Annotated in this window: 105 protein-coding genes and 1 pseudogene (1 of these 106 running past the window's edge); 47 read left to right on the top strand and 59 right to left on the bottom strand. The window is 73.8% G+C overall.

From position 1 onward, the window contains the following. Both ACTMSW_RS18605 and ACTMSW_RS18600 read right to left on the bottom strand, forming a co-directional pair. Positions 1-499 carry the 5' portion of a nucleotide-binding protein gene (locus ACTMSW_RS18605; protein ID WP_441181886.1) on the bottom strand. Its footprint begins 440 nt before the window's first position, so the window shows 499 of its 939 coding nt (coding positions 1-499); its start codon is at positions 497-499; the stop codon falls past the left edge of the window. 153 nt (positions 500-652) lie between these two features. Further along, positions 653-1,326, bottom strand: a pseudogene (locus ACTMSW_RS18600) (cytidylate kinase family protein). Positions 1,327-1,513: 187 nt separating this feature from the next. Here ACTMSW_RS18600 and ACTMSW_RS18595 point away from each other — a divergent pair. The 3 genes from ACTMSW_RS18595 to ACTMSW_RS18585 all read left to right on the top strand — a co-directional run bounded on the left by ACTMSW_RS18595 (position 1,514) and on the right by ACTMSW_RS18585 (position 5,908). Beyond that, positions 1,514-3,187 carry an ABC transporter ATP-binding protein gene (locus ACTMSW_RS18595; protein ID WP_441182037.1) on the top strand — a complete coding sequence of 558 codons (1,674 nt, stop codon included), beginning with the start codon at positions 1,514-1,516 and terminating at the stop codon, positions 3,185-3,187. Further along, positions 3,184-4,968, top strand: coding sequence for an ABC transporter ATP-binding protein (locus ACTMSW_RS18590; protein ID WP_441181885.1), 1,785 nt, complete (start codon positions 3,184-3,186; stop codon positions 4,966-4,968). Before ACTMSW_RS18595 ends, ACTMSW_RS18590 begins: the two co-directional genes overlap by 4 nt. Before the next feature lie 394 nt (positions 4,969-5,362). Next, positions 5,363-5,908, top strand: a complete 546-nt coding sequence (locus tag ACTMSW_RS18585; RefSeq protein WP_441181884.1) for an ATP-binding protein — start codon at positions 5,363-5,365, stop codon at positions 5,906-5,908. Here the strand turns inward: ACTMSW_RS18585 and ACTMSW_RS18580 are convergent. The 3 genes from ACTMSW_RS18580 to ACTMSW_RS18570 all read right to left on the bottom strand — a co-directional run bounded on the left by ACTMSW_RS18580 (position 5,853) and on the right by ACTMSW_RS18570 (position 7,658). Continuing rightward, the gene (locus ACTMSW_RS18580; RefSeq protein WP_441181883.1) at positions 5,853-6,185 is read right to left on the bottom strand and encodes an STAS domain-containing protein; all 333 of its coding nucleotides are present in this window, start codon (positions 6,183-6,185) and stop codon (positions 5,853-5,855) included. The two genes, ACTMSW_RS18585 and ACTMSW_RS18580, sit on opposite strands and share 56 nt — an antisense overlap. 121 nt (positions 6,186-6,306) lie before the next feature. Then, positions 6,307-6,933, bottom strand: a complete 627-nt coding sequence (locus ACTMSW_RS18575; protein WP_441181882.1) for a hypothetical protein — start codon at positions 6,931-6,933, stop codon at positions 6,307-6,309. A 248-nt stretch (positions 6,934-7,181) separates the two neighbouring features. Beyond that, positions 7,182-7,658, bottom strand: a complete 477-nt coding sequence (locus tag ACTMSW_RS18570) for an STAS domain-containing protein (protein ID WP_441181881.1) — start codon at positions 7,656-7,658, stop codon at positions 7,182-7,184. A 347-nt stretch (positions 7,659-8,005) separates the two neighbouring features. Between ACTMSW_RS18570 and ACTMSW_RS18565 the strand changes: the two genes are divergently transcribed. After that, on the top strand, positions 8,006-8,251 hold the full coding sequence (locus ACTMSW_RS18565) for a thiamine pyrophosphate-binding protein (protein ID WP_441181880.1): 246 nt from the start codon (positions 8,006-8,008) through the stop codon (positions 8,249-8,251). Between the two features lie 38 nt (positions 8,252-8,289). Here the strand turns inward: ACTMSW_RS18565 and ACTMSW_RS18560 are convergent, their stop codons facing one another. Continuing rightward, positions 8,290-10,158 carry a sigma-70 family RNA polymerase sigma factor gene (locus ACTMSW_RS18560; RefSeq protein WP_441181879.1) on the bottom strand — a complete coding sequence of 623 codons (1,869 nt, stop codon included), beginning with the start codon at positions 10,156-10,158 and terminating at the stop codon, positions 8,290-8,292. Positions 10,159-10,308: 150 nt separating this feature from the next. On the opposite strand from ACTMSW_RS18560, the gene ACTMSW_RS18555 reads away from it, so the two are divergent. After that, positions 10,309-11,181 carry a hypothetical protein gene (locus tag ACTMSW_RS18555; protein ID WP_441181878.1) on the top strand — a complete coding sequence of 291 codons (873 nt, stop codon included), beginning with the start codon at positions 10,309-10,311 and terminating at the stop codon, positions 11,179-11,181. A 185-nt stretch (positions 11,182-11,366) separates the two neighbouring features. Here the strand turns inward: ACTMSW_RS18555 and ACTMSW_RS18550 are convergent, their stop codons facing one another. After that, entirely contained in the window at positions 11,367-13,355 is a 1,989-nt protein-coding gene (locus ACTMSW_RS18550) for a hypothetical protein (protein ID WP_441181877.1), read from the bottom strand. 131 nt (positions 13,356-13,486) lie between these two features. Between ACTMSW_RS18550 and ACTMSW_RS18545 the strand changes: the two genes are divergently transcribed. Beyond that, complete coding sequence (locus ACTMSW_RS18545) at positions 13,487-14,668, top strand: aminoglycoside phosphotransferase family protein (RefSeq protein WP_441181876.1); 1,182 nt, start codon at positions 13,487-13,489, stop codon at positions 14,666-14,668. 42 nt (positions 14,669-14,710) lie between these two features. Here ACTMSW_RS18545 and ACTMSW_RS18540 read toward each other — a convergent pair whose 3' ends face one another. The 12 genes from ACTMSW_RS18540 to ACTMSW_RS18485 all read right to left on the bottom strand — a co-directional run bounded on the left by ACTMSW_RS18540 (position 14,711) and on the right by ACTMSW_RS18485 (position 30,100). Beyond that, positions 14,711-15,883, bottom strand: a complete 1,173-nt coding sequence (locus ACTMSW_RS18540) for an alkaline phosphatase PhoX (RefSeq protein WP_441181875.1) — start codon at positions 15,881-15,883, stop codon at positions 14,711-14,713. 201 nt (positions 15,884-16,084) lie between these two features. Next, on the bottom strand, positions 16,085-17,515 hold the full coding sequence (locus ACTMSW_RS18535; RefSeq protein WP_441181874.1) for a serine/threonine-protein kinase: 1,431 nt from the start codon (positions 17,513-17,515) through the stop codon (positions 16,085-16,087). 179 nt (positions 17,516-17,694) lie between these two features. Further along, on the bottom strand, positions 17,695-19,488 hold the full coding sequence (locus ACTMSW_RS18530; protein ID WP_441181873.1) for a S8 family serine peptidase: 1,794 nt from the start codon (positions 19,486-19,488) through the stop codon (positions 17,695-17,697). Positions 19,489-19,600: 112 nt separating this feature from the next. Next, positions 19,601-22,345, bottom strand: coding sequence for a LuxR C-terminal-related transcriptional regulator (locus ACTMSW_RS18525; RefSeq protein ID WP_441181872.1), 2,745 nt, complete (start codon positions 22,343-22,345; stop codon positions 19,601-19,603). Between the two features lie 84 nt (positions 22,346-22,429). Further along, complete coding sequence (locus tag ACTMSW_RS18520) at positions 22,430-23,638, bottom strand: hypothetical protein (protein WP_441181871.1); 1,209 nt, start codon at positions 23,636-23,638, stop codon at positions 22,430-22,432. A gap of 237 nt (positions 23,639-23,875) precedes the next feature. Beyond that, positions 23,876-24,658, bottom strand: coding sequence for an alpha/beta fold hydrolase (locus ACTMSW_RS18515; RefSeq protein WP_441181870.1), 783 nt, complete (start codon positions 24,656-24,658; stop codon positions 23,876-23,878). 35 nt (positions 24,659-24,693) lie between these two features. Next, positions 24,694-25,674 carry a hypothetical protein gene (locus ACTMSW_RS18510; protein ID WP_441181869.1) on the bottom strand — a complete coding sequence of 327 codons (981 nt, stop codon included), beginning with the start codon at positions 25,672-25,674 and terminating at the stop codon, positions 24,694-24,696. Further along, positions 25,671-26,021, bottom strand: a complete 351-nt coding sequence (locus tag ACTMSW_RS18505) for a GntR family transcriptional regulator (RefSeq protein ID WP_441181868.1) — start codon at positions 26,019-26,021, stop codon at positions 25,671-25,673. The genes ACTMSW_RS18510 and ACTMSW_RS18505 overlap by 4 nt, the downstream gene beginning before the upstream one ends. 66 nt (positions 26,022-26,087) lie before the next feature. Beyond that, the gene (locus ACTMSW_RS18500; RefSeq protein WP_441181867.1) at positions 26,088-26,861 is read right to left on the bottom strand and encodes a ZIP family metal transporter; all 774 of its coding nucleotides are present in this window, start codon (positions 26,859-26,861) and stop codon (positions 26,088-26,090) included. Between the two features lie 62 nt (positions 26,862-26,923). Then, complete coding sequence (locus ACTMSW_RS18495) at positions 26,924-27,508, bottom strand: hypothetical protein (protein WP_441181866.1); 585 nt, start codon at positions 27,506-27,508, stop codon at positions 26,924-26,926. A 19-nt stretch (positions 27,509-27,527) separates the two neighbouring features. After that, complete coding sequence (locus tag ACTMSW_RS18490; RefSeq protein ID WP_441181865.1) at positions 27,528-28,676, bottom strand: zinc-dependent alcohol dehydrogenase; 1,149 nt, start codon at positions 28,674-28,676, stop codon at positions 27,528-27,530. Between the two features lie 173 nt (positions 28,677-28,849). After that, on the bottom strand, positions 28,850-30,100 hold the full coding sequence (locus ACTMSW_RS18485) for a PP2C family protein-serine/threonine phosphatase (protein WP_441181864.1): 1,251 nt from the start codon (positions 30,098-30,100) through the stop codon (positions 28,850-28,852). Between the two features lie 248 nt (positions 30,101-30,348). On the opposite strand from ACTMSW_RS18485, the gene ACTMSW_RS18480 reads away from it, so the two are divergent. Continuing rightward, a complete protein-coding gene (locus ACTMSW_RS18480; RefSeq protein WP_441181863.1) occupies positions 30,349-31,068 on the top strand; it encodes an alpha/beta fold hydrolase in 720 nt (239 codons plus the stop codon). A 33-nt stretch (positions 31,069-31,101) separates the two neighbouring features. Here the strand turns inward: ACTMSW_RS18480 and ACTMSW_RS18475 are convergent, their stop codons facing one another. Further along, positions 31,102-31,539, bottom strand: coding sequence for a VOC family protein (locus ACTMSW_RS18475; protein ID WP_441181862.1), 438 nt, complete (start codon positions 31,537-31,539; stop codon positions 31,102-31,104). Between the two features lie 127 nt (positions 31,540-31,666). Here ACTMSW_RS18475 and ACTMSW_RS18470 point away from each other — a divergent pair, with 127 nt between their 5' ends. Continuing rightward, a complete protein-coding gene (locus ACTMSW_RS18470) occupies positions 31,667-32,626 on the top strand; it encodes a helix-turn-helix transcriptional regulator (RefSeq protein WP_441181861.1) in 960 nt (319 codons plus the stop codon). Here the strand turns inward: ACTMSW_RS18470 and ACTMSW_RS18465 are convergent. Together ACTMSW_RS18465 and ACTMSW_RS18460 are read right to left on the bottom strand one after the other, a co-directional pair. Next, positions 32,623-33,075 (bottom strand): hypothetical protein, encoded by a 453-nt coding sequence (locus ACTMSW_RS18465; protein ID WP_441181860.1) that lies wholly within the window; start codon positions 33,073-33,075, stop codon positions 32,623-32,625. The two genes, ACTMSW_RS18470 and ACTMSW_RS18465, sit on opposite strands and share 4 nt — an antisense overlap. After that, positions 33,072-34,427 carry a molybdopterin-dependent oxidoreductase gene (locus tag ACTMSW_RS18460; protein ID WP_441181859.1) on the bottom strand — a complete coding sequence of 452 codons (1,356 nt, stop codon included), beginning with the start codon at positions 34,425-34,427 and terminating at the stop codon, positions 33,072-33,074. Before ACTMSW_RS18460 ends, ACTMSW_RS18465 begins: the two co-directional genes overlap by 4 nt. 162 nt (positions 34,428-34,589) lie before the next feature. On the opposite strand from ACTMSW_RS18460, the gene ACTMSW_RS18455 reads away from it, so the two are divergent. Continuing rightward, positions 34,590-35,651: an NAD-dependent epimerase/dehydratase family protein gene (locus ACTMSW_RS18455; RefSeq protein WP_441181858.1), complete on the top strand. Its 1,062-nt coding sequence runs from the start codon at positions 34,590-34,592 to the stop codon at positions 35,649-35,651. 42 nt (positions 35,652-35,693) lie between these two features. Here ACTMSW_RS18455 and ACTMSW_RS18450 read toward each other — a convergent pair whose 3' ends face one another. Next, positions 35,694-37,085 (bottom strand): hypothetical protein, encoded by a 1,392-nt coding sequence (locus tag ACTMSW_RS18450; RefSeq protein WP_441181857.1) that lies wholly within the window; start codon positions 37,083-37,085, stop codon positions 35,694-35,696. 146 nt (positions 37,086-37,231) lie between these two features. Here ACTMSW_RS18450 and ACTMSW_RS18445 point away from each other — a divergent pair, with 146 nt between their 5' ends. From ACTMSW_RS18445 to ACTMSW_RS18430, 4 genes are read left to right on the top strand one after another with little or no spacing between them, the layout of a single operon-like run. Then, on the top strand, positions 37,232-37,906 hold the full coding sequence (locus ACTMSW_RS18445) for a glycosyltransferase family 2 protein (protein WP_441181856.1): 675 nt from the start codon (positions 37,232-37,234) through the stop codon (positions 37,904-37,906). Further along, entirely contained in the window at positions 37,903-38,580 is a 678-nt protein-coding gene (locus tag ACTMSW_RS18440; protein ID WP_441181855.1) for a TIGR04282 family arsenosugar biosynthesis glycosyltransferase, read from the top strand. The genes ACTMSW_RS18445 and ACTMSW_RS18440 overlap by 4 nt, the downstream gene beginning before the upstream one ends. Continuing rightward, entirely contained in the window at positions 38,577-39,305 is a 729-nt protein-coding gene (locus ACTMSW_RS18435; protein ID WP_441181854.1) for a class I SAM-dependent methyltransferase, read from the top strand. Before ACTMSW_RS18440 ends, ACTMSW_RS18435 begins: the two co-directional genes overlap by 4 nt. Before the next feature lie 30 nt (positions 39,306-39,335). Further along, positions 39,336-41,384, top strand: coding sequence for a heavy metal translocating P-type ATPase (locus ACTMSW_RS18430; RefSeq protein WP_441181853.1), 2,049 nt, complete (start codon positions 39,336-39,338; stop codon positions 41,382-41,384). 57 nt (positions 41,385-41,441) lie between these two features. Here ACTMSW_RS18430 and ACTMSW_RS18425 read toward each other — a convergent pair whose 3' ends face one another. Then, positions 41,442-42,680, bottom strand: coding sequence for a PucR family transcriptional regulator (locus ACTMSW_RS18425; RefSeq protein ID WP_441181852.1), 1,239 nt, complete (start codon positions 42,678-42,680; stop codon positions 41,442-41,444). Positions 42,681-42,764: 84 nt separating this feature from the next. On the opposite strand from ACTMSW_RS18425, the gene ACTMSW_RS18420 reads away from it, so the two are divergent. Together ACTMSW_RS18420 and ACTMSW_RS18415 are read left to right on the top strand one after the other, a co-directional pair. Beyond that, a complete protein-coding gene (locus ACTMSW_RS18420) occupies positions 42,765-43,856 on the top strand; it encodes a ferredoxin reductase (RefSeq protein WP_441181851.1) in 1,092 nt (363 codons plus the stop codon). 14 nt (positions 43,857-43,870) lie between these two features. Continuing rightward, positions 43,871-45,013, top strand: a complete 1,143-nt coding sequence (locus ACTMSW_RS18415; RefSeq protein ID WP_441181850.1) for a fatty acid desaturase family protein — start codon at positions 43,871-43,873, stop codon at positions 45,011-45,013. A 118-nt stretch (positions 45,014-45,131) separates the two neighbouring features. On the opposite strand, the gene ACTMSW_RS18410 is transcribed toward ACTMSW_RS18415, so the two are convergent. Both ACTMSW_RS18410 and ACTMSW_RS18405 read right to left on the bottom strand, forming a co-directional pair. After that, positions 45,132-46,256 carry a glycosyltransferase gene (locus ACTMSW_RS18410; RefSeq protein ID WP_441181849.1) on the bottom strand — a complete coding sequence of 375 codons (1,125 nt, stop codon included), beginning with the start codon at positions 46,254-46,256 and terminating at the stop codon, positions 45,132-45,134. Continuing rightward, on the bottom strand, positions 46,253-47,287 hold the full coding sequence (locus ACTMSW_RS18405) for a glycosyltransferase family 2 protein (protein WP_441181848.1): 1,035 nt from the start codon (positions 47,285-47,287) through the stop codon (positions 46,253-46,255). Before ACTMSW_RS18405 ends, ACTMSW_RS18410 begins: the two co-directional genes overlap by 4 nt. A 343-nt stretch (positions 47,288-47,630) precedes the next feature. Here ACTMSW_RS18405 and ACTMSW_RS18400 point away from each other — a divergent pair, with 343 nt between their 5' ends. The 6 genes from ACTMSW_RS18400 to ACTMSW_RS18375 all read left to right on the top strand — a co-directional run bounded on the left by ACTMSW_RS18400 (position 47,631) and on the right by ACTMSW_RS18375 (position 55,273). Then, complete coding sequence (locus ACTMSW_RS18400) at positions 47,631-48,974, top strand: glycosyltransferase family 4 protein (protein WP_441182036.1); 1,344 nt, start codon at positions 47,631-47,633, stop codon at positions 48,972-48,974. Further along, positions 48,971-50,572, top strand: coding sequence for a glycosyltransferase family 2 protein (locus ACTMSW_RS18395; protein WP_441181847.1), 1,602 nt, complete (start codon positions 48,971-48,973; stop codon positions 50,570-50,572). Before ACTMSW_RS18400 ends, ACTMSW_RS18395 begins: the two co-directional genes overlap by 4 nt. Positions 50,573-50,832: 260 nt before the next feature. Next, positions 50,833-52,338 (top strand): ATP-binding protein, encoded by a 1,506-nt coding sequence (locus ACTMSW_RS18390; RefSeq protein WP_441181846.1) that lies wholly within the window; start codon positions 50,833-50,835, stop codon positions 52,336-52,338. Between the two features lie 37 nt (positions 52,339-52,375). Continuing rightward, positions 52,376-54,181, top strand: a complete 1,806-nt coding sequence (locus ACTMSW_RS18385; protein WP_441181845.1) for an acyl-CoA dehydrogenase — start codon at positions 52,376-52,378, stop codon at positions 54,179-54,181. Between the two features lie 131 nt (positions 54,182-54,312). Further along, positions 54,313-54,906: a GNAT family N-acetyltransferase gene (locus ACTMSW_RS18380; protein WP_441181844.1), complete on the top strand. Its 594-nt coding sequence runs from the start codon at positions 54,313-54,315 to the stop codon at positions 54,904-54,906. Next, entirely contained in the window at positions 54,866-55,273 is a 408-nt protein-coding gene (locus ACTMSW_RS18375; protein ID WP_441181843.1) for a VOC family protein, read from the top strand. The genes ACTMSW_RS18380 and ACTMSW_RS18375 overlap by 41 nt, the downstream gene beginning before the upstream one ends. A gap of 12 nt (positions 55,274-55,285) precedes the next feature. Here ACTMSW_RS18375 and ACTMSW_RS18370 read toward each other — a convergent pair whose 3' ends face one another. The 3 genes from ACTMSW_RS18370 to ACTMSW_RS18360 form a co-directional block, all read right to left on the bottom strand. Further along, the gene (locus ACTMSW_RS18370) at positions 55,286-55,681 is read right to left on the bottom strand and encodes a hypothetical protein (protein WP_441181842.1); all 396 of its coding nucleotides are present in this window, start codon (positions 55,679-55,681) and stop codon (positions 55,286-55,288) included. Beyond that, positions 55,678-55,986, bottom strand: coding sequence for a hypothetical protein (locus ACTMSW_RS18365; protein WP_441181841.1), 309 nt, complete (start codon positions 55,984-55,986; stop codon positions 55,678-55,680). The genes ACTMSW_RS18370 and ACTMSW_RS18365 overlap by 4 nt, the downstream gene beginning before the upstream one ends. Before the next feature lie 63 nt (positions 55,987-56,049). Next, positions 56,050-57,735, bottom strand: a complete 1,686-nt coding sequence (locus ACTMSW_RS18360; protein ID WP_441181840.1) for a long-chain-fatty-acid--CoA ligase — start codon at positions 57,733-57,735, stop codon at positions 56,050-56,052. 103 nt (positions 57,736-57,838) lie between these two features. Here ACTMSW_RS18360 and ACTMSW_RS18355 point away from each other — a divergent pair, with 103 nt between their 5' ends. Continuing rightward, complete coding sequence (locus ACTMSW_RS18355) at positions 57,839-59,443, top strand: glycosyltransferase 87 family protein (protein ID WP_441181839.1); 1,605 nt, start codon at positions 57,839-57,841, stop codon at positions 59,441-59,443. Positions 59,444-59,457: 14 nt separating this feature from the next. Here ACTMSW_RS18355 and ACTMSW_RS18350 read toward each other — a convergent pair whose 3' ends face one another. Next, the gene (locus ACTMSW_RS18350; protein ID WP_441181838.1) at positions 59,458-60,171 is read right to left on the bottom strand and encodes a spermidine synthase; all 714 of its coding nucleotides are present in this window, start codon (positions 60,169-60,171) and stop codon (positions 59,458-59,460) included. 120 nt (positions 60,172-60,291) lie between these two features. Here ACTMSW_RS18350 and ACTMSW_RS18345 point away from each other — a divergent pair, with 120 nt between their 5' ends. After that, a complete protein-coding gene (locus ACTMSW_RS18345) occupies positions 60,292-61,296 on the top strand; it encodes a zinc-binding dehydrogenase (RefSeq protein WP_441182035.1) in 1,005 nt (334 codons plus the stop codon). A gap of 18 nt (positions 61,297-61,314) precedes the next feature. Here ACTMSW_RS18345 and ACTMSW_RS18340 read toward each other — a convergent pair whose 3' ends face one another. Then, positions 61,315-61,974 carry a class I SAM-dependent methyltransferase gene (locus tag ACTMSW_RS18340; protein ID WP_441181837.1) on the bottom strand — a complete coding sequence of 220 codons (660 nt, stop codon included), beginning with the start codon at positions 61,972-61,974 and terminating at the stop codon, positions 61,315-61,317. 46 nt (positions 61,975-62,020) lie between these two features. Between ACTMSW_RS18340 and eccB the strand changes: the two genes are divergently transcribed. Next, on the top strand, positions 62,021-63,412 hold the full coding sequence (gene eccB, locus ACTMSW_RS18335) for a type VII secretion protein EccB (protein WP_441181836.1): 1,392 nt from the start codon (positions 62,021-62,023) through the stop codon (positions 63,410-63,412). Positions 63,413-63,445: 33 nt separating this feature from the next. Here the strand turns inward: eccB and ACTMSW_RS18330 are convergent, their stop codons facing one another. The 4 genes from ACTMSW_RS18330 to ACTMSW_RS18315 form a co-directional block, all read right to left on the bottom strand. After that, on the bottom strand, positions 63,446-64,051 hold the full coding sequence (locus tag ACTMSW_RS18330; RefSeq protein ID WP_441181835.1) for a class I SAM-dependent methyltransferase: 606 nt from the start codon (positions 64,049-64,051) through the stop codon (positions 63,446-63,448). Between the two features lie 120 nt (positions 64,052-64,171). Then, the gene (locus tag ACTMSW_RS18325; RefSeq protein WP_441181834.1) at positions 64,172-65,038 is read right to left on the bottom strand and encodes a carbohydrate ABC transporter permease; all 867 of its coding nucleotides are present in this window, start codon (positions 65,036-65,038) and stop codon (positions 64,172-64,174) included. Beyond that, positions 65,038-66,000, bottom strand: coding sequence for a carbohydrate ABC transporter permease (locus ACTMSW_RS18320; protein ID WP_441181833.1), 963 nt, complete (start codon positions 65,998-66,000; stop codon positions 65,038-65,040). The genes ACTMSW_RS18325 and ACTMSW_RS18320 overlap by 1 nt, the downstream gene beginning before the upstream one ends. Next, positions 65,997-67,391, bottom strand: coding sequence for an ABC transporter substrate-binding protein (locus ACTMSW_RS18315; protein WP_441181832.1), 1,395 nt, complete (start codon positions 67,389-67,391; stop codon positions 65,997-65,999). Before ACTMSW_RS18315 ends, ACTMSW_RS18320 begins: the two co-directional genes overlap by 4 nt. Positions 67,392-67,507: 116 nt before the next feature. Between ACTMSW_RS18315 and ACTMSW_RS18310 the strand changes: the two genes are divergently transcribed. The 4 genes from ACTMSW_RS18310 (at position 67,508) to ACTMSW_RS18295 (ending at position 71,234) form a co-directional block, all read left to right on the top strand. After that, positions 67,508-68,545, top strand: coding sequence for a zinc-binding dehydrogenase (locus tag ACTMSW_RS18310; protein ID WP_441181831.1), 1,038 nt, complete (start codon positions 67,508-67,510; stop codon positions 68,543-68,545). After that, entirely contained in the window at positions 68,546-69,364 is an 819-nt protein-coding gene (locus tag ACTMSW_RS18305) for a sugar phosphate isomerase/epimerase family protein (RefSeq protein ID WP_441181830.1), read from the top strand. Next, a complete protein-coding gene (locus ACTMSW_RS18300) occupies positions 69,361-70,713 on the top strand; it encodes an MGH1-like glycoside hydrolase domain-containing protein (RefSeq protein WP_441181829.1) in 1,353 nt (450 codons plus the stop codon). Before ACTMSW_RS18305 ends, ACTMSW_RS18300 begins: the two co-directional genes overlap by 4 nt. A gap of 110 nt (positions 70,714-70,823) precedes the next feature. Continuing rightward, positions 70,824-71,234, top strand: coding sequence for a DUF2267 domain-containing protein (locus ACTMSW_RS18295; RefSeq protein ID WP_441181828.1), 411 nt, complete (start codon positions 70,824-70,826; stop codon positions 71,232-71,234). Between the two features lie 6 nt (positions 71,235-71,240). Here the strand turns inward: ACTMSW_RS18295 and ACTMSW_RS18290 are convergent, their stop codons facing one another. Then, a complete protein-coding gene (locus tag ACTMSW_RS18290) occupies positions 71,241-72,491 on the bottom strand; it encodes a hypothetical protein (RefSeq protein ID WP_441181827.1) in 1,251 nt (416 codons plus the stop codon). Between the two features lie 103 nt (positions 72,492-72,594). Here ACTMSW_RS18290 and ACTMSW_RS18285 point away from each other — a divergent pair, with 103 nt between their 5' ends. Next, a complete protein-coding gene (locus ACTMSW_RS18285; protein WP_441181826.1) occupies positions 72,595-73,077 on the top strand; it encodes a type II toxin-antitoxin system PemK/MazF family toxin in 483 nt (160 codons plus the stop codon). A gap of 18 nt (positions 73,078-73,095) precedes the next feature. Here ACTMSW_RS18285 and ACTMSW_RS18280 read toward each other — a convergent pair whose 3' ends face one another. Then, positions 73,096-73,611, bottom strand: coding sequence for a flavodoxin family protein (locus ACTMSW_RS18280; protein WP_441181825.1), 516 nt, complete (start codon positions 73,609-73,611; stop codon positions 73,096-73,098). Positions 73,612-73,825: 214 nt separating this feature from the next. After that, positions 73,826-74,473 carry a GGDEF domain-containing protein gene (locus ACTMSW_RS18275; protein WP_441181824.1) on the bottom strand — a complete coding sequence of 216 codons (648 nt, stop codon included), beginning with the start codon at positions 74,471-74,473 and terminating at the stop codon, positions 73,826-73,828. Between the two features lie 269 nt (positions 74,474-74,742). Here ACTMSW_RS18275 and ACTMSW_RS18270 point away from each other — a divergent pair, with 269 nt between their 5' ends. From ACTMSW_RS18270 to ACTMSW_RS18255, 4 genes are all read left to right on the top strand, one after another. Then, positions 74,743-74,982, top strand: coding sequence for a DUF397 domain-containing protein (locus tag ACTMSW_RS18270; RefSeq protein ID WP_441181823.1), 240 nt, complete (start codon positions 74,743-74,745; stop codon positions 74,980-74,982). A 135-nt stretch (positions 74,983-75,117) separates the two neighbouring features. Then, positions 75,118-76,005: a helix-turn-helix domain-containing protein gene (locus tag ACTMSW_RS18265; protein WP_441182034.1), complete on the top strand. Its 888-nt coding sequence runs from the start codon at positions 75,118-75,120 to the stop codon at positions 76,003-76,005. Positions 76,006-76,100: 95 nt separating this feature from the next. Continuing rightward, a complete protein-coding gene (locus ACTMSW_RS18260) occupies positions 76,101-76,961 on the top strand; it encodes an SAM-dependent methyltransferase (RefSeq protein WP_441181822.1) in 861 nt (286 codons plus the stop codon). A gap of 178 nt (positions 76,962-77,139) precedes the next feature. Continuing rightward, positions 77,140-78,657 (top strand): serine/threonine-protein kinase, encoded by a 1,518-nt coding sequence (locus tag ACTMSW_RS18255; protein ID WP_441181821.1) that lies wholly within the window; start codon positions 77,140-77,142, stop codon positions 78,655-78,657. Between the two features lie 7 nt (positions 78,658-78,664). On the opposite strand, the gene ACTMSW_RS18250 is transcribed toward ACTMSW_RS18255, so the two are convergent. Genes ACTMSW_RS18250 through ACTMSW_RS18240 form a run of 3 tightly spaced genes read right to left on the bottom strand, consistent with a single transcriptional unit; the run spans position 78,665 to position 80,298 of the window. After that, positions 78,665-78,886, bottom strand: a complete 222-nt coding sequence (locus ACTMSW_RS18250) for a hypothetical protein (protein WP_441181820.1) — start codon at positions 78,884-78,886, stop codon at positions 78,665-78,667. Further along, positions 78,883-79,539, bottom strand: a complete 657-nt coding sequence (locus tag ACTMSW_RS18245) for a phosphotransferase (protein WP_441181819.1) — start codon at positions 79,537-79,539, stop codon at positions 78,883-78,885. The genes ACTMSW_RS18250 and ACTMSW_RS18245 overlap by 4 nt, the downstream gene beginning before the upstream one ends. Positions 79,540-79,581: 42 nt before the next feature. Continuing rightward, complete coding sequence (locus ACTMSW_RS18240) at positions 79,582-80,298, bottom strand: carbon-nitrogen hydrolase family protein (protein WP_441181818.1); 717 nt, start codon at positions 80,296-80,298, stop codon at positions 79,582-79,584. Positions 80,299-80,384: 86 nt separating this feature from the next. Between ACTMSW_RS18240 and ACTMSW_RS18235 the strand changes: the two genes are divergently transcribed. Together ACTMSW_RS18235 and ACTMSW_RS18230 are read left to right on the top strand one after the other, a co-directional pair. Next, positions 80,385-81,188 (top strand): DedA family protein, encoded by an 804-nt coding sequence (locus ACTMSW_RS18235; protein ID WP_441181817.1) that lies wholly within the window; start codon positions 80,385-80,387, stop codon positions 81,186-81,188. A 321-nt stretch (positions 81,189-81,509) separates the two neighbouring features. Beyond that, positions 81,510-81,935, top strand: coding sequence for a protein-tyrosine phosphatase family protein (locus tag ACTMSW_RS18230; protein WP_441181816.1), 426 nt, complete (start codon positions 81,510-81,512; stop codon positions 81,933-81,935). A 12-nt stretch (positions 81,936-81,947) separates the two neighbouring features. Here ACTMSW_RS18230 and ACTMSW_RS18225 read toward each other — a convergent pair whose 3' ends face one another. Beyond that, positions 81,948-82,676, bottom strand: a complete 729-nt coding sequence (locus tag ACTMSW_RS18225) for a class I SAM-dependent methyltransferase (protein WP_441181815.1) — start codon at positions 82,674-82,676, stop codon at positions 81,948-81,950. Positions 82,677-82,837: 161 nt separating this feature from the next. Further along, positions 82,838-83,635 (bottom strand): hypothetical protein, encoded by a 798-nt coding sequence (locus tag ACTMSW_RS18220; RefSeq protein ID WP_441181814.1) that lies wholly within the window; start codon positions 83,633-83,635, stop codon positions 82,838-82,840. Between the two features lie 450 nt (positions 83,636-84,085). On the opposite strand from ACTMSW_RS18220, the gene ACTMSW_RS18215 reads away from it, so the two are divergent. The 4 genes from ACTMSW_RS18215 (at position 84,086) to ACTMSW_RS18200 (ending at position 87,931) form a co-directional block, all read left to right on the top strand. Then, positions 84,086-85,054 carry a TerC family protein gene (locus tag ACTMSW_RS18215; RefSeq protein ID WP_441181813.1) on the top strand — a complete coding sequence of 323 codons (969 nt, stop codon included), beginning with the start codon at positions 84,086-84,088 and terminating at the stop codon, positions 85,052-85,054. 19 nt (positions 85,055-85,073) lie between these two features. Next, complete coding sequence (locus ACTMSW_RS18210; protein ID WP_441181812.1) at positions 85,074-85,556, top strand: general stress protein; 483 nt, start codon at positions 85,074-85,076, stop codon at positions 85,554-85,556. 25 nt (positions 85,557-85,581) lie between these two features. Then, positions 85,582-86,712 carry a baeRF3 domain-containing protein gene (locus ACTMSW_RS18205; RefSeq protein WP_441181811.1) on the top strand — a complete coding sequence of 377 codons (1,131 nt, stop codon included), beginning with the start codon at positions 85,582-85,584 and terminating at the stop codon, positions 86,710-86,712. Between the two features lie 109 nt (positions 86,713-86,821). Then, on the top strand, positions 86,822-87,931 hold the full coding sequence (locus ACTMSW_RS18200) for an FAD-dependent oxidoreductase (protein WP_441181810.1): 1,110 nt from the start codon (positions 86,822-86,824) through the stop codon (positions 87,929-87,931). Between the two features lie 52 nt (positions 87,932-87,983). Here the strand turns inward: ACTMSW_RS18200 and ACTMSW_RS18195 are convergent, their stop codons facing one another. Together ACTMSW_RS18195 and ACTMSW_RS18190 are read right to left on the bottom strand one after the other, a co-directional pair. Beyond that, complete coding sequence (locus tag ACTMSW_RS18195) at positions 87,984-88,313, bottom strand: DUF3817 domain-containing protein (protein WP_441181809.1); 330 nt, start codon at positions 88,311-88,313, stop codon at positions 87,984-87,986. 1 nt (position 88,314) lies between these two features. Continuing rightward, entirely contained in the window at positions 88,315-88,797 is a 483-nt protein-coding gene (locus ACTMSW_RS18190; protein WP_441181808.1) for a DUF2269 family protein, read from the bottom strand. Between the two features lie 130 nt (positions 88,798-88,927). Here ACTMSW_RS18190 and ACTMSW_RS18185 point away from each other — a divergent pair, with 130 nt between their 5' ends. The 3 genes from ACTMSW_RS18185 to ACTMSW_RS18175 all read left to right on the top strand — a co-directional run bounded on the left by ACTMSW_RS18185 (position 88,928) and on the right by ACTMSW_RS18175 (position 91,454). Beyond that, positions 88,928-89,392 (top strand): MarR family winged helix-turn-helix transcriptional regulator, encoded by a 465-nt coding sequence (locus ACTMSW_RS18185; protein ID WP_441181807.1) that lies wholly within the window; start codon positions 88,928-88,930, stop codon positions 89,390-89,392. A gap of 81 nt (positions 89,393-89,473) precedes the next feature. Further along, the gene (locus ACTMSW_RS18180) at positions 89,474-90,814 is read left to right on the top strand and encodes a D-alanyl-D-alanine carboxypeptidase family protein (protein WP_441181806.1); all 1,341 of its coding nucleotides are present in this window, start codon (positions 89,474-89,476) and stop codon (positions 90,812-90,814) included. A 133-nt stretch (positions 90,815-90,947) separates the two neighbouring features. Beyond that, positions 90,948-91,454 carry a DinB family protein gene (locus ACTMSW_RS18175; RefSeq protein ID WP_441181805.1) on the top strand — a complete coding sequence of 169 codons (507 nt, stop codon included), beginning with the start codon at positions 90,948-90,950 and terminating at the stop codon, positions 91,452-91,454. Between the two features lie 10 nt (positions 91,455-91,464). Here ACTMSW_RS18175 and ACTMSW_RS18170 read toward each other — a convergent pair whose 3' ends face one another. The 4 genes from ACTMSW_RS18170 to ACTMSW_RS18155 all read right to left on the bottom strand — a co-directional run bounded on the left by ACTMSW_RS18170 (position 91,465) and on the right by ACTMSW_RS18155 (position 95,247). Further along, the gene (locus ACTMSW_RS18170) at positions 91,465-92,265 is read right to left on the bottom strand and encodes an alpha/beta hydrolase (RefSeq protein WP_441181804.1); all 801 of its coding nucleotides are present in this window, start codon (positions 92,263-92,265) and stop codon (positions 91,465-91,467) included. A 23-nt stretch (positions 92,266-92,288) separates the two neighbouring features. Beyond that, a complete protein-coding gene (locus ACTMSW_RS18165) occupies positions 92,289-93,479 on the bottom strand; it encodes a spore photoproduct lyase family protein (protein ID WP_441181803.1) in 1,191 nt (396 codons plus the stop codon). Positions 93,480-93,568: 89 nt separating this feature from the next. Next, complete coding sequence (locus tag ACTMSW_RS18160; RefSeq protein ID WP_441181802.1) at positions 93,569-94,177, bottom strand: hypothetical protein; 609 nt, start codon at positions 94,175-94,177, stop codon at positions 93,569-93,571. 254 nt (positions 94,178-94,431) lie between these two features. Continuing rightward, on the bottom strand, positions 94,432-95,247 hold the full coding sequence (locus ACTMSW_RS18155; RefSeq protein ID WP_441181801.1) for an alpha/beta fold hydrolase: 816 nt from the start codon (positions 95,245-95,247) through the stop codon (positions 94,432-94,434). A gap of 62 nt (positions 95,248-95,309) precedes the next feature. Here ACTMSW_RS18155 and ACTMSW_RS18150 point away from each other — a divergent pair, with 62 nt between their 5' ends. Continuing rightward, on the top strand, positions 95,310-95,849 hold the full coding sequence (locus ACTMSW_RS18150) for a TetR/AcrR family transcriptional regulator (protein ID WP_441181800.1): 540 nt from the start codon (positions 95,310-95,312) through the stop codon (positions 95,847-95,849). Between the two features lie 16 nt (positions 95,850-95,865). On the opposite strand, the gene ACTMSW_RS18145 is transcribed toward ACTMSW_RS18150, so the two are convergent. Continuing rightward, the gene (locus ACTMSW_RS18145) at positions 95,866-96,795 is read right to left on the bottom strand and encodes a diacylglycerol/lipid kinase family protein (protein ID WP_441181799.1); all 930 of its coding nucleotides are present in this window, start codon (positions 96,793-96,795) and stop codon (positions 95,866-95,868) included. Positions 96,796-97,168: 373 nt separating this feature from the next. Between ACTMSW_RS18145 and ACTMSW_RS18140 the strand changes: the two genes are divergently transcribed. Continuing rightward, positions 97,169-98,368, top strand: coding sequence for an RtcB family protein (locus ACTMSW_RS18140; RefSeq protein WP_441181798.1), 1,200 nt, complete (start codon positions 97,169-97,171; stop codon positions 98,366-98,368). Positions 98,369-98,432: 64 nt separating this feature from the next. Beyond that, positions 98,433-101,018: a LuxR C-terminal-related transcriptional regulator gene (locus ACTMSW_RS18135; protein WP_441181797.1), complete on the top strand. Its 2,586-nt coding sequence runs from the start codon at positions 98,433-98,435 to the stop codon at positions 101,016-101,018. 43 nt (positions 101,019-101,061) lie between these two features. Here ACTMSW_RS18135 and ACTMSW_RS18130 read toward each other — a convergent pair whose 3' ends face one another. The 9 genes from ACTMSW_RS18130 to ACTMSW_RS18090 all read right to left on the bottom strand — a co-directional run bounded on the left by ACTMSW_RS18130 (position 101,062) and on the right by ACTMSW_RS18090 (position 110,189). Next, complete coding sequence (locus tag ACTMSW_RS18130; protein ID WP_441181796.1) at positions 101,062-101,667, bottom strand: hypothetical protein; 606 nt, start codon at positions 101,665-101,667, stop codon at positions 101,062-101,064. Positions 101,668-101,671: 4 nt separating this feature from the next. Then, on the bottom strand, positions 101,672-102,280 hold the full coding sequence (locus tag ACTMSW_RS18125) for a hypothetical protein (protein ID WP_441181795.1): 609 nt from the start codon (positions 102,278-102,280) through the stop codon (positions 101,672-101,674). Continuing rightward, on the bottom strand, positions 102,277-103,617 hold the full coding sequence (locus ACTMSW_RS18120) for a hypothetical protein (protein WP_441181794.1): 1,341 nt from the start codon (positions 103,615-103,617) through the stop codon (positions 102,277-102,279). The genes ACTMSW_RS18125 and ACTMSW_RS18120 overlap by 4 nt, the downstream gene beginning before the upstream one ends. Before the next feature lie 633 nt (positions 103,618-104,250). Then, positions 104,251-105,762, bottom strand: coding sequence for an MFS transporter (locus ACTMSW_RS18115; protein WP_441181793.1), 1,512 nt, complete (start codon positions 105,760-105,762; stop codon positions 104,251-104,253). 29 nt (positions 105,763-105,791) lie between these two features. After that, positions 105,792-106,406 carry a TetR/AcrR family transcriptional regulator gene (locus ACTMSW_RS18110; protein WP_441181792.1) on the bottom strand — a complete coding sequence of 205 codons (615 nt, stop codon included), beginning with the start codon at positions 106,404-106,406 and terminating at the stop codon, positions 105,792-105,794. 126 nt (positions 106,407-106,532) lie between these two features. Then, a complete protein-coding gene (locus ACTMSW_RS18105; RefSeq protein ID WP_441181791.1) occupies positions 106,533-107,420 on the bottom strand; it encodes a Gmad2 immunoglobulin-like domain-containing protein in 888 nt (295 codons plus the stop codon). Then, positions 107,417-108,817 carry an ATP-binding protein gene (locus ACTMSW_RS18100; protein WP_441181790.1) on the bottom strand — a complete coding sequence of 467 codons (1,401 nt, stop codon included), beginning with the start codon at positions 108,815-108,817 and terminating at the stop codon, positions 107,417-107,419. The genes ACTMSW_RS18105 and ACTMSW_RS18100 overlap by 4 nt, the downstream gene beginning before the upstream one ends. A gap of 14 nt (positions 108,818-108,831) precedes the next feature. Beyond that, the gene (locus ACTMSW_RS18095) at positions 108,832-109,512 is read right to left on the bottom strand and encodes a response regulator (RefSeq protein ID WP_441181789.1); all 681 of its coding nucleotides are present in this window, start codon (positions 109,510-109,512) and stop codon (positions 108,832-108,834) included. Between the two features lie 83 nt (positions 109,513-109,595). Beyond that, a complete protein-coding gene (locus ACTMSW_RS18090) occupies positions 109,596-110,189 on the bottom strand; it encodes an AMIN-like domain-containing (lipo)protein (protein WP_441181788.1) in 594 nt (197 codons plus the stop codon). A 281-nt stretch (positions 110,190-110,470) separates the two neighbouring features. Here ACTMSW_RS18090 and ACTMSW_RS18085 point away from each other — a divergent pair, with 281 nt between their 5' ends. Both ACTMSW_RS18085 and ACTMSW_RS18080 read left to right on the top strand, forming a co-directional pair. Further along, positions 110,471-111,658, top strand: coding sequence for a snapalysin family zinc-dependent metalloprotease (locus ACTMSW_RS18085; RefSeq protein ID WP_441181787.1), 1,188 nt, complete (start codon positions 110,471-110,473; stop codon positions 111,656-111,658). A gap of 135 nt (positions 111,659-111,793) precedes the next feature. Continuing rightward, positions 111,794-112,432 carry a hypothetical protein gene (locus ACTMSW_RS18080; RefSeq protein WP_441181786.1) on the top strand — a complete coding sequence of 213 codons (639 nt, stop codon included), beginning with the start codon at positions 111,794-111,796 and terminating at the stop codon, positions 112,430-112,432. Positions 112,433-112,523: the final 91 nt, after the last annotated feature.

The raw sequence follows: 112,523 nt of genomic DNA, 5'->3' as shown, positions 1-112,523 counted from the left end.
CGAAGGCGTCGGTGCCGGCGACCATGTCGCAGACCACCCAGTCGCCGGCGCCCAGCCGCAGGTGCGACAGCAGGTTCTCCAGGATGGCCAGGTGGCCGTGGTAGCACCCCGCGCCGATGTCGTCCGGCTCGTACGTGCCGACGTGCAGCACGTGCGTACGCGCATCGAGCGACGATGCGTGACGGGCCAGGACGGGGTCGTCGGCGTCCAGCGCCACCAACCGCGAACCCGGGCCGGGCGGGGTGGTCGGCACGAACTTGTCGACGCCCCCGATCCGCGGATTGGTGCCGAGCAAATGCCGTCGGACCTGGCGGGCGTTGTCCGGATGCGACAAGGCGGCCTCCGGACCGACCTGGACGCCGAGCAGGGGCGCGAGGTGGACGTTGACGTCGGCGTCCACGGCGAGCACCCGCTGCCCGGTGGCGCGCAGGTACCCGACGAACAGCGCGGCGAGGGTGCTCTTCCCGCTGCCGCCCTTGCCAGTAAAAGCGACTCTCATTTTCATTAAGGTAGGCGAGTGCCGCCCCGGTCACAAGCGCGACGCACCGACGGGGTGGGAAGTTTTGTGCCGGTCCGGGCGATGGGCGGGTCCACCGCCGCACCGGCGATCGTGTGCGGACGGTCCAGCCCACGACTGACGGATCGCCTGCGGTCAGTGTGGTCGGGTCTCCCAGGTCGGCTGCCGGGGCTCGTCGTTGTGCACGATGATGTCGACCTGATCGGTCGGGCGGACCGTGGCGAAGTAGAACCGCTGGGAGGGGATGTAACGCTCGCGCCAGCGCCGTTCGACGTCGGCCCGGGAGGACACCCGGCGTTCTCGGAGCACGGCACGATCGACTGTCTTCTCGAGCGCGGTCGACACGAAGATGCGCAGATCCCATCGGTCGATCAGCTCCGGGCGCATCAGGAACACGCCGTCGAAGACCAGCACGGCGTCGGCGGGGGCGGTCGTGACCGGCGGGGACAGCGCCGTGTCCGTTGTCCGGTCGTAGACCGCGCGTTGGAAGCGTCGATCGCCGCCCGGGCCGAGCGGATCGAGCAGAACCCGGTTCAGCGCGTCGTGGTCGTGGGTGTCGAAGTAGCAGCCTTCGGCCGAGTACTCGCCGCGCCGATAGCGCCGTGCACGGGAAGGAGGAAGTCGTCGATCGTCGCACGGATGACGTCGCGGCCCTGGTCGCGCAGGACGACAGCCAGCTCGTCGGCGAGGGTGGTCTTGCCGGCGGCGGGCGGTCCGTCGATGGCTACCCGCGTCGGGTGTGCGACCGTCGTGGCCCCGACCGCCTCGGCCAGGCGGCCGAGCACCTCGTTGCGGGTGCCGTGGTCCATGTCCTGTCCCGTCCTGTTCCGAGAAGGGTGCCGCGTCGAGCCGACCGGAAATGCATCGATACCTCGCGAGCCTGATCGATAACCTGGACGGGTGCCCCCGCAGCTCCCTCATCCCGAGCCCGGCGTGCCGGATACGAGGGGGCCGACCTGGTACATCTGGTGGCTGGTCCGCTGCCAGCCGTGGCGGGTGCTGCGCGGCAGCCTGATCGGTACGGCGTGGATGCTCGGGCTGTCGGTCCGGCCGTACCTCGTCGCCCGTGCCATCGACGACGGGCTGCGCGTGTCCGATCGCCGGGCGCTGTCGTGGTGGGTGGCCGCGATCCTCGTCGCGGGTGTGGGGCTGGCGTACCTGGGCATCCTGCGCCACCGCACCATGACGTTCGTCCGGGAGGATGCGTCGGCCCGCTCCGCGGCCGTCCTGCTGCGTCAGCTGTCCCGGATCGGCGCCGTGCTGCCGCGCAAGCTCGCCGCCGGTGAGGTCGCCACCGTCGGCGGCGCCGACGTCACGCACACGTCGGCGGTGCTGACGATGACCGGGCCGGGTGTGGGCGCGGTCCTCGCGTACACGTTCGTCGCCGTCGTGCTGTGGTCGGTCTCCCCGCTCCTGGCGCTGATCGTGCTGCTCGGCGTGCCCGCGACGGTGATGGTCGTGGGACCTCTGCTGCGCCGGCTCGAACGGGTGGAGTCGGTCTACCGGCAGCAGCAGGGCGTCCTCACCACCCGCGCCGGAGACATCGTGGCCGGGCTGCGCGTGCTCGCCGGGGTCGGTGGGCGCGGCCTGTTCGCCCGCCGGTACGCGGACCGCTCGCAGAAACTGCTGGCCGAGGGATACCGGGTCGGTGCCGTGAACAGCTGGATCGAGGCGCTGGCGATCGTCGTCCCGGGTCTCTTCCTGGCCGCCGTGGTGTGGTTGGCGGCGCGGATGGCGGCGGCCGGCGACATCACGATCGGGCAGATGGTCGCCGTCTACGGGTATGTGGCCGTCCTCATCGTGCCGGTCTGGTTCCTGCTCGAGGGTGCCTACCAGGTGATCCGGGGCCGGGTCGCCGCTCGCCGGATCGTCGCCCTGCTCAACCTGACCCCGGACGATGCCGCGTCGCCCCTGCAAGCCGGTGGGGTGGAAGCGCGGCCCGCGCCGGATCATTCCGCCGACCTGCACGACCCGGCGACCGGGCTGACGGTACCCGCCGGGCGGCTGCTCGCCGTCGCCGCCGACGACCCGGCCGAGGCCGTCGCGCTGGCCGACCGCCTCGGGCGGTTCGTCGCCAGCGAGGTCGCCTGGGGCGGCGTACCGCTGGCCGGCGTCGCGCTCGACGAGGTACGGGCCCGGATCCTCGTCGCCGACCACGACTCGTACCTCTTCGCCGGGACGCTGCGGGAGATTCTGCATACCCGGGCGGGCATCGGCGAGGCCGACATCAGAGCGGCGCTGAGCACGGCGTCGGCCGAGGATGTCGTCGACGCCCTGTCGGACGGGCTCGCCACACCGATCGGCACCCGGGCCCGGACCCTCTCCGGCGGCCAGCGCCAACGGATCCGACTCGCCCGGGCCCTGCTCGCCGAGCCGGACGTGCTGGTCCTCATCGACCCGACGTCGGCCGTGGACGCGCACACCGAGGCGCGCATCGCGCAGCGACTCCGGGCGGCGCGGGCCGGGCGGACCACGATCGTGCTGACGACGTCGCCACTGCTGCTCGGGTGCGCCGACACGGTCGCGCACCTGCGCGAAGGCCGGATCGCCGGGACCGGCACCCACGTCGAGCTCCTCGACCAGGACCCGAGCTACCGGGCGCTGGTGTCCCGGCGCAGTGACTCCGGCGACGACCAGGAACCCGTCGGCATCGACGGGGCGCTGCGATGACCGGGCTTCCCGTCGCGGACCGGGCCGTCGTCCGCCGAGCCGCACGGGACCTGATCGCCCGGGACCGTCGCGCGGTCGCCGTCGTGCTGGCGCTGCACAGCGCCGCCGCGATCGCCGGGCTCGCCGCACCCTGGTTGCTGGGCCGGATCGTGGACGAGGTCGCCGCCGGTGCGGGGGCGGCGGCGGTGGACCGCCTGGCGCTCGCGATCGGCGTCTGCGTGCTGGCCCACGGGCTGCTCTCCCGGTACGCGCAGTACGCCGGCCACCGATTCGGCGAGCGTGCCGTCGCCCGACTGCGCGAGGAGTTCGTCTCGCGGACGCTCGACCTGCCGGTCTCGCTCGTCGAGCGCGCCGGCACCGGGGAGCTTGCCACCCGCAGCTCGGTCGACGTGACGACCGTCGGGACCACCGTCCGCGAGGTGGTGCCGGTCGTCGTCATCGCCTCGACACAACTGTCGCTTCTCTTCGGCGCCATCTTCCTGCTGCACCCGCTGCTCGGCCTGGTCGCCCTGACCGGGCTACCGTCGATCGTCGCGGTCACCCGCTGGTACCTGCGTCGCGCCAGGCCGGCGTACCTCGCCGAGGGAGCCGCGACCGCCGAGCTCACCGAGGCGCTGACCACGACCGCGGAGGGCGCCCGCACCGTCGAAGCGCTCCGCCTCGGCGCCGATCGCGTCGCGTACGGCACACAGCGCATCGCCCAGGTGTGGGCGACCCGCCGGGCGACCCTGGCCCTCCGCTCGATCTTCTTCCCCGTGGTGGAGGCGAGCTACGCGCTGCCGATCGCCGCGGTGCTGCTCGTCGGCGGGTTCATCCTGCCCCGAGGCATGGTGACCCTCGGTGAGGTGGTCGCCGCCGCGCTCTACCTCCAGCAGGCAGTCGATCCCCTGGACCGGGTGCTGCAGTGGATGGAGCAGGCGCAGCGCGGCCTCGCCTCGTTCGCCCGCGTGCTCGGCGTCGGCCAGAAGACCGAACCGGAGAACGGGTCCGGCCCCGTCACGACCGCCCCGGCGACGGTCGGGATACCGGGACCGCGCGGCACGGCGTTCCTGCCGTCGGGGGAGCATCTCGTGGTGCGCGGCGCGCGTTTCTCGTACGCCGACGGCCCCGACGTGCTGCACGGGATCGACCTCGAGGTGCACCCGGGCGAACGTCTCGCCGTCGTCGGCCCTTCGGGTGCCGGGAAATCGACCCTCGCCCGGCTGCTCGCCGGAATCGACCCGCCGCGCGAGGGTGTGGTGAGCCTCGGCGGCCGCCCGGTCACCGACCTGGCCCCGGCCGAACGGCGCCGCCGGATCGCCCTCGTCACGCAGGAGCACCACGTCTTCATCGGCTCGCTGCGCGACAACCTCGCCTTCGCCGCGTCCGGCGCGTCCGACGACCAGATGCGCTCCGCACTGGCAGCCGTGGGCGCCGACTGGTACACCGACCTGCCCGACGGCCTCGACACGCAACTCGGCGACGGCGCCCGCGAACTCGGTGCCGCCGACGCCCAGCAGCTCGCCCTCGCACGGCTCGTGCTCGCCGACCCGCACACGCTGATCCTCGACGAGGCGACCGCCGCGCTCGACCCGACAACCGCCCGGCGCACCGAGCGGGCGCTCGCCGCCGTCGTGACCGGGCGTACCGTCATCGCCATCGCGCACCGTCTCAACACCGCGCACGACGCCGATCGGGTGGCCGTTCTCGAAGACGGCCGGATCACCGAACTGGGCAGCCACGACGACCTCGTTCGCGCCGATGGCGCCTACGCCGCCCTCTGGCGCTCCTGGCACGGATGATCACGCACCGACCGGTGGCCGGTCGGTGGATCGGACGTCGCTGACCCCACCGTCGCACTGTCACGCATCATGTGAGGCCGACCTGTCACGCCTCGAGCTGCGTGCGACTTCCGGCTGCCGACCGCGTCGGGTTCGGAGGCACGTCGTCGACGAGGGTGTAGCGGCGCAGGCGTACGGGTCGGCCTTCAGGGCTGGTCCAGGCCGCGGTGGTGGTATGGGTGTGCTGCCAGCACGGCCGCGGGACGCGGTGCGCGCAAGCGGCGAGTGGAACGCGGTGTGGTCGCGTCGAACGGCCGGCGCCACACCGAGCCGGGTGCGCCGTCGGCTGGCGGCGGCGGGTCGGGCGTCGCGAGGCATGACGCCCCCCTGCTGGCGGTTGCCTCTGGACCCGGACGTGACGCACGACGTCCCTGATCTGACGTCCCGGCCCGACGCCGATACGCGTATCGCGGTCCTGCCGCACCTCGCCACGGCCGCCACCGCGTGTGCCGAGGCCCGCCGGTTCGTGGCCGAGCACCTGCGCCGGTGGAACGTGCCGTACCAGGTCTCCGACACGGTGGCGCTGCTGACCAGTGAGTTGATCGCCAACGCCGTACGGCACGGCCAGCCACCGCTGTGCCTGCAACTCGACGTCGACGACCATCGGGTGCGGGTGGAGGTGTCGGACTCCAACCCGGTGCTGCCGGTGCTTCCCCGTTCGGACTTCGAAGCCGTCGGGGGTCGAGGGCTGTGGCTGGTCGACACCCTGGCCAGGGCGTCAGGTTGCACGCCTTGGCCGCCGGGGAAGGTGGTGTGGTGCGAGGTGGCGCTCATCGCGGCGCAGCGTTGGGCGCGTCTCGGACCTGACCGGGACAGGGGGCCGTCGCCCGAGCGGTCGGTGGCGCCTACTCGGGTCCTGTCCGTCGCGCGCTTCCGGACAGGACGCCGTCGGCGCCGGTGATGTGCAGGACCCGCGCGGTCAGCCCACGGGCACCGCAGACGTGGAGGTGGTGTCCGGCGCGGGCCGCCGCGTAGGCCGCCTCGAGCAGGACGTTCACCCCGGCCGCGCAGCAGAAGGAGACCCCGCTCAGATCACAGCAGACCCGAGGGTGTCGCTGGACGGCCGCGGCCAGTGCCACCCCCAGTGCGGGAGCCGTCTCGAGGTCGATCTCACCGATGGGACGGACGACACGTATGTCGCGGCCATGGCGGGTGTCGGTTGCTGGTGGAGGGGTCATCACGTGCCAGCCTCTCGTTCTGGATGCGAGGGCGCATGGCTTGACCCAGGTGGGAGCGTCGCCCCCCGATCGATGGATCCGCCACCGCGGCGACCGAGTGCGCTGCGCCGGCCGACACGACTCAGAGGTGTTCTCGCGGCAGCCAGCCGAGGAAGCGGGTTCGCAGGTGCTCCTTGTCGGCCCAGGGCAGGTCGAACAGGGCTGCGCTGAAGCAGGAACCGAGGTAGATGCCGAGCGCGGGCCCGGTTCCGCCGAACTCCGCGAGGAGTTGACTCTGTTTGCTGGCGCAGGGCCATTCGCGGGCGCAGCCGCTACAGGCCCAGGTGGGCGGCATGGGCAGGTGTGACTCCGGTCGAGCGGTGGCCGGTCGGGCCGGCCGGGGGCGAGGCGGCCGTCGGTGTGCGTCACCCGTGTCGGGTAGGTGGCAGGTCGCGGCGGCGAAGGTGGCTCCGGTGCGGACCAGGGCCTCCGGGCCGGGCTGCTGCGCGAGCAGTGCGGTGAGGGTGTGGTGCGCGAGCAGGTCCAGCCCCGCGCGGTCGATGTCCAGGGTCCGGCACAGGGACACGAGCACGAGGGGTCCGGGCCAGGTGTCGCCGGTCAGGGCGCAGGTGATCATGTCGTTGAGCAGCGCGCCAACGGCTTGGGCGTGGTCGGTGAGCGCCGGTGGGGCGTCGGGGTCTCGGCTCAGGGTGGAGATGGTCTGGCCGACCGTGCGGCGAATGATCGAGGTGCCGCGGTCAACATCCACTGCGTATCTCCTCGTCGCGACGTCGAGAGGTGGTGAGACACGATGACGGCCGGATGACCGACCGTCAGGAGACAACCACGGGCTGTTAAGAGGTGTTTTGTGGTCTGTCGCGATGGTATAGAGCAATCTCGACGCGCGGTGTGAATCGACGCAATGGCTGACCGATCAGTCAGTCAGGGGACCGTCCCCTCGGCTCGGATCCTCACCCGGCCGTATCCGGTCGTGGGTGATCGCCGTTGTCGCGGCAGTCATGCCGTCTGCGGGTGTTGCCGCCCTTCCTGCCACAGGGTGTCCGTCGCCCATCGACAAGGGCGCGGCGAGAGCCGGCCGATCCGAGCCGCCCCGTCACGACCCGGGGTCGGGGTGGACGTACTGACGTCCCAGGCCATCGGGGTGCCGGTCGCCGTCAGCAGGTGGGTGACGCAGGGGGCGGGATCGTGCAGGGCCAGCGGAACTCCGGCGCTGGAGGCGGCGTCGTGGGTCTGGAGCAGCACACTGATGCCGTGGGCGCTGAAGAAGGTCACCCGGGACAGGTCGAGGACGAGACGTGCGGGACGTCGGGTGATCGCGTGTTCGGCGAGCTCAGCGATGAGGTGAGCGGTGCTCATGTCGACCTCGCCGCGCACGGTGATGAGGGCCGCCGGTCCTTCGCTGTCCAGGGCCAGTGCCATGATCGGCTTGGCGGGTCGCGCCTGGGGCCGGGTGGGCTGTTCGAGGGTTGACATGCGCGCCTCCCACAGGGGATCGGTCAAGTCGGGCCTGCCGATGGCAGCGAGGTGCGTCTCGGCAGACCTGGGCGCATGTCTTGACCCGGGTAGCACGGTACCCACCGGGGGCGCCCTGACACGTCGGACGTCCCGAACCGGTGCTGTCCGTTCGGTTCTGCCGGATCCGGGTACCGCCCCGTGCTGGTGGGCGGTCGAGGCGAGGAGGCGGCGATGGCGGACGCGACGGTGTCGGACCTGGTGGTCGCCCGGCTCGCGGACTGGGATGTGGACCGGGTCTTCGGCTACTCCGGTGACGGCATCGACGGGGTGATGGGGGCGTTGCGTCGAGCCGGGCGGCCGGAGTCGTGCAGGCCCGACACGAGGAGACGGCCGCGTTCATGGCCTGCGGCCACGCGAAGTGCACCGGCGGGCTCAGGGTGTGCCTGTCGACCCAGGGACCGGGTGCGGTGCATCTGCTCAACGGTCTCTACGACGCCCGGCTGGATTCCCAGCCGATGCTCGCGCTGGTCGGTCAACAGGTCACGTCGGTGTGGGGTAGCGGCTACCAGCTGGTACCCGTGGGGGAGTGCGTGCAGCCCTGGCTGCGGTGACGCTGGTGCGCTGTGGCCGGCGAAGGGAGCAGGGCCGGTCACCCCACCGGCTGGGGGCACGGGTCGGTGACCGGATAGCTGGGGCTCTGCGCGGTGCGGCCGTCCGTCGCGGTGGCCCGTACCGACCAGGTGAGCGTGGCGGCCGTCAGCGATCCGAGGGTCGTGCGCGCCGTGCTGCCGTCCACCGTCATGGCCTGGCTCGACGCGCCGGCCCCGGGAATGCTCCAGCGCACCTCGGCGTCGACGAGGCTGCTGCTGCCGGTGGCCCGGACGACGAGGCTGTACGAGGACGCGCGACCGCACCGCACCCGCGCGGTGGCGGAGATGGTGAACGGGGCGGCGACCGTGGGGGCGATGGTCGGCCGGGGCGCGGTCGGGGGTCGGATCGTCGGCGCCGGGGCGGCGGGCGGCGGCACGGCGGGACCGGCCTTCGGAGCCGTGCCGTCCTGCCCGCCGGTGTCCGGACCGGCGGGCTCCGATGCCGGGATGGCGGCGGGAGAGCCGGCGAGACCGGCCGACGCAGGGCTCGGGGGGGCCGTGGACGTGGCCCCGGACCCGGGCGGCGCGGCCGGGGCGCTGCCCGTCGGGGCGGCCGGTGGACCGGCGGACGGCGCGAGCACCTGCGCCGCGGGCCGGCCGGCAGGCCCGGCGGCGGGGCCGGTCGGCAGCGCCGCCCAGGTGCCGAGCGCCGCCAGGACGACGAGGATTCCGGCGATCACGACGGGTCGGCGGCGACGCCGTCGTTCGCCGTCCGGCCGGGATCCCGCCCGGACCGGACGGGCCGCGGCATGTGCGGTTGCGGCGACGGGAGCCGTGGTGGACGGCGCTGTCTGACCGGCGATCGCGCCGATCGGCACGCCGTCCACGTGGGCCGCGGCGGGCGCTGGCGCGGCTTGCGTGGTGCCGGCCGCACCGGCCGGTGGCGGATCGGCCGCCGGAGTGGTCGATCCGGACGCGTCCGGCTGCGCGCCGGGAGTGGACGGTTGCCCGGGCGGGCCGTCGCCCGCCTCGGCCGGCGTGGTGGCGGCCAGGTCCTCCGTGGCGGTGTCGGGAGTCGACAGTGTCCGGTCGTCCGGCTGCGGTGCCGGTTGCGCGGTGGCGGCCGACGGCGTTGCGTCGGTGACCGGAAGGCCGGCCTCGGCCAGTCGTGGCCAGACCGCGTCCGCGACGACCAGGAACGGGGGAGCCGTGTAGGCCGACAGCAGCGCCGCCGGATTGAGCTGCTCGCGGCGCAGCAGCCCGCACACCGCGCAGCCTTCGATGTGCCGCACGACGCGCTTGCGCAGGATCGGCGTGAGCCGGCCGTGCCAGCCCTCGATCAGCTCGGCCAGTTGGACGCAGCTGTCGGCTCCGCTGCGGGCGACCAGCAGCGCCCCGAGCGACCGTTCCAACTGGGTACGGGCCCGGGACAGCCGGGCGTGCGCGTGGTTGGCGGGCATCCCCAACGCGGCACCGATGTCGGTGGGAGACAGCTCGTGCCGGATGGCGAGCTGCACCACCTCCCGGTCGCCGGGGTTGAGCGCGGCGGTGGCGGCGTGCACCAGGTCGCGGACCTGGGCGGCGTTGAGGCCGGCGCCCGGGTCGACGGGCTCGGCGGGCACCTCGCCGGCCTCGTCCAGGGGCGCCGAACGCGAGCGCTCCCGGAGCAGCCGCAGGCACTCGTTGCGCACGATCGCGTACAGCCAGGGGCGTAGCCGGTCCGGGTCGCGGAGCTGGTCGATGCGGCGGCTGGCGAGCAGGAACCCGTCGTGTACGGCATCGGCGGCGGCCTCCGGCTCGCCCAGCACGGACCGGGCGTACGTGTAGAGCCGGTCGGCGTAGCGCCGGTACATGCCCTCCAGGCCGGCCCGATCGCCACGACGTGTCGCCTCGACCAGCTCCCGGTCGTCCGGTGCCGCCCGGTCCATGGGGACCTCCCCTGTTCGTCGTCCGGTCCAGTGAAGCGGGGATTTTTTTTCTTGGCAGTTTTCTGTTGGCATCCCGACCCGCTCGTGCTCCTACCGGTGTTCCTGTCGCCCGTACACGGAACCCATGCGAAGCAAGGAAGAGGAAGAACCATGCGAGCAGCTACGAACGTCAGCCGGTGGACCCGCCGCAGCACCGTCCTGGGCGGAGCCGCGCTCGGCACGCTCCTGACCGCCCAACTGGGTCTGGTCACCCCGGCCACCGCGGTCCCGGACCTGGTACGGGTCACCTCGACCGGGCCGTCCACCAGCCTCGCCAAGACGCAGAACGTCACCTGCCCCGCCGGCACCACGGTCATCGGCGGCGGCGGTGCGATCACCGGCTCGGGCCTCGGGCAGGTCGGCATGGACATCGTGCAGCCACTGATGGGCGGCAAGGCGTACTCGGTGACCGGCCGTGAGGATGAGAACGGCGTCGCCGGCACCTGGGCGGTCACCGCCACCGCGGTGTGCGCCCCGGCGCCCAAGGGGCTGGTGGCCGTGACCGGTCACTCGGCGCCGAGCCTCGGCTCGTCGAACTGGTTCGAGAAGTCCTGCCCGGTCGGCAAGCACGCCATCGGGGTCGGCGGCGCGGTCGTCGGGGCGTCGAACAGCGAGCTCGTCCTGGAGGACCTGCGCATCCACCAGAACAGCGTGGTGGTGGCCGGCGCCGAGGACGGCACCGGCTTCGACGGCAGCTGGTGGTTGGACGCCACCGCGATCTGCGCCGACCCGCTGCCCGGTGAGCAGCGGGTGATCGACGACAGCGCCTTCAGCTCGAACGCCCTCCACTCGGTGACGGCCACCTGCCCGGCGGGCAAGCGGGTCCACGGCGTGGGCGGTGAGATCGTCGGTGGCAACGGCCAGGTGCGGCTGACCGAGATGCGCGCGACCTCATCGACCACGGTGACCGTCGGCGCGCGGGAGGACGAGGACGGCTTCAGCGGCAACTGGAAGGTCCGCGCGTACGCCGTCTGCGCGAGCTGACCACGAACGACAGTCACGATCGGTCCCGCGCCGGGTCTGCCGGCGCGGGACCGCGGCGTCGGTCGGTGGTCTCCCGGCCCGGGACGACGTGCGGTGACACCGACGCCGGACCGGACCGCCGGGGGATGTGGCGGCCGAAGCCTCCACACCCCCGGCACCTGGCGGGGCCGCACCGGACGAGGCGGCTACGGCGTTGCCGTGCAGGGCTGCCCCGCGCAGGTGTCCACGAGTTCCCCGGTGGCGAGGAACCGGGCGATCATGGCCCGGATCTCCGGCGAGTTGGCCGGATGGCCGTGCGGGTCGAGGCCGGCGCGCGGTGGGACGTTGCCCGCCGGCGGCGCCGGCGAACCGCTGTCCACCACCACCAGCGCGCTGCCGGCGTAGGGCAGGGTGGGCACGGCCGGGATGCCCCAGAACGGCACGGCGTCCGCGCTGCGCCCGGGCGCCAGTGCCGGGGTACGCAGCCGCGCGCCGATGCTGCGCGCCATCACCTCGGTCGCGACGTTGGCCACCTGGTGGTCACCGAACGCCTCGACGAGGATCACCCGCTTCGCCGGGGTGCCGGGCAGCGGGTCACGGGTCAGGTGGTGCAGGTAACCGTTCGCCTCCCCCCGGTCCCAGAGCACCTGCGCGAGCCCGAGGATGAGCTGCCGATCCAGCGGGTCGGGGTACGCGGTGCCGAAGACCGGAAGGAACTGGTCGAAGTCCACGCTGCGGTTGAGCAGGGTGGAGTAGTTGGCCCCGGGTACGCCCAGGGAGCAGCGGGTGAAGTCGGTGGCGACGGCACAGAGTGCCCCACCGAGGATTCCGCCCTGGCTGTTGCCGAGGTAGACGAGCTGACCGGAGCCGGCGCGGAACAGCGAGCCGCCGTCGCGGAACGCCGAGCGGGTGCTGAGCCCGCCCCAGGAGTGGGTGAGCGCCCGACCCAGGAACAGGAAGTTCAGGAAACCCTGCTGGCTGCGGTCCGGGATCGACGGGAACTGGGAGAAGTCACCGATCGAGTAGATGACGTTGGGTACGTCCTCGCTGGCCATGCCGATCCAGGCGGTGGCGCAGAGCATCGTGTTCGACTCGTTCGCGTACTGCCGCAGCCGGGTCTGGTCGATCTCCAGCGGCGAGCCGAGCAGGCCGTGCCCGTAGAGCGCCGGCCGGGCCGGCGTCGCGGCGCTCGCGGAGCGGGGGATGTTGCAGTGGAACTTCGCCAACTGGGTGTTCACGCCCTCCTGCTCGGGCAGCCCGTCGTCGCCGGTGTTCAGCCAGGAGCCGGGCGGGCCGAGCGGGTTGTTCAGGTAACTGGGCACCAGCACGGTTCCCTCGACCCGCCGCCGGATGTACGGGTCGCTGTCGGCGGGCCGGTCGGTGACCGCGTCGATGGTGACCGCCGGGGCGAAGATGCCGAGCCGGCGGAACGCCTCGTCGCGCATGTGGGTCATCCGCCCGGTCAGCCCACGTCGGCTGGCGACGGTGAAGTCCCAGGCGAGGTGCAGCTCGCCGGTGTCTATGCCGGCCGAGGCGAGGGAGCCGAGGGCGCGCTGCGCGTACTGCCAGCGGCGATGCAGGGCCGGATCGGCCGGGGGCGTGGGGGCGCGCAGGACCGTGAAGGTCTCTGAGGCGGCGACCGGGGCGCCGGTGGCGGTGCGCAGGTCGCGTAGCCCGACGGCGTACCGGGTGTTCTCGTCCAGGTTCCGGGCGGGCCGGATGATCAGTGCCTGCCGGTCGGGCCGGTCGGCGGCGGTGGCGTCGAGTTCGGCCCAGTACGGCTGCCGCGCACCGGTGCGGGTGTCGATCAATACGATCGGGGCGTCGGGGGCGAGCGAGCGGCCGATGTCGGTGGCCGGGGCGAGGCCGGTCGCCGCGGCGTCGAGCCCGGGGACGTGGGCGAGCAGCGCGGACCCGGGGGAGAAGCCGTCGCTGCGGTTCCACTCCCAGGGGTTGATCCGGGTGCCGAGGATGTTCGCCGGCATGTCGGCCCGGTCGAGGTTGAGCCGGATTCCGGTGTCGGTGCCCGGGTCGGCGACGGTGTGCACGTCACTGGGGAAGGGCAGCAGACAGCCGGCCGGGTCACAGCCGGCGGGTCCGGCCGCGTGGGCGGGTGGGGCGGCGACTGTCCCGGCGGCGAGCAGCAGCACCAGGGGCATCAGTCGAGCGAGGCGACGCAGGGGACGGGGGCGCATGGGAACCTCCGGGGGGACGGGGTTACCGGTAGGTATCCGCCATGAGACACCCGATAAAGACTGCCGTCAATGTTCGGGTGCCTGCTCGATAAGCGCTCGCCCCGACCGGAGACCGGCGGTAGCGTGCCGGCGTGTCCCGTACCGTGACCCTCGTCCTGGTCGATGCCGCCGGCACGCCGCTGGGCGCGCTGCCGCCGTTCGACGTACCCGTGCCGTGGTGGCAGGAGGTCGGCGGCGTGGTGGAGGAGGCCCGTCGGCGGTACGGCGTCGAGGTGAGCGTCCTGCGCCTGCTCGCCGGTGACCGGCCGCGAGCCGTCGGCGGCCCGGTGACGTACCTCGGGCAGGTCGGTGAGCCGCCCGCCACGCCGCTCGTCCCGGCGCACGTCGACCTGGCGCCGGACCCGCTGCGCGCGCCCTACGCCGAACCCGGCGGCCCGGCGCGCAGCCTAGCGTGGGCCGGGGCGGAGCTACGACGGCTCGGACGGCCGGTGGAGACCGTGACCCAGCAGCGCACCTGGAACCTGTCGGCGATCTGGCGGCTCGACGGCCGGTCCGGGACGGCCTGGTTGAAGCAGGTGCCGGTCTTCTTCCGGCACGAGGCCGCGGTGCTGCGCTGGCTCAGTCGGACGGTGCCGGGGCGGACCCCGACGCTGCTCGCCGACGACGGCGACGGTCGGATGCTGCTCGACCACGTGCCCGGGGAGGACCGCTACGGGGCGGGCGCCGACGAGCGGCTGCCCATGCTCGCCGACATGCACGCGGTGCACCTGCGGTCCGTCCCCGACGTGCCGGACCTGGTGGCGGCGGGTGTGCCGGACCTGCGCGGGCACACCCTGGCCGGCTGGATCCGCGACCGGCTGGCCGCCTACGACACCTCGTCCGTGGAGCCCCTGCTCGCGGGACTGGAGACGCGGTTGGCGGAGGTGCGCGCGTGCGGAGTGCCGGAGACGCTGGTCCACGGCGACCTGCACCCCGGCAACGTCCGCGCCTCCTCGGAACGACAGGTGATCATCGACTGGGGGGACGCGTTCGTCGGGCACCCCGCCTTCGACGTCCTGCGGTTGGTCGAAGGGCTCGACGCCGCCTCGTCGGTGCTCGTGGTCGAGGAATGGTGTGCGCGGTGGCGGGCCGACCTGCCCGGGTGCGATCCGGAACGGGCCGTGGAACTGCTGCGGCCGGTGGCGGCGCTGCGGATGGCGGCGGTGTACGCGATGTTCCTCGACGGGATCGAGGCGAGCGAACGGGTCTACCACGCCACCGACGTCGACGCCTGCCTCGCGCGGGCGCTCGGGCAGGTCACGGCCCCGACGTGAGCGCCCCCGTCGCGACGTCCGGCCGGGCAGGGGCGTCGCGGGTCAGCGACGGAAGGGACCGTGCACCTCGAAGGTGACGCCGCCGGCGCCGCCGACGCCCCGCTGCGACGAGAAGTACATCCGGTCGCCGACCGGGTTGAAGGCCACCCCGGTCAACTCCGAACCGGCGTGCCCCTCCAGCCGCAGGAAGGCGGCGACGACGCCCTCCGGTGTGATCACGCAGACCTCCATGTCGTCGCCGTCCTCGGCGACGTACAGGTCCTTCGAGTGCGACATGGTGATGTTGTCGACGCCGCGTAGCGGCGTGCCGGAGACCGTCAGGTCGTCGTCGTAGAGCAGGCCGAGTTCGCTGGTGGCCGCCCGGTACGCCCACACCCGGTTGTCGCCCTTGGTGGTGAAGTAGCAGACGTCGTCCTCGTACCAGCAGCCCTCGCCGCCGTTGAAATGCTGGGCGGCGGCGACCTGGTAGCGCGTCGACGTGCCGGAGGCCGACGGGTCCGGCACCGGCTTCCAGGTCACCGGGCCGGTGGTGGTGGCGGAGCACAGGACCTCCAGCACCCCGCTGGACAGGTCGGGGAACCGGGTGGGTCGGAACCGGTAGAAGCACCCGTCGGTGCGGTCCTCGGTCAGGTAGACGACCTGGCGTACCGGGTCGACGGCGGCGGCCTCGTGCGTGAACTTCCCCATCGCCGGCCGCGCCACCGGGGGCTGCTGCCCGCGCGGGTCGCACTCCCAGATCTGCCCGCGGGAGACCTCCTCACCCGAGAGCCATCGGGCCGACGTGTCCCGGCGGCCCACCACCGTCGGCCCGCCGGCGCAGTTGCGGTCGGTGCCGGTCAGGATGGCGTACGCGCCGAGGATCCGGCCGTCCCCGGCGAACCGGATGGCCGAGGCACCGCCCCGGGGCGCCTCGATCTCGGCGTTGGAGACGTAGATCCACCCGTTCTCGGTGGCCGTCGCGAAGGTGGCACCACCGTCGGGGTTGTGGTGCCAGGTGTAGGAGGTGCCGGGCACCCTGGCGCCGGACCGGGCCACGATCCGGCTGCGGAACCCCTCGGGCAGGCGCAACCCGTTGCCGTCGGGAGCCCGCAGCGCGCCGTACGGGCTGGGGCCGGGCACCGCCGGGGCGGCCAGCGCGGACCGCCACAGCGAGCCGCCGAAGGCGACCGAACCGGTCGCGACCACCCCGGTACGGAGGAACCACCTGCGGTCCATCGTGATCACCTCTCGTGGGGGCCGGCAGGCCGATCGGCCTGAACAGGGCCGGGCCCGCCGACGCTCACCAGCCGATCCACCCGGCGTTGGATTGATGGAATCGTATGGACATCCCGTCAGCCTGCCAAGAGGTCCGATGTGGACGTCCACCACCGTTCATGCGTCGGGCACCAGTGGTGCCGCTCGGACGACCGGCGGGCATCAGCGTGTGGAGAAGGCGGAGCCGGAGGCCTCGCCGGTCTCGGGCTGGGCAAGGCAGTGCACGATCCAGATGTCGGTGCCGGTGAACTGGACCGGCCAGGCGTCACGGACCCAGCCGGTGGTGTTCGTCGTACCGCCGCGCGACGCCAGCACCGACGCCGAGCAGGCGGCCGCGATGTCGGCGCGTGCCATCAGATCGTCCTGGGGCCCCTCGACCGCGTCCGCCGGCAGGTAGGTCGCGGCAAAGGTCTCCCAGCGATGGCTTTTGGCGCAGTCGACCCGGCCCGGCGGCATGGCCTTGCCGCTGATCGAGGTCAGCCCACCCCAGCACAGCGGGGAGGTGGGGCAGAGGGCGGTACCGCAGGAGGTGAACCCGGCGGCGCGGGCGGCGGCGTCCGTCGGCGCGGTGCTCGGCTGTCCCGCTCCGGCACCGGCCGCCGATCCCGCGCTCCGGTCGGTGTCCCTGCTGGCCTGCCAGGCGGTGATCCCGCCGAGCAGCGCGACCGCCAGCAGCGCGGCGGCGATCGACCAACGCCCGCGCGGCGACCGGACCGACCGAGGTGGAGCCGAGGCCGCCGGTGGTGCGGCCGGGCGCGCCGGCGCCGCCGGGTGGGTGTCTGCGGCGGCACGGGCGGCGTCGGCGAACTCGGCGGCGGACGGCCAGCGGTGGGCCGGGTCGGTGAGCAGGGCACGCTCGATCACGGCGCTCACCGGACGGGGAAGCCCGCCGTCGAGGGGGCGCGGTGGGCTCTGGACCCGTTGCAGTGCCACCGCGTAGGGGTTGTCCCCGGCGAACGGGCGGTGGCCGGCGAGACACTCGTAGGCGGTGAGTCCGAGCGAGTAGATGTCACTGAGCGGCGTCGCCGGCTGCCCGAGCACCTGCTCCGGCGAGAGGTAGGTGGGGGTGCCGAGGATCGCGCCGGAGACGGTGAGGCGCGTGCCGTCGCCGGTGCGCGAGATGCCGAAGTCGGTGATCAGCAACGAACCGTTGCGGCGGATCATCAGGTTGGCCGGTTTGATGTCCCGGTGCACGATGCCGCAGTCGTGCACGGCCTGCAGGCCGTCCGCCGCCTGCGCGACGAGACGCATCGTGTCGGCCGGGGACAGCCGACCGGATCGGCGCAGCATCTCGGAGAGCGACTCGCCGTCGATGAACTCCATCACCAGGAAGGCGATGTCGTCGCTGTGGCCGTAGTCGTGGATCGCGGCCACGGCGGGGTGGTTCACGCTGGCCATGGCCTTCGCCTCGGTGAGGAACCGTCGGGCGAGATCCGCCTCGCCGGCGACGTCCGGCAGCATGGCCTTCACCGCGACCACCCGGCCGAGTACCTCGTCGACCGCCCGCCACACCTCGCCCATGCCCCCGGCGCCGATGCGGGAGTCGAGGCGGTATCGGCCGCCGAGGTTCAGGCCGGAGCGCAGCATCGCCATCCCCACCGTCCGTACATCGGATCGCCCGGGAGCGGGTGACCGCCGCGCCATCATGCCACGGCGCTGCGGACCCCGGTCCGGTGTGGACCACGGCCGCGCCGCGACCCGGTTCCCGACCGGCGGACGGACCGCCGGTCGGGAACCGGGTTCTCACGCCGCCCGGTCGGGCGGTACGGGAATCAGAAGGGGCCGTAGCAGAGCGGCGTGCTGATGTGCGGGTAGCAGGTGACCTGTCGGCTGACGCTGTGCGTCTGGTTGCGGCTGTCGCTGACGGTCAGGGTCACCGTGTACTGCCGGAAGGTGTTGCTGGTGTACGTGTGCCGGACGTTCTCACCGCTGCCGGTGGTCCCGTCGCCGAAGTTCCAGCGGTACCCGGCGATGTCGCCCTCCGGGTCGGTGGAGTCGCCACCGTTGAAGGTGCAGGTCTGCATCTGGCAGAAGCCACCGAAGGCGGCGGTCGGCGGGACGTCGCCGGCCTTGACCTGACGGCGTACCGAGTCGGTCTTGCCCTGGTTGTCGGTCACGGTCAGCTTGACGCTGTAGTAGCCCGCCTTGGCGTAGGTGTGCGAGACGGTCTTGCCGGTGCCGGTGGTGCCGTCCCCGAAGTCCCAGGTGTAGCCGGTGACGGTGCCGTCGGAGTCGGTGGAGGTGCCGGCGTCGAAGGAGCAGGTGGTGTTGTCGTTGGAGCAGGTGGCGGTGAACCCGGCGGTGGGGCGGCCGGGGTCGCGCGGCGGGGCCGGGTAGCTGTTCTCGTCGCCGACGTCGAGCAGCGGCTCCCTGACCCCGTCGCCGGACTCGTCGGTCCAGGTGGTGTTCGCGGTCTCCAGCAGCTTCTCCCGGATGTCCTCGACCTCGCCGCGGTCGGTCGGGTCGTTGTCTCCGGTGGCGAGCAGGGCGGCGGCCCCGGCCACGTGCGGCGCGGCCATCGAGGTGCCGGAGAGCGTGCTGTACCCGCCGTCCTTGTAGGTCGAGTAGATGCACGCGCCGGGCGCGGCGATCTCGACCGTGGAGCCGAAGTTGCTGAAGTCGGCCAGCGTGTCGTCGGTGTCCGTACGACAGGTGCTGGCCGCGCCGCCGCCCGGCTCGCCGTTGAAGTCGGCCAGCGCCGAGACGGTGATGACGTCCGGGTGGTTGGCCGGGAAGAACGTCTTGGCGTCCTTGTCGTTGTTGCCGGCCGCGACGGTGAAGACCACGCCCTTGTCGACCGCGTTGGTCAGCGCCGTGCTCAGCGCGTTGTCGGTGCAGCCGTCGCAGCCGAGGCTCATATTGGCGACCTCGATCTCGTCGGCGTGCGCGGCGACCCAGTCGACGCCGGCGGTGACGCCGGAGAGCTGGCCGCTGCCGCTGTTGTCCAGCACCCGCACCGACCAGATCCGGGCACCCGGGGCGACCCCGACCACGCCGATGCCGTTGTCGACGGCCGCGGCGGTGCCGGCGACGTGGCTGCCGTGCCCGTTGCCGTCGTCGCCCGCCCCGTCGGTGCAGGTGGTCTTGTTGAGACAGTCGGTCCGCTCCACCACGTTGAGGTCCGGGTGGTCGGCGTCGACGCCGGTGTCGATGATCGCGATGTCGACGTCCGCCTCGTAGTCGGCGGTGCCGTTGAGCTTCAGGTTGGCGTTGTCGTCGGCGAAGATCCGTCGGATGCCGGTCGGGGTGTCCTGGGCCGTGATCGTCACGACCTGGTCGCGCTGCACCGAGACCACCCGGGGATCGCGGCGCAGCGCGTCGGCGGCCCGCTCGGGCAGCGACACGGCGAAGCCGCTCAACGCGTGGCGGTACACGTGCCGCACCTCTCCGCCGTGTCGGCGGGCCTGGTCGGCGGCGAGCCTGCCCGGGTCGGCGGCACCCTCGCGGAGGGTGACGATCCAGGTCGTCGAAGGGGTGTCGGCAGCCTGGACGGGGGTCGCTGACACCACCGGGACCAGAGCGAGCGCGAGCCCGCCGATCAGGGCCCCAAGTTTCGTGGGTCGCACGGTTGCTCCTTCGTTGCGGGGAGACGGTTCGGGGTACGCGGCCGCGCCACCACACCAAACACGTCCGTCACTACCGGGAACAATCGGGGCATCGGTACGTAGGGGTACCCATCTAATTCGTGCCGGGCAGGGAGACCCGGTGCCGGGAGTCGGTGCCCAGCTTGCGCAGCACGTTCGCCACGTGGTGCTCCACGGTGCGGGGGGACAGGAAGAGCACCTCGGCGATCTGGCGGTTGGTCCGGCCGAGGGTGAGCAGGCGGGCCACCTCCTGCTCCCGGGGGGAGAGCCCGACGCCGTAGCCGCGCCGGCCGCGCCGCTGCGCCGGGGTCGCACCGTGACTGCGGGCCAGCCGGTGGCACCGGGCCGCGTCGGAGACCGCGCCGAGCCGGGCGAAGCGTTCGGCCACGGCGACCAGCCGGTCCGCGGCCGACTCGCCGCGGGCCAGGGCGCAGCGAGCCGCGGCCTCCGCGGCCTGCGCGGCGTCGTACGGCGCCGGGAGTGCGGCGTACGCCCGTTCGGCGGCCTCGTACCACTCCCACGCCGCCGCCAGCTCCCCGGCCTGCTCGGCCACGGCCGCCCGGGACATCAGCAGGGCCGCGCCGGTGTACGGGCAGTCCTTGCCGGCCGTACCGTCGGCCAGGTCCTCCACGACCCGGCGGGCCTGGTCCGGGCGAGCGCCCCGGTGCAGGGCGGTGACCGCGGCGAGGGCGAGTTCGCCGTGCCAGACCCACGTCCCCTTCCCCCGCGCGGTGTCCAGGCCGTGCAGCGCGTGCGCCACCGCCGCCGCGTGGGCACCCTGTGCCAGCAGCACCCGGGTCTGGGCCGCGGCGACGGCGGCGACCTGCGGCGCGGAGCCGTCCGCCGCGCTGCGCAGCACCGGCGCGTCGAGGTAGCGCAGCGCCTCGTCCCACTCGCCGCGGGCGATGGCCAACCGGCCCAGCACCAGCCGGGCGTCGCCGGCGATCAGGGGCATGTCCTGCGCCTCGACGGCCACCTGCGCGGCCCGGGCTGCCAGGCCGTGCCAGTTGCCGGTGGCGTAGTCCAGCAGCAGGCCGCTGGCCCGTGCGGAGATGGCCTGGTAGGACGCGCCCGCGTCGGCCGCCACGCGCAGCGCCTCGCGCAGGTAGCGGGCCGCCCGCTCATGGTGGCCCAGCCAGACGCAGGAGTCGGCCAGATTGCCGTACGCCCGGGCGACCTGCTGCCGCTGCCCGACCGTGCCCAGGTGCTCGGTGAGCCGTTCGGCCAGGGCCCAGGTCTCCGGCTCGCCGAGTTGGGCGAGCAGCGAGAGCCGGTTGACGAAGACGGCGGTGGCCAGCGCCGGGTCGCGTCCGCGTACGGCCGCCCGCTCCGCCTGTTCGATCCACCACCGGTGCTCGTCGACGTGGCGGGCGCCCCAGTACGGCATGCCCAGCGCCGCCATGCCGCGCGCCGCCAGCGCGGGCCGGCGCCGCAGCTCGCCGACCGCGTGGACGATCTCGGCGCAGCCCCGTTCCGCCAGGCCGGCCTGGTTCATCAGCAGCAGACCCAGGGCGAGACGGAGTTCACCACGGCTGCCGGCCGGGAGGTGCGGGTCCTGCAGGATCTGCTCCAGCAGTCGCTGGGTCTCCCGGTAACCCAGCCCGGTGAGCGCCACCCGACCCAGCTTCAGCGCCAACCGGGTCCGGGCCGCGCCGGTCGTCACCGCATCGGCCAGCACCTCCCGAAGCAGGGCGACGGCGCGCAGGGTCTGTCCCACCGCCACCGCCCGGTCAGCCGCCGCCTCGGTGAACCGCAGCACGCGCTCCACGTCACCGACCGCCCGGGCATGGCGCAGCAGGTCGTCCAGCGGGCGGTCGGTGGTGCCGTCGTCGAGCACCCGCAACGCGGCCCGGTGCAGCCGACGCCGCTCCGGGCCGGGAATCGTCCGGTACGTCGCCACCGCGGCCAGGCCGTTGGCGAAGGCGTACCGGTCGGCGGCCACCTCGACCAGCACGCCGGAGCGCAGGGCGCGGCGCAGGCCGTGCCGGACCGCCGTCTCCCGGAGCCCGCCGACCCGCTGCAGCGTCGACTCGCCGGCCGGGCCGTGCAGCACGGCCGCCGCGCGGGCGACCTGCCGGGCGGTCGGGGGCAGGTCGGCGAGGCGGGCCGCGTACAGCTCGTGGACCGGCAGGGGCACGGGGACCGCCGGCGGCAGCCGCAACGGCTCGTCCGTACCGGGATCGACGGCCTCCGGCGCCAGCGCCCGGCACAGCTCGATGACCAGCAGCGGGTTGCCGGCGGTGAGCCGGCACAGCTCAACGGCGGTGCCGGCCTCGATGATGCGCCCCGTCACCGCCCGGGCCAGCTCGGCCACCTCGGTCGCGGTCAGCGGCGGCAGGTCGAGGACGGCGGTGCTGACCGCCGGGCCGGGCCGCCAGGGCCGACCGAAGACCGGCCCGGTCAGTTCCTCCGGCCGGTAGGCGACCAGCAGCGCCACACCGGGGGGTGGAGCGGCGGCGAGGCAGCCGAGCACCTCCCGGGAGGGGCGGTCGGCGTGCTGGAGGTCGTCGACCGCCAGGGTGAGCCCTCCGGTGGCCCGCAGTGCGACGTGGAGCGCGCGCAACGCGGCGGGTCCGTCGCCGGGTGCCCGGTGTCGCTCCGCCGGGGCGTCGTGGCCGCGCACGGCGGCGAGGATGTCGGCGACGAGGGTGTACGGCGGTGCGTCGCCGAGCGCCGGACAGCTCACCAGCGCCACCGGCGCCGACGCGCCGAGCGCTCGGGTGACCAGGGTCGTCTTGCCCGACCCGGCGGGGCCGGACACCAGCAGCACCGACGGACCGGCCCGTGCGACGGCCGAGGCGATCCGCAGTTCCCGTTCCCGCCCCACGAAAGCCGGCATCCCACGTCACCTCGGTGTCGCGCCGCTGGTGCCGACCACCTTAGTCATCGATGCCCGTCACCGCCTGTCCGTCGGGGTGGCCGGTCAGGGGATCATGGTGCGCAGGACCAGGTCCACCGTGCCGGTCACCGCCGGCACCAGGAGGACGGCGATCGCGGTCAACCACAGCGACGCCCGGCCGGCGGGTCGGGTGAGCACCCGGTACAACAGGGTGCCGGCAGCCGCTCCGGCGAGCATGAGCACCGGCGCGCCGCAGGCCGCCAGGGCGTACCCGATCGGTGTGACCGCCGTTCCCCAGACGAGGAACGCGTGCAGTCCGAAGGCGGCGCCGGCGATCAGGTACCGGAGCCGGACCGTGCGGGGTCGCGGTAGCGCCAGCACCAGCGCGGCGGTCAGCAGGGGGAGGCCCGCCGTGACCCGGGGGTCGGCGGCCAGCCCGTACCGCTGCGCCTCCGCGCCGGCCGAGCCGCTCAGACTCAGGCCGACCAGGACGGCCACCACCAGCCAGTAGCGGGCCCGGGGGTCCACCGCCCGCAGGAGACCCAGCGCCAGGCCCGCCCAGGCCGCTGCCACGAGGACGTACGCGGGACTCGTGTGCGTCAGGTTCGCCTGCGTGACGATGCGGACCAGGTGTTGATGGTCCGGATTCGTCGCCAACGCGCCGAAGCTGCCCGCCGCGACGGCGAACTCTTGGGTCGGGTAGTTCTGCAAGGGCCCCATCACCACCGCGCACGCGAGCACGGTCAGATAGCCGAGCAGGTACCGGGTGACCCTCCACATGGGTGGCACGCCGGTGAGGGCGTGCCGGCAGGACCAGAACCCGATGCTGATCAGGGCCATCGAGCAACCCAGCATCGCATGCGGAAAGGACCAGTTGGTCTCGTCGAGGCCGAAGGACGTGTGCCAGGCAGCGTCCGCCGGGCCGGCCAGGGCGATGCCGGCCATGCCGCCGGTGAGCAGGAGCAACGAGCCCGGATGGCGCTGCCCGAGGACCGGCACCGGCCAGGGCAGCGTGACGTGCGGACCGAAGCAGTCGCGCAGACCCGGTCGCACGTCGAGCACGGCGACCAGGGCCATCGCGACGGCGGCGAACGTGTAGATGAACAGGTGTGGCGGCGAGAAGAAGCCGTCGAACGGCTGCGTGCGGTGGTACTCGGCGTCCCACGACCCGCCGATCAGCAGGTCGACCGCCACCACCCACATGACCGCCCACAGCACCCACCACGCGGCCCGTGGACGCCGGTCCACCGCCGGCCGGACGGCATGCGCGGTTGGTCGGATCGGCTGCGACATCCGGTCTCCTCGCTGTCGGGTCGGGGGCAGCTCTTCCGCCCTGACAGCGCCACGGACCCTGATTCGGGGCCATGAACGGGGCGGGTTCGAACCATCTTCCGACTGTGCGGCGACCGGCGCCAGTGGCGTCTCGACGGCCATCCGGCGGTGACGGCGGCGCGGGCCAGGCCGCGGCGGGGAGGCCGGCGTCATGGGCCAGGATGGCGGCCGGGACGTGGTGCAGCCCGACGTCCCGCGTCAGCTCCGCGCGGTTCCCGGCGCGGGGCGGAGCTCGTCGGGAAGCGCGACACCTGCCAGGTGGGCGCGGACCATAGCGGCGAACAGGTCGGGCGCCTCGCCGCTCCAGCCGTGGCCCACGCCCGGTGCCAGCCGCGCCTGTCCGTGTGCGAATCCGTTCGCCAGCTCCGGCAGCGACCGCCGGATCAGCTCGTGTTCGTTGCCGCCGGCGACGGCGAGCAACCGGCACGGTGAGCTACCCGCGGCCTCCGGAACCCCGAAGGTCATCAGCTCCGCGCCGACGCGGCGGAAGGTGCCGGGGGCCATGGCCTTCGCGGAGGCCCGGAAGCCGTCGAAGTCCTCGGCCGGGACGCCGAGCCCCCTCGCGGTGGCGCGCAGCATCGGCCCGGAGGTGACGAGCGGCGCCATGACCAGGCCGGCGAGGCGCATCAGGACGGGGTTCGGGTACGGCAACACGTTGACGCCGCTGACGATGGCGGACTCGACGACGTCGGGGACGCTCGCCGCCAGCTGGACGACGATGGTGCCACCGAGCGACAGCCCGACCACGTGGGCCCGTCCCCGTGGGCTGCGCGACCGGATGACGTCGGCCATCGCCGCGACGGTGTCGGCCACCGACACCCACGGCCGGGTGTTGCTGCGACCATGGCCGGGCAGATCCGGTACGAGTACGTGCAGGTCCTCGGCGAGCGAAGCGGCGAGTCCCCGCCACATCCAGCCGCTGGTGGCCGCCCCGTGCAGGAGCACCACGCAGGGGGTGTTGCCCCGGCCGAACTCCTCCACGTGGAGGGTCGTGTCACCAGCACGGTGCCGCCGGGTCATCGGGACCGCGCCGCGTCGAGCATGCCGTTGACGAGGCCGGCCACGCTGTGCGGATCGCGGACGCTGGCGACGAAGTACCGGTCGGCGGACAGCTCCAACCGCACACCGGGGCCGTTGCGCAGGATCAGGCCGCGGCCCGCGCGGTCGAGGTTCATCCGGTAGCCCCAGCCACCCCACTCGGCGACCCGGACCGTGGTCGACCACGCCGAGGTGATCTCGTCCAGCGGCACGCGGACCCGCGGCCATCCCCACGGACCGAACCCGACGGTGACGCCCCGGAAGTCGACGGTGAGTCGCGTGCACAGCACCGCGAGCACGAGCAGGGCGGTGATCACCAGGGGCGCCGCGACCCAGAGGTCGACGGCCACGGCCAGCACCGCGGCGATGACCAGCAACGGCAGCAGGACCAGGTACACCGGGAGCGGCACCGATCCGACCTCGCTCCACACCGCGCGTTGGCCGGGCCGTAGCTCGATGCGTTCGAGGTCAGCCGGGGGAGGGTTGGCGGCCTTGGGGTGCGCCGGCGGGGCGCCGCACGCCGCGGCGGCGAGCAGCGTCCACGCCGTCACGCCGCCCATCAGCGCGAGAATGTGCCAGGTCGGTCCGGGAGCGGCGGTGGCCTGCGGCGCGTCCAGCGCCAGGTCGACGGTGACCAGCCACAGCCCGGCGCAGAACGCGGCGACGGCGGCGGCCACGGCGATCACGACGCGGCGAGCACGCCAGCGCAGGCCGGGCGCCAGCGCCGCGACCAGAGCGATCGCGGCGGCCATCCCGGCCACCCACAGCAGCGCCGTGAGGGTCGCACCCAGTCCGGCCACGCCGTCGACGCGACCGGACGCGTTCCAGTGCCGGGGCAGCGGGTCAGGAAGCCGGGTCCGCCAGACCCGCCCGGTGAGCTGTACGACAGCGGTGGGAGCGGCGGCGACCACGACGGCCGGCAACCACCGTGCCGCCGCCCGCAGGCGAGCCCCGTTCATGCGAGCCTCCGCACTTCCGCGACCAACTCGTCGAGGTCGAGGCCGAGTCGTCGAGCAGCAGCGAGAAGGTGGTGTGCCGCATCGACCAGGCGAGCCCGGTCCGCCGCCTCGTCGCGGCGGACCGTGGCGCCCCGACCGCGGCGCAGCTCGATCAGACCCTCGTCGCGCAGCTGCCCGTAGGCGCGCAGGACCGTGTGCATGTTGACCTGTAGACCGTCGGCCAGGTCCCGGGCGGCGGGAAGCCGGTCGCCCGGGCCGAGCGTGCCGGCGGCGACGGCGCCCCGGACCTGAGCGGCGATCTGCGCGGCCAGCGGGACCCCCGACGCGGGGTCGATGCGAACCAACATGTTCGCATTCTATACAAACAAAGCAACAAAGATGACCGGCGCCCGGGTGGGCGAGGATGTACGGCGTCAGAGCGTGGCGAGGGCGAAGGAGAGCACGAAGCCGGCGGTGGTGCTCAGGGCGACAGCGGGTCCGCCATTCTCGTAGGCCTCCGGCATCAGGGTGTCCGCCAGCGACGCCAGCACCGCTCCGGCGGCGAAGGCCAGCGGAAGGGAGATCGTCTCCGGCGTGGCGTTCGCCAGTGGACCGGCGCCGAGGAGCACCGCCAGGACGAGGAGGGCCGCGCAGGCGGTCCAGGTGCCCAGGACGAAGCGGCGGGAGCGTCCCTGCGCCCGCATCGAGGCGCTGCCGACCAGCGCCTCGGGGAAGTTCGACACGAAGATGGCCGCGAGCAGCGCCAGCCCCCCGGTTCCCTCGCCCAGCGAGACCCCGAGGGCGACGTTCTCCGGTACGCCGTCGAGCGTGACCGCCGCCAACAGCGCGAGCCCGGCGGCACCGGTCACCGACGCGGTCGACGGCGCGCGGTCGCTGGCCGCCGCGTCCGGGTCGAGTTTCTCGCTGCCGTGCGGTTGCTTCCGGCGGCCCCTCGCGACCCGGTCCAGGCGAGCACTGAGCACGGTGAACACCACCGCGCCCGCGACCAGGCCCAGCACCGCACGCCAGATCCCCCCGTGCTCATAGGCGTCCTCGAACAACTCGAACGCCAGCGCGGTGATGAGGGCGCCCGAGGCGAACGCGAGCAGCGCGGCCAGCAGTCGCTTCGGCAGGCGGAACCGGACACCGGCGAGCGCGCCCAGCACCAGGGCGCTGGAGGCCACCACCCCGAACAGGAACGCTTCCATGCCACCGCCATACCCCGGCAGCCGGACGCGTCAACCAGTCCCGCCCAATAAAATTAATGCTGTCAATGCATCGATCTCCGGGTTCGCCGGATGATCCGCCTGGCACCCGCGTAGGCCAGTCCGGCGGCGAGCACCCACGGCGCCGCGACGATGATCGGGTCCAGGCCGTGGTGTACCTGGTCCACCCGCTTGCCCTGGGCGCGGGAGGCCGGTCCATGGTGCGTGAACTCACTGATCACCCCGCTCCCGATGAGCGGATTGTCGGGACGGCGGGTCAGGAACGACCGCAGCGTGCTCTCCACGACATCGACGCGGTCCGCGGCCAGGAGGAGCAGCCAGTGCGCGGCGCGTGCCTCGCTGTACGTGCGGTAGGAGTACCTCCGGATCGCCCCCGACAGTCCCCGCGGTGGGCAGGAGGTGCCGAACACGGGGGTGAGGAACTTGTGTTCGATCGACCGCTCCCGCGGCCACCGTTCGGGCTGCCGCTCCGGGAAGCGCCAGCGTGCGCCGTTGAGGTCCGGGTCGAACTTCTCCCTGGGTACGGCGGGGCGGTCCTTGGGATCGAGGTCGGCGCCCCACCCGGGGATCCGGGCGCGAAGCTCGTCGCTGGACTCCGCCAGTGTCGGCTTGTCCGGTGTGTAGGGCATGGTCGGGCTCCCCGTCTGGTCAGGCGGCGTTCGGAATGATCAGCGGCTTGATGCAGCCGTCGAGCTTGGCGGAGAAGATGTGGTAGGCCTCGGCGATGTGCTCCAGCGGGATCCGATGGGTCACCAGGTCGCTGGGCTTGAGGTAGCCGTTGCGGATGTGTTCGAACAGGCGGGGCCACTGCCGCTTCACCGGGCACTGGTTCATCCGCAGGGTCAGCCCCTTGTTCAGGGCGTCGCCGAACTTGACCGCGCTGAACATCGGCCCGTAGGCGCCCATCACCGAGATCGTGCCGCCCTTGCGCACCGAGTCGATGGCCCAGTTGAGGGCAACCGGGGAGCCACCCTGGAGCTTGAGCTTGGTCGCGGTCACGTGCTGCAGGAAGTTGCCGTCCGCCTCGGCCCCGACGGCGTCGATGACCACGTCGGCGCCGAGGTGGTCGGTGAGCTTCTTCAGGTGCACGACGATGTCGTCGTACTCGGCGAAGTTGCAGGTTTCCGCATGGGCGAACGACTCGGCCTTGGCCAGCCGGTAGTCGAGGTGGTCGACGACGATCACCCGGCCGGCCCCCATCAGCCAGGCCGACTTCGCCGCGTACAGACCCACCGGCCCGGCCCCGAAGACCACCACCACGTCCCCCTCGACGATGTCGCCGAGCTGGGCTCCGAAGTAGCCGGTGGCGAGGGCGTCGGTGAGCAGGACGGCGTCGTCCTCGTCCATCCACTCGGGGATGACGCTGGGGCCGATGTCGGCGAACGGCACCCGGACGTACTCGGCCTGGCCGCCGTCGTACCCCCCGCACGTGTGTGAGTAGCCGTAGATGCCGCCGACGGCAGTGGCGTTGGGGTTGACGTTGTGGCAGTTGCTGAACAGCCCTCGGGCGCAGAAGAAGCAGGACCCGCAGTACACGTTGAACGGGACCATCACCCGGTCGCCGGGCCGCACGTTCTGGACCGACGGGCCCACCTCGTCGACCACGCCGACGAACTCGTGACCGAAGGTCGTGCCGACCCGGGTGTCGGGCATCATCCCGTGGTACAGGTGCAGGTCGGACCCGCAGATCGCCGCCCGGGTCACCCGTACGATCGCGTCGTTGGGGTGTTCGATCGGGGGGCGGTCCTTCTCCTCCACCCGCACCCGGTACGGACCCCGGTAGACCATTGCTCGCATCGGTTGCCTCCTGGACCAGCGCTGGTGGACACCTCGCCCCGGCACCGTCCGAAGCTCTTCCGTCGGTACCCCGGCGACCTGCCGACAAACTGGGACACCGCGCAACGGCGGCTGCCGGTCATCCGGAATGGACACCGGCCGGCGCCCATCCTGCTTCCCGTGCCGTCGGTACCTCAGGTACTCGCCCGGTCCGGATCGGCGCCGGCCATGGTGGACCGGTCGTCGCCGTGGTAGCCGTGCCAGTCGAGGACGAGCATGCAGGCGTCGTCGGGCAGGGTGGGTCCGGCGACCTCGAGGACGGCGTCGCCGAGTTCGCGGACGACCTCCCGGGGGTGCAGGCCGGTGAGGCCCTTCAGCCGTGCGGGCAGGTCGAGGCCGGCGGCACCGCGTTCCAGCATGCCGTCGGTGAGCAGGATGAGCCGATCGCCGGGGAGCAGCGCGACGTCGGTGGTGCGGAAGGTCCGGTCGCGCAGTACGCCGAACGGCGGGTCGACCGGTAGCACGAGGGGCGCGACCGTTCCGTCGCGGACCAGGAGTGGGGTCGGGTGGCCGGCGTTGACCATGGCCAGCACGCCGGTGCGCAGATCGAGCCGGCCGAGAAGTCCGGTGGCGAAGGTAAACCCGCCGGGCGGATTCTCGATCAGCGCCGAGTTCGCGGCCCGGGCCTGGTCGAGAAGGGTGTGACCGCGACGGCGGGTGTGGCGCAGGCTGCCGACGCAGAGCGTCGCGGTCAGGGCGCTGTGAACGCCGTGGCCCACGGCGTCGGTGATGCTGAGGTGCAGCAGGTTACGTGCGAGGCTGTAGTCGAAGGTGTCTCCGCCGATGCTGGCCGCCGGCTCCAGCCACGCCGAGAGGGTGAACGATCCGGCCTCACAGGTGAACGAGGAGGGCAGGAGCCGCCGTTGGATCTCGGCGGCGAGGCTGAACGGAGTGGTCCGCTGACCCCATTCGAAAAGGTCGGTGTGCCGCCGGGCGGCGATCACCACGAACGCCAGCGCGTGCGCGGCCCGGGAGATCTCGGCCAGAGCATCGTCGTCCGGATCGACCGGCAACGATATCTCCAACAGTCCGATGGCCTCGCCCCGTTGCGTGACGGGCGCCATCACGACGTGATCATCTCCGCGGGAACGGACCTGCACGTGCTGGGAGCGCAGCGCCTGTTCCTGTGGCCCGCCGTCGAAGGGCAGCACGGTGGCGACGTCCTCGTCCTGCCGGCGTCCGCCGGGCCGGTTGCCAAGGGGAACGTGGGCCAGCCGGACGAGAGCGCGGCCGCTCATGTCCGCGACGAGAAACGACACCCACCGCGCCCCGAGGTCGACCCCGATGCCCCGGGTCACCGCCTCCACCGAGTCGACCGGAGCGGCGTCCTCGACGGCATGCAGCACGTTGCCCAGGTCCATGCCGGTCCACCGTTTCTCGGTCACGCGGCAGAGCATAGGCCCCGTGACCCGGTGAGGAGTCGGCACGCCGAGCGCCACGCCCGCCGGCCCGGCGCGCCGGGCCGGCGGGCGTGGCGGGCAGTATGCGGGGTGGCCCGGCGCCGGCATGACGCGCTCCTCAGCCGGCGGCGCACGCGGGGCGTTTCACGCCGGACGGGCGGGTAATCAGCCGCGCCGGCAGAACGGACGGGGTGCGGACGCGCCACCGTCCCGACGCAAGGGAGCGGATCGTCGTGCCAGATGAGCAACCCACCGTCGTCCTCGTCCATGGCGCCTTCGCCGAGTCGGCGAGCTGGAACGGTGTGATCGAACGCCTCGGCACCGGGTACCCGGTGGTCGCCGCCGCCAATCCGCTGCGCAGCGTCGCGGGGGACGCCGCGTACGTGCGGGACGTGGTGGCCGGGATCGGTGGGCCGGTCGTTCTCGTCGGCCACTCGTACGGCGGCATGGTGATCACCGAGGCCGCCACCGACCTCGCGGCCGTGCGGGCCCTGGTCTACGTCAACGCGTTCTGTCCGGACACCGGCGAGTCGGCGCTGACCCTGTCGGGGCGGTTCCCCGGCAGCACCCTGCCCGACACCCTCGTGTCCTACCCGGTGACCACCGGCGGGAACGAGGTGGCGATCGGGCAGGACGGCTATCCCGCGCAGTTCGCGGCGGACGTGCCGGGTGACCTCGCCACGCTGATGGCGCGGACCCAGCGCCCGGTCACCGAGGCGGCGCTCGGCGGCGGGCTGTCCGCCGCGTCACCGGCCTGGCGGTCCCTGCCGTCCTGGTTCGTGTTCGGGGACGCCGACCGGAACATCCCGGTCGCCGCGCACCGGTTCATGGCCGAGCGGGCGGGTGCCCGGGGCGTGCGGGAGGTGGCCGGCGCCTCGCACGCGATGACCGTGTCCCAGCCCGGCGAGGTCGCCGAGACGATCACGGAGGCGGTACGCGGCATCGGTGGCTGACCGCGCCGGCGTCACCAATCCCGCCGCGCGCTGTCAGTCGAGGCAGAACTCGTTGCCCTCGGGGTCGGCCATCACGAGGTGACCGGCGCCCAGCGGGGGAGCGGGTTCGTGACGGCTGAGCCGGGTGGCGCCGTGGGAGACGAGCCGCTCGGCCTCCGCCTCCAGGGCCGCCATCCGCGCGTCGCCCTGCTGCCCCGGGGCCGCCCGTACGTCGAGGTGCACCCGGTTCTTCGCCTGCTTGCCTTCGGGTACGCGCTGGAAGAACAGCCGTGGCCCGGAGCCCTCGGGGTCGACCAGCGCCGAGGCGTCGTTGCGGCGCTCCGGCGGTACGCCCATCGCCTCCAGTGCCTGCTCCCACGACTCGAAGCCCCCGGGCGGGTCCTGCGTCCGGTAACCAAGGGCCTCGGCCCAGAACGCGGCCAGGCCGGCCGGGTCGGCGCAGTCGAAGGTGATCTGGACGTCGCGGGCCATGTCAGCTCGCCTCCTGTCGGGTCTGCCAGTGGATGTCACGGTCGCAGAGCAAGAGCTCCCCGTCACGGCTCCACCCTGCCGCAGATTGCGGACAGGGTCGTTCCGCTATCTGTGCAACGATCGGCGCGTGACCGTCGAGGCGACGACCGAGCGGGTGCTGCGGCTGCTGGGGCTGCTGCAGCGTCGGTCGTCCTGGACCGCCGGCGAACTCGCCGCCGAGCTGGGCGTCACGGACCGCTCGGTCCGCCGCGACGTGCGGCGACTGCGCGCGCTCGGCTACCCCGTGCACGCGACGGCCGGCGTCGGGGGCGGCTATCAGCTCGGCGCGGGCACCCGGCTGCCGCCGCTGCTCCTCGACGACGAGGAGGCGATCGCCACGGCGGTCTCCCTGCGGCTGGCGTCGGGGGGCACGGTCGCCGGGGCGGCCGAGGCGGCCCTGCGGACGCTCGCGAAGCTGGACCAGGTGATGCCGTCCCGGCTGCGCGCCGAGGTGCGGGCGGTGCACGACGCCACCGAGATCCTCGTCGGCCCCGGGGTCGAGATCGACGCGGAGCTGCTGGTGATGCTCGCGCGCGCCTGTCGCGACGCCGTCCGGGTGCGATTCCGGTACGCCGGCCGTGACGGCGGGGAGCGGGAACGCACGGTGGAGCCGGTGCGAATGGTCACCACCGGCCGCCGGTGGTATCTGATGGCCCGGGACGTCGACCGCGACGACTGGCGTACCTTCCGGCTGGACCGGATGCGGGAGACGGTGGCGACCACCTGGCGCTTCCGGGCGGGCGAGCATCCCGACCCGGTCGCCTACGTGCAGCGGTCGGTGACGGGTGCGCCGTACCGGTATCTCGCCCGGGTGCGGGTGCACGCCCGGCCGGACGCGGTGCGGGAGCGGGTGCCGCCCCAGGTGGGACGCGTCGAGGACGATCGCGACGGGTGGTGCGTGCTCGTCCTGGGTGGGGACGACCTGGACTGGCTCGCCGCGCACGTCGCCCGGCTGGGCTTCGAGGCGGAGGTTCTGGAGCCTGCGGAGCTGCGCGAGGCCGCGGTCCTGCTGGCCCGCCGCCTCGCGGCGATGGCCGACCCCCGCTAGTCCCTGCTGCCGGGGCGCGCCCGCCACTGCCGCACCCCGTACGCCAGACCGCTGGCCAGGAAGAGCGCGGCGGTGAGCAGCAGCCACCGCCCGAGCAGCGGTTCCCGTTCCAGCCCGGTCGCCGCCCGGTAGGTGTCCCGGCCCTGGGCGAGGATTCCCGGCAGGTACACGAGGAACAGCAGCCCGGCGGCGAGCGCCGGCACGCGGACGTGGTTGAGCGGGGACGGGCCGTCGACCGCGGCGGCCACCCGGGCGCGCAGCACCCGGTCCACCGCCGCGTAGGCGGGGAAGAGGACCAGGTCGTGCGCGACCACCGCGCCCACGAACCAGAGCAGAATCGCGCCCGCCGTCGACTCACCGGCGATCCGCAGCAGCACCCATCCGGCGACGGCGAACGCGCCGGCCATCAGCAGCAGGTGCCGCAGCGGTGCACCGTAGACGGCCCTCACCGGGCCGCCCCGGCGAAGTCGATCTCGGCCACCCACTTCGTGCAGTGCACCCCGGGCAGCGCCGGCACGATGACCCGCGCCGGCCACCCGTGGTCCGGTGCCAGGTCGGCGCCGTTGACCCGGAGCGCGAGCAGCGAGTCCGGATCGAGGACCTGGTTGGCGGCGAGCGTGGCCTGCCGGAACAGACCCGCCTTCTCCAACGACCGTACCGTCGTCGCGTCGACGTCGTCCGTGCCGACGAGGGCGGCGAGGTCGCGCAGGCGTACGCCGGTCCAGGTCTGCAACGTCGACCAGCCCTCCACGCACGCGATCGGCAGGCGTGCCGTGTGCTGCGGCAGGGCGAGCAGCGCGGCGCGGTCCAGGGCGAGCTGCCGGTCGCCGGCGCGCAGCGTCAGCCGCCAGGCCGGCCCGGTGTCGTCCGGGCGGATTCCGGCGGCGAGCGCGGTGCGGTTGACCACGAACCCGTTCGGGTCGCTGCCGGGCTGCCGGCCGCGCGGCAGCAGCAGGGCGGTACGCCGCCACGCACCGTCCAGGCTCTGTCCGACGGTGAGCGCCCCCAGCAGCACGGACAGGCCTCCCACCAGCGCGATCGCGCCGCGCCGGCTGACCGTCGCCGCGCCCGGCGCGGGTGCCACCAGCCCGTCCGGGTCGGGCGGCTCGGGGCGGGTGGCGGCGCGCGGCGTCGCCAGTTCCCGGCGGGCCGGGCGGGACCGCAGCGCGGTGACCAGCCGGGGCAGCTTGAGCGCCACGTGCGCGACGAGGGCGGCGGTGAAGACCCACGCGCCGAAGTAGTGCGCGGTGTAGAAGTCGAACCCGAAGAGGTACGCGTACTGCATGTTCAGCAGCCCGGTGGCGATCTCGAACAGGATTCCACCGACCAGCAGGAGCAGCGTCAGCCGTTCCAGCACCTGGGCCACCGAGCGAGCCGGTGGCCAGTCGAACAGCTTCGGCAGCACCGACCAGAGCTTCGCCAGCACGACCGGCACGAGCATGATCCCGAGCGTCACGTGCAGGCCCTGGGTGACCCGGAACAGCCAGGACGGCCGGGTCGGCCAGTCCACGGCGGGCGGTCTCAGCCATCCGACGTCGCTCGGGAACGCCTGGGAGAACCGGGGGCCGTACGCCAGGTGGTCCAGCAGCCCGGTGACGATCACCAGGGGCAGGGTGACGAGCAGGACCAGGCCGAACGTCGAGGTCAGCCAGGGACCGCGCAGCGGGCTGCGCCACCGTCGGGGGAGCCCGCGAACACCGGGCGGCGGGTGGGCGGCCAGGGCTCGCCACCAGCGCCGGGGGAAGCCGTACCCCGCCCCGGCGGGATCGTCCCCGGCGGGAGAGGCGTCGTCGCTGCTCACGGGTGAAGGCTAGGTCCGCGCCGGGCGCCGGGCCCCGATTCGGCGCATTACCGAAGCCTTACCGAACCGTGCCGGCCCGAGGTCGCGGCGCACTTGTTGCGAGGTCCTTACGGCCGGGCGAAGTCGACCCCGGCCCCGGCCGGCCGCCCTACGCTGGCCGGCATGCGCGTACTGCTCACCGGCGCGGCCGGTTTCGTCGGGTCGCACGTCGCCGACCTGCTCGCCGCCGGGGGGCACGAGGTGGTGGCGCTGGACGCGCTGCTGCCCGAGGCGCACGGCGGGGAGCTGCCGGAATGGTCCCGGCGGCACGCCCCGGTGGTCGGTGACGTGCGGGATGCGGACCTGCTCGGCCGGCTGCTGCGCGGGGTCGACGCGGTCTGTCACCAGGCGGCGATGGTCGGCCACGGCCTGGACCCGTCCGACGCCCCGGCGTACGCGAGCCACAACGACCTCGGTACGGCGGTGCTGCTGGCCGCCATGCACTCCGCCGGGGTGTCGCGACTGGTGCTGGCCAGCTCCATGGTGGTCTACGGCGAGGGGCGCTACTCCTGCGCGGCGCACGGCGTGGTCCGCCCCGCCCCGCGCCGCCCGGACGACCTCACCGCCGGCCGCTACGACCCCACCTGTCCCCGCTGCGGCGAGCCCCTCGTCCCCGAACTCGTGCCGGAGGACGCCCCGCTGGAGCCCCGCAGCACGTACGCCGCCACGAAGCTCGCCCAGGAGCACCTGGCCGGCGCGTGGGCCCGGCAGACCGGGGGTGGGGTGTGGGCGCTGCGCTACCACAACGTCTACGGTCCCCGGATGCCCCGGGACACCCCGTACGCCGGGGTCGCCTCGATCTTCCGGTCGGCGCTGGCGGACGGCCGGCCGCCCCGGGTGCTGGAGGACGGCCGGCAGCGCCGCGACTTCGTCCACGTCACCGACGTGGCGCGGGCCAACCTGCGCGCCCTGCGCACACCGCCACCGGCGGATCTGGTGCCGGTCAACGTCTGCTCGGGCGAGCCACGGACGGTCGGCGACCTCGCGGCCACCCTGGCCGCCGCGATGGGCGGGCCGGCGCCGATGGTCGTCGGGGGTGCCCGCTCCGCCGACGTCCGGCACGTCGTCGCCGACCCGCGACGCGCGGCCGACCTGCTCGGCTACACCGCCCGGGTCGGCTTCGCCGAGGGGGTGGCCGCGTTCGCCACCGACCCGCTGCGCGAACCGGCGGCCGTCGCGGCCTGACACCACCCCCGCGCCGGCGGCGTTGTCGCGTGTCGGGGCCGTTCAGGACACCGTCCACACCAGGTGGTTGACGGCCAGCGCCGTCGCGGCCTGGCCGGCGAGCCACCAGCGGCGCGCCCCCGGCGGCAGGTGGACGGTCGCCACCAGCAGCCACACCGCGAACGGCAGCCAGATCCGCTCCACCTCCGCCTTGCTCAGCCCGGACAGGTCGGCGGCGAGGACCACCACCGCCGCAGTCACCGGCAGCAGCACGGTCGGCCCGACCACCGTCGGCAGCGCCCGTGTCCCGCCCGCCCGCCGGAACCCGCCCCGGAGCGCCCCGACGCCCGTGTGGACGGCCCGCCGCAGCGCCGGCCCCAGCACCGGACCGGCACAGAGCAGCAGCGCCGCCAGGTTCGCCCACACCCAGTAGGCGTACGGGCGGTCGGCCGCCCAGCCCTGGTAGTAGCGCTCCACGACCAGCCGGTACCCGTCCCACCAGCGGAAGCCGGCCACCTCGAAGGCGAGCACCACCGCACCGACCCCGACCGCGCCGGCCGTGAGGGCGGACAGCCGCCCCGACGGTCGCAGCGCCAGGACGGCGAGGGCCAGCAGACCGACCAGCACGAAGCCGTACGACAGGTGCAGCGCGAAGCCCAGCAGCAGCCCACCGGCGGCCGGTGCGGCCCGTCCGCGTACCGCGAGCAGGGCCAGACCGGCGGCGACCACCCCGGCGAAGAGCCCGTCGGCCGACGCGCCCACCCAGACCGCACCGGGCAGCAGGACCAGGAACGGCACGACGGCACGGGCGGCGTCGACCGCGCCGAGGGCCCGCAGCCCCACCGGCACCGACACGGTGACCGTCGCCCCGACCAGGACGCAGGCCAGCGCGGCTGCGGTTCCCCCACCCAGCCCGATCCGGTCCAGCCACACGAAGACCAGCAGCGCGCCCGGCGGGTGCCCGGCGGTGTGCGTGGACCAGGAGTCCGGCTGGAAGTCCAGGATCCGGCCGCTGAACCCGGCCACCATGGCGGCGACGTCGGTGACGCGGGGGACCTCGTGCAGGTACTCCGCCTGCGGGGTGAGCCGCTCGGTGAGACCGGTGGACGCGCCGTCGACCAGGGCCAGGGCCAGCGTCCAGGCGACCGAGGTCACCCAGGCCGCCCCGAGCAACGGGACCCAGCCGGCGGTACGCGCCCAGGCGAGCCCGGGACCGAGCACCGCGAGCGCGACCAGCAGCGCCGCCGGCGTACCCCCGCCGACGTGGGGCCCCCAGGTGGCGAAGAGCGGAGCCGCGTCGGCGTGCAGACGCACGCCGCGCGCGTTGAGGACCGCGCCGACGGCCACGGCGGCACCGACCAGGCAGACCTCGACGCCGAGCACGGTGAGGTCGGCGCGCGAACGGCGCTCCGGCGTGCTCGCCGGGACCTCGGGCCGGGTGGTGGTGGCTTGCATGTCGACCGGACGGTACGGCCCGGAACGGCCCCGCGACAGCGGAACGGCGGGAACGTCACCGTCCGGTAAGAACCGATCAGGTGGTAAGAGATCCGTAAGACCGGATTCGGCCACGGGCCCCGGTACGCCGTCCTAGCGTCGGCGGTATGCCGACACCGATCGACGTGGTGCTGCCCTGCCTCGACGAGGGCGCCGCCCTGCCCGGCGTGCTCTCCGCGCTGCCGCCCGGTTACCGGGCGATCGTGGTGGACAACGGGTCCCGGGACGGGTCGCCGGAGGTGGCCGCCGCGTACGGCGCCCGGGTGGTGCGTGAGCCCCGGCGCGGCTACGGCGCGGCCGTGCACACCGGCATCGAGGCCGCCGAGGCGGACCTGGTCTGCGTGCTCGACGCGGACGGCTCCTTCGACCCCGCCGAGCTGCCCGCCCTGGTGGCTCCGGTCGCGGCGGGCGCGGCCGACCTGAGTGTGGGACGCCGCCGACCGGTGTCCGCCGCGGCGTGGCCCTGGCACGCGCGGGCCGGCACGGCGCTGGTCGCGGCGCTGCTGCGGCACCGGGGCGTGCCCCTGCACGACCTCAGCCCGGTCCGGGTGGCCCGCCGCGACGCGCTGCTCGCCCTGGGCGTCACCGACCGCGCCTTCGGCTACCCGCTGGAGCTGCTGATCCGCGCGGCGGCGGCCGGGTGGCGGATCCACGAGCGGGACGTCACCTACGCCCCGCGCGCCGCCGGCACCCGGTCCAAGGTGTCCGGATCGGTACGGGGGACGTGGCGGGCCACCCGCGACTTCGCCGGTGTTCTGCGTACCGTCGGCGGTGCCCGGTGACCGTCCTGCTGGTCATGGCGAAGGCACCGGTTCCCGGCGCGGTCAAGACGCGGCTCTGTCCACCGGCTACGCCGGCGCAGGCGGCCCGGATCGCCGCCGCCGCCCTGCTGGACACCCTGGACGCGGTCCGCGCGACCCCCGGGGTGACTCCCGTGCTGGCGCTGCACGGACAGCTCGCCGACGCGGAGGACGGTGCCGCGCTGACCGACGCGGTGCGGGGCTGGACCGTGCTCCCGCAGCGCGGCGACGGGTTCGGTGACCGGCTGGCCAACGCCCACGCCGACGTCGCGGCGGCCTTCGGAGACCGTCCGGTCGTGCAGATCGGCATGGACACCCCGCAGGTGGACCCGGTGCGGCTGCGCGCGGCGGTGCGGCGTCTCGGCGTGGCCGAGGCGACGCTGGGTCGTGCCGTCGACGGGGGGTGGTGGCTGGTGGGGCTGCGCGATCCCCGGCACGCGGACGCCCTCCGGCACGTTCCGATGTCCACGCCGCAGACCGGTCGGCACACCTGGACGGCCCTGGTCGGACGGGGACTGCGGGTGGCGCCCCTGGCGGTGCTCCGCGACGTCGACGAGTGGGCCGACGCCCTGGCGGTCGCGCGGGAGGTGCCGGCGAGTCGGTTCGCCGGCCGGGTCACGGCGCTGCGCCGTACCGTCGTCGGTGCCGTCCGGTGACCTCCGACGTGCTGCCGGCCCCGGTCGGGACCGTCTCCCGGGAGCCGTCCGGCGACGTGTTCGCCGCCGCGCTGGGCGGGCTGCCCGCCGCACACTGGCTGCTGCACAGCGACGGCCGGCGCAGCGCGCTGCCCGTGCACCGCTGGCACGGGCCGCCGGAGCCGGCGACCCGGGCGGTGGTCGCCCGCTGCGCCGGCCCCACCCTGGACGTCGGCTGCGGGCCGGGCCGGCTCACCCTGGCGCTGGCCCGCGCCGGGCACGCGGCGGTCGGTGTCGACGTCTCGCCGTACGCGGTGAACCTGACCCGGTCCCGCGGGGTGGTCGCCCTCCGGCGGGACATCTTCGCGTCCCTGCCCGCCGAGGGGCGGTGGGCGCACGTGCTGCTGATGGACGGCAACATCGGCATCGGCGGTGATCCGGCGGCGCTGCTCGCGCGGTGCCGGGAGCTGATCCGGTACGACGGGAGCGTCCTGGTGGAACTCGAACCACCCGGGCCGGGCCTGTGGTGCGGGCAGGCCCGCCTGGTGTCCCGCCGTGCCGACGGCGAGCTGTGCCGGGGTGCGGCGTTCCGGTGGGCGCGGCTGGACACGCGGGCGGTGCACGCCGTGGCCGTCGCGGCGGGCCTGACCGTCCGGACGGTCTTCGGCGTGGGTCGGCGTTGGTTCGGGGAACTCGTCGTCCCGGGCACCTCTACCCCCGGGGGGTACTTGCGGCATACCCCCTAGGGGTATAACGTGCGGGTGGAGGTGGACGGGATGAGAGACAAACACGCGCACACCGGCCACGGAGGCGGGCACGACAAGCACGCCGGGCACGACCCGGAGCAGTTCCGGCGCACGTTCTGGCTGAGCCTCGCCCTCACCGTGCCGATCGTGGTCACCAGTCACATGGTGATGGACTGGTTCGGCTACACCCTGGACTTCCCCGGCATCGAGCTGGTGGGTCCGGTCCTCGGGTCGATCGTCTTCTTCTACGGGGGCTGGCCGTTCCTGGTCGGCGGCGTCCGCGAGGTCCGGGACCGCGCGCCGGGCATGATGCTGCTGATCTCGATGGCGATCACGGTCGCGTACGCGGCCTCGCTGCTCACCAGCCTCGGCGCCTTCGACCTGGACTTCTGGTGGGAGCTGGCCGCCCTGGTGACGATCATGCTGCTGGGCCACTGGCAGGAGATGAAGGCGATCGGCCAGGCGCAGGGTGCCCTGGCCGCCCTCGCCGCGCTGCTGCCCGACGACGCCGAGCGGATCGCCGACGACGGCACGGTGACCCGGGCCCCGGTGGCCGACCTGCGCGTGGGCGACGTGGTGCTGGTCCGCTCCGGCGGACGGGTGCCGGCCGACGGGCGGATCGTCGACGGTGGCGCCGAGCTGGACGAGTCGATGATCACCGGGGAGTCGCGGCCGGTGCCGCGTGGCGTCGGTGACCGCGTGGTGGCCGGCACGGTCGCCACCGACTCGGCGCTGCGGGTTCGCGTCGACGCCGTCGGCGAGGACACCGCGCTGGCCGGGATCGGCCGGCTCGTGGCCCAGGCGCAGGCCAGCGGCGGGCGGGCCCAGGTGCTCGCCGACCGCTTCGCGGCCATGCTGTTCTACGTCGCCACCGCCGCCGCGGTGGTCACCTTCGTCGCCTGGTGGGCCGTCGGCGACTCCGACCAGTCCGTGGTCCGCACCGTGACGGTGCTGGTGATCGCCTGCCCGCACGCCCTCGGGCTGGCCATCCCCCTGGTGATCGCCCTGTCCACCGCGCTCTCCGCGAAGGCGGGCGTCCTGGTGAAGGACCGGCTGGCGCTGGAGCGGATGCGTACCGTCGACGCGGTGCTGTTCGACAAGACCGGCACGCTCACCAAGGGACAGCACACGGTCACCGGCATCGCCGCCGCGGGTGGCACGACCGAGGACGAGGTGCTGCGGGTCGCCGCCGCCGTCGAGGCGGACAGCGAACACCCCCTGGCCAAGGCGATCGTCGCGGTGGCGTCCGAGCGCGGCCTGCGGGCCACCGCCCGCGACTTCCGGTCACTGACCGGCCGGGGCGTGCAGGCCGTCGTCGACGACGCGACCTGGGCCGTCGGTGGCCCGGCCCTGCTGCGGGAGCGGGCCGTGACCGTGCCGGACGAGCTGACCACCGCCGCCGGGAGCTGGTCCGAGCGAGGTGCCGCGGTGCTGCACCTGGTCCGCCTCCCGGAGAACGACGACCGACCGGTCGCGGTCGGCGCGTTCGCCCTCGAGGACGAGGTCCGGCCGGAGGCCCGCGCGGCCATCGCCGAACTGCGGGAGCAGGGCGTCCGGAAGATCGCCATGATCACCGGTGACGCCCGGGCGGTCGCCGAGGCCGTCGCCGCCGATCTCGGCTTCCGGCCGGGCGTCGACGAGGTCTTCGCCGAGGTCCTGCCGGCTGACAAGGACCGGGCGGTCGCGGAGTTGCAGCGTCAGGGCCTGACCGTGGCGATGGTCGGCGACGGGGTCAACGACGCACCGGCCCTGGCCCGCGCCGACGTCGGCCTGGCCATCGGCGCCGGCACCGACGTGGCGATCGAGTCCGCCGGGGTGATCCTCGCGTCGTCGGACCCGCGCGGCGTCACCGGCGTCATCCGGCTGTCCCGGGCGGCGTACCGGAAGATGGTGCAGAACCTGGCCTGGGCCGCCGGCTACAACGTGGTGGCGATCCCGCTCGCCGCGGGTGTCCTCGCCTGGGCGGGGTTCACCCTCAGCCCGGCGGTCGGGGCGGTGCTGATGTCCGCCTCGACGATCGTGGTGGCCGTCAACGCCCAACTGCTGCGCCGGGTCCGCCTGACTCCCGACGAGAGCTGACACCGGCGCCGGGCCCGGTCGGGACGCGGCCGACCGGGCCCGGCGCCCGCGCCGAGGTCAGGGCGCCGGTGGCGGGTCGCCGCGGTCCTCGGGTGGGAAGGCCAGGGCGACGGTGAGGTCCAGGACCGTGGCGGGATCGTGCAGGCGGTCGCCGTACAGCTCGCGCAGCTTGCCCATCCGGTAGCGGACCGTCTGCGGGTGCACGAAGAGGTCAGCGGCGACGTCGTCCCGCCGGCCGTGGTGCAGCAGCCAGGACCGCAGCGTCTCGGTGAGCCGGTCGGCGGTGGCCGCCGGCAGCGCGGCCAGGGGCGCCAGGGCCCGGGCGCGCAGGTCGGCGAGGCCCTCCGGGTCCGCGCCGAGCACCAGCTCGGCGAGGTGCTCCTCGGTGTCCAGGGGCGGCCCCTCGGCGGGCGGCCGCCGGCCGAGGGCGAGCGCCCGGGTGACCCGCTCGTAGGACGACACCGCCCGGGTCCACGGCCGGGCCGGCCCGACCACCGCCCGGCGTCCATGCAGCACCCGGGCGAGCTGCCGTCGGTCGCCGTGCGCGTCCGGCACCAGCAGCACCGCCAGATCCTCGCCCGGCCCGGACACCGGCAGGTCGTCGGGGCCCTCCAGCGTGTGCTCGGGCAGCAGCGCGAGCGCCGCCCGCAGGTTCGCCCGGGGCAGCAGGACGACGGTGAGCGTCTGCGGCGGCGGCCAGTCCGCCCGGTCGACGCTGCGCAGCAGCGCCTCCTCCGGCTCACCGGTGAGCAACTGCCCGGCCAGGCGTTCCAGGTTGCGGCGCTGGGCTCGGCCGGAGCTGGCCAGCTCGTCGGAGTGGCCGGCGACGCTGGCCGCGGAGAGCTCGTCGATGTAGGCGAACATCAGCTCGGCGAACTCGGCCACGGTCGCGGCGGTGAGGCCCTCCCGCACCGTGGTGGTGGCCATCCCCCGCCAGGACACCCGGGCGCCGACCCGGTACGCGGCGAGCAGCGCGTCCATGCTCCGGCCGGAGCGTGCCTCCCCGCTGCCCAGGGCGTAGGCGGCCTCCAGGGCCGACACCAGCGGCGTACTCGGGTCGCCGCCCCGCGGGCGCTCGATGAGCTGAAGGAACGTGCCGAGGGCGAGCTGCACGGCGGCCTCGATCTTCTCGCGCATCTGCCCGGTTAGGGCGCCCGAGTAGCTGGGTACCTCAGCGGTGATGGCGGTGATGGTCCGCTCGGCGAGCACCGGCAGTCGGTCCCGCAAGGCGCCGGCTACCCGCTCGTCCAGTTCGAGGTGGGCAGCGCGCCGCGTTGCCTCGAAGCTTTCCGGCATCTTTGTCACCTCCGAACAAAAGAGTCGGCCCGGTTCACCTTCGGAGGTGAAGCTTTTATGCCATTCTGCCGCGACGATCGGGATATGACCACCACCGTCCCCCGGTCTGACGCCGCACCAACCCTGCGCGGCAGGATCCTGCGGCTCGCCGCGGCGGTCACCACCCCGCTGCTGCCCGACGACTACCTCGACCTGGTCGCGCCCCTGCGTGCCGGCGCGGACCTGCGCGGCCGGATCCTGGACGTCCGGCCGGAGACCGCCGACGCGGCGACCCTGGTGATCCGTCCCGGCCGCGACTGGCGGGGCCACACCCCCGGGCAGTACGTGCGGCTCGGCGTCGACGTCGACGGTGTCCGGCAGTGGCGGGCCTACTCGGTCACGTCCTCGCCGGGCGCGCGTACCGGGCCGATCGCGGTCACCGTGAAGGCCATCCCCGACGGGGTGGTCAGCAACCACCTGGTCCGCCGGGTGCGCCCGGGCACGGTCGTCCACCTCGACCAGGCGCGGGGCGACTTCGTGCTGCCCGCGACGCGGCCGGAGCGGGTGCTGTTCGTGACCGCCGGCAGCGGCGTCACGCCGGTCATGGGCATCCTCCGATCCGGTGCCCTCGCCGGCGCCGACGTGGTCGTCGTGCACTCCGCGCCCACCCCGGCGGACGTGATCTTCGGCGCGGAGCTGCGCGCCCTCGCCGACGCCGGGGCACTCCGGCTGGTCGAGCGGCACACCGACACCGCCGGGCTGCTCTCCGTCGGCGACCTCGACGCCCTCGTGCCGGACCTCCTCGACCGGGAGACCTGGGCCTGTGGGCCGGTCGGTCTGCTCGACGCCCTGGAGGCGCACTGGGAGGCCGCCGGACGGGCCGACCGGCTGCACACCGAACGGTTCCGGCCGACCGTGGTCACCGCCGGTGAGGGCGGCACGGTCACCTTCGGCCGCTCCGGCGCCACCGTCGTGGCCGACGGCGCCACCCCGCTGCTCGACGCCGGCGAGGCCGCGGGCGTGCTCATGCCGTCCGGCTGCCGGATGGGCATCTGCTACGGCTGCGTGCTGCCGCTGCGCGAGGGCGCCGTCCGCGACCTGCGCAACGGTGCCCTGACCACGGCCGTTCCGGGGGACGGCGTCCTCATCCAGACCTGTGTGTCGGCCGCGGCCGGCGCCTGCGACATCGACCACTGATCGGAGACACCGACGTGACCGTGATCCAGAAGAAGCCCGTCAACCCGATCGCCCACCTCACCGCCGAGGACATCGAGAGCCTCGGCAAGGAACTCGACGCGATCCGCGACCGCGTGGTCGCCGACCGGGGCGAGCGGGACGCGCGCTACATCCGCAAGGTCATCAAGACCCAGCGGAGCCTGGAGCTGGGCAGTCGGGCGGTGCTGCTCTTCTCGCTCTTCCCACCGGCCTGGGTGGTGGGGACCGCGGGGCTGACGGTCGCCAAGATCCTGGAGAACATGGAGGTCGGGCACAACGTCCTGCACGGCCAGTGGGACTGGATGCGGGACCCGAAGATCCACTCGACCACCTGGGAGTGGGACCACGTGTCGCCCGCCGACCAGTGGAAGCACTCGCACAACCAGCTGCACCACACGTACACGAACGTGCTCGGCAAGGACAACGACCTCGGGTACGGCATCATGCGCGTCGACGAGGACCAGAGGTGGCACCCGATCTACCTCGGCCAGCCGCTGTGGAACTTCATCAACGCCTGCTTCTTCGAGTACGGCATCGCCGCGTACGACCTGGAGCTGGGCCGTAACCTGCGCAAGGGCCGGCACAAGGCCCCGGAGTTCCGGGCCCGGGCCCGGGCGGTCGGCCGCAAGATCCGTCGCCAGGTCCTCAAGGACTACGTGATCCACCCGCTGCTGTCCGGCCCGTCCTTCCTCAGCACGCTCGCCGCGACCTTCACCGCCAACCTGCTCCGCAACCTGTGGAGCCACTCGGTGATCATGTGTGGGCACTTCCCGGAGGGCGTGGAGACCTTCTCCAGGACGTCCATCGAGGGGGAGACGCGCGGCGAGTGGTACGTCCGGCAGATGCTCGGCTCGGCCAACATCAGCGGCAGCCGGCTGATGCACATCATGACCGGCAACCTGTCGTTCCAGATCGAGCACCACCTCTTCCCGGACCTGCCGAGCAACCGCTACCAGGAGATCGCCCCCGAGGTGCGGGCGCTGTTCGACCGGTACGGCCTGAAGTACGTCACCGGGTCGCTGCCCCGGCAGGTCTTCTCCGCGTGGCACAAGGTCATCCGGCTCTCGCTGCCCAACCGGCGTACGGCGAGCCCCGCCGACGACCGCCGCGCCCCGGCGCTGGCCTCCGCGAGCGCCTGACGACACCCGCGCGGCCGTCCGGACAGCGCAGCATCCATCCTGGATGTGGTGGCCTCGAAGGTCCGGTGATGCCACCACATCCAGGATCGAGCGCGATCCTGCCCGGGGAACGGTCCGCTCAGCGGGTGGCGACGGCGTCGTCGTAGATCCGCTCCAGGCGACGGGTCTGCGCGTGCAGGTCGAAGCGCTCCTCGACGTGCCGGCGGGCCTCCCGGCCCAGCCGGTCGCGCAGCGTCTCGTCGCCGAGCAGCCGCCGGAGGTTCGCGGCGAGGGCGTCCCGGTCGCCCTCGGGCCCGAGCAGGCCGGTCTCGCCGTGCACCACGGCCTCTGGGATACCGCTGTGGTACGTCGACACCACCGGCAGCCCGAGGCTCGCCGCCTCCAGGACGGTGGTCGGCAGCCCCTCGGTGTCGCCGTCCGGCGCCGTCCTCGAGGGTGCAGCCAGCAGCTTCGACGCGGCCACATGGCGGGCCACCTCGGCGGGCGGTTGCGCACCCAGGAACGTGGCGTCCAGGCCCAGCTGCGCGGCGCGTGCCCGGAGCGGCTCCTCCAGCGGCCCGCTGCCGATGAACACCACGCGGGGCCGCTCGGGTGCCAGCAGGCCGACCGCCTCGATCAGGTCGTCGATGCCCTTCTTCGCGACGAACCGGCCGACGAAGGCGACGTCCCAGCGCTTCGGACCGGTGGCGGGCGCGGCCGGCACCGGTACGCCGATGTGGTGCACCCGGACCTTCGCCGGGTCCGCGCCGAGGGCGACGGCGCGGTCCCGGATGAAGCCGCTGACCGCGATGACCAGCGCGGCCCGTTCGAAGGCCTCGCCCAGGTTGCGGCGCTGGCGGGCGCCGCGCACACCGGGCAGCGCCGGCTGGCGGGTGACGTCCTGCCCGTGCAGGGTCACCACCAGCGGCACACCGAGGGTGTCGGCGGCGCGGCTGACCAGCCACCCGTCGCCGCCGAAGTGGGCGTGCACCACCGCCGGCCGCAGCGCGGCCAGCGTCCGGGTGAGACGGCCCGAGCGACCGGTCACCTTGAGCGCGAGCAGGTCGCGACGGTCCCGGGCGGTGTCGCCGAAGGCGAGGACGTCGGTGTCCCGGGACAGCGGCGAGGCCACCCGGACGGCGCCGAGGTAGGTCGGCCGCCAGGTGGTCAGCGCGTCGGCCTGGTTACGCACGAACGTCTCGGACCCGGGGAGCAGGTGGCTGCGCCAGACGACGACGCGGGGAGCGGTCGCGGAGAAGGTCACGGTCGACGGTCCCACGCCGGCGGCGCGCCCATCGACGGGATCTGCGCGGTGAGGGTGCGGTCGACGACCTCCGCCGGCCGCGCCGGCGCGACCGGACGACGGCGGCGGCCGAGGATCCGGTCGCGCAGGGCGTGGCGCACCTGCGGCGTGATCAGCCAGATCTGGAGGTACGTCAGGTAGTCGAGCGCGCCCGGACGTCCGTTGCGGCGGGCGTCGGCCAGCAGCATCCGGAACACCCGCAGGCTGCGCGTCGTCGCCGCCATCGACGCGACGATGCTCATCGCGATGGCCGCGTACGCCTTCGGGGTGAGCAACGGCCGGCTCGCACGCAGCCACTCCCACTGCGCCTCCCACGGTGAGGAGAGGCTGATCCGGGGACGGTCCTCGTCCTGGTGCCAGAGCACCAGCGGCTCGGGCGCCATCAGCAGCGCGACGTCGTCGTGGGCCAGGGCGCGCAGCGTCCAGTCCAGCTCCTGCTGGCGGCGCAGGCCGACGGTGAACGGGACGCGCCGCAGCAACTCGGTGGGCGCCATGATGGTGGACGTCTGGATGAAGCCGTCACCGTGGAAGAGCCCCCGCCGGACGGTGAGGTACTCGCAGATCGGCTCGCCCGCCTCGGGCAGCCGCCGGGGCAGCACGAACTCGGCGCGCGGGGTGCGGTTGACCAGGCGGCTGGCGACGATCGGCAGTGGCACCGACGCGGTCGCGGCCAGCGCCAGCTGCGTCTCCAGCTTCCGGGGCAGCCACTCGTCGTCGTCGTCCAGCAGCGCCGTCCAGCGGCCCCGGGCGGCCCGGACGCCGACGTTGCGGGCGTTCGGCGCGCCGCCGCGCTGCGGCAGCGGCAGGACCCGCAGGCGGGGATCCCCGACCGCGGCGAGGGCCGTCTGCGTGTCGGCGTCCGCGCCGTCGACGACGACGAGCACCTCGATCTCCGGCACCGACTGGGCCAGCGCGCTGCGCACGGCCCGGGTGACGAGGTCCGGCCGGTCACAGGTGGGGATGACGACGCTGACCTCAGGTGTACGCGACATGAATTTCCGCCTACTCATTGATGGCGGCCACGTTCCGAATTCCCGTGGCCGACCGGAATGGACGGTGCGGAGAAACGGGGCGGCGCGGTATGCACGACCTAACCGGCACCAGGGAAAAGGCGGGTGAGGAACAGGCGACCAGTACGTATACAACCGGGTATCAGAAGCTTGACGCCCTGCTCAGGACCCCTGTACATGGTGCCGCAGGCCGTAACCGGGCGCGATTTCGTCGGCCCGGAGCTGCCGTACACTCGCCGGGCACCGACTCGGGACATGAGGAATCGGAGAACCATTCGTGCAGTTCGACGGCACCACGTCCGGGGACAGCGCCGGCCGCGTGGTCATGCTCGTGGACAACGGGGTCGAGGGGGACTCCCGGGTGCAGAAGGCCGCCCGTTCGGCCGCCGAGGCGGGCTGGGACGTCACGCTGCTGGGCTGTGCGCGTACCGACGCCGAGCGGGACTGGCGTCTCGGCCCGGCGCACGTCCGGGTGCTGCCGCTGGGCGGACCCGCCGCGGCCGGGGCCGCACCACGCGGTGTGCGCGGCCTGCGGCGGCGGCTGGTCGACCGCGGCGGACTGCCGCTGCGGGCGGCGCGGCTGGCCCGACGCCCGGTCGAGCACGCCCAGGTCGCCCTGTGGCGGACGGTGCACGGCGACCGGGCCTGGCGGCGACTGGAGCCGGGCCTGTGGAACTACGAGCGCGCGTTCGGTCCGGTGATCGACGCGCTGGCGCCGGACCTCATCCACGCCCACGACTTCCGCATGCTCGGCGTGGCCGCCCGTGCGGTACGCCGGGCCCGCGCCGCCGGTCGCGACGTCCGCCTCGTCTGGGACGCCCACGAGTGGCTGCCCGGGGCCCGGCCTCGGCGGGACAACGCGCGGTGGTTGCCCGCCCACCTGGCCTACGTGCGGGAGTACGTCGGTGCGGTCGACGCCGTGGTCACCGTGTCGGACACCCTCGCCGACCTGCTGCGCGCCGAGCACGCCCTGGCCGAGCCGCCGACCGTGCTGCTCAACGCCCCGGCGGTCACCGAGGTCCCGCCCGCCGACGGTGGGCCCGTGCCCGACCTGCGGCAGCTCTGCGGCGTCGGCCCCGACACCCCGTTGCTGGTCTACAGCGGCGCGATGGCGGCGCAGCGGGGCGTCGGCGACGTGGTGGCGGCACTGCCCCGACTGGACGGTGTGCACCTCGCGCTCGTGGCCGGCGACCCGTCCGCCGCGTACGTCCTCAAGGTGCGGGCCGCCGCCGCGCGGCTCGGTGTCGCCGACCGGGTGCACGCGGTGCCGTACGTGCCGCACTGGCAGGTCCCGGCGTTCCTCAGCGCGGCCGACGTCGGGCTGATCCCCCTGCACCACTGGCCGAACCACGAGATCGCGCTGATCACCAAGTTCTTCGAGTACGCGCACGCGCGACTGCCCATCGTGGTCAGCGACGTGAAAGCCATGGCGGACACGGTTCGCGTCACCGGGCAGGGTGAGGTGTTCCGGGCCCGGGACATCGCCGATCTCGCCCGCGCGGTCCGCGCCGTGCTGGCCGACCCGCGGCGCTACCGGAGCGTCTACGACGGGCCGGACTCGCCGCTGCCCGGCTGGACCTGGGAGGCGCAGGCCGGCCGGCTCGACGCGCTCTACCGCCGCCTGCTCGACACCGCTGCGGCCTCCCGGACGCGGGTGACCCCGCGATGAACACGCCGGACGTCAGCGTGGTGGTGGCGGTCTACAACACCATGCCGTACCTGACCCGCTGCCTGACCTCACTGGTGGAGCAGACCATCGGGCTGGACCGGTTGCAGGTGGTGGCCGTCGACGACGGGTCCACCGACCGCAGCGGCGCCGAGCTGGACCGGTTCGCGGCCCGCCACCCCGGTGTGTTCACCGTCCTCCACCAGCCGAACTCGGGCGGGCCCGCCGGCCCCTTCAACCGGGGGTTGGACGTGGCCACCGGCCGCTACGTGTTCTTCGTCGGCGCGGACGACCACCTGGGCCGCGACGCCCTGCGCCGGCTCGTCGAGGCGGCCGACGAGTGGCAGTCCGACGTGGTGCTGGGCAAGGTGGTCGGCGTCAACAGCCGGCACATCTACCAGGACATCTTCGCCCGTACCGAACCGGACCTGGACCTGTTCGACTCGCCGCTGCCCCGGTCGCTGGCCAACACCAAGCTGTTCCGCCGGGAACTGCTGGAACGGCACCGGATCCGCTACCCGGAGAGCCTGCCGATCGGCAGCGACCTGCCGTTCACGCTGGAGGCCTGCTACCGGGCGCGGCGCATCTCCGTGCTGGCCGACTACGACTACTACCACGCCGTACGCCGGTTCAGCGCCACCAACATCACCTACCTGAGTCGGCACGCCGACCGGCTGCGCACCGTCGAGGCGACCACCGCCTTCGTCGCCGACCTGATCGCCCCCGGCAAGCAGCGCGACGCGGTGATGGCCCGCCGTTTCGACCACGAGATCGCCAAACTGCTCGAGGACGACCTGCTGCGCCTGGACCGGGACACCCAGCACCTCTTGCACGCCGGTGTGGGCCGGCTGGTCGCCGCGTACCTGACCGACGACATCGCGGCCCAGCTCAACGCGGAGACGCGTATCCGGTTCGCGCTGACCCGCGACGGCACGCTGGACGACCTGCTCGCCGTGATCCGGCAGGACGCCCGCACGGGTGTGCCGCCGACCGTCGTGGACGGCGACCGGCGGTACGCCGCGTACCCCGGCTTCCGTACTCCGGACCGGAGCGTGCCGGACTCCTGCTTCGACGTGACGACCGCCCCGGACTGGGCCGCGAAGCTGGACGTCACGGCGTTGGCCTGGGAGACCGACCCCCGGGGCGAGCGGATCCTCACCATCACCGCCGTCACGCCGGTGCCCGACCTGGCGGCCCTGGGCGTCGACCGGATCAGCGTCAGCGCCGAGGAGATCCCGGCGGAGACGGAGCAGCTCGCGGCCGGACCGGACGGTACGACGCTGCGGATCCGCTTCCGCGCCGCCGACCTGCTCGCCGGCGCCAAGTCCACCGGGCAGCGCCGGACTGTCTCCGCCCAGGTCGGTGCCTTCGACCCCGGCCTCGCCCAGGGGGCGAACCGGGCCACCGGCGCGGGTGGTTCCGCCGCGTTGCGGGCCCCCCGGCTGCGGGCGACCGCACCGCTGCTGCGCCGCCGGGGCACCCGGCTGTACGTCATCACCCCGGTCCTCGACGAGTCGGGTCGGCTGATGATCTCGGTGGTGCCGGTGACACCGAACCGGGTCATGGCCCAGGTCCGCCGCACCCTCCGCCGCCGTCGCTGAACCCGCGAGCGTCCTCGGGTCCCCGCGTCCCCGCGCCTCGCGCGTCCCCGCGATCTTGCAGTTTCGGTCGCCCTTTGGTCCCTTTCGCGGCCTATGCCGCGACCAAAAGTGCAAGATCGCCGAGGATGGATCGGGGCTGGGGCCGGGCGCGGGATGGGGTGGGGGGTGGGGGGAGCGCGGGTGTGGGGGTCGTGCGGTGGCGGTGGGGTGGTTCGGGTGTCAGACTTTGGCTGGTCACTGCCGGGTGGAGGGCGGAGATCATGTCGGAGCAGGACACCGTCGAGCGCTTCGGCGCCCGTGTCACCATCGTGGACCCCGACGGCCTGCTGGCGGCGGCCCGCACCGAGCCGGTCGAGCTGCTGCTGGGCAGCGACTTTCCGCCGCCGGTCACCGGCGTGCGGATCACCCTGCGCCCGGACACCGCCGACCGGATGCTGCGGATGGCGGCCGAGATCCGTACCGGAGCGGGGGACCGCACCACCGACGCCGCCCTGCGCTGGCTCGCCCTCAGCATGGCCAGCCCGGCCGGGGTGCTCCTGGCGCGGCGGCTCGCCGCGACCGGTGTCACGACCGGCCCGCTGGGCGCGCGGGTGGGCCGGATGGCCGCCGAGGCGTCCCGCCGGCTCGGCCTGGACGACCCGCCTCACACGGTGGTGGTGGACCGGCCGCCGGCCGCCGACCCCGCCGCCGCGGCGGTGCTCGCCGAGGCCGAGGCACTGGACCTGCGTCCCGAGGTCGTCGACGCGCCGTCGGTCGCCGGCCGGACCGTCACCGTACGGGTCGAGGTGCCCGTCGCCACGGTCGCTCCGGCGCACCTGCGGGCGACCGTCGCCGTGGTGCTCCAGGTGGTCCGGGACCTCGCCGGCGACGACCCCGAGCCCCGGGTCCTGCGCGGACGGACGTACGTGCTGCGGCGACCGGCGACCACGCCGCCGTCGCGCCCGGCGGCGGCCCCGCGCAGTGAGTCGGTGACCCTCGACCAGGTCGGTGGCCTCGACGAGGTGGTCGCGCGGTTCCGGGAGATCGCGATCTCGTTCCGCCATCCGGACGTGATGGCGCGGTGGGGGGCGCGCCGGCCGCAGGGCATCCTGCTGTACGGCCCGCCCGGCACCGGCAAGACCATGCTGGCCCGCGCGCTGGCCAACGAGATCGGGGCGGACTTCAAGGAGATCCGTACCCCCGAGATCCTGGACAAGTGGCTCGGCGGCTCGGAGCGCAACATCAAGCAGATCTTCCGCGAGGCCCGCCGCTACCGGGAGCCCACGGTGCTGCTGTTCGACGAGTTCGACAGCATCATCAGCTACGCCGGGGCCGGTGGCGACGCGGCCAGCCAGGCGGTCAACGCGGTGGCCGGGATCTTCAAGCAGGAGATGAACACCCTCATCGAGGAGAACCCGAACGTCATCGTCGTGGCCACCACCAACTTCCCGCAGCGGGTGGACGCCTCCCTGGTCCGCTCCGGGCGCTTCGACGTCAAGCTGTCCATCCCGCCGCCCGACGAGGCCGGCCGGGCGGAGATCATCGCCAAGATGGTCCGGGAACTGGTCGACCGGCACGCGGGGCCGGGCTTCCGGATGTTCGCCGACGACGTCGACCCCGCGGACCTGGCCGCGCTCAGCCCCGGACTGACCGGTGCGGACATCCGCGAGGTGCTGCGCCGCGTGCAACTCGCCAAGGCGATGCGGGAGGCCACCGGTGGTGCGCCGGCCGGTCCGATCAGCCAGGATGACCTGCGGGAGGGCATCGTCGGGCTGCGCCGCGGCTGAGCGTCCGCCCGCTCCGGCCCGACGGAAGGAGACCCCCGTGTCGTCCAGCCTGCTCTCCCGGCGTGACCTTCGGTTCCTGCTGCACGACTGGCTGGACGTGACCCGGTTGACCGAGCGTCCCCGCTACGCGGAGCACTCCCGGGAGACGTTCGACGCGGTGCTGGATCTCGCCGAGCGGGTGGCGACCGAGCGGTTCGCCCCGCACAACCGGGCCGCCGACCGCACCGAACCCACCCTGCACGACGGCCGGGTGCGGATGATCCCGCAGGTGCGGGAGGCCCTCGACGCCTTCGCGCAGACCGGTCTGCTGGCCGCGACGATGGATGAGTCGATCGGGGGGATGCAGCTGCCGCACGTCGTGCAGGCCGCCTGCTTCGCCTGGTTCCAGGCCGCGAACGTGGCCACCTCCGCGTACCCGTTCCTGACCCTCGGCAACGCGAACCTGCTGCTGGCGCACGGCAGCACCGAGCAGGTGGAGACCTGGGTCCGGCCGATGGTGGAGGGGCGTTTCTTCGGCACGATGTGCCTGTCCGAGCCGCAGGCCGGCAGCTCGCTGGCCGACGTCACCACCCGGGCCGAGCCGCAGGACGACGGGACGTACCGGTTGCACGGCACCAAGATGTGGATTTCCGGCGGGGACCACGAGCTGGCCGAGAACATCGTCCACCTGGTGCTGGCCCGCATCCCCGGCGGTCCGCCCGGGGTGAAGGGCATCTCGCTGTTCATCGTGCCGAAGGTGCTGCTCCGCGACGACGGCACGCTCGGCGCCCGCAACGACGTGGTGCTGGTCGGCCTCAACCACAAGCTGGGCTACCGGGGCACCACCAACACGCTGCTGAACTTCGGCGAGGGCGTGCACCGGCCCGGTGGCCGCCCGGGCGCGGTCGGCTACCTGGTGGGGGAGCCGCACCAGGGCCTGGCGCAGATGTTCCACATGATGAACGAGGCGCGCATCGGGGTCGGCGCCGGCGCGACGGCGCTCGGCTACACCGGCTACCTCAAGTCCGTCGAGTACGCCCGGCAGCGCCCGCAGGGCCGCCCGGTCGCCGACAAGGACCCCACCGCACCGCAGGTCCCGATCGTGGGTCACGCCGACGTACGCCGGATGCTGCTGGCGCAGAAGAGCTACGTGGAGGGCGCGCTCGCGCTGATCCTCTACTGCGGACGCCTGCTCGACGAGGAGCGGACCGCACCGGACCCGGCCGACCGGGAGCGGGCGCACCTGCTGCTGGAGCTGTTGACGCCGATCGCCAAGAGCTGGCCGTCGCAGTGGTGCCTGGCCGCGAACGACCTGGCGATCCAGGTGCACGGCGGGTACGGCTACACCCGCGACTACGACGTCGAGCAGCACTGGCGGGACAACCGGCTCAATGCCATCCACGAGGGCACCCACGGCATCCAGGCGCTCGACCTGCTCGGTCGCAAGGCGACCATGGCCGGTGGCGCCGGCCTCGCCCTGCTGCTGGACACGATCCGTGCCACCGTCACCCGGGCCTGGAAGGCCGAGGGGGAGGCCGCCGAGCTGGCCGGCGCGCTCGGCACCGCCCTGGACCGGGTCGCCCTGGTCACCCGCCGCCTGTGGAGCACCGGCGACCCGGAGGTGGCGCTGGCCAACGCCAGCGTCTACCTGGAGGCGGTCGGGCACGTGGTGATCGCCTGGATGTGGCTGGAGCAGCTCCTCGCCGTGGAGGGGGCGGGCGAATCGGACGGGGACTTCCTCGCCGGCAAGCGGCAGGCCGCCCGCTACTTCTTCCGGTACGAGTTGCCCCGCACCGGCCCGCAGTTCGACCTGCTGGAGAGCCTCGACCGGACCACCCTGGAGATGCGCGACACCTGGTTCTGACGCTGCTTTCCGGTGGAGCGCCTAGGTCCACTCGATGTCATGGACATCGGGTTGTCGCACCCGCGTGGACACCCTGATGTCAGTGACATCGAGTCGATCATCGGGGTATTGATCCGTCGTTACACTCGACCATGCTGTTCGATCCGCAGCCCGTGCTCCACGGTGACCTCGTCGGTGTCCGGCCGCTGCGGTCCGGGGACTTCGACGAGCTCCACCAGGTCGCGCGTGACCCGCTCATCTGGGAACAGCACCCCGTGAAGGATCGGTACCGGTATGAGGCGTTCCGGCTGTTCTTCGCTGACTCACTGGCGTCCGGTGGTGCGCTGGCGGTCACCTCGACCACGGGAGACATCATCGGGTCGTCCCGGTTCCATGCTTTCGATCAGCGACGCGACGAAGTCGAGATCGGGTGGACGTTCCTCGCCCGGTCCTTCTGGGGCGGCCAGGCCAACGGCGAGCTCAAGGCGCTCATGGTCGGTCATGCGTTCCGCTTCGTCGAGCGGGTGGTGTTCCTCGTCGGACCCGACAACCGGCGTTCCCAACGAGCACTCGAGAAGATCGGCGCGGTTCGGGTGGGACGCCGGCCCGACGCGTCGGGCCACGACAGCCTCCTGTTCGAGGTGCGGCGACCGCCGGTCGGCTCGCTCGTGCCAGGTCGACAGTCGATCTCGGTATCATGCCGGGATGCCGGCCAGACAGCTCAAGGTGGGTCTGCGGGTACGTGATCTCGACAGATCGTTCGATCTCTACCGACGGCTCGGCTTCCGGCACCTTCCCCAGGCCGACCAGGCGCACCTGCGCTACCTGACCTTCGGGCACACGTGGCTCATCCTCTCCGACGCTGATCAGCACGGCTATCACAACGCCGAGCGGGAGCGCCTGACCAAACTGGGGCCCCCCGGACTCGGCTTCGTGCTCGTCGTGCCGACCGCTGACCTCGATGCCACACACACGCTCTGGCGGCAGGAGGGACTGGCGGTGACGCTCGAACCGGAGGACGTCGGATGGGCCCGCATCTTCTATGGCTTGGACCCGGACGGCTACGAGATCATGTTTGAGCAGTTCGGCACGGAGAGCCGTACTGATTCGTGACGCCGTCAGCGGTCACTCCGGTATAGAGATGACCGGTAGGTCGCCGTAGCGGTCCTCGCGGGTGAGGATCGACGCGTCGTGGTCGAGGGCTGCCATGACGGTGGTGGCCAGGTCGGCGCGACCGGTGTAGGTGCGCCAGTAGCTCAGCTCCTGCCAGGAGGCCCCGTCGGTGGGAAGCACCACGCAGGCGTCCAGTCCCAGCAGCCGGTGTAGGGTGGCGCGGTCCTTGAGGTCGTCGACGAGGGCCAGGGTATCGGCGGCGGTGACGGCGGTGACACCGAATCGGTTGCGGTCCTGGATGACCTCGTGCAGCGGCTCCCCGACATGCACGGAGCCGGCGAGGTAGGCCAGCAGTGCTGAGCGGTCCAGGACGAGCCGGACCGGTCGGTCTTCGTCCTCGATGTTCACGCGGCTGGCTGCTGAGGGGCGTCGCTGGTGTCGTCGAGCAGGTGCCGGCGGACCCGGTCGCGCACGGCCTGGCGGCGCTCCGCCGGCCAGTCGGCTTCGACGGCGGCACGGCGAGCGCGCGCCTGGGCGACCCCCTGTTCGGTGATCGCGATCCCGGCGTGCGCGAGCTCGGCGTCCAGCGCGTCCAGCCGCATCCGGTCACGGACGGCCTGGACGATGTACGCGGAGGCGTTGGGTTCCCGTTCCAGCCGTTCCGCCACGTCCGGCGGAACGGAGATCGACAGTTTCCTCACCGACGCGGTCATACCGCCAGAGTACTCCGAGTAGCACCACCTGAGGTGGGTGTGACGCTGCGTGTCGTCCCTGATTCAGTCGGCGAGCAGACGGTCCCGGACCTCCCGACGGAGGATCTTGCCGATCTGGGAGCGGGGCAGGTCCTCCACCACCACGACGCGGCGCGGCACCTTGTACGCGGTGAGGTGCGTCCGGCACGCCGTGCGGATCCCCGCCTCGTCCAGGGTGCAGTCGGTGTGCAGGACCACCGCGGCGACGACCTCCTCGCCGCCGCCGTCGCAGGGCAGGCCCACGGCGGCCGCGTCGTGCACGCCCGGCACCCGGCGCAGCGCCTCCTCCACCTCCGACGGGTACACGTTGAAGCCGCCGGTGATGATCAGCTCCTTGATCCGGTCCACCACGGTCACGAAACCGTCGTCGTCCATCACCACGATGTCCCCGGTGCGCAGCCAGCCGTCGGGCAGCAGCACCGCCGCCGTCTCCTCCGGCCGCCGCCAGTAGCCGGCGAACACCTGCGGCCCCCGGATCAGCAGCTCACCGGCCTCGCCCCGAGCGCGGTCGCGGGTCGGGTCCTCCGGGTCGACGATGCGGACGTCGGTCGACGGGAACGGTACGCCCACCGTGCCGGGCCGACGGGTCGGCGACACCGGGTTGCCCAGGGCCACCGGGGAGGTCTCGGTCATCCCGTAGCCCTCGACGAGCAGGCCGCCGGTCACCGACTCCCACAGCTCCACCGTGGCCGGAGGCAGCGCCATCGCGCCGGAGATGGCGTACCGGGCGGAGGTGAGGTCCACTCCGCGTTCCCGGGCGGCGGTGGCCAGCTTCTCGTAGATCGGCGGCACGGCGGGCAGGAACGTCGGCGGGCGGCGGCGGACCGCGGCGAGGGTCTGGTCCAGGTCGAAGCGGGGGAAGAGCACCAGGGTGGCGCCGATGCTCACCGAGAAGGTGAGGCAGAGCGTCAGGCCGTAGGCGTGGAAGAGCGGCAGCACCGCGTACACCGTCTCGGCGCCGTCGCGCAGACCCGGCACCCACGCGCGGCCCTGCGCGGCGTTGGCGCGCAGGCTGCGGTGGGTGAGGATGGCGCCCTTCGGCGTGCCGGTGGTGCCGCCGGTGTACTGCAGCAGCGCGGTGTCGTCCGGCCCCGGCGCGGGGTGGTCGGCGGTGAGCGGGCCGGCGGCGGCGACCAGCTTCTCCCAGGACAGCGCGCCGGGCGCGGGCGCGGTCATCGCGGCGCGGGTGGCGCGGGCCGCCGGCAGCGGCAGCCGCAGCGCCCAGCGCTTGAGCCGGGGCAGGGCGCGGCTGAGGTCGACCGCGACGACCGTCTCCACGGCGGTGGCCCCGGCGGTACGCAGGACCAGCGGCGCCATCCGGTCCCAGACGATCGCGACCCGGGCGCCGTGGTCGGCGAACTGGTGGGTCAGCTCCTGCTGGGTGTAGAGCGGATTGTGCTCGACCACGACGGCACCGAGCCGCAGCACCGCGTAGAACGCGACGACGTGCTGCGGGCAGTTGGGCAGGACCAGCGCGACCCGGTCGCCGCGCCCGACACCCAACCGGCGCAGCGCCTCGGCCGCCCTCTCCACCTGGTCGGCGAGGTCCGCGTAGGTGGTGGTGGCGCCGTAGAAGTCGAGCGCCTCGCGGGTACCAGACCGGCGGGCGGCGTCGCGCAGCAGGTCGACCAGGGACTCCTCGGACGGCGGGATCGTCGCCGGCACGTCGGGTGGGTAGCTGCGCAGCCAGGGCCGTTCGCTCAGGTCCATGTCTCTCCTCCCGGCACCACCAGTCGCCTACCCAGCGGTAACTTAAGGTCCCGTAGGTGATCGGTGCCCCCACCGTGCCGGCCGTCCGAACTAGAATCCGGCGATGCGGGATCGCCGGGTGGTGGCGCTGTGGTCGCTGTTCAGCGTGCTCGCCGCCGGCTCCGTGGCGCTGGTGACACTCCGGCCCGATCGCCTGTCCGACCTGCACATCTACCGGGGCGCGCTGCTGCACCTGCACGCCGGCCGACCGCTCTACGAGTTCGTCGCCGACAACGGTGGTCCGTTCACGTACCCGCCCTTCGCCGCCCTGGTGCTCTGGCCCGTGGTCGCCGTACCCGAGGGGGTGGTGCAGGCCGTCTGGCTCGCGCTGACCTGCCTGGCGGTGGTCGCCATCGCGGTGCCCGTCGGTCGGCTGCTGGCCGCGTCGGGGCCGCGCCGGCACCTCGTCGTGCCGCTGGTCGCCTGCGGTCTCCTGCTCTCCGCCCCGGTGCAGAGCAACCTCCGGTTCGGTCAGGTCAGCGTGTTCATCGTGCTGCTGGCCCTGCTCGACGCCACCGGCGCGGTTCCCGCCCGGCTGCGGGGCATCCTGGTGGGGGTCGCCGCCGCGGTCAAACTGACCCCGCTGCTGTTCGTGGTCTACTTCCTCGTCGTCCGGCGGTACCGGGACGCCGGACGCGCGGTCGCCGCGTTCCTCGCCTGCGGTGTGGTCGGGGTCGCCGTCCTGCCGGCGGAGAGCGTGACCTACTGGACCGAGGCGATGCGGAACACGTCCCGCATCGGCAACCTGGCCTCGCTGGGCAACCAGTCGATGCACGGCATGCTGCTGCGGCTCGGCGTGGGCCCGGCCTCGCTGCCGGTGCTCTGGGCGGCGCTGGTCGCCGTCCTGTGCGGGGTGGCGCTGCTGCGCGCCCGACACCTGGCCGACACGGGTCGCCCCGGGCACGCCGCCGTACTGGTCGGCTGCGCCACCGTCGCCGCGTCGCCGGTGTCCTGGACGCACCACCAGATCTGGCCGGTGCTCGCGGCGATGCTGCTGGTCGGCGGGGTCGGGATCACCCGTCGGGTAGCCGGCGCCGCCCTGCTGGTCGCCATGGTCTTCTCGCTCGGCGTCCTGCTCGCGCCGGTGTCCACCCGACCGGGCGTGCAGTTCCTCCTGGAGAACGCGCGAGCGCTGGGCGTCGTGGCGCTCTGCCTCACCGGGTTCGGCGGCGTGGCCGTCGCGGCGGCGCGGGCCCGCCGCCGGACCACCCCGGCGCGTGCCGGGCTGCGTGTCGCCACGACCGCCGTCGCGGCCCTGGCGTTCTTCGCCGTCCAGCCCCTGCCGGCCGGTGCCGACCCCACCTTCAAGGCGTACGCGCTGTCCGACGTGGGCAACCCGAGGTACTTCTTCGTCTGCCGGGACGCGCCGAGCTGCGCCGCGTACGGCACCGGCGCGCCGGTGACCTTCGGGGTGCGGACGGAGCGCACGAAGGTCCGCGTCAACGGTGTCGTGTCTCCGCTGGTCGCCCGGCTGGAGTACCACTCGGCACCCGGTGGGCCGCCGCGGCAGATCCCACTGCTGGCCGCCCATGCCGGCACCCGGGTCTTCTCGTTCCGGTCGGCCACCATGACGCACGGCCGGCTGGTCGCGTACGCCGCCGACGGACGGGCGATCGCCACGTACGCGGAGGAACTCGCCGCCGCCGTCGCCTCAGCGCCGCCCGGCTGAGTGACGGTGCACCGTCACCGGTGCGCCACGTAGACCGTGTTCGCCGACTCCCCGCCGGTCAGCGGGTTGGGGAACCGGACGACGTGGGCCCGCGCGGAGCGGAACACCGCGCCGAGAACCTCCTCGAACTCCGCGTCCGGCGGGTCGTCCGACCACAGCGCGAACACCCCGTCCGGGTGCAGGTGCCCGGTCAACCGGCGCAGGCCCTCCGGCGTGTAGAAGGCGGCGTGGCTGGGGTGCAGCACGTTGCGGGGGGAGTGGTCCACGTCGAGCAGGACGGCGTGGAACCGCCGGTCCGGCTCGTCCGGGTCGAAGCCCGTGCCCTCGGCGACCGCCGCGAAGAAGTCCGCCCGCGCGAAGCGCGTCCGCGGGTCGGTGGCCAGCCCGGCGGCGAAGGGGAGCAGCTCACGCCGGTGCCAGTCGATGACGTCCTCGACCGCCTCGACCACCACGAGCGAGCGGACCCGGTCGTCGTCGAGCGCGGTGCGGGCGGTGAAGCCGAGGCCGAGGCCGCCGACCACCACGTCCAGGTCCTCCCCGGCCAGCGCGGCCAGCCCCAGCCGGGCCAGCTCGATCTCCGCCACCGGGAAGAGGCTCGACATCAGGTACTCGTCGTCGAGCTTGACCTCGTACACCTCGACGCCCAGCGCCGGGTCGCGCCGCCGGCGCAGGCTGACGGCGCCGATCGGGGTTTCCCGCCAGGCCAGTTCCTCGAATCGTGCGCCCATCCGCCGGATGCTACGCGGTGGGGCCCGGAGATCCCGCATTCATCCCGCGTCGTCGGGTATGCCCGACGGTCGAGGGCCGCCGACCGGCGGCCGGACAGGGAGTACGCGGACGTGGCGGACATGCTGGCCGGACGGCTGCACCTGGAGGACCGGACGCTGCGGATGGAGTCGGTACCGGTGCCCGAGCCGCAGCCGGGGCAGGTGCGGATCACGGTGGTGGCGGCCGGGGTGTGCCTCTCCGACGTGCACCTGATCGACGGCACGCTGACCCCGCTCTACCTGCCGGGCGACGTGGTGACGCTGGGACACGAGGTCGCCGGGGTGATCGACGCCCTCGGCGACGGCGTGGAGGGCTGGCAACCGGGCCAGCGGGTGCTGCTCCAGGCCGGCGAACGGGACCGGCGCGGCACCGTCCTCACCCGGGGCGTCGACTACGACGGCGGCTGGGCCGAGTACGCCGTGGCCGGCCAGGACACCGTGGTGCCGATCCCCGACGACCTCCCGTTCGAACAGGCGTGCATCATCCCCGACGCGGTCTCCACCCCGTGGGCGGCGGTGACCGACACCGCGCGTACCCGTCCGGGGGAGGCGGTCGCGGTCTGGGGCGTCGGTGGTCTCGGTGCCCACGCCGTGCAACTGCTCCGCCTCGTCGGCGCGGCGCCGGTGATCGCGGTCGAGCCGCTCGCCGCTGCGCGTGACCGGGCCCTCGCGCTCGGCGCGGACGCCGCCCTCGACCCGGCCGATCCGGCGTTCCGGGCCACCGTCCTGGCCCTGACCGGGGGCCGGGGCCTGGACGTGGCGTTCGACTTCGCCGGCGTGACCCCGGTCCGGGAGCAGGCGCTGACCGTGCTCGGCCGGCGGGGACGGCTGGTGCTCGCGGGGATCGCCAACAAGCCGGTCACGATCCCGTCGGACAGCCCGTTCACCTACCTCCAGCAGGCGATCCTCGGCCACTACGGCTCGGAGGCCGAGCACGTCGAGCAGTTGGTGTCGCTGACGCGGCAGAAGCGGCTGGACCTCAGCGGCTCGATCAGCGACGTGCTGCCGCTGGCCGAGGCCGAGCAGGCGGTGGAACGCGTGCAGAGCAAGCAGGGCAACCCGATCCGGCTGATCCTGCGCCCCTGAACCGGGCCCGGGGTCTCGTCACCCGCCGGCTGCGGGTCGGACGGCGACCACCACGGTGTCCAGGGCGTCGACGCTGCCGCCGTCGGGCCCGGCGACCGGCCGGCGGGCCGTCTCCGCCCGCTGGATCCGCAGACCGTCGAGGGCGTCGACGACCGACTCCGGGGTCAGCAGGATGGCCGGGTCGCGGGGACCGCCGGTGCCGCCGGTGAGGTTGGCGCGGTCGTGGCCGACGACCACGACCCGACCGCCGGGCCGCAGGGCCGACCGCGCCCCGGCCAGGACCGCCGCGAGGTCCGCGCCCGGCAGATGCAGGTACGCGACCAGCACCACGTCGTACGCGGCCGGCTCCGGCGTCCACGCCGTCACGTCGGCGACCCGCCAGTCGACCGGTACGCCCCGCGCCGCCGCCAGTTCCCGCCCCCGGTCCACCGCGACGGCCGAGAAGTCCACCGCGGTGACCCGCCAGCCCCGCTCGGCCAGCCAGACGGCGTTGCGCCCCTCACCGGCGGCCACGTCCAGGGCCCGCCCGGGTGGCACGTCGGCCAGCTCCCGCACCACGAACCGGTTCGGCTCGGCGGTCCACATCAGCCCCGGCGCGCCCGCGTACCGGGCGTCCCAGTCGTCGCTGTCCGGTCCGGTGGAATCCCACGCGATGGCTGCACCGGGTCCTCGGGACATCGACGGAACGCTTATCCTGTGCCGGCCACCGAGCGGAGGGGACCCGATGCCGTCGCGGCAGGACCAGTTGCACTCCTACCAGTTCACCGTCCAGCGGGCGGTGGCCGCCCTGGTGATGCGGGAGACCGACCCGGCGCAGTCGCCGTTCCGGCGGTTGGCCGGCGCCGGGCTGGCCAGCGTCCTGGTCGCGGCGATCATGCTGGGTGGTTTCGCCCTCTACGGCCTTTTCGCCGGCGGCGGCACCAAGTGGCGCGACACCGGCGCGGTGATCGTGGAGAAGGAGTCCGGCGCCCGGTTCGTCTACCGGGAGCAGAAGCTGCATCCGGTGCTCAACTACGCGTCGGCCCTGCTCATCATCGGCGCGGACCGTCCGAAGACCGTGCTGGTGTCCCGTCGGTCGATCGAGGGTGTGCCGCGCGGCCTGCCGCTGGGCATCGCCGACGCGCCGGACTCGTTGCCCGCTGCCCGGCGGCTCGCCGACACCCCGTGGACGGTCTGTTCCGTGACCGGGCTCGACCCCGACCGGGCGGCTCCCCGCTCGGCGGTGCTGATCGGTGTTCCCGGCGAGGGTGGCCGGGCGCTCGGCGAGGACGGGCTCCTCCTGCGGGGACCCGACGGGGCGCTGCATCTCGTCTGGCGGCAGCGCCGCCACCTCATCCGCGACCCCGACCGTGTGCTCGCGGCGCTGGCGGCCACCCGGGCCCGGGCGGTCACGGTGGCACCGGCCCTGCTCAACACCCTGCCCGCCGGCAGCGATCTGGCACCGCTCGCGCTGCCCGGAGCGGGCGAGCGGTCCGACAAGGTCGACGGGGCCCGCATCGGCGACGTCTACCTGGTCCGCAACTTCGGCAACGGCCGCCAGTACGCGGTCGCGCTGCGCGACGGACTGGCCGGCATCACCGAGATGCAGGCCAGTCTGCTGCTGGCCCGCACCGGTCAGGGCGAGCCGGAGCCGATCACCCTCGGGCGGTTCGCCGAGCTGCCGAAGGTGCCCGACCTCGCCCCGACCGGGCCGACCGCCCCGCCGGCCGTGCCACCGAAGCTGGCCGCACCGGACACCGGTGGGCTCTGCACCCGGGTCGGCGACGACGGCGGTGCCGCCGAGGTACGGCTCGGCGTACGGCTGCCGGACCTGGCCACCACCCCGCGGACCGCGCCCGCCAATCCCGGCGAGCCGGTGCTCGCCGACCACGTGGTGGTCGAGCCGGGGCGGGGTGCGGTCGTGGAGTCGGTGGCCGCGCCGGGAGCGACCGGCGGTGCGGTGTCCGTGGTCACCGACCTCGGCCGCCGGTATGTGCTGGCCGGCGGGGACGTGCTCGGCATGCTCGGCTACGCGGGCGTCCGCCCGGCCCGCCTTCCGGCGAGCCTGGTCAGTCTGGTGCCGGCCGGGGCGCCCCTCGACCCGGCCGCCGCCCGGGAGGTCGCCGCACCGGCGTGACCGCCCGGGTCGCGTCGGGTCGTGGCGGCGGGCTCAGTCGGCGGGGCGGCGCAGCACGGTGACGGCGAAGTCGCTCTCCTCGCGCCAGGGGCGCAGGTCCCAGGTGGCGAAGCGGTGCTCCCGGCGCAGGCCGGCCGCGTCGGTGTCGTCGTCGAAGTCGGCCAGGCGGTAGCCCCGGTCGAGGCCGAAGCCGACCAGTGCCACCCCGTCGGGCCGCAGGTGCGCGGCGACGCGCCGGAGCACCTCTGGCTCGGTGCCGGGCGCCACGAACGCCATCACGTTGCCGGCCACCACCGCCGCGTCGAACGGCTCGGGCTCCCCGGCCGCGGCCAGGTCCAGGTCGGCCAGGTCGGCGACCAGCCAGTGGGGGCCCGGGTGGTCGGCGCGGGCCGCCTCGACCAGCGCCGGGTCGGCGTCCACCCCGACGACGGTGTGGCCGCGCGCGGCGAGCGCCGCACCGACCCGGCCGGTGCCGCAGCCGGCGTCGAGGATCCGGGAACCGGGCGCGACCATGGCGTCGACCAGTCGGGCCTCCCCGGCCAGGTCGACCCCCTCGGCCGCCAGCCGGCGGAACCGGTCGATGTACCACTGCGTGTGCTCGGGACCGGTCTCGGTCACCCAACGGGTCGGCTTGCCCATGGCGCCACCGTAACGGCTCGCCCTACCACCCTCCGCGATCTTGCACTTTCTGTCGCTCTTCTGCGGCTTTTACGGCTTTCGCCCCGACAGAATGTGCAAGATCGTGGGGGAGGGGGCGGGTCAGCCCTTTTCTGCGCCGCTGGTCAGGCCCTCGGTGAGCAGCCGTTCGCTGGCGAAGAAGAGGATCACGATGGGCAGGGTGAGGATGACCGAGCCGGCCATCAGCACCGTCTTGGGCACCTCCACCCCGTCGGCGAGCTGCGCCAACCCCAGCGACACCGTCCACCGGTTCGGCTTGTCGACCAGGAACAGCAGCGCAAAGAGGAACTCGTTCCAGGCGATCATGAAGTCGTACAGCGCGACCGCCATGATCGACGGTGCGGCCAGGGGCAGGCTGACCCGCCGGATGATGCCCAGCCGCCCCGCCCCGTCGATCGCCGCCGACTCCTCCAGGCTGACCGGGATCGTCTCGAAGTAGTTCTTCAGCATGTACACCGAGACCGGAAGTGTCTGCGAGATGTAGACCAGGACCAGCCCGAACAGCGACCCGCGCAGCCCGGCCCGGGTGAACATCACGAACAGCGGGATCGCGATGACGATCGACGGGAACAGGTAGACCGCCAGGAACAGGACGTCGACCTGCCGCCGCCCGAAGAACCGCAGCCGGGAGACCGCGTACGCCCCGGGGATCGCCACCACCAGCGTCAGGACGGTCGCGGCGACGGCGACCAGGCCGCTGTTGCGCATGAACGTGAGGAAACCCTGGCCGCCGTCGTCGGCGGCCTTGAGCACCTCGGCGTACGTCGCGACGGTCAGCTCGCCCAGCCCGACCACCAGCGAGCCGGGGTCGAGCAGCAGGCGCTCGATGGGGCGTACCGAGAGCACCAGCATGTAGTAGAAGGGGAAGAGGGTCACCAGCAGGAAGACGGCGACGACCAGCCGCCGCAGCCAGCGCAGGCTGACCGTCTCGATCCGGTCCCGGTCCATCAGTCGGCCCTCCGTCCGCCGAAGAAGCGCAGGTAGACCGCGACGAAGACGATGAGCACCACGGCCAGCACGACCGCCTGGGCCGCCGCCGCGCCGATGTCGGTACGCGCGGTGAGGAACGTGTAGACCCGGACGCTGACCACCTCGGTGCCGGCCGCGCCGCCGGTGAGCAGGTAGACGTCGTCGAACTTGTTGAACGTCATGATGAACCGCAGGACGCCGATCAGCGCGATCACCGGCAGCAGTTGCGGCAGCAGGATGTGGCGGAACCGCTGGGTGGGGGTGGCCCCGTCGACACGGGAGGCCTCCTCCAGCTCACCAGGGACCGCCTGGAGTCGGGCGAGCAGGAACAGGAACGCGAACGGGAAGTAGCGCCACGCCTCGAAGGCGATGACCGTGGCCAGGGCGGTGGACTCCTGGGACAGGAACGCGACCGGGGTGTCCCAGCCGAGGAACCGTCGCCCCCAGTCGTTGACGATGCCGAGCTGCGGGTCCAGCATCACCTGCCAGACGAAGGTGACCGCGACGACCGGCGCCACGTACGGCAGCAGCATCGAGGCACGGACCAGGGTGCGGCCCCGGAAGGGCCGGCGGACGACCAGTGCCGCGGCCAGACCCAGGAGGATCGAGCCGACGGTGCTGCCGACGCTGTAGACCAGGGTCGTCCAGAGCGTGTCGGCGAACCCGGGCGTGTTGAGCACCCGGTCGATGTTGTCCAGCGTGAACTCGCCGAACAGGCCGGTCTTGCGCAGGGTGGCCAGGCGTACGCGCTGGAAGGCCAGCACCACCGTCCACACGATCGGTATGCCGATCACCGCGATCGTGACCAGCAGGGTCGGCGCGACCAGCGCGAGCCCGGCGCGGGACTCCCGCTGGCGCAGCGTCAGCGGGCCCCGCCGGCGGGGCCGGGCCGGCCGCTCCCGGGTGGGGGAGCGGCCGGTACCCGGCGCCGTGGTGGTCAATTGACGCCCGCCTTGATCGCCTCCACGTCCTTGCGGGCCCGCCCGGCCGCCGCGGCGGCGTCGGACTTGCCGGAGACGACGTCGGCGAGTGCCTTGGGCACCGGAAGCTCGCCGAGGATCGCGCCGACCAGCTTGCCCTGGCCCTGGGTCAGTCCCCAGCGGGAGAAGGTGTCCGGGCTGCGGCGCAGCTCGGCGAGCACCTGGTCGCCGTAGACCTCGGCGAGGGGCTTCTTCGCGTCCACACCGGCCTGGCTGGTGTTCCAGGCGGTGAGGAACTTCTCCGGCTCCCCGCCGGTGCCCTTGCGCACCGGGAAGCGGCCCTCGGGGGACATGCCGAACCAGCGCGGGTAGGCGTCGTCGAGCATGTACTCCACGAAGGACTTCGCCGGGTCGTCGGCGGCGCCGTCGAGCACGGCCCAGGAGCTGATCTCGCCGTACTGGGCCGGTTGGGTGCCGTTCGGGCCCTTGATGGCGGTCACGAACCCGCTGTTCTTCGCGAGCCACGCGGGGTCGGCCTGGCACTGCGGGCAGGTGGGTTTGGCGTCGTTGCGCAGGCCGGCCAGCTCGTCGAGGATGAACGGTGACCACACCAGCATGGCCGCCTTGCCGGCGAAGTAGGTGGCCCGGGTGGTGTCGACGTCCTGCGCGCCCTTGACCGAGCTGGTGCGCATGAGGTCGCCGTAGAAGCGGAAGGCCTCGACGCACTCCGGCGAGTCGAGCTTCACCGCCCCGGAATCGTCGGTGAGCTGACAGTTGTTGGCCAGCGCGAGGTGCTCGAACGTCTGCTGGGTGAAGACGTCGCCGGGGGCGGTCGCCGCGGTGATGCCGGCGACGCCGCCGGTGTTCAGCTTCGCCGCTGCGGCGGCGATCTTCTCGTACGTGTCGGGGGCCGGCAACCCGGCGGCGTCGAAGAGGTCCTTGCGGTAGACGAGCAGCTGGCCCCACCCGTCGCTGGGAACGGAGAGCTGCGTGTCGCCGTCGGCGGTGAGTTCCAGCGCCCGGGGCGAGAACGTCTGGCGCCCCAGCTTCTCGACGACCTCCGCATTCGCCGAGGGGTGCAGAAGTTCGTTGCCGGCGAGGGTGCGGACACCGGCGAGGGAGACGGACCCGACCACGTCGGGCAGCTCGCCGGCGGCGGCGCTGGAGGCGATGAGGGACGGGAACTGGTCCTCGCTGACCGGCACCAGCTCGACGGTGACGCCCGTCTTCGCGGTGAAGTCGGCGATGATCGCCCGGGTGGCGGTGACCCGGTCGGCCACGTCCTCCAGGCTCCACACGGTGATCTTCCTGCTGTCGCTTTCGGACGTATCGTCACCGCAGGCCAGCAGGGTGGTCCCGGCAAGTGCCATGATCAGGGTGGCGGCCATCGCGCGCCTCGGAGGTGCTGACATCGGTGGCACTCCTCTCGAAGGGTACATGACGGATTGAACCCCTTCGATTGATCAATTACAAGACATATAACGATTTTTTGCCTACGATGAAACCCAGTGCTACCGGGATGTGACTCATGGTCAACTGGGTTGTCTCTCTCGCCGGGCCTCGACGGATCAGCCTCGAGCCCTGCCCGCCCGATCCGCTCGGCCCCGGTCAGGTTCGGGTCCGCACCTGCTACTCGGGCATCTCCGCCGGCACGGAGCTGACCCTCTACCGGGGCAGCAACCCCCGGCTCAGCAAGGACTGGGACGACGTCACCCGCATGTTCGTCCCGCGCCAGACCTCCGTGCCGTACCCCCTGGTGGGCTTCGGCTACGAGGAGGTCGGTGAGATCGTCGAGGTCGCGCCGGACGTCGCCGACCGGCAGCGGGGCCAGATCGTCTGGGGCATCTGGGGACATCGCGCCGAGGCGGTGTTGCCCGCCGGTGCGGTGCACCCGTTGCCGGTCGGGCTCGACCCGCTCGCCGCGGTCTTCGCCCGCCCCGGTGCCATCGCCCTCACCGCCGTGCTCGCGGCCGACCTGCACCTCGGCGACTGGGTCGGCGTCTTCGGGCAGGGCGTCATCGGTCTGCTCGCCACCCGGCTCGCGGCGCTGTCCGGTGCCCGGGTGGTCGCGGTCGACCGGGTGCCCAGCCGACTCGCGCACGCCGCCCGCCTCGGCGCGCGTACGGTCGTCGACGCCGGCACCGACTCCGCCGCCGCCGTGCTGCGCGCGGCGACCGGGGGTCGGGGTGCCGACGTCTGCCTGGAGCTGTCCGGCGCCTACCCCGCGCTGCACGAGGCGATCCGGGCCACCACCCACGCCGGCCGCGTCGTGGCCGCCGGCTTCTACCAGGGACAGGCCGACGGCCTCGGTCTCGGCGAGGAGTTCCACCACAACCGGATCCAGCTGGTGGCGGCCCAGGTCTCCGGGCCGACCCCGGCACCCGGCATGGCCGGCCGGTGGACCGGCGAGCGTGTCGCACAGACCTTCATGGAACTGGTGGCGGACGGCAGCGTCGACCCGCTGCCGCTGGTCAGCCACGTCGTCAACGCCAGCGCGGTGGCCGACGCGCTGGCGTTGCTCGACCGCGGTGACGGTGACGTCCTCCAAGTCGTGCTGAGGTTCTAGATGACGATTCCCCTGGCCTGTCAGGAACAGCTCCTGCCGGGCACCGACCTGATCCGCAAGTACGCCCTCGCCACCGCGCTCGGCTACGACGCCGTCGAGCTGCGCGGTCGGGGCGACCTGTCGTTCGCCGCGCGCCGGCCCGAGCTGCGCCGCGCCCGGGCCGCCGGGGTGGTGATGCCCACCGTCTGCGTGGAGATGGACCACTTCATCGGCGACTTCGACCGCGACCGCTCCCGCGACGCCGTCCGCAACCTGCGCTCCCAGCTGTCGGTCATCGCCGAGCTGGGCGGCGTCGGGGCGATGACCCCGGCCGCGTGGGGGATGTTCTCCCGCCGGCTGCCGCCGTTCGAGCCACCCCGGTCGCCGGCCGGCGACCGGCAGGTCCTCGTCGACGCCCTCGGCGAGCTGGGTGAGCACGCCCGCGCCGAGGGGGTCACCCTCTTCCTGGAACCCCTGAACCGGTACGAGGACCACATGGTCAACCGGCTCGACGACGCGGTGGCCCTGTGCGCGGCGGTCGGCCTGCCGTCGGTACGGGTGGTCGCCGACACCTTCCACATGAACATCGAGGAGGACGACGCGCCCGCCGCGCTGCGTGCCGCCGCGCCGTACCTGGGCCACGTCCAGGTCAGCGACTCCAACCGGTACCAGCCCGGCGCCGGTCACCTGGACTGGCCGCTGCTGCTACGGACCCTGCTGGACATCCGCTACACGGGGTGGCTCGCGCTGGAGTGCCGGCTGCGCGGCGACCCGGTCCGGGCCCTGCAACAGGCGGCGACCGTGCTGCGTCACGCCCAACCGCGGGCGGCCGCCGCATGAGCGGGCTCGGCGGGACGAGCACCGGCGAGGTGCACGCCCCCACGGAGCTGTGGCAGCTCGCCGTCGACACGCTGGACGGCAACTGGGAACACGACCACACGGTGCCGTCCCGGACCCTGTACCCGCACCAGTGGAGCTGGGACTCGGCGTTCAGCGCGATCGGCTGGTCCCATGTCCGCCCCGAGCGCGCCTGGCGGGAGCTGGACAGCCTCTTCCGGGCTCAGTGGGCCGACGGGCGGGTCCCGCACATCGTGTTCAACGCGGCGCTCCCGGTCGGCTCGTACTTCCCCGGGCCGGAGTTCTGGCACTCGGCCGTCGCCGACGCCGCGCCGGCCGCCGCCACGTCGGGGCTGATCCAGCCGCCGGTGCACGCGCTCGCGGCGTGGCTCGCGTACCGCCGGGCGCCGTCGGAGTCGGGCCGGTCGGCACTGCGCCGGCTCTACCCCCGGCTGCTGGCCCAGCAGCGCTACCTCGCCACCCACCGGGACGTCGCCGGGCAGGGACTGGCGGCGATCGTGCACCCCTGGGAGTCCGGCGTGGACAACAGCCCCGCCTGGGACGCCCCGATGGCGGCGGTGCCCGCCGACGTCGCCGTCATGTCCGCGTACCGGCGGCACGACACCGCGCACGCCGACGCCGCGCACCGCCCCACGGACCTGGACTACGCGCGCTACGTCGCGATCGTGGCCTCCTACCGGGACCACCGCTACCGCGACGACGGGCTCGCCGACCGGCATCCGTGGCTGGTGGAGTGCCCGCTGCTCAACGCCGCCGCCGGCGCCGCCGAGCACGCCCTCGCCGGGATCGCCGCGGTGGTCGGCGCGGACCCCGGACCGCACCGGGAGCGGGCGGCACGGATCACCGACGCCCTCCTCCGGCGGCTGTACGACCCGGTCACCGGGACGTTCCAGCCGCGCGACCTGCGGACCGACCGGCTGATCCCGGCCCGGACGGCGCTCGGCCTGATGCCCCTGCTGCTGCCCGACCTGCCCGCCCGCCCGGCCGCGACGGTGATCGAGGAGGCCTGCTCGGCCCGGTTCGGGGTGGCCCGCCGGATGGACCGGCCGCTGCCCAGCCACGACCGGACCGCGCCGGACTTCGAGCCGCTGCGCTACTGGCGCGGCCCCAGCTGGCTGAACCTGGCCTGGCTGCTGCGTCGCGGGCTGCGCGACCACGGTCGGCCGGACCTCGCCGCCGGCCTGCGGCAGTCGATGATCGACCTCGTCGCCCGGTCCGGGTGCCACGAGTACTTCCACCCGGACACCGGCGTCGGGCTCGGCTCACCGGCCTTCGGCTGGACCGCCGCCCTGCTGCTCGACGTCCTCGCCGACGACGACCCGGACCGCTGAGCCGGGCCCGTCAGCGGCATGATCGACGGGTTCCGGGCGGCCGGCACGGCCGTTTGCGGGGAGCCGCCGGGGGTAAGCGCGGCGGGTGCCGGTGAGGTCAGGAGGGCGGCGTGCGGTTTCCCCTTTTCGTCGACGCGGTGTCCCGCCGCTCGGGCCTTCCCACCGGGCAGGCCGCCGTGATCTCCCGTGCGGTGCTGCAGACGATGGTCGACCGGATGACCGGTGGTGAGGTCGCCGACCTGGCGGGCCACCTGCCGGACGAGACCGGCGCCTACCTCGCCGAACCGGGGCCGGGAGCGTGGGACGGCCCGGCCGGGGATGGCGGGCCGGCGGACTTCCTGCGGCGGGTGTCCGAGCGCGCCGGGGTCGACGACGAGACCGCCCGGGTGGGCGCCGCGGCGGTCTTCGTCACCCTGCGCGAGGCGGTCACCGTCGAGGAGTTCCGCGACATGGTGGCCCAGCTGCCCCGCGACTTCGACGGCATGACCCAGCCGATTCCGCGCCCGCCGCACGAGAGCTGAGCGGCCTCACCACTCCATCGGCGGGTCCGCGAGGTCGGCCTCGGACACCTCCTCCGGCTCGGCCACCCAGGCGGAGAAGACCGGGACACCGTGCCAGGGCCCGGCCGTCGCGCCGCCGGAACCGTCGTCGGTGGCGACGGCGACCACGGCGTACGGGTGGGCGAAGCGCAGCTCCGCGACCCGGACCACACCCTCGGGCGGAAGGCCGGTCACCATCCCGAACGCGGTCACGGCGGCGGCCTCGAATCCGTACCGTCCGTACCGGGCGGCCGCCGACTGGGCGACCTCGACGCCGAGGCCGGGCTCGCCGAGCAGCGCGCCGAAGGCCCGCGCGGCGGCGGGGAAGCCGAGGGTGGGCGCGGACAGGTCGTGGTGGTTCTCGGCGGACCACGCCGGCAGCACCGACATGACCGTCTCGTCCCGCCCGTCGGGGGCGAACGTGCGAGTGGTGTCCTCACGCAGGGTCCACAGCGGGGTCTCACCGAGGGGAAGGTCGTAGAGCGATCCCTGCCGGTGCCCACCCCGCCCGTCGGCGGTGCGGGAGGCGATGTCGTACGCCGCCGCGAGGACGTCCACCGGCGGCACGTCGGGCATCGCCGCCACCGACACCACCAGCAGTCCGGCCCCGCCGTCGGCCGGTCGGGCGGGCGCGGTGTGCACGACGACCTCGCCGGCCCGCGGTGTGGTGGCGATCCAGGACCGGTGGCCGTGCCAGGGGGTTCGCAGGACCCGCCGCAGCCGGCCGGCCCACCGGCTGTCGGCGCCGAGCGCCTCCGCCTCGGCGACCATGAACGGGTCCACCCAGGAGATCCGGGCGGCGAGCGCGCTGGCGAGCAGCAGCAGCGTGGTCGGCCCCACCGCGATCGGGAACTCCTCGATCAGACCCAGGCTGTGCTCGCGTGCCCACTCGTCCAGGGCCGGCCGGCCCGGCAGCGGACCGGTCGCCGTGGTCCCCGGCAGGCCCGCCGACCAGTCGTCGAGCCGGTGCGTGTCGGATCCCGGCCGGTGCCACACCCCGCTCGCGGCGCCCACCAGCGGGTGCGGGTCGTCCAGCAGCGCGCGGGCGGTCGCGGCGGCGGAGTCCACGTCCGTGCCGAGCACCGACTCCATCTCGGCGCGGACTCCGCCGGTGGCGGCCGGTCCACTCAGGGCCAGCAGCAGCCAGGCGCCGAGCGGGGAGGCGACATGGTGCCGGTCGCCGAGGGCGGTGTGCAGGCGTTCGGCGTACCGGGCGAGGGGCGGGCGCAGGTCGGTCACCGCTCCACTGTGCCCGCGATCTGGTGCAGCGGCCACCAGCGGAAGCCCCGGTGGTTCACCCGCCGCCGATCATGCCCGCAGCACGGGGGATAGGCTGCCCGCCGTGGCAGGTCTTCTCAGGAACGTGGCCGCGCGTCTCGGCGGCGTCATCCCGGGGCCGCGGCGCCCCGGGCCCGCGCCGGCCCAGGTCGCCCGGCGGCGCCACGTCGCGGCGCTGCAACGGCGCGAGCTGACGTACGCGCCGGAGCCCGACGGGCAGGCCGACCCGGGGGAGATCGTCTGGACCTGGGTGCCGTACGAGGACGATCCCCGGCAGGGCAAGGACCGGCCGGTGCTGGTGGTCGGCCGGCACAGCCGGACCCTGTTCGGGTTGATGCTGTCCAGCCAGAGCGAGCGGAACGGTCAGCGGCACTGGCTCGCGTTGGGGCCTGGCTCGTGGGACCGGGACAACCGGCCCAGCTGGGTACGCCTGGACCGGGTGCTGACCATGCGCGAGGACAGCATCCGGCGTGAGGGCGCGGTGCTGGACCGGCCGCGGTTCGACCGCGTGGGGCAGGCGCTGCGCGCCGGCTACGGCTGGCGCTGACCGGGTGGTCCCGCCGGGTCAGGCCGGTTGGTGGCTGGGCCCGACGGCGGCGCTGCCCGCCTCCGGCGGCGGGTACGGCTGCTCGGCGAGCAGCCGGGCCAGGTGCGCGCTGTTGAGCGCGAGGGCCTTCGTGGTGCGGCCGGTGGTGCCCGGCTTGGGTCCGGCGTCCACGTAGTCGGTCTTGTGCAGCGCCTCGCCGACCCAGTACGTCGCGCCGGCCGCCGGGCAGGTGAACCCGACCTCGTTGAGGGCCTGTTGCACCTGGCCGATCGTGTGGTGGGCGCCGTCCTCGTTGCCGACGACCGCCACCCCGGCGACCTTGCCGTAGGTGAGCAGGCGACCCTCGGCGTCGGTCTCGGACAGCTCGGCGTCGAGGCGTTCGAGGACCATCTTGCACACGGACGACGGTTGACCCAGCCAGATCGGCGTGGCGATGACGAGGATCTGCGCCTCCAGCAGCTTGGCCCGGATGGCCGGCCAGCCGTCGCCCCCGCCCTCGTCGGTGGAGACACCGAACCGCACGTCGTGGTCCACGACGCGGACGATCTCACCCTCCACCCCTGGTCGGCGAGGGCGTCGAGGACCTCCCGCCCCAGCACGTCGGCGCTCGACACCGCGGGCGACGGTTTGAGGGTGCAGTTGAGGACCACGGCTCGGAGGGTGGACACGTCGGGTTCCTCCTCGGCGGCGGTCTCCGTGCCCACGCGCATACCCGGTACGAGGACCGGGCATGCCTGCGCCAGGGCCGTCAGTCGGTCAGCGGAGCGCTGTCGACGAGTTGCCGTCGCGCCCTGGCCGGCCCCAGGCTCTTGGCCCGGTACATCGCCGCGTCGGCGCGGTCGAGGGCCTCGGTGAGCTGGGTGGGCCCGGTGACCGGGGCCAGGCCCACGGACGCGGTGACCCGGAGGCTGACCCCGCCCAGCGGGATCGGCGCGGCGAGGGTCTCGCAGAGGCGACGGGTGGCGTGTTCGATCCAGCGGCCGTCGACGGCCGGGGTGGTCAGCAGCCCGGCGAACTCGTCGCCGCCGAGCCGGGCCACCAGGTTGTCCCCGGCGAAGGCCGCGAACCGCTCGGCCACGCTCACCAGCACCTGGTCGCCGGCCGCGTGCCCGTAGCGGTCGTTGATCTGCTTGAAGTCGTCGAGGTCCAGGACGACGGCGATCAGGGGCCGGCCGGCCGCGTCGGTCAGCAGGGTCGTCGCGAGCCGGTAGAAGGCCCGGCGGTTGGGCAGCCCGGTGAGCGGGTCGTGACTGGCGGCGTGCCGTTCGGCGGCGAGCTCGGCCTGGAGGATCCCGATCTCGGCCTCGGCCTGGACCGCTCGCCGGCGCAACTGCCAGGTCGACAGGAGAGCTCCCGCGGCGCAGATGCCGGACGCGATGGTCATCGGATCCGCCACGAGCCCTCCCGTCACGCTGTTCCCGCCGGCCTCGCCGGCGGTCGCTCGGCGCCTCCGCGCCGCGCGGTGTTTTCCCTGGTGGCAGCCCAGTTACAGGTAACTCAAAGTGAACGGATGGGTACCGCGCACGTGCGTTATCATGCTCGCTGTCCGATGCAGATGCAATAGCAGATGCACGTGCAGGAAGCGCTTTCATCGATGCCCTACCCCTCGTGCCGGCACTGCCCGCGCACCGGGGCACCGGCGGGCGCTCGAAGAGGAAGACGCTCATGCAGCAGCCACCGAACGGCGTTCCCACCAACCAGCTTCCGCCGCTGCGCTGGCAGAAGAGCCGCCGGAGCAATCCGAGCGGCAACTGCGTCGAGCTGGCTGAGCTGCCCGGCGGGGCCGGCATCGCCATGCGCAACTCCCGTCATCCGGAGGGGCCCGCGCTGATCTACACGGTCGACGAGATCGCCGCCTTCGTCCTCGGCGCCCGGGACGGGGACTTCGACCACCTGATCGACTGACCGGCCGTCCCGCGAACGGGACCGATCGACCGATCCGGAGGCATTCACCTCACTGACCGTTCATGGCATGCTTACACGTCGGTCGGGTCGGCGGTGGCCCGTCCGACATGGGGTTCCGGCGTGCGGAGGGCGGCAGTGGCGATGGTTCCCGCCGAGGGGGGTCCGACGACCGGTCCCACCGTCCTGCGCATCCTCCTGGGTGCTCAGCTACGCCGGCTGCGCGAGTCCAGCGGGGTGACGCGTGAGGGCGCCGGGTGGGAGATCCGGGCCTCCGAGTCGAAGATCAGCCGGATGGAGCTGGGCCGGGTCGGCTTCAAGGAACGCGACGTCGCGGACCTGCTCACGCTCTACGGGGTCACGGTGCCCGAGGAGCGGGAGGCACTGCTCAAGCTGGCCCGTGACGCCAACAGCCCCGGCTGGTGGCACCGGTACACCGACGTGCTGCCCACCTGGTTCCAGGCGTACCTGGGGCTGGAGGCCGCCGCGTCGCTGATCCGCACGTACGAGGTGCAGTTCGTCCCCGGGCTGCTCCAGACCCGCGACTACGCGCGGGCGGTGGTGCTGCTCGGTCACGGCCGTGCCGCCCCCGGTGAGATCGAGCGCCGGGTCGAGCTGCGGATGCAGCGTCAACACCTCCTGCGTCGGGACAACCCGCCACAGCTGTGGGTGGTGCTCGACGAGGCGGCGTTGCGCCGGCCGATCGGTGGGCCGGAGGTGATGCGCGGCCAGGTCGAGGCGCTCATCGAGGCGACCAAGTCGTCCCACATCCGACTCCAGGTGATCCCGTTCGCCGCGGGCGGGCACGCCGCCGCCGGAGGGGCCTTCACCATCCTGCGCTTCGGCGACGCGGAACTGCCCGACATCGTCTACATCGAACAGCTCACCAGCGCGCTCTACCTGGACAAGCGCGACGACCTCGACTACTACGCGGTGGCGATGGAACGGCTCTGCGTGGAGGCCGAGCCTCCGGAGCGTACGCAGGAGATCCTCCATCGCATCCTGGACGACCTGTACCGGGACTAGCGACTCCCGGGGGCCGCGCCACGACCCGGGTTGGCACTACCATGGTCGCGTCCGGCGACAGTGGACGGACCCGCCATCACGGGTGGCGCAGAGTCATGGAGGCTGCCTTGACCACCGATGCTCCGGGAGCGACGACCGGTTCCGCCCATCCCAGCGACCGCATCGACACCTCCGTGGCCCACCCGGCCCGCCGCTACAACTACTGGCTCGGTGGCAAGGACAACTTCCAGGCCGACCGCGAGTCCGGCGACGTGATGGCGGCGGCCTTCCCGACCATCCGCACCGCGGCCCTGGAGAACCGCCGCTTCCTCCAGCGGGCCGTCGGCTACCTGGCCCGCGAGGCCGGCATCCGGCAGTTCCTCGACATCGGCACCGGCATCCCGACCGCGGACAACACCCACGAGGTCGCCCAGTCCATCACGCCGGAGTCCCGGGTGGTGTACGTCGACAACGACCCGATCGTGCTGGCGCACGCCCGGGCGCTGCTGACCAGCTCGCCGGAGGGCGCGACCTGCTACATCGACGCCGACCTGCGGGACCCGGAGAAGATCCTCAGCCACCCCGACCTGCGGCGCACCATCGACCTGTCCCAGCCGATCGCGCTGATGCTGGTGGCCATCCTGCACTTCGTGCCCGACGGCGACGACCCGTACGCGGTGGTCCGGCGGCTGCTCGACGCGCTGCCGGCCGGCAGTTACCTGGCCGCCTCCCACGCCACCCACGACTACCTGCCGCCGCAGGTCGCCGCCGAGGCGAAGGCCGCCGCCCGGGGCGGCGGTCCGCACGGCGTGATCAACCTGCGCAGCCTCGACGAGTTCACCCGCTTCTTCGACGGGCTCGACGTCGTCGAGCCCGGCATCACCTCGGTCGCCGAGTGGCGTGCCGAGGACGCCCCGCAGCCGCGCCCGTCGGTCGCCGAGGTCAGCATGTACGGGGCCGTCGCCCGGGTGTCCTGACCCGCCCCCGCGTCCACCGCATCCCGTCCGGCCTCGGCACGCCGGGGTGCGTCGACGCTCCGGCGTGACGTCGGCCACGGTAATTACTGGTCGAAAGCGGGGCCAACCGGGGCGGTCGGGGGTGAATCAGGCACGACGGGTGGTGGCCGTCGGCGTCGGCAAGGCAGACTGGACGCCTATGTCGCCGTTCACGACCAGCCTCCGGCTGCACGACCGTTACGTCCTGCGCGAGCGCATCGGCCGCGGCGGGATGTCCGAGGTGTGGCGCGCCGACGACGACGTCCTGCACCGGCCCGTCGCGGTCAAGGCCCTCGCCGGGGAACTCGCCACCGACCCGCAGCTGCGGGCCACCATCCAGCGGGAGGCCCGCGCCGCCGCGCGGCTGAGCCACCCGCACGTCACCCAGGTCTACGACTACGGCGAGGCGACCCTCTCCGGCGGCGTCGTCGTGCCGTACCTGGTGATGGAACTGGTCGAGGGGCACAACCTCGCCGATCGGCTCACCGGCGGCCCGCTGGCCTGGCCGGAGGCCGTCCGGACGGCCGGACAGGTCGCCGCCGCGCTCGCCGCCGCCCACCGGATCGGCGTCGTGCACCGCGACATCAAGCCGGGCAACGTCATGCTGACCGACACCGGGGCGAAGGTGCTCGACTTCGGCATCGCCGCGCTCGCCGGGCCGCACCACCCGCTCGCCGGGCAGACCGGCGAGTTGCTGATGGGCACGCCCGCGTACTTCGCGCCGGAGCGGATGCGCCCTGGGCCGCCCGATCCGGCCAGCGACGTGTACGCCCTGGGCGCGCTGCTCTACCGCACCCTCGCCGGCCACGCCCCGCGGCCGGTGCAGACCTGGGAGGACGCACTGGAGGTGCACGCCCGGCGGACGCCGGTACCTCCGCTGCGGGTACCCGGTCTTCCCGCGGACGTCGCCGCGCTCGTCCTGGGCTGCCTCGACACCGATCCCGCGCGCCGGCCCAGCGCCGGGCACCTGGCCACCCGCTTCGGCGCCGCTCTGCCGACCGGCCAGGACACGGCCGTCCTGCCGTCGACGGCCGGCGCCGCACGCGGCCGCGACGCCGCCTCCGGTGCGGCCGCCGCCGCGCACCCGCCGACCCTCGTCGACCGCTCGTGGGCGCCGGGCGTCGCACCCGTCGTGACCGGCCGTGTGGCCCCGCGTCCCGCCCCGGCGCCGCCCCGCCGGCGGTCGAACGGGCCGATCGCCGCGCTCGTCGCTGCCGGGCTCGCGTTGCTCGTGGGCCTGGTCGCGGTGCTGACCCTGGACAACGACCGCGACCGGCCCACCACCGCCGGACCGGCCGCTCCGACGAGCACGGCCCCCACCGGGGTGCCGAGCAGCTCGGCTCCGCCGGCACCCGCCACGACGACCCCACCGCCGGCCACCGGCCGACCGGCGCAGGTCAACCTGCGGCAGCTGGCCGGCGAGTTCGCCGCCGTGCTCCTGCAGGCACGCAGGGACGATCAGATCGACCGGAGGACGGCCGAGGAGGTGGCGGACAAGCTCGCCGACCTGAGCCGGAGCAAGCCGAAGGACCGGGACAAGCGCGTCGAGGACCTGCGGGAGCGGCTGGTGGAGGCGGTCGAGGAGAACCGGCTGTCGCCCCAGGTCGCGGCCCAGCTCGACGCCCTGCTCGACCGGGTCGACACGACCAGCGGTGCGAACGAGCGGAACGACGACTGAGCGGCGCTCAGCAGACCTCGACCACCGCACCGTTCTCGACCCGGCCCGGCCGCACCACCAGCGCGTACGCGCCGACGCGCGGCTGCCGGGCCAGTCGCGGCACCGGGACGACCCGGTTCAGTCGCGCCGGCGCCCGTAGCGCGTCCACCTGAGCCGGCAGGGTGCCGTGCGACAGGGTCGGTACGGCGCAGCGCGGGTACCGCCACAGGCGGGCGACCCGGCCGCTCACGGCCGCTCCTCCGGGGCGAGCCGCCGGACGAGGGCGGACGCCTCCGCCAGGCGGTCGGCGTCGAGCGGTCCGAGGTCCGCGCGCACGGTGACGGCGTGCTCCAGCAGCGGCAGCGGCCCGGTCTCGGCGAGGTACGCGACCAGCAGGTCCCGGACCAGGCCGGCGAGCGGCGAGCCGGCGTCGGTGGCCGCCTCGGCGAGGATCACCGCGGACATGGCGATGTCCAGGTCGGGCGGCCCCTCGGTCGAACTGTCCCAGTCGATCACCACCGGGCCGGCGGAGGTCAGCATGACGTTCTCCGGGTGCAGGTCGAGGTGCAGGATCCGGTCGGCGGGGTCGGCCGCGACGCGTGCGGGCAGCGCGTGCAGCCGGCGGTGCAGGTCGGCCAGCAGGCGGGCCGCGGAGCGGACGTCCACGCGGCCGCTGATGCCCGCCTCGGCCAGGGTCGGACCGGTCAGCCGGTCCAGCACCAGCTCGGGGCCCTCGGCGTGGTGGACGCGGGGGACGGGGTAGCCCAGTGAGTGCAGGTGGGACATCACCGCCGCCTCCGCGCGTACGTCGCGCTCACCGCGGTACCGGCGCAGGACCCGGTCGTCACCGAGCGCCCAGACGTCGGCGGTCCGGCCGGAGGCGAGCGGCGGCGACGGCGTCACCCTGGCCACCTTAGACCCTGCGACCCTCGGCCGAGGCCCGCGTCAGACGGCGCGTGAGCCGTACCCGCCGTGGCCGAGGACGGCACCGACGACCTCGCCCGGTCCCGTGCCCGCCCGGGCCAGCACCGTCCCGTCCGGCGACCAGATCGCCGAGCGGCCGGCCGTCCGGGTGAAGCCGCCGCCGGTCGGCCCCGCGCAGCTCGCCACCGCCACGTGCACCCCGTGGGTGGTGGCGATCCGGCGCGCGCGCTCGTCCTGGACCGCCGCGTCCCGGGCCATGTCGACCATCGAGGCCACGTACACGTCGACGCCGGGCGTGAGCGTCCGCGCCGCGTGTTCCGGCACGCCGGTGTCCTTGCAGATCGCCAGCCCGAGGCGCCATCCGTCGACGTGGAGCACCGTCGGGGAGTCGCCGGGGGAGAAGCGCCCGGGCTCCTCGCCACCGAGGAACATCTTCCGGTACGCCACCCGCGCGCCGGTGCCGTCCACGGCGAGCGTGGCGATGTGGTCGCCGCGCACCGGTGCGCCGGCCAGCGCCAGCGTGCCGGTGTCGGCGCACGCCGCCACCAGCGCCGCCAACCGCGGATCGTCCTCGGCGACCACGGGCGCGTCCAGCTCGTACCCGGTGAGGGACAGCTCGGGGAACACCACCACCCGGGCACCGGCCGCGCGGACCGCCGCGGCGTGACGGGCCGCGTTCGCGGCGACGTCGTACGCGCTGCACGCCGGCTGGGCGACGGCGATCCGCAACGTACGCACCGTCGGCTCCTCTCCCCGCGACGACCCGCAGCATAGGCGGTGGGCCTCGTGGCGGGCTCTCAGGAACGGTTCGTAGCGTGTAGCCCATGTCTCGTACCGCGCACGCCCTGCTCGCCGCCGGCACCACGACGGGGGAGGCCGCCCCGCCGCAGGACGGCCTGGTCGGCTACGTCACCGACCTGGTCGAGCGGCTCGGCGGACCCGGCGCGGGCCTGGCCGTCGCCCTGGAGAACCTCTTCCCCCCGATCCCCAGCGAGGTGATCCTCCCGCTCGCGGGCTTCGTCGCGGGTCAGGGCCGGATGAGCGTGGTGAGCGCGATCTTCTGGACCACCCTCGGATCGCTGGTCGGCGCCCTCGCCCTGTACTGGATCGGCGCGGCGCTGGGCCGGGAGCGGATGCGGGCGATCGTCGAGCGGCTGCCGCTGGTGAAGCTCACCGACGTGGACCGCACCGAGGAGTGGTTCCTGCGGCACGGCACCAAGGCGGTGTTCTTCGGGCGGATGATCCCGATCTTCCGGAGTCTCATCTCCATCCCCGCCGGGGTGGAGCGCATGCCGGTGCGGACGTTCGTCGTCTACACCACGTTGGGCAGCCTGATCTGGAACACCACGTTCGTGATGGCCGGGTACCTGCTCGGCGACAACTGGCACCTCGTCGAGGGGTACGTGGGCGCGCTCCAGAACGTCGTCATCCTCGCGGTGGTGGCGGCCGTCGGTTGGTTCGTGGTGTCCCGGATCATCCGGGCCCGTCGCGCCGCCGCCGTTCCGGTGGAGCCGGAGACGACGCCCGTCGGGCCGCACGGCGTGCCCGACCCCGCCGGCCGCGGCACGCTCTACCGCAGTGCCTGGTCCGGTGCGCCCGCGTCCCGGGACCGGGACGGCGTCCGCTGACGCCGGGATCGCCCAGGCCGGTCGGGCGTGGTGCCGGTCACCTCGGGGTGGGGAAGGCGGAGGCGGGGTAGCGTGTTGAGTCGGGTGTCGGTGTGTCCTGTGTCCCCGGGCCTCACCTAAATTGCCGTCGCGGAGTACCGTTCGGCTGGAGCCGCGTCGCGCCACTCGCCGAGAGGCGACCTGCACACCGACACCTGCGCCGCCCCCGGTGCCCGTCAGGGCCCGGGGGCGGCACTGTCTCGGCCACCGGGAGGCCCGGCTCTCCCCGCCCACCGCGTGGAATGCGACAGTGGCGGCGGAACGGGACGCAGAGGAGGACGCGTGACACCGGAAACTGACTGGGCGGATTCCCCCGGTGTGGTCGTCCTCCCCAGCGGCGCCGCCGTGCGCGGACGCCGCATCGGCGATCCGGCCGCCGTGCCCGCGGACTTCGCCCTGCTCCTGGCGGGCGGGCCCCGGCCGGCGTGGCCGCACCGGCGGATCCGGTGGCCGGACTTCTGGGTGCCGGTGGACCGGGCCGACGCCCTCGACGCGCTGCGGGAGGCACTGCGCCGGGCCCGGGCGGGCGAGCGGGTCGAGGTGGCCTGCCGCGGCGGCACCGGCCGTACCGGGACGGCCCTGGCCGCCCTCGCGGTGCTCGACGGGCTGCCGGCCGGCGAGGCGGTGCCGTGGGTACGCGCGCACTACCGTCCTCGGGCGGTGGAGACTCCCTGGCAGCGGCGCTGGCTGCACGGCATCGGTGCCTAGGTGGGTGAGGTCTCAGCGCAGCACCAGCAGGTCGAGGTGGTCCACGACAGGGCCGGTGACGTGCGGTGCGGCGGCCCGCAGCCGGTCCACCCCCGCCTCGTACTCGGCGTCGCTGATCAGTTGCAGCGGCGTGTGGGCCCGCCGGTCCAGGCGCCGTGCGAAGTCGGCGAGGGACGTGGCGGTGGTCTGCGCGACCGGTTCCACGCTGCTCACCGGGAACCCGGCCGCGGCGAACGCGGTGCGCACCCGAACCAGGTCGGGGTAGGTGTCCAGCACCCGCACGGCCTCGGGGAACCAGTGGAACAGGCCGATCCGCTGGTGCCGGCCGGGGAACGGCGAGCGGATGAGCACCGGTGCGCCGGGCCGGAGCACCCGGCGCAGTTCCCGGGCCGCCGCGTCGAGGTCGGGGATGTGGTGCACCATCGTGGACAGCCAGGCGGCGTCGACGCTGGAGTCGCGCAGGGGCAGCGCGGTGGCGTCCCCGGCGAGCAGGGGCCGGTGGCCGCAGCGGTCCCGCATCGAGGCGGCCGGTTCCATCGCCACCACGCGTACGCCGAACCACGCGGTGAAGGCGGAGGCCCACGCCCCGGTGCCGGCGCCCAGGTCCAGCAGCGTGGTCGTGGCGCGGAGGCGGAGGTGGTGGTGCACCGCGTGCCGCCAGCGGTCCAGGCTCGTCGGGGGCAGGTCGCGGGTCGCGGCGAACGCCGCCGAGTCGGTGTCGTCGTAGGAGATCAGAGCCACGGCCATCACCTCGCCACCGTCGCCGGGAGATCCGGGCGATCGTTGCTCCGGTTCTAGTCGGAGGGTGACGCCGGGGACAACAGGTTGTGAGGAAGTACGCAGGATGTTGACGGGAGGGGCGGCGCCGGGAGCCGAGCGCCGCCCGTCGGTCGTCGGCGGGGTCAGTTGAGGGTGCAGGTGGCGAGTGCGTCGAGGTTCGGCCGTTGGCCACCGGCCCGGTTGATGTCGATCTCGATGCGGTCCAGGACGGCGGTCCGCTTGCTCTTCAGCGGGCCGAGGATGGCGTTCTGGACGAAGTTCGGCCCGCCCTCCGGCTTGGCCGCCAGCCGGGCCAGGCGGGCGTTGGCGTTGGCGATCTCCCGGTCCAGGTTGGCCAGCTCCCGCCCGACACCGGCCGCGGCGGCGGCGGGGATGGCGGGCAGCTTGTCGCTGACACTCGGGCAGTTCACCGTCCGCGCGCCGGCGACGCCGCTGTTCCCGTTCCCCGCGTTGCCGTTGCCGTTGTTGCCGTTGTTGCCGTTCCCCGCGTTGCCGTTGCCGGCGGCACCCGCGCCGGTCAGGGCGCAGCCGGCGAGGGACTCCAGGCCGGCCGGGGCGGTGCCGCCGACACGGGTGATGTTCAGCCGGATCCGGTCGAGCACCGCGCGCCGCTTGCCGGCGATGTCGTTGAGCTGGTTGGCCGCCTGCCCCGGTTCCCGCGCCAGCCGGGCGTTGACGTTGGCGATCTGCTGCTCGAGGTTGCGGAGTTCCTGGTCCACGCCGGCCCGAGCGGCGGCCGGTACGGCACCGACCCTGTCGGCCACCGTTGGGCAGCTGACCGTGACCGCCCCGGCGGCCCGCGAGCCCCGGCCGTTCTCACCGGCGGAGGCCAACTGCAGTCCCGCGCCGAGCAGCAGCGCGGCGACGGCGCCGATCCCGCCGAGCTTGAGGACGGCCTGTTTCTGCGTACGCGTGACCATGCACCTCTCCTTGGGTGTGACCGCGCGCGGGTCGACGGTGCCGTCGGACCACCCTGGGCGCGGTGTGACGGGAGGACCTCGGAACGGCGACGACGGCCGGCGGACATCCGCGCCGCGTCGGTGGAACCGTTCCCTGGCCTCCCTCGAACGTCCGGCGGAGGTACCCGGGACCGCTCCCACCGCGACCCGGATTCGTCCGCTGTCTCCGGCGATGGATACGGGGGTGGGGGTCGGAAGGTTCAACGGGAATCGCCCGGCGAAGTCCTGGACAAGCGAAGCGCACTTCGCGAATAATGGTACGTAGTTCGAGGGGGAGTACCCGCCACCGGACGCGCCGCCGTCAGTACGGACCCACCCGGGTCCCGGCGGTGCGGGCCGCCGCCACGGCGGTTCGGGGAGACCTTCGGCCAGCTCGCCGGCGACGTACGCCGGCCGGTCGAAGGGAGTTCGATGTCCTTCCCCGTCCCGTGGTGGGCCTGGGTGGCGCTGACCGTCGCCATCGCCCTGATGCTCGCCGTGGACCTGTTCCTGCACCGCGACAACCACGTCATCGGCTTCCGCGAGGCGGCGGTCTGGTCGGCGATCTGGATCGCCGCCGGCCTCGCCTTCGGCGTCGTGCTCTGGCTGTGGCAGGGCGACGAGGCGGCCGGCGCCTACTACGCCGGCTACCTCATCGAGAAGGCACTCTCGGTCGACAACGTCTTCGTCTTCGCGCTGATCTTCACCTACTTCGCGGTGCCTCCCGCGTACCAGCACAAGGTGCTCTTCTGGGGCGTCGTCGGCGCGCTGCTGTTTCGCCTGGTCTTCATCTTCGTCGGCGCGGAGCTGCTGGAGACCTTCTTCTGGACCGCCTACGTGTTCGGTGCCTTCCTGCTCTGGACCGGCTGGAAGATGGCGTTCCAGCACGACCAGGAGATCCACCCCGACCGCAACCCGCTGGTCCGGGCGGTCCGCCGGATCGTCCCCACCGACGCCCGCTACCACGGGGAGCGCTTCTTCGTCCGGATCGACGGCAAGCGGGTCGCGACGCTGCTGTTCGTCGTACTGATCGCGGTCGAGGCGACCGACCTCATCTTCGCCGTCGACTCGGTCGCCGCCGTCCTGGCGATCACCACCAGCACGTTCATCGTCTGGACCGCGAACGCGTTCGCCGTCCTCGGCCTACGCAGCCTCTACTTCTGCCTGGCCGGGCTGCTGCGCCGCTTCACCAAGCTGCACTTCGGGCTGGCGTTCCTGCTCGCCTTCGCCGGAGTGAAGCTGATCCTCTCCGAGACCCCGGTCGGGAAGCTCCCCATCCCGGTCACCCTCGGGGTCATCGTCGCCACCCTCGCCGTGTCGATCGTCTGGAGCCTGGCCGCCACCCGGAACGCCCCGGTGACGGACGGCGACGCCGGCCCCCGTACGCCCGTCGGATCCTGACCCTCCCCGGAGGTACCCGATGACCCAGCTGCCCCTGCCGACGGACCCGGACATCACCGCCCGGGTCACCGTGGGCACCTACCCGACCTACGCGGCGGCCCAGCGGGCCGTGGACCACCTCTCCGACAGCGGTTTCCCGGTCCGCAACGCCGCCATCGTCGGCACCGACCTGCGGCTCGTGGAGACCGTGCTCGGGCGGATGACCACCCCCCGGGCGGCCGGTGCGGGAGCGGCCAGCGGCGCCTGGCTCGGCGTCCTCATCGGCCTGCTGCTGTCCCTGTTCACCCCCGAGGCCTGGTGGCTCGTCCTGCCGGTGACCACCGCGGCCGGCGCCCTCTGGGGCGCCGCCGCGGCCGGCGTCGCCCATGCCGCCACCCGCGGCATGCGCGACTTCACCTCGACCCGCCGACTCGCCGCCGCCAGCTACGACGTGACCGTCCCCGCCGCCCACGCCGACGACGCCCGCCATCTGCTCATGCAGCTGGCCTGGCGGGGTTACTGACCGATCCGATCCATCAGGAGGGCACATGTCGACCCGAGTCCGCTCCGCCCCGCGCCGCCCGGCGGTCGCCGTACCGTCCGCCGGCCAGATCACCGCCCTGCAGTCCGTCCGGGAGTACCCGGCGATCTCGCTCCTGCTGACCACCACGCCGGCCGCCGAGCTGGCCCACACCGACGCGCTGCGCCTGAACGCCCTCGCCCGGCAGGCCGTCGACCGGGTCCGCGCCGAACTGCGTCCGGAGGCGGCGGCGCCGGCCGTACGCCGGCTGCGGGAGCTCGTCGAACAGGCCCGGGTCGGCCCGGCGGCAACCGCGCTCGCCGTGTACGCGTCGGCGTCCACCGGGGCCCTGGTACGGCTGCCCGTGCCGGTGCGGGACCGGGCCGTGGTGGACCCCACCTTCGCCACCCGGGACCTCGTCCGTGCCCTGCACCGGACGCCTCGGCACCTGGTGCTCGCGTTGAACGCCGGCCAGGCCCGCCTCTTCGACGGGGTGGCCGACAGCCTGCTCCCCGCGCTCACCCACGCCTTCCCGGTCCGCGCCCCGCGGCCGGTGGTGGTCCGCCGGGGCCGGGCCGACCGGCCGGGGCGGGCCGACCGGGCGGTCGGCCCGGACACCGACTACCTCCGTCAGGTGGACGCGGCGCTCGGCGCGTACGCCCGGCTGCACCCGGCGCCGCTGGTGATCGTGGGGGAGGACCGGGTGACCAACCCGTTCCGGCAGCTGTCGATCAACTGTGGACGGCTGGCCGGCGTCGTCCGGGGCAACCTGCTGGCCAGCACCCTGCCGGTGCTGTCGGCCCGGATCCGGGAAACCCTCGACGACTACCTGCACCGCCGGGAGGCCGAGGCGGTCGCGCTGATCGACCAGCGGGCCGGGGCGGGCCGGGTCGCCTCCGGCATGCCGGCGGCCTGGCTGGCCGCCCGGACCGCCCGGCCGGAGATGCTCGCCGTCGACGAGTCGCTGTTCTACCCGGCCCGGCTCAGCGACGACGGGGACACCCTCGTCCCGGCGACCGACGTCGAGCACCCCGACGTGATCGACGACGCGGTGGACGAGCTGATCGAACTCGTCCTGATCCGGGGCGGCTGGGTCGCCCTGACCGCCCCCGGCACGCTGGACCGGCACGAGGGGGTGGCGCTCACCGTCGGCCGGTGAGGCGATGTCGATTGACAATCGATAGGTTGCTCCTGATACTCGATAGGTGACGGCGAGCGGTCCCGGTGGCGGGAACGCGCTCTCGCCGACACCTACCGGGGAGTGGCCGATGAACACCGACGTGCTGGTCGTCGGGGCCGGGCTGGCCGGGCTGCACACGGCCACGCTGCTCGCGCGGCACGGCCACCAGGTGTTGCTGGTCGAGCGACGGCCCACGCTCACCGGCGCGATCCGGACGACGGGGATCTTCGTGCGGCGTACGCTCGACGACTTCCCCCTGCCGCCCGACTGTCTCGGGCCGCCCATCCGGCGGATGGTGCTCTACCCTCCGGGGCTGCGCCGTCCGGTGACGCTGGTCAGCGCGCGCGACGAGTACCGGGTCGCCGACATGGGCCCGCTGTACGAGGCGGCCGCGCGCGCTGCCGCCGACGCCGGCGTACGGGTCGCGCTGGGCACCCGCTACGCCGGCCGGCGGGACGGCCGGTTCCTCCTGGCCGGTCGGGACGGTACGACCCGGGTGCGGGCGCGGTTCGTCGTCGGTGCCGACGGTGCCCGCTCCCGGGTCGCCCGGGACCTCGCCCTGGACCGCAACCACCGGCTGCTGGTCGGTGCCGAGGAGGTCTTCGCGGTCCCGGGTGGCCAGGAGTCACCGGCGTTCCACTGTGTGCTCGACCCCTCGCTCGCCCCCGGCTACCTGGCCTGGGTCGTCAACGACGGACGGCACGCCCACGTCGGTGTGGCCGGCTACGCCGACCGGTTTCCCGACGGCCTCCGGCGGGCCCTGGACCGGTTCGCCGCCAGGGCGCCCGGACTGCCGGCGCTCGACCGCCCGGCGGAGATCGAGCGGCGCGGCGGCCCGATCCCCGTCGGCGGGGTGCTGCGCCGCATCGGTTGCGCCGACGGGCTTCTCGTGGGGGACGCGGCGGGTGCGGTCTCCCCTCTCACGGCCGGCGGCCTCGATCCGTGCCTGCGCCTGTCGGAGTTCGCCGCAGCGGTCCTCGACGAGGCCCTGCGCACCGGGCGGCCCGACGCGCTGACCCACTACGACGGGGCGGCCCTGCGGGCCCGCTTCCGGGGGAGGCTGCTGCTGCGCCGAGGGCTTTCCCAGGTGCGCACGCCCGCCGTCGCGGCGGCGGCGTTCACGCTGTTGCGTACGCCGATGGGTCGGGCCGCGGCCAGCCGCATCCTCTTCGGCGACGGATCCTTTCCGACCCCCTGACCGTCTGACCCCGGACGCGGTGCGGTCGGGACGGACACGACGCCGTCCGGCATCACCGGTGCCGCTGTGGGTCAGGTCGGGGCGAGGGGGTCGCCGGGCCGTCGGAGGGCCCTGTCGGCCCGCCGTCGGTGCCGGCGTCACGGAGGCGGCGCAGGGCGAGGTAGCCGCCGATCCCCGGCACCAGGGCCGCGATCCGCGCCGAGCGCGAGGCGCCGCCGGCGAGCAGGACCAGGGCGATCACCATCAGGTACGCGCTGCCGTGCACCGGCCCGGCGGCGGAGGTGAGCGCGGGCAGGTGCACGGTCAGCCGGTTGGCCAGCAGGACGACCAGCGAGCCGGCCTCCACGGCCGCGGCGATGCGAAGTACGGTCAGGTTGGCCATCTCAGGCTCCCGTCGTGGAACCGGGGCGCATCACCATCAGCACCACCACGACGGCCCAGAGCAGCGCGAACACGCCGGACGCGGCGGAGAGCCGCCCCAGGTCGACGCCGGGCGGGGCGCCGGCCGCCGTCGCATCCTCGGGGGGCGCGTCGAGGGTGGCGACGACCCGCTGCTGGGCGGGCAGCACCACCAGGGCCAGCAGCAGGGCGGCGAGGACGGTCAGCGTGATCGACACCAGCAGCCAGGTGTCGGTGAGGACGCCCAGCCGCACGGCGGTCGCCACGCCGAACGCCGGTACGGCGAGGCCGAGGACCGCGTACCCACGGCTGATGCGGTGCAGCAGCCGCGCCACCGCGGCGTCGCGGGAGTCCCCGCCGCCGAGGGCGGCCCGGCCGTAGCGGGGGAAGAGGCTGGCGGCGACGGTCACCGGGCCGATGAAGATGATGGCGGCGAGGACGTGGACGCTGAGCAGGATCTTTGTCACGGACGCTCCCGATGCTCTCGGCGGGGGCAGGCGGATACCGGCCGGACCTACTCTAAGCCTGACTGTAAGTCGGACTGAAACCCGGGGTGCTGCGATGATGTCTTCCGAGGTCTGGCGATGGAGGAGGCGTATGGACGCGGACGGTGTGGCGGAAGCCGGGCCGGGCGCCGACGTACCGTCGCTGACCAGGTCGACCGCGCTGCTGTTCATCGCCGCCGGTCGCACCGTGCAGCGTCGGGTGGAGGCGGCCCTGGCCGAGCACGGGCTGACCCTGCGGCACGTCGGCGCGCTCGGCCACCTCGCCGCCAACCCCCACCTCTCCTACAGCGACCTCGGCCGACGGGCCGGCGTGACCGCGCAGAGCATGCACGCCACCGTCAACCGGCTGGAGGAACTCGGCGCGGTCAGCCGGCAGCACGGCGGTCACGGGCGCCCCGCGCGACTGGAGGTGACCGGGCACGGTCGTGCCCTGCTCGCCCGCGCGGGCGAGATCGCCGCCGCGCTCGACGACGAACTGCTCGGCGCGCTTCCCGGGACCGACCGCGCGGACCTGGTCCGCCTCCTGCTCGGCGTGGCCGGGGGCCCGCCCCGCTGACCTGCCCGGACGGCACCGCGCGGATCGCCGACCGGCGCAACCGCGCCCGGGGCGAGGATCTTGCCCACTAGGGTCAGGGGCATGAGAGCTCGGCTGCTGGCGGCCACGGCGACCGCCGCCCTCCTGCCCGGTGCGCTGGTTCCGGTCACACCGGCCGTCGCGTCGACGAACCCCGCGCGGACGGGCCGGTCCACGTCCCCGAGCGCACCGGCGGCTCCGGGTGCGCCGGACGTGGCCGACCAGCCGGGGGACCCGGCGGCGCGGACGCCGGCCGGGACGGGTCTGGCGGCCACGCCGTGCCCGCGCGTGCCGGCGCCCCGGGTGTCCCGGCCGCCGCGCCCCTCCCCGCCCCCGGCGGTGCCGGCGGAGCGGGTGGTCGGCGGCCCGGCGCTGGCCACCGCCGGGCTGGTGATCCCCACCGGGGTGACCCGGCCGCCCGGGGTGACCGCGACGTCGTGGCTGGTCGCCGACCTCGACACCGGGCAGGTGCTGGGTGGCTGCGGCCCGCACGAGTACGGCACCCCGGCGAGCGTGCAGAAGCTGCTGCTCGCCGCCACGATGCTGCCCCGCCTCGACCCGAACCAGGTCGTCACCGTCACCGACGAGGACATGGACATCGAGCCGGGGTCGTCGGCGGTCGGGCTGGTGGCCGGCGGTCGCTACCGGGTGGAGACGGTGTGGCTGGGGCTGCTGCTGCAGTCCGGCAACGAGGCCGCCAACGTGCTGGCCCGGCTCGGCGGCGGGGCCGACGGGGCGGCCGGCGGCGTCCGGGCCATGAACGAGTACGCCCACCGCCTCGGCGCGCGGCAGACGCACGCGGTGACGCCGTCCGGGTTGGACGGTCGAGGCCAGTTCACCAGCGCGTACGACCTGGCGCTGATCGCCCGCGCCTGCTTCGCCGACCCGACCTTCCGGCGGTACGCGCTGACCGAGACCCACCCGATCCCCGCCCAACGGGTGCCTCGCACCAAGGGATTCCAGATCCAGAACGAGAACCAGCTCATCTACCGCTACCCGGGGGCGCTGGGCGGCAAGACCGGCTTCACCGACCTCGCACGGCACACGTACGTCGGTGCGGCCGAGCGGAACGGACGCCGCCTCGTGGTGACCCTGCTCGGTGCCGAGCCGCAGCCGGCCCGAGGCTGGGAACAGGGTGCCGCCCTGCTCGACTGGGGCTTCTCCCTGCCACCGACCGCCACCGTCGGTCGCCTCGTCGACCCGGGCGAGCTGGACGCCTCCCCGTCCGCCCCGCCGCCGCCGGCCGCCACCGGAGACGCCCGGCAGGCTGCCGCCAGCGGGCCCCTCGACGACGGGCCGAGCGCGCCGTGGCCGGTCCTCGGCGCGATGGCCGGCGGCGGGGTCCTGCTGGCCCTGCTCCTGCGTCGCCGGGCGGTACGGCAGCGGTACGACCGCCGGCCGTGACGCACCGCCGGCGTGACGCACCGTCGGTCGGGCCGCCGGAGGACGGTCCGGTCCGGTCGCCCGCTCCTCCGCCCGCTGAGGCATGATCACCTGTCCACGGCCCGCCGGGCCGCCGCAGGAGGAGGTGTCGACGGTGCCCACCGAACGGATCGGTCCACCGGTCGTCGGGGACGAGCGGGAGATGATGCGGGGGTTCCTCGACTACCACCGGGCCACCCTGGCCTGGAAGTGCGACGGCCTCACCGACGAGGAGCTGCGCCGGCGGTCCATGCCGCCCTCCACGCTGTCGCTGCTGGGCCTGGTGCGGCACATGGCCGAGGTGGAGCGCACCTGGTTCCGGCGGGTGATCGCCGGCGAGGACGTCGGGCTGGTCTGGTCGGACTCCGGCGACTTCCAGGCGGCGTACGACGCGCGGGACGCGACCCGGTCGGAGGCGTTCGCCGCCTGGCAGCGGGAGGTGGAGCACTCCCGCCGGATCGAGCGGGAGGCGGAGTCGCTGGACGTGACCGGCTACAACGCCCGGTGGGACGAGACCGTGTCCCTGCGGCTGGTGATGCTGCACCTCATGCACGAGTACGCCCGGCACAACGGGCACGCCGACCTGATCCGGGAGGGCGTCGATGGCACCGTCGGTGCCTGACCCGGGGCCGTCACGCCCCGCCGGTCGGCCGGTGCCGCAGCGGCAGCCACGCCAGCACGTCCTGGATCGTCGCGTCCCAGTACGCCCAGTCGTGCGCGCCGGGGGAGAACTCCACGGTGAGCGGGACCCCCCGCCGGCGGGCGGTGTCGACGAAGCGCCGGTTGTCGTCGTACAGGAAGTCCTCCGTGCCGCAGGCGACGTAGAGCGCCGGACCCGCCACGCCGTCCGTGCCGTACCAGTCCAGCAGCGCCACGGTGTCGTCGTCGGTGCCGGCCACCGCGCGCTCGCCGAAGACGGTGTGCCAGACGCGCGGGTCCAACGGGTGCGTGGGATCGTGCCGGCGGGTGGCGACGTCCAGGGCGCCGGAGAGGCTGGCCGCCGCCGCGAACCGGTCCGGGTGCCGCAGCGCCCACTTGACCGCCCCGTAGCCGCCCATCGACAGGCCCGCGACGAAGGTGTCCTCCCGGGCGTCGGAGAGCCGGAAGAAGTCGTGGCACAGCGCCGGCAGTTCCTCGCTGAGGAAGGTCCAGTAGCGGTTTCCGTGCTCCTCGTCGCAGTAGAAGCTGCGGCCCACCTGTGGCATGACGACGGCCAGACCGAGCGGCGCGACGTACCGCTCGATGGAGGTACGGCGCAGCCAGATGGTGTCGTCGTCGGTGAGGCCGTGCAGCAGGTAGAGCACCGGCGGGTCGCCGGCCGGGGCGCTGCCGGCCATGCCGATCTGCGACGAGGCGCGCTGCGGCAGGAGCACCGTCATGGACGTGTTGAGGCCGAGCACCTCGGAGTAGCAGTCAACGCGCATCAGGGCCACGGCGGCCGATGCTACGCGACCGGTCAGGTCCAGTAGAGGATGCGGCAGGCCGGGACCCGGGCGGCCAGCTCCCGCTCGAACCACGTACGCAGCTCGGTCATCACCTCGCGCGGGTACACGTACTTGACCGCGCCGAACTTCCCGTACTTGCGGCGGCGGGACTCCTCGTCCATCTCCAGCCGGGTGCGCGGGTACCAGCCGAGCAGCACCTCCTTGCTGCCGGGGGTGAACCGGTGGGTGATCAGCTCGGCGGTGAGGTCCAGGCCGGGCACCCCGGCCACGGCCGCCGCGACCTGGTCGAGCAGGTCGCCGTAGTGCTCCGGCCAGTCGGGCAGCGGCATGATCGGGGCGATGGTCAGGCCGACCGGGTAGCCGTCGAGGGCCAGCCGGCGCAGCGCCGCCAGCCGGTCCGGCACGGTGGCGGTACCACCCTCCATGCGCGTGCTGACCGGTGCGGCGTTGACGCTGAAGCGCACCCGGGTGCGCCCGGCGTGCGGCAGGCCCACGAACGTGTCCACGTCGGCGTACTTGGTGGTCCAGCGCAGTTGCACCGGCGCCTCCCAGGCGGCGAAGTGCTCCACGGCCCGCCGCCAGCCTCCGGTCAGGTGCTCCAGCGCAAGTGGGTCGGTGTAGCAGGACGCCTCGAACGTGGTGCCCTCCTCGGCCCGCTCGGCGCTGCGACTGGTCACCGTGCCCTGACCGGCGTAGTCGGCCAGCCCGGCGAGGATGTCGTCGAGGTCGGCGTACACCCGGGTGACCGGCGGGCCGGACAGCGAACCGGCGAGGTAGCAGTACTGGCAGTGCGCCGGGCAGCCCTCCGCCAGGTCGAACCGCCAGTCCGCGCTCGGCGCGATCGGTTGCAGCTTCCGCCGTGACGGCGGGCTCACCACGATCGCCAGCGTGGCCTTCGCCCGCGCGTACGTCTCCCGCTCGGTCTCGCCGCGGATCCCGGTCAGGCGGTTGGCGCGCAACCGCTCGACCTCGATGCCCAGGGCCTCGACGCGGGCGAGGATCCGCCGCCCGTGCGGATGGTCCAGCGCCGCCGGGGTGACCACCACCCGCCGGGGGGTCCAGCGCCGCGCCGGCCGCGCGGCCGGGGCCAGCGCCGCCAGGTCCCGGATCGGTACGCGCTCGCCGCTGGCGTCGTGCGGCGCCGGAGGTACGTCCACGGCGAGCGGCTCGTCGACGTCCACGGCCTCGTTCTCCGGCCTCATCCGAGCGGGGTACCCGTTGCCGGAGCGATCCCACCTGCGGAGACGGCGCGGCGCGTCCGGCCGGGGCCGGGCGCGCCGCGCGAGGGGGATCAGTAGTTCAGGGAGCAGGGTTCGGCGTTGCCGCCGGAGGTGCCGGTGCACTCCACGGTGCCGTTGGTCGGGTGGACCTTCACGGTCATCGTCGAGGTGAAGTTGGCCAGGCCGAACTTCGCCTCTCCGCCCACGTTGAAGGGACTCGCGCTGATGGTGATCTCGCCGTTGCGGCCCCACGAGGCCGACGTGGTGAGCGTGTACGGACCGCCGACCGCGGTGGGCGGGGTGCCCGCCTTCTGGTAGCTCTTGCGCTCCAGGTTGGACGCGGCACCGCCGCTGGTCCGGTCGGCGTTGCTCTGGGCGATCGTCGCGTACGTGATCCGCGACCCGTTGGTGCACCACTCGACGTTCATCGTCATGTAGGCGGTGGTCGCGTTGAAGGTGTTGACGGTCTGACCCAGCCAGTTCACCAGCGGCACCCGCAGTTCGGTGACCGGGATCTTGAGCTGGCTGCGGTAGGCGGTGCCGGCGGCCTGGGCGCAGGCACCCTGGACGTAACCGGTGTAGGTGGCGGCGCTGGCGGGTGGGGCCCCGACCGCGACGGTCGCGGCGACGGCGCCGGTGGCGATCACGGACCGGGTCAGGTTGCGGACTGCCCTCGACATGGAATTCACTCCTCGGGTGAACGGCGGCCGTCCTCCGGCCGCGAACGGTCGATTCCTGCTGCTTCGCATCTGCGAACGGCGTCTCCTCCTCAGTGGAGCGGGCAAGCGGTCGACCGGCCTACTACCCGGCCGCATCCGCCACTATCACTGTGTCCACAAACTATTTCGATTAACCTTATTTATTGTCAGACGTCAATTTGTCTTAGCATTTTCCGACACTCCGTCGCGACCAGCGGTGGGAGCGCTTCGAGTGGTCATCGGCGGTCCACCGCCGCCAGGAGGCGGCCCAGCGCCGTGACGACCGCTGCCGGGTCCTCCTCGGGGCTGACGTGTCCACCGCGCGCGACGGTGATCTCCGCGCCCGGCAGGGCCGCGACGACCGCGGCCCGGGTGGCCGGTGGAAGCACGTAATCCTGCTCCCCGGTCACCACCGTCACGGGCATCGACAGTCCGCCGAGCCGGGGGAGCGCCGACCCGGGTCGCAGGATCACCGCCGAGATGGCCCGGGTGAGGTCCCGGCGTGGTCGCCCGCGCAGCCGGCGGACCATCCGTTCGGTGAACTCCGGGTGGTGGCGCAGGGACGCCGGGGCGTAGAGGGCGGCGGCGGCCCGGCGTGCGAAGAACGTGCTGGGACCCGTTGCGTGCAGCAGTGCCTGCTGCGCGCGGAACCTCGCGCGGGACTCCGGGCCGGCCGGGGTCAGTGGGGTGTTGACCAGGCCCAGCCCGGCGACACGGTCAGGGTGGGCCAGCGCGGTACGCAGCGCCACCATGCCGCCCCACGAGTGTCCGGCCAGGACCGCGCGATCGAGGCCGTGGCGGTCGAGAACGGCGATCAAGGCGTGGACGTGTGCGCGGAGGTCCCAGTCGGTCGCCGGGGAGCCGCTCGCGCCGTGGCCGGGCCCGTCGACGGTCACCACCGTCCGGTCGGCGAACGCCGGCAGCACCGCCGACCAGATGTGTGAGTCGAGCAGGATGCCGTGACCGAGCACCAGGGGCACCGTTCCGGCGCCGCCGTCATGGCGTTCGGTGGCGAGGGTGGTCAGGGGAGCGGGAACGGGGATCCGGTGCATCCGGGCCTCCTCGGCTTTAGAGTGAGTGTTCACTCTCTAGAGAGTGACCGTACACTCGCCGCATGACGGTCAGCAAGCGCACGATCGGCAGCGCCGCCCGGCGAAGGGATCCGGTGCTGCGCATCGCGGTCCGGGAATTCGCCCGCCACGGCCTGCACGGTGGTTCCACCGCCCGGATCGCCGCCGAGGCCGGCATCGCGCACTCCTACCTGTTCAAGCTCTTCGGCACCAAGAGGCAGCTCTTCCTCGCCACCACCGACCTGGTCTACCGCGCCGTCGCCGAACGGTTCCGCCAGGCCGTCACCGACCGCCCCGGCGATCCGCTCGACGCCATGGGTGCGGCCTACCGTGACCTGCTCGTCGAGCGGGACGACCTGCTCGTCGTCCTGCACGGCTTCGCCGCCTCCGGCGACCCCGAGATCGGCGACGAGATCCGCCGGCGCTACGCGACGCTCTATCGCGAGACGCGCGACCTCGCGGGCGTCGACGACGAGCGGATGCGCTCGTTCTGGGCGTACGGCATGCTGCTCACCGTCGCCGCCGCGACGGACCTGCCCGCGCTCGCCGACCAGGAGCCGTGGATCCCGCGCCTGCTGTCGTGAGTGCCCCGCGCGGCCCTCAGAAGTCGGGGCTGTCCGCCGGCGCCATCACGCGCAGCGCGTTCGGGGCCAGACCCACCCGTACCGGCGTCCGACCGTGCAGCTCACCGTCGACCTCGACACCCGCCGGCCGGTCGGTCTCCAGCCACAGCTCGTCGACGGCGAGGAACGGCGCGTCGCCCAGCGATCGGCGGTGACCCGTGGCCGCGTTGCGCGCGGTGTGCCGCAGCAGGTCCCGCCGGGTCGCGCCGCCCACCGGGTACGCCACCAGCAGCCGGTCGTCGGCGTTCGCGTCCGCCGTGATCGGCCGGCCGGCGTGGAACCCGCCGTTGGCCACGTACAACTGGTGGGTGACGAATTCGTGCACGGTGCCGCCGGCCCGGACGGTGGCCCGCAGCGGACGGTGTCGGGTCAGCAGCGCCAACGCGGTCGCCGGGTACGCGAGTCGTCCGGTTATCCGCTTCAGCCGCGGCGGGGTCCGGAGCATGATGTCCGCCGACAGGCCCACACCGACGTGGTTGGTGAACGGCACGTCGCCGGCGAGCCCCAGGTCAAGGTCGATGACCTTGCCCTCGGTCAGCACGGCCACCGCGCCGTCCAGGTGCAGCGGGACACCGACCGTGCGCGCGAAGTTGTTCGTGGTCCCGAGCGGCAGCAGGCCCATCGCGACGTCGGTGTGCGCGAGCAGGCGCGCCGCGGTGCTCAGCGTCCCGTCGCCGCCGCCCGCGACGAGCAGGTCGGGCTTGAGGTCGAGAGCGGCCGAGAGGCTGCGCTCCAACTGACCGGGCCGGTCGACGGGGAACTCTCCGAGCAGGTCGAACCCGGCCGCCGCGAGCCGCGTCCGAGCCCGTTCGTAGTGGTGGCGGCCCCGACGGGAGCGGGCGTTGATGACCAGGGCCGCGCGCCGGTCCCGCTGGACGGCGTCGGTCAGCTCCTGCTTGGTCCGCATGGCACCGACCCTATCGCCGGCCGGGTCGGCAATATCCATTGCGGTCACCGGACACCGGACCTAGCGTTGTCCGCACGTTGTCGACGACGAGCCGCAGGGGAGGGACCCGTGGAACAGCGCACCGGACGATCGCGCACCCGGACGGCCCCGTGTGGCGGCCGACGGTCGTACACCGCTGGACGGAATCCACGCCCACGCCGGTCGCCACCGGCGGCGTGACGCACGTCCCCACCTGACGCCTCACCCCGCCGACCCGACCGCGGCGTTCCTTCCGCCCGCCCGACGCGGCGGAACCCCGCCCGGCCACGCCGGCTGATGACTTCCGGTCGCCGTCCAGGAACGGACGGCGAGCCGACGACACGAGGAGACAACCATGGGCTACACCCCGCTGGCGGGCACCCGCGCGCCCGTCCGCGTCTGGACCGACCCGTACGCCATCGAGGCGCAGGCGGCGAAGCAGCTGCGCAACATCGGCGCGCTGCCCTGGGTGGAGGGCGTCGCCGTGATGCCCGACGTCCACTTCGGCAAGGGCGCGACGGTCGGCTCGGTCATCGCGATGCGGCAGGCCGTGTCCCCGGCCGCGGTCGGCGTCGACATCGGCTGCGGAATGTCGGCCGTCCGTACCTCGCTGACCGCCGCGGACCTGCCGGACGACCTGGCCGGGCTGCGCTCGGCGATCGAGGCGGTCATCCCGGTCGGCTTCGCCAAGCGGGACGACCCGGTCGACCCGCGTCGCGTCCGTGGTCTGGAGCAGGCCGGCTGGGACGACTTCTGGCGGCGGTTCGGCACCCTCGACCGGCGGGTCGCGCAGCTGGAGCAGCGGGCCCGGCAGCAGATGGGCACCCTCGGCGGGGGCAACCACTTCGTCGAGGTCTGCCTGGAGCAGGGCGGCGCCGACGCCGGCCGGGTGTGGCTGATGCTGCACTCCGGTTCCCGCAACATCGGCAAGGAGCTGGCGGAGCTGCACATGGCGGTGGCGCGGCACCTGCCGCACAACGTCGACCTGCCCGACCGGGACCTCGCCGTCTTCCTCGCCGGCACCCCGGAGATGGAGGCGTACCGCCGGGACCTGTGGTGGGCGCAGGAGTACGCGCGGCGCAACCGGGCCGTCATGCTCGCCCTGCTCTGCGGGGTGGTACGGGAGGCGTTCCCGCAGGTGGGCTACGACGAGCCGATCAGCTGCCACCACAACTACGTCGCCGAGGAGACCTACGACGGCGTGGAGGTGCTGGTCACCCGCAAGGGGGCGATCCGAGCCGGCCGGGGGGACCTGGGCATCATCCCGGGGTCGATGGGGACCGGCTCGTACATCGTGCGCGGCAAGGGGAACCCGGAGGCGTACTGCTCGGCCTCGCACGGGGCCGGGCGGCGGATGTCGCGGGCGCAGGCGAAGCGGACGTACAGCACCGCCGACCTGGTCGCGCAGACCGCCGGGGTGGAGTGCCGCAAGGACGCCGGGGTGGTCGACGAGATCCCCGGCGCGTACAAGGACATCACCGAGGTGATGGCGCAGCAGGAGGACCTGGTCGAGGTGGTCGCCCACCTCAAGCAGGTGATCTGCGTGAAGGGTTGACGGTGACGCGACACCTGTCGGATGCGTGATCGTCGCCGCACCGGCGGCCGGTCATGCTCGGGCCATGCTGACGGGGCGTGACGGTCTGGTCGCGGAGGCCCGTGACGCGCTGGTCCGGGCCGACGGGGCGGTCCTCGTCGGCCCGGCCGGTGTGGGACGTACCGCCCTGGCCCGGGTGACCGTCGCCGACCTGCCGTCCCGACTCTTCGCCGAGGTGTGGACCACCGCCACGGAGGCGAGTCGGGAGGTGCCCTTCGGCGCGTGGGGTCACCTGCTCACCGGTGGCCACGCCGCCCTGCATCCCGCCCTCGTGCACAGCGCGGTCCGGGCGGCGCTGGCCGACCGGTGCGGCCCGGCCCGTACGCCGGTGCTGGTCGTCGACGACGCGCACCTGCTGGACGGGCCGTCCGCCGGGGTGCTGCTCGCCCTCGTGCAGTCCCGCGTGGCCCGTGTCCTGGTCACCGTCCGGGCCGGCCGCACCGCGCCGGACGCCGTCGTCGCCCTGTGGAAGGACGCCGGCCTGCCGCGCCTGGTGGTGCCGCCGCTCACCGCGAACGCCGTCGGAACCCTGGCGGAGCGGCGGCTGGCCGGGCCGGTCAGTCCGTCCACCGCGCAGGTGCTGTGGCAGTGGACCGGTGGTCTGCCGCAACTGGCGGTCGCCCTCGTCGACCACGGGCGGCACACCGGCGCGCTGGTGCGCGACACTGGGCAGTGGCGGTGGCGCACCGACCCGCCGGTCCCGGCGCAGGTGACCGACCTCCTCGACCGGGAGCTGGACCGGGTCGGCCGCCCCGGCGAGGACACGTTGGCCGCCCTGGCCCTCGGCGGCCCGCTGCCGCTCGCCGTCGTGGAGGCCGCCGCGTCCCCGGATCTGGTGGCCGACCTCGAACACCTCGGCCTGGTGCGCAGCGAGGACGGCGACGGACAGGTGCTGGTACGACTGCGCCACCCGGTGCTCGGCGCCGTGGTGCGCCGCCGGATGTCGCCCGCGCGCCGCCGCCGGGTGGCCACCGCACTGCTGGCCAGCATGCCCCGCTCCGGCACGCGGGGCCCCCCGGCCGGAGCCGGCGCCCTGTGGGCGGTGCATGCCGGAGCGCCGGTCGGGGCGCCGGAGCTGCTCCGGTCGTCCGCGGAGTGGCTGTACGCCGATCCGGCCGCCGCCGAACGGCTGGCCCGCCGGGCCCGGGAGCGCGACGGCGGCGCCCCCGCCGCCGTGGCCCTCGCCTCTGCCCTGGTCGAGCAGGGCCGCACGGCGGAGGCGTACGAGACGCTGCGGGCGGCCGACCGGGACGCCCACGCCGCCGGCGACCCGGTCGCACGACTCACCGTCGGGGTGGCGCTGGCCGGGCACCGGGCCTGGGTCCGGCGCGAGCCCGAGCGCGCCGAGGAGGACCTCCTGGGCCTGGGTACCCGGACCGACGCGGCCGGGCAGGCCGAGGTCGGCGCGGTCACCGCGCTGGTCCGGCTGTTCAGCGGCCGGGCGGCGCAGGCCCTGGACGACACCCGTCGACTGCTCGCCGACGCGCCGCCACCCGCCGCGCGGCTGCGCGCCACGCTGGTGTCGGTCGCCGCGCTGGCCCTGACCGGCCGGACCGGAGAGGCGGTGCGGCGGGGCCGCCAGGTCGTCGAGGCGGTCGAGGCCGCCGACCCGCCGGAGCTGCCGTACGCCCGCGGCATGGCCCGCGCCGCGCTGGCGATGGCCGAGCTGTGGCGCCAGCCCACACCGACCGGGCCGGTCACCGATCCGGCCACCGGACGGTGGCCGCTGTCACCGGATCCGCTGCTCTCCGGCCTGTCCCACACGGCGTGGCCGGTCTTCGACGGGTACGCACGCCGGGTCGCCGGTGACCGGGCCGGCGCGATCGCCCGGCTGCGCGACGCCGTCGCCGAGCAGGCCGGCGGGGAGGGGCTGTTCCGGTCCGAGGCCACCGCGTGGCTCGCCCTGACGCTGGCCGAGGACGGTCGGCCCGACGAGGCCGAGGAGGTCCTGCGGAACCATCCGGTGGACGCCATCGCCCTGGTGCCGGGACTGGATCCCTGGACACGCGCGGCGGTGGCCGCGGCGGCCGGCCGCCGCGCCGACGCCGCGCGGCTGATGGACGAGGCCCTCGACGTCGCGCACGCCTCCGGCTGCTGGCTGGTGGAGCTGGGCTACCTGACGTACGCGGCGCACCTCGATCCCGCCACCGGTCCGGCCCGCTACGCCGACCGCATCGCGAGGGCGATCGGGCACGTGGACGCCGAGCGGCTCGTGACCGCCGGCCGTGCGGTGCTCGCCCTGGCCGGCCGCGACCCGGCGGTGCTGCTGGAGCACGCTCACCGCCTCGCCGACATGAACCTGCCCGACCAGGCGCTGTGGGTGGTCGACGAGGCCGGACGCCGGGGCGGTACGGCCACCGCCCGCCTCGCCGTCGACCTGCGGACCCGCCTGCGTCCGGGGGCGTCCGGGGATCCGGTGGAGGCGGCCGGGTTGACCACCCGGGAGGCGCAGGTGGCCGGGTTCGCCGCACGGGGCCTGTCGGACCGGCAGATCGCCGAGCAGTTGGTGCTGTCGGTGCGTACCGTGCAGACGCACCTCGGTCGCGCGTACCGCAAGCTCGCGGTGACCTCGCGGCACGACCTGGCCGACGCGCTGCGCCGCACGGCGTGAGACGGTGACGGCCCGCGTCGCGCGGGCCGTCACGGTCGGACCGTCATTCTTTCCTGGTGTGGCAGACCGGGTGTCCGTGCTCGTCCTGGATACAGACCGACTTCGCGTGGCCCAGGACGTTGAGGCCGGCGATGATGCCGGTGATCCCCACCGCGGTCAGGATCACGTTGCCGACCTTCTCGGCCAGCTCCCTGAAGTTCGCCGTCACCTCCAGCCGGAACGTCACCGGTGCGTACCGGATCTGGTCCCACAGCGCGGCGATCCGCGGATCGTGGCCGCTGATGCTGAAGTCGTCGCTGCTCTCGGAGTCGGTCACCCGCCCGGTCGCCACCGCCACGAAGGCCTTCTTGTTCTCGTCCACCACGTGGGGGCCGGCGGCGAAACTCCAGCTGTGGCTCAGGAACCCGTTCTCGTGGACGTGGCCCTGGAACCAGTAGTGGCCGTCGCTGGCCAGCCGCAACCAGGCGCTGCCCTTGACGCTGGACGGCAGCAGGCTGCCGGAGAACGTCTCGGCGAACGTCTGGTCCAGCCGCTCCATCGTCACCCGGGTGGAGCCCATCGGATTACCGACCTGTGCGCCGACCTGGCGCACGGTCACCGGCGTGCGGATGTCCAGGAACTGCACGGCTGCGGTACGCAGGCTCGTCATGCCGTCACCCCCTGTTCTTCCGCATGTGACGGGTGCCGTCCGGCGCCACGTAGGAGTTGGTCCTGGTGGGTTGGTTGACGAACAGGAGGAACCCGATGACGGTCGCGGCGGCGACCACGTTGGGGATCCACAGGAGGATCTTGCCGGCCATCTGGGCGATGTTCATGGTGACGCTCAGATCGAACCTGATCGGGGCGACGGCGAGCTGCTCCCAGTAGCGGGCGATCCGCGGATCGTGCCCCTGCTCGGCGAAGTCGTCGCTGCTGTGGCTGTCCGACACCTTGCCCTTGGCGGTGAAGATGAAGGCGTTGCCGTCGTCGTCCACGAAGCCCGGCGCCACGGAGAACACCCAGCTGTGGTTGAACATCCCGTTCTCGTGCACGTGCCCCTCGAACGAGTAGAAGCCGTCGCTGAACAGCCGCAGCGTCGCGGTGCCCTTCACGCTGGAGGGCAGCAGGCTGCCGGAGACCCACTCCACCGACCGCTGGTCGAGCTGCCGCAGCATCCGTCGCACCGGCCCGGTGGGCCGCCCGAGGTCGGCACCCACCTGGCGGACGGTCATCGGCGCCTCGAACCCCAGGTACGTCCCGGCCGCCTGGCGCAGGCTGGTCATGACGTGGTCACCAGGATCGGCACCAGCGCCCGGCCGCCCTTGAGCGGGCCCAACGCCTTGCCGAGGATCGCCCCGACCGCCTTGAGCGGGTCGGCCACCCGCATCGCGTGCCCCCGGGTCGGGGAGGTGGTCAGCAGGTCGCCCGGTCGTACCGGCCCGTGGGTGGCGTCGACCAGGCAGAAGACCTTGCCGGCCAGGGCCAGCGGGCGACGCCGGTCGCTGTCCGGCCGACGGTCCAGGACCATCGCCGGGGCGAAGCTGCCGGCCCCGGACACCACGCCCGCCACCGCCGTGTCGTACGGCTTGCCGGACAGTTCCAGCGCGCCGGTCTCGCCGATCACGAGCACCGCGCCGGGGATCGCCGCGTGCAGGTGCGCGTCGGCGACGTCGAACTCCTCGGCCAGGTCGGCGTTGGCCAGCGAGATGTCGCCGTTGACGCCGTCGATCCACACCGTGTACGCGCGGGTGTCGGGGTTGGCGAACGCCATCGTGCTCTGGTCGCCGTTGATGCCGATGGTGTAGGTGCGGGTCTTGCTGTGGGCGAACTTGATGTGGTTGTTGGCGCCGTCCAGGTCGACCTGGTTGGCCGTGACGACCTTCGAGTGGACCGCGTTGGCCGCCGACACGGTGGTCGCGTTGACGCTGGTGCTGGTCAGGTTGTTCGCCGCCCACAGGTCGCCGGCGACGCCGTTGAGCAGCAGCCTGTACTGCCGGGTGTCGGGGTTGGCGAACGCCATCGAGCTCTGGTCGCCGTTGATCCCGACGGTGTAGGTGCGGGTCTTGCTGTGGCAGAACTTGACGTGGTTGTTCGGGCCGTCCAGGTCGACCTGGTTGGCGCTGACACTGCGACTGTTGACGTTGTTGGCCGCCCACAGGTTGCCGTTCTGGCCGTCCAGGATCGTGGTGTAGGCGCGCTTGTCGTTGGCGAGCCGGATGCTGCTGGTGTCGCCGTTCAACCCGATCGTGTACGCGCGGGTCTTGAAGTTGGTGAGGGCGATGCCGTTGTCGGCCCCGTCCAGCACGACGGCCCGCGCGGCGACGGTGTCGGCGGTGATGGTCGTCGGCGGTGCGGGTACCGGCACGGCCTCGGCGGTGTCGGCGGCGCCGGTGGCGGGCGCGGCGGCGGTCGGCCCGTCGGCGCGCTGCGCCTGCTCGGACTGCCGCGGCGGCACCGGAGCCTTGACCGGCGGCGGTGCCGGCGTGGCGGTGTCCGCGCGGGCCGCCGGCATGTCGTCCTCGGCGGGCCGCCGGGGCGGCGTGACCGGTGGTGTGGTGGGCCGGGCGATCGCCTCGGCGCTGTCGGGGTTGCTGGCCTTCGCGGCCTCGTTGCTGGTCATGGATCCATTGCACCGTCGCACGGGCCTCGGATCGTCGGTAGTCAGTACGTAGGTTGTCGGGCTCGACTACGCAGGCTGCGGGCGTAAACCGGTGGATCGGCGTCGCTGGGTGCCACTACCGTTTCGCGGAACCAAGTCGTCTGGATCGAGGACGTGCCGTTGTACACCCGGTGAGACCTCCCGAGCGCTGATCCGTGGCGCGTCGCCGCATGAGCGCCGCGCTCCTTGTTGCTGCGGACTTCTCACCGAGGACGGTGTACTTCTGTGCTCAAGAACCGGGTGGGCGTGCCCACCTGCCTGCCGCTCTTTCCCTGCCGTTGCCCCGCGTACGCGTCCGAGCGCTTCCGGGCGAGCGGCGACTTCACGGCGATCTCAGCTGCACGCTCAGGTGCCGAGGCGTCGACCGGCACCCGTCCGTGGCGGGCACCGGTCGACGCGTATCGGGACGTGAGGCGTACGGGACGCAGCCGTCCCAGCCCGGCGTCCACCCGTGTGGTGCCGTGGCGGGCGCGACCGTGGCTGCGCCGATCGTGGTGCCCGCGTCGCCGTCGGCCCCGGTGGTGACGTGCCAACGGCGCGTGGCCGCCGACCCGGTACGGGGTCGGCGGCCACGGGGGCGGTCGGAGTCGAGCGTCAGCCGACGTGCACCGCGCCGCCGGACGGGATCTCGTCCTTGCGCACCTTGACCAGCACCAGCGTGGCCAGACCGGCGATCAGGATCAGCCCGGCGCCCCAGGCGAACGCCACCGTGTAGCCCTCGATCTGCGCCTGCGCCAGGGTGGCCGGGTCCGGGATGCCCCGTGGGTCGGTCACGTTGGTCGCCACGTACGCGGTCACCGCACTGGTGAAGAAGGTGTTGAGCAGCGCGGTGCCCAGCGAGCCGCCGATCTGCTGGGTGGCGTTCAGCGTCGCGCTGGCCGCGCCCGCGTCCTGCTCGGGCACCCCGACCAGGGCGAGGCTGGACAGCGGCACGAACGTGAAGCCCAGCCCGAGACCCAGCAGCACCTGGGCGGGCAGCAGGTGCGCCACGAAGGACGTCTCCAGGTCGATCCGGGTCAGCGACAGCATGGCCGCGGCGGCCAGCACCGTGCCGGTCAGCATCAGGGGCTTCGGACCGATTCGGGGCATCAACTGGCTGGCCACGCCGGCGGCGATCAGCACGCCGAGGGTGATCGGCAGCGAGGCGAGACCGGCCTCCAGCGGCGTGTAGCCGAGGCTGTTCTGGAAGTAGAACGTGAGGAAGAGGAACGCGCCGAACAGGCCGGCGCCGACCAGGGTCGAGGTGAGGTACGACCCGCCCCGGTTGCGGTCGAGCAGGATCCGCAGCGGCAGCAACGGGTGCGACGAGCGCATCTCGATGACCACGAACGCGGCGAGCAGCACCACGCCGGCCCCGATGAACCCGATGGTGGCGGTGGCGTCCCACCCGTCCTCGGCGGCCCGGGTGAAGCCGTACACCAGGGACACCAGGCCGGCGGTGACCACGACGGCGCCGGGTACGTCGTAGCGGGTGTTGCCGTGCGCCCGGCTCTCCGGCACCAGCGGGATGGCGGCGAACAGCGCCACCGCGGCGATCGGGATGTTCACCAGCAGGCACCAGCGCCAGTCGGCGTACTGGGTGAGCACACCGCCGAGCATCAGGCCGACCGCGGAGCCGCCGCCGGCGATCGCGCCGTACACCGCGAAGGCCTTCGCCCGCTCCGCGGCCTGGGTGAACAGGACGGTGAGCAGCGCCAGGGAGGCCGGGGCGAGCAACGCGCCGAACGCGCCCTGCAGCGCGCGGGCCGCGAACAGCATGCCGCCGGTGGTGGCCAGGCCGCCGATGGCGGAGGCGATCGCGAAGCCGACCATGCCGACCAGGAAGGTGCGCTTGCGTCCCCAGTAGTCGGCGATCCGACCGCCGAGCAGCAGCAGGCCGCCGAAGGTCAGGGTGTACGCGGTGACGACCCACTGCCGGTCGGCGTTGGAGATGCCGAGGTCGGCCTGGGCCTGCGGGAGTGCGATGTTCACGATGGTGGCGTCGAGCACCACCATCAGCTGGGAGATCGCGATGACCGCGAGGGCGATCCAGCGCCGCGGGTGCGGCGTGGACGGTGAGACCTCGGCGTCCGGCCCACCGGGCATGGTCGAGGTGGTTCCAGGCATGTCGTGCCTTCCGTGAGTGTGCGAGGTGGTCAGGTTCGTGGGCTGCGGTGGCAGAGAACCGGGATCAGCACCTGGTCGACGACCTGGGAAAGGAACTCGTCGTCGGCGGGCAGCCCGTGCGCGAGGATGCGGGACATGGTCAGCGCCGGAGCGAGGTCGTGGAACAGGTCGCGCTCGCCGGCCTCGGGCGGGATCTCCCCCCGGGCGGCGGCGCGGACGAGGACGGCGGTGCTGGCCACCCGGCCCGCCGGCATGACGTGGTGGCGGATGAGCCGCTCCAGCTCGGGGCTGGTGCGCATCGCGAAGGTCAGCGCCTGCATGAGGTCGGCGTCGGCGACGCAGATCGCGGCGGTGGCCCGCAGCAGCTCCAGCAGGTCCCCCCGGAGCGAGCCGGTGTCCGGTGGGGTGTGCACACGGGTCTGCCGCTGCCGCAGGGCGTCGGCGACCAGCTCCGCCTTGCCGGGCCAGTGCCGGTAGATGGTGGCCTTGCTGACCCGTGCCCGGGCGGCCACCGCGTCGATGGTCATCCGGTCGTAGCCGACCTCGCGCAGCAGGTCGATCACGGTGGTCAGCAGATCCGCCCCACCCGCGCCGCGTGCCGCCGGCACCACCGCGTCCGCACCGCACCGCTTGCCGAGCTGCACCGCACCCCCCGAAGAAAACGATGTCGTACTGGACCATAGTCGAGCCGGGCCTATGTTCTCAGTGTTTTATGAGGAGCGTCGCATCCCCTGGCGAAAACGGATACGTTTCGTACCGCTGCGCCGGCCTCAGCCGGCCAGCAGCACCGGCACCGCCGAGACCTTGGTCCGGGAGCCGTCGGCGGGGGACACCTCGTACGCCTCCACCGTGCCGACCTGCTCCCGGCCGACTCGGTAGCCGACCGTCACCCGGAAGGCGCCCCGGCAGCCGGTGCCGCAGGTGGCCGTGGTGAACGCGGTGCCCACCTCGCGGCCGGCGGCGTCGAGCACGCGCACGCTGACGGTCGCCTCGAACACGTCGGCGGTGCCGGTCACGACGACCGGGGTGGTGACCCGCTGCCCGATCGTCGGGGCGGTCACCAGGATCGGCGGCAGCAGGTCGGCGTACTCCGGGCGGCCGACCGGAGGTCCCGTGCCGAAGCGGACCCGCCGCACCGTCGGGAACTGGGTCAGCGTGTACACCACCTGGGCCTCGGTGAGCCGCTCCACCCGGTCGTCGCCGTCGGCCGGCACCGCGCCCACCACCGCCACGCCGTCGGCGACCCGGGTGATGCCCGGGGCGGCCGGCAGGAGGGTGGTCAGGCCGGTGTCCGCCTCCGCCTCCGTCGGCCCGGCGGCCAGTTCGGCCAGCGCCAGCCGCGACGTCGCCACGGTCGTCGGGCGGGTACGCCGGGTCGGCACGATGCGCCCGTCGCGGACGTACCACAGCTCGAGGGTGACGGTGCCCGGCCGCGACGCCGCCGGAGCGGTCGTCGCCGGCGCGGACGGCGACGGCGGTGGGACCGCGCCCGACGGCGCGACGGTGGTCGGCGACGCGGCGGGGGACGGTGTGCGCGCCCCGGCGCTGGTCGGCGGGGGAGCGGTCGGGGCCGGGCCGAGTGACCCGGAGCGGTCCGTGGCGCAGCCGCCGGCCAGCAGCGCGACGGCCGCGACCACGGTGACGGTACGGCGGCTCACCGCGCGCCGCCCGGTTCGCTCCCGGCGGTCGGCAGCTCCAACGTGAAGCACGTGCCCGCGCCCGGTGCGCTGCGTACGCCCAGCCGTGCGCCGAGCAGCCGTGCGTTCTCCCACGCGATGGCCAGCCCGAGGCCGCTGCCGCGTCCGGAGCGGGCCGGGTCCACCTTGTGGAAGCGGTCGAAGATCCGGGGCAGGTGGTCGGCGGGGATGCCGGGCCCCTCGTCACCGACCTCGACGACGACGCCCCGCCCGGTGGTCGTGACGGCGACGTGGGCCTCGCCACCGCCGTGCTCGACGGCGTTGGCGACGAGGTTCGCGAGGATCCGCTCCAGCCGGCGCGGATCGGTGGACAGGGTGGTGGACGGTCCGGTGACCGTGACCCGATCCACCCAGCCGCGCTGGCGGGCCAGTCCGCGCAGCAGGGCCGTGACGTCGACCGGGGCGACGGTGACGACCTCCCGGCCGGCGTCCAGGCGGGAGATCTCCATCAGGTCCTCCACCAGGCGCCGGAGTCGCACCACGTCGGTGACCAGCAGCTCCGCCGGTCGCCGGGCGCCGGTGGGGAGCTGGTCCAGGTGGTCGCGCAGCAGCGACGCCGCTGCCACCAGGGCGGTGACCGGTGTACGCAGTTCGTGCGCGACGTCGGCGGTGAACCGCCGCTCCCGGTCCTGGGCGCGGGACAGCGCCTCGATCTTCGCCTCCAGCGCCTCGGCCATCTCGTTGAACGACGCGGCCCACGCGCTGAACTCGTCCCGGCCCCGCACCGGCAGCCGCGTGTCGAGCAACCCCTCGGTGAGCGCGCGGGCGGCACGGCTGGCCCGGCCGACCGGCTCCAGGGTCCGCCGGGCGAGCAGGTGACCCACCCCGGCGGCGAACAGCACCACCGACACCCAGCCGGCCAGCAGCGCGGTACGCAGCTGGTCGAGGCCGGCGGCGACGTCGTCCTCGACCGTGACCACGTACAGCTCGGCCGTGGAGCCCGGCACCCGTCCGCCGACGGTGAGCAGTCGGGGCCGTACCTCCGGTGCGGTCCGCTCGTACCCGAGCTGGCCGGCCGCGACGGTGGCCCGCAGCCGCGCCCCCAACGGCGGGGTGTAGCCGGGGTGCGACGGGTACGCGTCGCCGTCGACCAGCACCACGTGCCGGCCGCTGCCCTCGAAGCTCGTCAGCAGCTCGGTACGGCGCTGCTCGGTCAACGGCACGAACTGTCCGGCCAGGACGAGCTGATAGCGGGCGTCGGCCGCGGCCTGCTGGAGTGAGCCGTCGAAGCGGGCCTGCCGCAGCGGCAGGTACGCCCCACCGGCGAGCAGCCCCGCCGAGACCCCGGCCACCAGGAGGAAGGCGACGGTCAGCCGGCGGCGCAGCCGGCCCGGTACCACCGTGTCCGTCGCCCGCATCCCGGCACCTGAGCTCAGGTCGCGGACAGCTTGTAGCCGGCGCCGCGGACGGTCCGGATCAGCCGGGGGTGCGCCGGATCTACCTCGACCTTCGCCCGCAGCCGTTGCACCGCCACGTCGACCAGTCGGGAGTCGCCGAGGAAGCCGTGCTGCCACACCTGCTCCAGCAGCAGTTCGCGGGTGAAAACCTGGTTGGGGCGGCGGGCCAGCTCCAGCAGCAGCCGGAACTCGGTGGCGGTGAGGGGCAGCTCCCGCCCGTCCCGGCGGGCGGTGAAACCCGCCGGGTCGATGGTCAGCCCACCCACCTCGATCGTCGTGCGGGCCGACGGCCCGGTGACCCGGCGCAGCACCGAGCGCACCCGGGCCACCAGCTCCGGCAGGTCGAAGGGCTTGCGTAGGTAGTCGTCCGCGCCGCACTCCAGGCCGACCACCACGTCCACGGTGTCGGTGCGGGCGGTGAGCATGAGGATCGGCACCTGACTGGTGCGGCGGATCTCCCGGCACACCTCCAGGCCGTCCAGCCCGGGCAGCATCACGTCGAGCACGATCAGGTCGACCGGCTGCGACCGCCACACCGCCAGCCCGGTCCGCCCGTCGACGGCGGTCTCCACCCGGAAGCCGGCCCGGCGCAACCCGAGGGCGGCGACCTCCCGGATGGAGGCGTCGTCCTCGACCACCAGCAGGCGGCCGTCCATGCCGCCAGCGTAGCCCCGGGCGGGCCCGCCGTGACCTGCCGGAACGGCCGGTGTGGAGGGCCCGCCCGGGCTGGTCGTCCGACCTACTCCTGCCACTGGTGGGCCACGTCGAGCACGATCCTGCTGTGCGTGCCGGGACCGGCCAGCACGAACACCCGGAAGGGCAACCGGGCCCGTACGCCGACGGCGAAGGTCGTGTAGCCCTCGAAGCTGCCGCCGAACACCACGTCCCGCAGGGTGCGGTACCGCAGGACGTTCGCCGCGCGGTCGCCGACCCGGTACGGCACGGTGGCCAGGTGGTCGTCGTCGTACGCCGGGGCCCGCAACGACACCCGCAGCAGCGCGTCCCCGGCGGTGTACGGCGAGAGGGCCAGCCCTTCGCCGTCGGTCCAGGTCTCCCCGTACGCGACCGAGTAGCCCTCCACCGCCCCGTCGAACTCGAACACCACCCGGTCGAAGCAGTCGTGCCGGCCGGCGCGCACCGCGGCCAGCGGGGCGCCGCTCAGGTTCCCGACGGTCTTCTCCCCACTGCCCCAGGTGATCCCGCAGTACGGCGACCCGGTCGCCGCGGCTCTCGCCGTACCCGTCGTCGCCGTACCCGCGCCGGCCGTGCCGCCACCGGCGGCCAGTCCGGCGAGCACGACCATCAGGACCGTCAGTCCACTTTTGATCCGCATGGCGTCCCTCCTCGGTGTGTGTCTCCTGTGTCACCACCTTCCGGCCGCGTCGCCGTAGCGGTGTGGGATCCACGGTGGAGCGGTTACGCCACCGGATCTTCGCCGAGCCGTAACAGCCGGGTAACGGCTGCCCCGGCGCAAGATCGGGCCGATACCGACGCCGGTCGCGGCGCCGATATGACGCTTCCGGTATGTCGGACATTGAGAATGCTCGATCTAACATTCGCGTACATCCATGAGTGGGCGGCCCCGGGCCGCCGATCACCGCAGGGGAGTGCGTGATGATCCGACGACAACTGCTGCGCGCGGCCGGTGCCGCGCTGGCAGCGGTGCTGGCGGCGACCGGGGTGCAGGTCGCCACCGGCGCGCCCGCCTCCGCCGCCCGCACCGTCTACTACGACGCCAGCCGGGCCGGCGAGTTCCGCACCAACTTCGACCAGGCCGCCCAGATCTGGAACAGTCGGGTCACCAACGTCCGGCTGGTCCCCGGCACCCCGGCCAGCGTGACCATCTACGTCGACAGCGGATGGCCGCGGGCGCAGGTGACCGGCCTCGGCTCCGGCCGCATCTGGATGGGCTGGACCGCCGTCAACCAGGGGTACGACCGCACCCGCATCGCCAGCCACGAGTTCGGCCACATCCTCGGACTGCCCGACCGGCGTACCGGCCTCTGCTCCGACCTGATGTCCGGCAGCAGCGCGCCGGTGTCCTGCCGCAACGCGTACCCCAGCTCCACCGAGGCGAGCCGGGTCAACTCGCTCTTCGCCGGCAGCCGGGCCACGTCGGCGGCGCTGCCCGCCGGCACGTACACCTGGAACGACGACGAGGTCACGCCGTTCGTCGTCGGCGGCCGACCGGCCACCGAGAACTACCCGTGGCTGGTCTACACCAACGGCTGCACCGGCACCCTCATCAAGGCCAACTGGGTGGTCACCGCACGGCACTGCTCGACACCCTCGTCGGTACGCGTCGGCAGCGTCAACCGCACCAGCGGCGGCACCGTGGCCCGGGTGAGCCGGTCGGTCAGCCACCCCAGCATCGACGTCAAGCTGCTGCAACTGTCCAGCTCGGTGACGTACGCCCCGGCACCGATCCCGACCACCTCCGGCGCGGTCGGTACCGCCACCAGGATCATCGGCTGGGGCCTGACCTGCCCGAACCGGGGCTGCGGCTCCGCGCCGACCGTCGCCCACGAGCTGGACACGTCGATCGTGTCGGACAGCCGCTGCATCGGCATCAACGGCACGTACGAGATCTGCACCAACAACACCGGTGGGAACTCCGGCGCCTGCTACGGCGACTCCGGCGGTCCGCAGGTACGCATGATCAACGGGGTGTGGAACCTGATCGGCGCGACCAGCCGCGCCGGCAACAACAACTCGACGTGCGCCACCGGACCGTCCATCTACGGTGACCTGCCGTCGATCCGGTCCTGGATCAACACCCAGGTCGGCGGCCTGCCGCTCTGACGTCGACCGCAACCGGTGGCGTACGCGCGCCCCGGTCGTCCGGCCCTCCGGACGACCGGGGCGTGGCACGCCGTCACCACACCATCACCGGTCTGCGGTACGGTGCCCGGACATAGATCTCCTCCGAGGTGATTCATGCCCGCCGCCGCCGTGCTCGCCCTTCTCCTGGCGTTCGCTCCCGCCCCGACGCCGACCGGCTCCACCGGCCCGGTCGGTGACCTCCTCGGAGGCGTCGGAGACCTGGTCGACGACCTGCTGCCCACCGGCGCCGACGACACCCCGGCACCCTCGCCGACCCCGTCGGTCAGATCCCCGGCCGCGAACCCGTCGGACCCGTCGCCCCCACTGCCCGGCCCGGCCCGCCCGACGCCGGGCGCGACCGGTGGGCCTTCCTCCGTCGCCACGGACGCGGTCCGCCGTGGAGCCGCCGTACCGGCCCGGCCGGTCGCCACGGCCGGTACCCCGGACAGCCGTGCCGCGCCGCCGGCCGGCTCTGATCGGGGCGGGGACCGGCAGATGGCGTACGCGGCCGGGACGGGCGTCCTCGCGGTGGGCGCGCTGGTCGTGCTGTGGCGGCGACGCCGGGCCGTGCCGACCCCGGCGGTCACGCCGACCGGGGCCGGCGGTCCGACCGGGCCCTCTTCTGGCGTGCCTCAGCCGGACGACGACCCCACCCCGGAGAACGTGACCCGGCTACCCACCGGCCTCAACGACATCTACGAGCTGGGACGGCTCGACGAACGGCTCCGGCAGCGACGCGACCCCGACACCTGACCTTCCGCGTACGCGGAAGGGCCGGCCCCCGGGTGGGGGCCGGCCCTGTTCTTGCGGGTGTGTCAGGAGATGTAGCCGCGGGTGGCGATCC

Origin of the sequence: Micromonospora sp. BQ11, assembly GCF_052068135.1 — a bacterium.
Taxonomy (GTDB): Bacteria; Actinomycetota; Actinomycetes; order Mycobacteriales; family Micromonosporaceae; genus Micromonospora.
Note: the sequence above shows the minus strand (reverse complement) of the source record. Positions and strands in the feature narration are given on the sequence as shown.

Coding starts and splice junctions, on each gene's coding strand:
- ACTMSW_RS18590 (WP_441181885.1), top strand. CDS start 3,184: ATGACCGGGCTTCCCGTCGCGGACCGGGCCGTCGTCCGCCGAGCCGCA.
- ACTMSW_RS18580 (WP_441181883.1), bottom strand. CDS start 6,185: ATGACCCCTCCACCAGCAACCGACACCCGCCATGGCCGCGACATACGT.
- ACTMSW_RS18570 (WP_441181881.1), bottom strand. CDS start 7,658: ATGTCAACCCTCGAACAGCCCACCCGGCCCCAGGCGCGACCCGCCAAG.
- ACTMSW_RS18560 (WP_441181879.1), bottom strand. CDS start 10,158: ATGGACCGGGCGGCACCGGACGACCGGGAGCTGGTCGAGGCGACACGT.
- ACTMSW_RS18555 (WP_441181878.1), top strand. CDS start 10,309: ATGCGAGCAGCTACGAACGTCAGCCGGTGGACCCGCCGCAGCACCGTC.
- ACTMSW_RS18550 (WP_441181877.1), bottom strand. CDS start 13,355: ATGCGCCCCCGTCCCCTGCGTCGCCTCGCTCGACTGATGCCCCTGGTG.
- ACTMSW_RS18540 (WP_441181875.1), bottom strand. CDS start 15,883: ATGGACCGCAGGTGGTTCCTCCGTACCGGGGTGGTCGCGACCGGTTCG.
- ACTMSW_RS18535 (WP_441181874.1), bottom strand. CDS start 17,515: ATGGCGATGCTGCGCTCCGGCCTGAACCTCGGCGGCCGATACCGCCTC.
- ACTMSW_RS18525 (WP_441181872.1), bottom strand. CDS start 22,345: ATGCCGGCTTTCGTGGGGCGGGAACGGGAACTGCGGATCGCCTCGGCC.
- ACTMSW_RS18520 (WP_441181871.1), bottom strand. CDS start 23,638: ATGTCGCAGCCGATCCGACCAACCGCGCATGCCGTCCGGCCGGCGGTG.
- ACTMSW_RS18510 (WP_441181869.1), bottom strand. CDS start 25,674: ATGAACGGGGCTCGCCTGCGGGCGGCGGCACGGTGGTTGCCGGCCGTC.
- ACTMSW_RS18505 (WP_441181868.1), bottom strand. CDS start 26,021: ATGTTGGTTCGCATCGACCCCGCGTCGGGGGTCCCGCTGGCCGCGCAG.
- ACTMSW_RS18500 (WP_441181867.1), bottom strand. CDS start 26,861: ATGGAAGCGTTCCTGTTCGGGGTGGTGGCCTCCAGCGCCCTGGTGCTG.
- ACTMSW_RS18495 (WP_441181866.1), bottom strand. CDS start 27,508: ATGCCCTACACACCGGACAAGCCGACACTGGCGGAGTCCAGCGACGAG.
- ACTMSW_RS18490 (WP_441181865.1), bottom strand. CDS start 28,676: ATGCGAGCAATGGTCTACCGGGGTCCGTACCGGGTGCGGGTGGAGGAG.
- ACTMSW_RS18475 (WP_441181862.1), bottom strand. CDS start 31,539: ATGGCCCGCGACGTCCAGATCACCTTCGACTGCGCCGACCCGGCCGGC.
- ACTMSW_RS18455 (WP_441181858.1), top strand. CDS start 34,590: ATGCGCGTACTGCTCACCGGCGCGGCCGGTTTCGTCGGGTCGCACGTC.
- ACTMSW_RS18450 (WP_441181857.1), bottom strand. CDS start 37,085: ATGCAAGCCACCACCACCCGGCCCGAGGTCCCGGCGAGCACGCCGGAG.
- ACTMSW_RS18445 (WP_441181856.1), top strand. CDS start 37,232: ATGCCGACACCGATCGACGTGGTGCTGCCCTGCCTCGACGAGGGCGCC.
- ACTMSW_RS18430 (WP_441181853.1), top strand. CDS start 39,336: ATGAGAGACAAACACGCGCACACCGGCCACGGAGGCGGGCACGACAAG.
- ACTMSW_RS18425 (WP_441181852.1), bottom strand. CDS start 42,680: ATGCCGGAAAGCTTCGAGGCAACGCGGCGCGCTGCCCACCTCGAACTG.
- ACTMSW_RS18420 (WP_441181851.1), top strand. CDS start 42,765: ATGACCACCACCGTCCCCCGGTCTGACGCCGCACCAACCCTGCGCGGC.
- ACTMSW_RS18405 (WP_441181848.1), bottom strand. CDS start 47,287: ATGTCGCGTACACCTGAGGTCAGCGTCGTCATCCCCACCTGTGACCGG.
- ACTMSW_RS18400 (WP_441182036.1), top strand. CDS start 47,631: ATGCTCGTGGACAACGGGGTCGAGGGGGACTCCCGGGTGCAGAAGGCC.
- ACTMSW_RS18395 (WP_441181847.1), top strand. CDS start 48,971: ATGAACACGCCGGACGTCAGCGTGGTGGTGGCGGTCTACAACACCATG.
- ACTMSW_RS18390 (WP_441181846.1), top strand. CDS start 50,833: ATGTCGGAGCAGGACACCGTCGAGCGCTTCGGCGCCCGTGTCACCATC.
- ACTMSW_RS18380 (WP_441181844.1), top strand. CDS start 54,313: ATGCTGTTCGATCCGCAGCCCGTGCTCCACGGTGACCTCGTCGGTGTC.
- ACTMSW_RS18375 (WP_441181843.1), top strand. CDS start 54,866: ATGCCGGCCAGACAGCTCAAGGTGGGTCTGCGGGTACGTGATCTCGAC.
- ACTMSW_RS18365 (WP_441181841.1), bottom strand. CDS start 55,986: ATGACCGCGTCGGTGAGGAAACTGTCGATCTCCGTTCCGCCGGACGTG.
- ACTMSW_RS18360 (WP_441181840.1), bottom strand. CDS start 57,735: ATGGACCTGAGCGAACGGCCCTGGCTGCGCAGCTACCCACCCGACGTG.
- ACTMSW_RS18355 (WP_441181839.1), top strand. CDS start 57,839: ATGCGGGATCGCCGGGTGGTGGCGCTGTGGTCGCTGTTCAGCGTGCTC.
- ACTMSW_RS18350 (WP_441181838.1), bottom strand. CDS start 60,171: ATGGGCGCACGATTCGAGGAACTGGCCTGGCGGGAAACCCCGATCGGC.
- ACTMSW_RS18345 (WP_441182035.1), top strand. CDS start 60,292: ATGCTGGCCGGACGGCTGCACCTGGAGGACCGGACGCTGCGGATGGAG.
- ACTMSW_RS18340 (WP_441181837.1), bottom strand. CDS start 61,974: ATGTCCCGAGGACCCGGTGCAGCCATCGCGTGGGATTCCACCGGACCG.
- eccB (WP_441181836.1), top strand. CDS start 62,021: ATGCCGTCGCGGCAGGACCAGTTGCACTCCTACCAGTTCACCGTCCAG.
- ACTMSW_RS18330 (WP_441181835.1), bottom strand. CDS start 64,051: ATGGGCAAGCCGACCCGTTGGGTGACCGAGACCGGTCCCGAGCACACG.
- ACTMSW_RS18325 (WP_441181834.1), bottom strand. CDS start 65,038: ATGGACCGGGACCGGATCGAGACGGTCAGCCTGCGCTGGCTGCGGCGG.
- ACTMSW_RS18315 (WP_441181832.1), bottom strand. CDS start 67,391: ATGTCAGCACCTCCGAGGCGCGCGATGGCCGCCACCCTGATCATGGCA.
- ACTMSW_RS18310 (WP_441181831.1), top strand. CDS start 67,508: ATGGTCAACTGGGTTGTCTCTCTCGCCGGGCCTCGACGGATCAGCCTC.
- ACTMSW_RS18305 (WP_441181830.1), top strand. CDS start 68,546: ATGACGATTCCCCTGGCCTGTCAGGAACAGCTCCTGCCGGGCACCGAC.
- ACTMSW_RS18300 (WP_441181829.1), top strand. CDS start 69,361: ATGAGCGGGCTCGGCGGGACGAGCACCGGCGAGGTGCACGCCCCCACG.
- ACTMSW_RS18270 (WP_441181823.1), top strand. CDS start 74,743: ATGCAGCAGCCACCGAACGGCGTTCCCACCAACCAGCTTCCGCCGCTG.
- ACTMSW_RS18260 (WP_441181822.1), top strand. CDS start 76,101: ATGGAGGCTGCCTTGACCACCGATGCTCCGGGAGCGACGACCGGTTCC.
- ACTMSW_RS18255 (WP_441181821.1), top strand. CDS start 77,140: ATGTCGCCGTTCACGACCAGCCTCCGGCTGCACGACCGTTACGTCCTG.
- ACTMSW_RS18235 (WP_441181817.1), top strand. CDS start 80,385: ATGTCTCGTACCGCGCACGCCCTGCTCGCCGCCGGCACCACGACGGGG.
- ACTMSW_RS18220 (WP_441181814.1), bottom strand. CDS start 83,635: ATGGTCACGCGTACGCAGAAACAGGCCGTCCTCAAGCTCGGCGGGATC.
- ACTMSW_RS18215 (WP_441181813.1), top strand. CDS start 84,086: ATGTCCTTCCCCGTCCCGTGGTGGGCCTGGGTGGCGCTGACCGTCGCC.
- ACTMSW_RS18210 (WP_441181812.1), top strand. CDS start 85,074: ATGACCCAGCTGCCCCTGCCGACGGACCCGGACATCACCGCCCGGGTC.
- ACTMSW_RS18205 (WP_441181811.1), top strand. CDS start 85,582: ATGTCGACCCGAGTCCGCTCCGCCCCGCGCCGCCCGGCGGTCGCCGTA.
- ACTMSW_RS18200 (WP_441181810.1), top strand. CDS start 86,822: ATGAACACCGACGTGCTGGTCGTCGGGGCCGGGCTGGCCGGGCTGCAC.
- ACTMSW_RS18195 (WP_441181809.1), bottom strand. CDS start 88,313: ATGGCCAACCTGACCGTACTTCGCATCGCCGCGGCCGTGGAGGCCGGC.
- ACTMSW_RS18185 (WP_441181807.1), top strand. CDS start 88,928: ATGGACGCGGACGGTGTGGCGGAAGCCGGGCCGGGCGCCGACGTACCG.
- ACTMSW_RS18180 (WP_441181806.1), top strand. CDS start 89,474: ATGAGAGCTCGGCTGCTGGCGGCCACGGCGACCGCCGCCCTCCTGCCC.
- ACTMSW_RS18165 (WP_441181803.1), bottom strand. CDS start 93,479: ATGAGGCCGGAGAACGAGGCCGTGGACGTCGACGAGCCGCTCGCCGTG.
- ACTMSW_RS18160 (WP_441181802.1), bottom strand. CDS start 94,177: ATGTCGAGGGCAGTCCGCAACCTGACCCGGTCCGTGATCGCCACCGGC.
- ACTMSW_RS18155 (WP_441181801.1), bottom strand. CDS start 95,247: ATGCACCGGATCCCCGTTCCCGCTCCCCTGACCACCCTCGCCACCGAA.
- ACTMSW_RS18150 (WP_441181800.1), top strand. CDS start 95,310: ATGACGGTCAGCAAGCGCACGATCGGCAGCGCCGCCCGGCGAAGGGAT.
- ACTMSW_RS18145 (WP_441181799.1), bottom strand. CDS start 96,795: ATGCGGACCAAGCAGGAGCTGACCGACGCCGTCCAGCGGGACCGGCGC.
- ACTMSW_RS18140 (WP_441181798.1), top strand. CDS start 97,169: ATGGGCTACACCCCGCTGGCGGGCACCCGCGCGCCCGTCCGCGTCTGG.
- ACTMSW_RS18135 (WP_441181797.1), top strand. CDS start 98,433: ATGCTGACGGGGCGTGACGGTCTGGTCGCGGAGGCCCGTGACGCGCTG.
- ACTMSW_RS18130 (WP_441181796.1), bottom strand. CDS start 101,667: ATGACGAGCCTGCGTACCGCAGCCGTGCAGTTCCTGGACATCCGCACG.
- ACTMSW_RS18125 (WP_441181795.1), bottom strand. CDS start 102,280: ATGACCAGCCTGCGCCAGGCGGCCGGGACGTACCTGGGGTTCGAGGCG.
- ACTMSW_RS18120 (WP_441181794.1), bottom strand. CDS start 103,617: ATGACCAGCAACGAGGCCGCGAAGGCCAGCAACCCCGACAGCGCCGAG.
- ACTMSW_RS18115 (WP_441181793.1), bottom strand. CDS start 105,762: ATGCCTGGAACCACCTCGACCATGCCCGGTGGGCCGGACGCCGAGGTC.
- ACTMSW_RS18100 (WP_441181790.1), bottom strand. CDS start 108,817: ATGCGGGCGACGGACACGGTGGTACCGGGCCGGCTGCGCCGCCGGCTG.
- ACTMSW_RS18095 (WP_441181789.1), bottom strand. CDS start 109,512: ATGGACGGCCGCCTGCTGGTGGTCGAGGACGACGCCTCCATCCGGGAG.
- ACTMSW_RS18090 (WP_441181788.1), bottom strand. CDS start 110,189: ATGCGGATCAAAAGTGGACTGACGGTCCTGATGGTCGTGCTCGCCGGA.
- ACTMSW_RS18085 (WP_441181787.1), top strand. CDS start 110,471: ATGATCCGACGACAACTGCTGCGCGCGGCCGGTGCCGCGCTGGCAGCG.
- ACTMSW_RS18080 (WP_441181786.1), top strand. CDS start 111,794: ATGCCCGCCGCCGCCGTGCTCGCCCTTCTCCTGGCGTTCGCTCCCGCC.